Genomic DNA, 115,343 nt, shown 5'->3' on the forward strand with positions numbered 1-115,343 from the left:
TCACCCCCTCCTACTCGATTAAAATCCATTCGCAATTTGTTGTCTTGTTTAAGACCTTTACATTCTCAGATTGTATAACATGGAAGTTTTTGTACTAAGAGCACAATATATACTGATGAATTTTGGTGTGTGGGGACATTGTTGAGTTCAGCAATTAACGATAAAATTTATTTAAATATTTTTTATTTTCCAACTTTTTTGATTATTGATCAGCCTTAAGCTGAATGGTGGTGGAATGTAAATTAAGTTTAACAATTTTGATGAAATGGAGAGGTGAGGGATTAAATGGCAGAAGGCAAGAGCAAAGATCTATTTGAAGATTACAGCGTGAAGTCCGTTCCTCAAGAGGAGACAAAGAATTGGTTATCAATGGGGCTTATTTGGGCAGGGGTTGGTATTAGTCTGGGCCTTTTATTAACAGGAGGAACAATTGGAAATGGTTTGACATTGGGGCAGGCAAGTATAGCTGCACTGATTGGAGGAGGGGTTCTAGCCTTAATTACTATATTAGTGGGAATAATAGGTGCAAAAACAAATCTTTCCACAGCGATGATCAGCCGCTTTACTTTTGGAAATAGGGCAATAATTATAATCGCATTAGTACAAGCTTTAGGTTCTTATGGCTGGTTTGCGGTGCAATTAGGCCTTTTTGGTAAAACCTCCTCAACCTCCTGGGAAATGGCTACAGGATTAGGGGGGAGCACAGTGTTATTTACGATTATTGGCGGTATTTGTATGGTTTTTACCGCCATGATTGGTTACAAAGCACTTGACTTCCTAAGTAAACTGGCTGTTCCACTACTGCTTCTATTAATGGGAGCTTCAGTGTGGAAAATACTTGAAAATCACAGTTTTTCAGACATTATGTCACTTAAAGGAACCGGGGAGCCAATTACAATAGGTATGGGAATATCAATGGTTATTAGTTCATTCATTGTAGGGGCCGTAGTAGCGCCCGATGTCTCCCGCTATGCAAAGTCTCCAAAGGATACAATAGGGGCTGCCATCTTAGCGTTTGTGATTGTAGTGCCGATTGTAATGGTAGTCGGAGCTTTAATGGCACAAATTGCTGAAACATGGGATATTGTTGATATTATGCTGCGCTTGGGCTGGGGAGCAGCTGCTCTTGTTGTTCTTTTGCTTGCACAATGGACATCTAACGATAATAACCTTTACTGCTCAGCACTTGGTTTTTCAGTGGTATTTACAAAATTGAAAAAATGGCAGTTAACTGTTATTTCTGGAATATTAGGTATTATTCTTGCTGTTCTTGGGATATATGACAACTTTGTATCATGGTTAATGGTTTTAGGAGTCCTGATTCCGCCTATGGGTGGTGTTATTGCAACTGACTACTATTTATTTAACAAACAGCATTACTTTACTTCTAATCTTGATAGACTCATAAATATTCGGACAGTTCCTGTTGTTGCCTGGATTATCGGATCTATTGTTTCATTTGTAACAAATTCTGCTATTTTCACTATTACAACGGTCCCTGCATTTGATGGGTTTCTGGTGGCTGCAATTGTGCACTTCGGTGTAACAAAGTTTAGTTCTGGTGACTCAAAAATGTTTGCAAAACCTGCTCATAACATAGTTGAAGCAGAAATGAACAAATCAATGGAGGGGTAATTTTGAGAAGAGTTATTTTATCGCTTGTACAATTCGAAAGCAAATTAATGGATATTTCCGCAAACATTGAAAAAGCCCTCGCTTTTATTAAAGATGCATCACAGCAGCAAGCCGATTTAATTGTTTTTCCTGAGCTGTTTACCACAGGTTATAATCTTGATCTAATTGGCAATAAATATTTTGACCTGGCAGAAGATATAAATGGACCTGTGATTAGAACGTTGTTACAGGCTGCCAAACAGTTCAACATAAACATTGTCGCCCCAATAGCCTTTAAGACCCCTGTACCTGGGATTATCTATAATAGTGCTTTAGTAATAAGCCGCCAAGGAGAGTTTGTCGGGAAATACGACAAAACCCATTTGTGGGCCAAAGAGAACGTCTTTTTCCGAGAAGGAATGGAACTGCCCGTATTTAATTTAGATTTCGGAACATTAGGTCTTATGATTTGTTATGACGGTGGTTTTCCGGAAGTGAGCCGTTCCCTTGCCCTACAAGGAGCGGAAATCATACTTTGTCCTTCTGCGTTCCCCATACAGGACAAAGATTTATGGGAAATTTATTTTCAATCCCGTTCACTAGAAAACGCATGTTTCGTCGGAGGAATTAACAGGGTTGGCCACGAATCTGAGCTCCATATGTTTGGCAACAATCGACTGTATAATCCAAGGGGAAAAGAATTGGTGATCGGAAATGTGGATAAAGAGGAAATGCAGGTCATTGAAATTGATTTGGAAGATGTTGTGGAATACCGAAAACAAATTCCCTACTTAAAAGACTTAAAGCCTGATCTTTATGTAAAACACTATCCTAAATGATATCCGGCAGATTCTATAAGAAAATGTAATTGTGTGCAGATAATAACAATATAAAAGGCAGGTTAATGATTTATTTTTCAATTCGCATCGTACTTTTATTCAATTTAGCAGCACATTATTTCATCTATTGGATTTCAATTAATCCAGTAATTTGAAATAATGTGCTTGTTTTTGTTCATCAATAGTAACGATAAAAAACCTTTGGAAATAAAATAAGTAAAAGGGTATATATTCATGTTAGAATAAACGTAGTTTGGGATAAAATTGGTAACTTTACTAAGGGAAAGGCACTGAATTAGGAGGCATTTTATGAAACGTCTCGTTTTATTATCGCAATATGAGTTTCTAAAAAGAGAGTTCGAATATTTAGAGCAAATTGGCCGGATTGGGCCAGGGAAAAGTTTGGAACTAATTCAATGCTATGAGATTAAACAGGCAGAAATCGAAAAGAAGGCTCCGGTTAGTTTGAACTTTGTTCAAATCCTTTTGATTATCGGGGCCGCGTTAATCGGGTTAGGGATTTTGAGTTTTGTGGCGAGCAATTGGAAAGGGCTGACTGAATTTGAGAAGTTCGCCATTTTGCTGCTCGGCTTAATTGCTGCTTATGTAAGCGCCTGGCTGTTTGAAGAGAAAAAGCCCGGGGTTTCTAAGGTTTTGTATTACATTGGTGTTTTTGCATATGGAGGAGAAATTTTCTATGTCGGACAGATGTTTCACCTTGGCGGGGAAGTCGGAAATGCCTTATTGGCTTGGGCGATTGGAACTCTCCCGTTAGCTTTTTATTTAAAGGATAAAGTTCTTTATATTTTTGGTTTTGGACTACTGTATTTGGGTCTTGAAGCGAAATTCCTGTTAGATGAAAGCCCGTCCTATATGATTTTGCTTTTGCTGCCCATCCTTTTTGCAGCAGGACATTTCCTGATGAACCGGAACAGAATCTTGCTGTATGTTAACTTTGCCTTGCTGTATCAGTTCATTGAAGCTAAATTTATGTTTACTGAAGGAGGGGCATCATATGTTATGGTGGCCGTTATCCCGCTTTTCTTCGCCATGTGGCATTACTTCTTAAAGAAAAATAACTTCATTCTTATCGCTAATTTTTTCCTGTTGTATCAATTCATTGAGATGAAATTCGCGGTCGAAATAGCCGAAGGAACGAAGTATAACTTTCCAATAGTTCTGACTGTACTGATCCCAATCCTGTATTTTATCGGGCATCAGTGGATGAATAAATCAATTCCGTTATTTGCGGCCAATTTTGTGCTAACGCTGCAATGGATTATTATAACGATGATGTATTTTGATGTGGATGTCGTTGGTTATTACTTATTAGTACTCTTTGTGATTGGCATGGTGATATCCCATTTACAACACCCGGATTACCAATCTATTTTGAAGATTTTTGGATTTTCCATTCAGTTCAGTACCGGTATCATCCTGACAATTCCTTATGTTTGGAGCAACTTAGTAACAGATGTCCCGATTTGGCTTATTTTCGGGATTTTATATTCGATATATATTCTGTTTCTTGTGTACCGTCAGTATTTAATGGGTGTCATCATGTTTAGTATTTTAATACTAAGGTTCTACGTCGACATTTCCCTTGTTTTTATGAATAAATCCATTGCCTTTTTCATTGGAGGACTATTACTGATCACACTGGGATTTTGGATTGAAAAAACGAGGAGAGGGGATAAAAAGAATGAAAAGCTTTAGGAAGCCGAAGCCTTTATTCCTGATTTCCCTCTTTATTCCGGTTGCCGTGCTGACAGTGATGCTTGTAAAGCCTCTAGATACAATACGGAATGGGGCGGACATCACTCTTGCAACAATTCCTGTCGATCCTCGAGATCTCTTTTATGGTGATTATGTTATTTTAGATCTGGAAATCGAGCGAGTGGATGCCGATTTACTGGAAAAGGATTTAAGGCAAAAAGTTGAGGAAAATAAATTTACTGAAATTCCATCCGTATATGTATCATTAGAGAAAAAGAAAAATGGCATTTATCAGGCTGCAAATGTTTCTCAACAAAAGCCTGACGGAATTTATATGAAGGGGAAAATGTCTCCCTATATCGAAAAGTGGGATGAAAGCCAGAATCCTTTCGTGATGATAGAGTATGGAATCGACCGTTTTTATGTAGAAGAGGGAACCGGGCTGGAGCTAGAAAAACAAGCCAGCAAGGGGAAAGTTCTTGTTAACGCAAAAAACAAAGAGGGTTATTCAATCTTAACAGGGATTCAAGCAATGGAATAATAGCATTAACTCCTGCGGCAGCGGGGGTTATTTTTTTGGTGCAAACGGGGAATCCTGCAGCAAGATTATTAAGGTTTGTCTAAAAATCACGCAAAAGGGGTTCGGAATGAGACCATTCCAAACCCCTTTTGTCGACAATCTGAGAAGATTCTTCTTTTTGACTAAATAACAACGCATAACATTTTAAACAAGTACAAATGTCCAGCTCCAGCGCCCAGCCCCTCGAGGTCGCCAATCGCTTCGGAAGGCAAAATGCGACTTCTGTCAGCGCTTGTCTTATGCTTGTCGGAGGTCCACAGGACGTGGGTCAGAACGGCGTTGCCACAGGACGTGGCGACTTTAGCCGTTCTTCCTCTGACCAGGGCGCTTTCGCTTTTAAATTTAAAACTCTTGTTCTATTGTTTTCTCACCCAATGTCCAATCCATCGGGCACATGCCGCCTGATTGTAAAGCTTGAAGTACCCGAACAGTTTCTGCAGCACTTCTTCCGACATTTCCATTGGTCATTGCAGCATATTGTATGACTCCATCAGGATTAATTATGTATAAAGCGCGATGAGCAGCTCCTGTATTTTGGTCTAATACATCATAGGCTTGGGTTACTTCCTTTTTATAATCAGATGCCAGTGTAAGATCGATTGCACCTATTGCATTTGGATGGTCTGCCTTTAGCCAGGCTCTGTGTGTGAAAATACTGTCTGTACTAATTGCGAGCACATCTGTATTCAGGTTTTCAAATTCAGGTAAGTAACTATTCATTACTCTAATTTCAGTTGGACAAACAATTGAAAAATCATATGGATAAAAGAAAAGAATTAACCATTTGCCTTTATAATTATCAAGCGTTGAAGGTATAGGCAAGCTGGAGTATGAAGACACAGTATCCACTTTAAAATCCGGTGCGATAGTTCCGATGTTTAACATTTGTGTTTTGCTCCTTATTTAGTAATTATGAACTAGGTTATTTTACCTAATAATTTGGAGAATATCAAAAATTAAGGCTTTTTCTAACGTGGAAATAGAAAAAACAATGCAAGTCATTCAAGGCATTAGTTTGGAATTGCGCAGGAAGATTAGCTGCTGGAATCTTTAATCTTTTATTTTTTCGTCCTGACCTTCGCTGTATTTGAATAATGTTTTCGTGCCATTTGAGCGGGTAATGTAATGGTGTTCAGAAAGATATGAATATATTTACTTAACAGGAGGTTTTACCATGACAAAAAACAATAGCGAGCGCGATCAATATTTTAAAGACCGGGCAGGAACTGACGAAGCCAGATTCCATGTTGTCCCGCATGATGAGGAAGGCTGGGCTGTCAAAACAGAGGGCGAAAATAAGCCTGACTATACTTCGGGTTCAAAGTCTGAAGCTGTAAAAGAAGCCAAGCGAATGGCGGAGGAAGCAGGGACAATGGCGATCATTCACGATGAAGACGGAAAAATTGAAGAGCAGCATAATTATCAGTAATACGGGAAAAACAGCCCTGGGAAAGCGTAACTGCTGCTCTGGGCTGTTTTATTTTGATAGTTGCCATTTCAAATTTTAATGCAATAATTTCTGCTTTTTTATAAAGATGTGAGATTAAAAGTTTTCATGTGTGGGTATTTAGTATTAAAACTGATTAGGAGAAATAGTTACCAAAGAATTCTATACATGAATTCGGGGTTAAGAGTAACATATTTTAAAAACTTCCCAAAAGCCTGCATACTCATATAAATAACCGTAACCATTACTCTTCACCAATCACTTCATATCTATAACAAAACATATATTATTACTCCTCCAGCATTGAAAATATTGGCCTTGTTTGAGGATTGTAATTTATCCCATATAGCTTATAATCTATGTATTATACTCAAGCTGTCTGATTTACAAAACCGGCCGAGTACATTTCAATGGCCGGTTTTTTATGAGTTTTCCGGAGGTATTTATGAATTTTGAAAAATATAAAAATCATTTAATAAAAAAAATTAAGGATCAGCTGGAATCCTGGTTTGATGAGAATAAAAACACAAATATACCCGCATCGGAAATTTATCGTTTTTTACATTCCATTAAAGGAACTTCTGGAACATTAGAACTCGGAGGTCTGTACCAGCTTTCTGAAATCTTACTAGGCCAGCTGGATGAAAACAGTACAAAGATATGGGTAAAAGAAGATCTGCGAAATTTTTTATTCGATTTAATAGCATTTACCTATCAATATGAGCATTTTCAGGATGAAATAAAACTCTCGGAACAATCGGGAAACACTTCTGGACCTTTGATTCTAATTATAGATGATGATGTGTCTATGCTCATATTGCTAAAGGATATATTGGAGGAACAGGGCTGGATGGTAATAGCCAGCAATGATCCGATAAAGGCAACTGCCCAATATTTTGAAATGCAACCAGATTGCTTAATCATTGATATTAATTTACCAAGTAAAGATGGTTTTCAAATTCTGGAGGACGTTAACAAGCATAATGAACGGCATTATATTCCTAAGCTGATGATTAGCAGCCAGTCGGACAGAGACTCACGGATAAGAGCATATAACATGGGGGCGGATGATTTCATGTTAAAGCCCGTTGATATCGAAGAGTTCACAGTTAGGGTGAGAAGACATCTGCTGAGAAAGCAGCTATTTGATCAGTCCTTATTAATCGATGAGCTGACACAGGTCTTTAATAGAAGATTTCTGAATCAAAGCCTACCTAGAATGTTTGAAGGCATTAAACGCAACAATTCTGTCTTTACAATAGCCATGCTGGATATCGACCATTTCAAAAAAGTAAATGATACATACGGCCATTTGACTGGAGACAAAATCCTAATCGAGTTTGCTTCTTTTTTGAAATCAGAACTTAGGTCAACTGATATGGTCTTTAGATATGGCGGAGAGGAATTCACCGTTCTCTTTCCGCATACCTCCTCCGTGGAAGTGAAGAAGACGCTCGAAAATTTAATTGCTTCTTTTTCAGAAAAAGAATTTAAAGCAAACGGCGCTTCTTTTACCCTTACTTTCTCGGCTGGAATTTATACAGTTAATGATATTACCAGTTCACCAGAGGAAGCATTGAAGATTGCTGACCAGTCACTGTATGAGGCAAAGCAAAATGGGAGAGCGAGAGCAGTCGTTTCCAGAGTGCTTACGGAAACGTCCAAGAAGGTTATGTGCATTTCTGTTATCGACGATGATGTGATCATACGTTCCATGCTGCTTCGCATGCTGCAAACTGTCCAAACTGAAGATATTGAATTAGATATAGCGGTCTATGAGAATGGCCAGAAATTTTTCGAATCCAACCGTATTGAAGAGAGTGATGATCACTTTGTTGTTATCGATGGAGTAATGCCGATAATGGATGGCTTGGAAGTTCTGCAAAAATTAAAACAGACAGAAAGCAAAGATAAGCGGATATCCGCGCTTATGTTAACAGGGCGGAAGAATGAACGAGATATTGCCAGGGCTTTAAAGCTGGGCGCTGATGATTATGTAACAAAGCCATTTAGCATATTGGAACTCCAGGCACGAATAGAACGCTTGCTTAAAAGGGCTTAGAATAAATGAAAAACGAACTGTTGTTATTAAGTGCACTTACACTGGCTCTTGTTGGCCTGATATCAATACTCTTTCTCTACCTGGTTACACGGAAGCTGGCGGAAAACCATAAAAGAAAGAAGATTGAACATTGGAAAAGCAGATTTCAGGCCCCAGTCCTTTCCTATTTATTTGACGGAACTCTTTTAAGGGAAATGACTGTTAACACCGATGAGAAAAGAATTGCTATAGAAGAACTCTTAAGCGGTTTAGCTGATGTACTTGAAGATGAGAAGGGGAATGCCCGGCTTAACGCCTATGCAGATAAACATTTAAAGACTTATTATCGGAAACAATTGTCAAGCAGGAAGTGGAGCAGACGTATGAACGCCATGTACCATATTGAAAAAATCAGGCTGACATCCCTATCCGGTGATTTAGAACGGTTATTTTTAAGAAAGCGTTCTTCTAAAGAAGAGCGCGTCCAATGTCTCAGGGTATTGGCGTTGTTTCAGCATAAAAAAGTCTTGGATTATTTGATTGAAATTGCTTATCTGCTCTCTGAAACAGAGATCAGGCAAATTATCCAGAGGTATGATCAGCCTTTATTTGATCAGGCTATCCTTAGCTTCCATAACGCAGATGTGAAGATGCAAAATGTATTGCTGGATGTCATTGCCCTTCAAAAACAATTTAAGTATAAGACCTTTGTTGAATCGGTTTATGAATTGTATTCGGGTGAATTGCGAATAAGGGCTTTAAAAGCGATATCGGAACTTGGGTACATTGAAGATATAAATAAATATATTGGACTAGCCGAATCAGGTAAATGGGAGGAAAGAATGCTTGCTGCCAAGCTCATTGGCATCTTTAAAGACAGCGATTACACTCCTTGTCTAATCAAACTGCTGAGAGATAACAATTGGTGGGTCCGATCCAAAGCAGCAGAAGCGCTTATGAATCTTCGGGGTGGAAGAAGGGTTTTGGAAGAAGTGTATAAAAACGACCATGACAGATTTGCCAGGGAAATGGCATGGGAATGGCTGAACAAAGGGGTTTAGTGTCATGAATTTTTCAATTGCCATTTTGCTTGCAGGTGAACTGTTTGGCTGGTTTATAGCAATTTATATGGTTGTAGTGATCAGTTTTTATTCTATAACAATGTTTATTTCCATGATTCAGCTGAGACGGGAATACCAGCTGAAAACAGAGCTGACATATGCTGATTACGAGGATGATATATTTAGCAAACCTGTTTCCATTCTTGTACCTGCCTACAATGAAGAAGCCGGTATTGTCCAAAGCGTCCGCTCGCTTCTGAGTATTAATTATCCGCAGTTTGAAGTGGTTGTAATTAATGATGGGTCAAAGGACAGAACCCTTAATATGATGATAGAACACTATCAGATGGAGGAGATTAGCAAGGTAGTTAGGGTTGAGGTATTTTCCCAGCCTGTAAAAAAAATCTATCAATCAAAGCTGCTCCCGCATCTATTTTTAATTGATAAAGAAAATGGCGGTAAGGCAGATGCTTTAAATGCCGGCCTTAACTTCGCCAACTATCCATATTTTTGCTCGCTCGATGGAGATTCCATTCTTGAGAGGGATGCGTTTTTGAAGGTAATGAAGCCTATCTTTGAATCCAATGGTGAAGTTATTGTTTCGAGTGGAAGCGTAAGAATAGCGAACGGCTGTGATATTCAAAGCGGTAATGTTCTTTCTGTAGGCCTTGCTGATAAACCGCTTGTTATCATGCAGACGATTGAATATTTGAGGGCCTTCTTAATAGGACGCATCGGTTTAAGCCGTCATAATTTGCTTTTAATAGTTTCGGGAGCCTTCGGGGTATTCTCGAAGCAATGGGTTCTTGATGCAGGAGGCTACAAAGCAGACACTTTAGGCGAAGATATGGAACTGGTAGTCAGGCTTCACCGATTAATAAAGCAAAGGAAAGCAAAAAAGAAAATTGTATATGTTCCTGATCCTGTATGCTGGACTGAAGTTCCTGAAGAAATGAAATATTTAAGGAAGCAAAGAAGAAGATGGCAGCAGGGTTTGTTTGAAAGCCTTTGGACCCATCGCAGTTTAACATTTAATAAAAAGTATGGAACAATTGGTTTTATTTCCTTTCCCTACTATTGGATTATTGAATTTTTTGGTCCAATTATCGAATTCTCCGGATATTTATACCTTTTCTTTTCGCTATTTTTTGGCGGTGTTTATTTGGAATTTGCGATATTAATATTTTTATTGTCCTGCTTGTACGGCTCTGTTTTTTCCATGGCTTCCGTGTTATTGGAGGAGTGGAGTTTGCGGAAATATCCAAAGGTATCTGACATTGCTAAACTGTTCCTTTACTCTCTTACAGAAACACTCTGGTACCGGCCATTAACCATTATCTGGAGAATGGAAGGAGTTTTTAATGTTCTCAGAGGCAACCATAGCTGGGGAGAAATGAAACGGAAAGGTGTATCTAAATGAGAATTAAGCAGCCATTGTATTTCGTGATGTTTATTGCATTTATTATTGCCTTTGTCAGCAGTCCATTTTGGCTATGGCTTCTAAAGCCGGAGAAGGAGTTAAATGTATTAATATTTGATAAAACAGTCCCTGATGATTCATTTCGGGAACATAAGGGCCTTACATGGATACTAAATAACGAAAAGTATAAAAAAGATAATCAGACCTATTCAATCAGGGATTATATTGGTTTCAATCATGATGGAAAGAAGAATTATCAAACTAGCCGGCTGCAGAAAAAGCTCGAGGATTCTGATCTTATCTATTTAGCAGATCAATATGGTGTAAGTAAAGAGGAGCCTTATAGCACCAATAAAAGCCAGGAGGAGACTTTTCATGGAGGACTAGAGGAGAAAGACGTTGAAGCAATCGAGAAAAGTCTTCGCTCTAATGGCGGTACGCTAATCGCCGAATTCAATACTTTTGCCAGTCCAACTGGAGAAAAGCCAAAGGAACAGATGTCCAATCTTTTAAATGTCGATTGGACAGGCTGGACAGGCAGATTCTTTACAGACTTTTCTTCAAGTGAGGTTCCTGGTTGGGTCCGGAATAATTACCTGATGCAGTATGGTAAAAAGTGGGAGTTGGAAGGCCGGGGCTTGGTCCTGTCGAATGAACAGGGAGGCCTAATTGTTTTTCAGGAAAAAGAATTATCCGGAAACGGACCGGAATTCAAACTGACGAAAGAAGGACGGGACACGCTTGACCGAAATATTAAAACCACATATTCTTATTGGTTTGATATTATTGAACCCCGAAATAAAAGCGAGATATTTGCAGAGTATTCACTGCCTCTAACGAAAGCGGGCAAGGATAAACTGGCAGCATACGGGCTGTCAGAAACCTTTCCTGCAATTATTCATCATCAAAATGCTTCATATAACAGCTTTTATTTTGCGGGTGATTTTGCAGATGAGAAGGAAGTACCGGAAATATATCAAACTTCTGGTCTATCTGCATGGAAAAGGACAGTTGGAGCAAAGGACTCTTTTTTTTGGACTGGATACGTTCCTTTGATGAATGGCATTTTGGATAAAGGGTTAAATCGAACTGTCAAACCCGCAAAAATTGAGGTAGCTGAGCAATCAGGCGTTAATTTTAACAGCAAAACAGGTGAAAATTATATTCAAGTGAAGAAAAATGGCAGTTGGGAAGATCTGCTTATTAAAGGGGTAAATATGGGGATTGCCAAACCCGGATTCTTTCCGGGGGAAACATCAATAACCCGGGAGGAATACTTGAGGTGGTTTGGTTATATCGGCGCCATGAATGCCAATGCTATCCGAGTATATACCCTGCACCCGCCTGAATTTTATCAGGCTCTGTATGAATATAATCAGCAAGCCAAAGAGCCCCTCTATTTATTCCATGGTATTTGGGCTGAAGAAGAGATGATGCTGGAAAAACAAAACATGTACACAAAAGAAGTAAGTGCCAGTTTTAAAGAAAATCTGCGTCATATCATAGATTCAGTTCATGGCAATGCAAATATACCGGAAAGAACAGGGAATGCGTCAGGTGAATATCGCTATGACGTATCCAAGTACGTTCTTGGTTATGTTTTGGGAATTGAGTGGGATCCTGGTGTTGTTGATGAAACAAACAAGAGAAACAAGTCAGTTTCTCAGCACAACGGTACTTATTTCTATACGGAAAATGCATCTCCTTTCGAAATATGGCTGTCACAGATGATGGAGTATGCAGCCGTTTATGAGGAAAAAAAGTATAACTGGCAGCATAGCATGTCATTTACAAATTGGGTAACAACTGATATGCTCACCCATCCTGCGGAACCATCTCAAACAGAGGATATGGCAGTGGTGAATCCTAATCATGTAAAAAAGAAAAACAGCTATCATGCAGGACTGTTTGCATCGTATCATATTTATCCATATTATCCGGATTTCCTAAATTATGAGGAGAAATACTTGAATTACAAGGATAAAAGCGGCAAGAAAAATAGTTATGCAGGATACCTTCATGACTTGAGGAAGGAGCATAGCATGCCTGTCATTGTCGCAGAGTTTGGAGTTCCAGCTTCCCGAGGCCTGACCCACGTCAATCCTCAGGGCTTGAATCAGGGAAAGCATTCAGAGAAAGCGCAGGGAAAAATAGATTCCTATCTCTATCAATCAATCCTGGACGAGAAATATGGTGGCGGCCTTCTCTTTTCATGGCAGGATGAATGGTTTAAAAGAACCTGGAACACAATGGATTTTGATAATCCAGACAGGCGCCCTTTTTGGTCCAATATTCAAACGAATGAGCAGCGGTTTGGACTGCTGGCATTTGATTCAAAAGACTCTATTCTGCTTGATGGCGAGACGGCGGACTGGCAGCTTAAAAGATCAAAGCCGCTATACAGCTCCGCTGAAAAAAAATCCTTCCTGAAAAGCATGTACGCAGAGTCTGATTATGAAGGGCTATATATGAGAATTGAATTAAATAGAGCCTTTAATAAGGATGAGGATCAGATCCAGCTCGTATTTGACACCATCCCCGGACAGGGACAGAATATGTTGAGCGTAAAAGATGGGATAAATGTAAATGGCTTAGAGGGAACTGATTTCCTTGCTGAAATTTCAAATGAGGATAACTCTAGAATTATGGTGGACAGCTATTATGACAGTTTTTACTTTCAATATGCAAATCTGTTAAAAATGATACCGCATGAAGAGTATGCATCACGTAAAAATAATGGGATATTTCATCCCATACGTTTAGCTTTGAATAAAGAGCTGACAATTCCTTCAAAAAAGCAGACCGTTCCGTTTCAATCCTTTGAAACTGGAAAGTTAATGTGGGGCAATGGAAATCCTGGCAGCCAACATTATGATTCATTAACCGATATAAGCATTGCCGAAAATAAAAAAACACTTGAAATAAGGATTCCATGGCAGCTCCTTAATGTAAAGGATCCAAGCCTGAAAGAAGTAATAGGTGATTTGTGGAAAAAGGGTCTGACTCATGGTGAAACAATTAATGGTATTAAAATAGGCGCTATCGGCTATGAAGGTAAAAATGGCTCTCTTTCTTCATTTCCTGAGTCTAGTGGCAATTCATTGCCAATGAAAAAAGCTGCTGTGTTTACTTGGAATGAGTGGAATGAACCAAGCTACCAAGAGCGTTTGAAACCGTCTTACTATATCATGAAAGATACTTACAAAAAGCTTCGATTAAAGGGGAATAAGCATGAAGAAAATACTGCTGGCGGAAGATGAAGAGGTATTGCGGATGCTGATAGTAGATACACTTGAAGATGGAGACTTTGAAGTGGATGAAGCAGCCGATGGACAGGAAGCTTTAGATCTGGTTGATCAGAATGACTATGATTTAATCATACTTGATTATATGATGCCTATTTTTACCGGTCTTGAAGTGATAGAAAAGATTCGAAACAATCCTGATAAACGGAATGCCAAAATAATGATGTTAAGTGCTAAAAGCCAGCAGTATGAGCAGGCTGGCATTTTAGAGGCCGGAGCAGATTATTTTATTGCTAAACCTTTTAGCCCGATGAAACTCCTGGAAAAGATTGAGGAAATAGTAGATGAACATTAAAGAATACATTAAGAGGAGCCTTACCCGGCAGGTCATCTTTTTAATGGGAATCTTTTTCTTAATATTTTTAATTGGTTCCAGCGTATTTTTTTACACTCAGCAAAGGATCAATGACATATTTATCAAAGAACGGAATCTGATTGCCAAAAAGGAATCGCTTATATCACAAATATATAACGGCTACGATACTGCCTTTATGGATATGAGAGGCTATATTGCTTTCAACAACGAGGATTTAAGAGACAATGCCATTGAGCAAGCTGAAAGCATCAGGAAGGCGACAACTAAATTTGCACATAAAGCAACAACTGAGAAAGAAAAGCTGCTAATCCTCTCGATTGAGGCATTTACAGATGAATACTTTTCTGAGAATATTCCAAAAGTGATAGGATATGTTGAAAACGGCAACCTTGAGGCAGTTAGGGTTTTTGCTAACAGCGAGGCAACGAAAAAGGTTTCAGATATCAGAAATAAGCTGTGGGATTACTCTAAAAGCCTTCAGGAAAAGCGAGATCAAAAGGCAGAAGATCTTGCCAGGAACCAAAACAATTTACAGCTGTACTTTATATGTTTTTTGGCCCTGTTTCTGATTATTTTATTCAGGGTGATGAGGGTATTCTTGCGGGATATCGGCCGGCCGCTTTCTGATTTGGCATTTGCAGCTAATGAAGTAGCCGCTGGACGAGAGGGTTTTATTGAGGAATTGAAGCGCCGTGACGAACTGGGTGCTTTATCGATCGCTTTTAAGAAGATGTTATATAGCATTCAGGATAAAGAACAAAATTTGCTTGCCCAAAACGAAGAGCTTACTGCACAGCAGGATGAATTGCAGGCGCAGCAGGAAACCCTGGAAGAGACACTGGAGATATTAAGGGAAAACGAACAGATGCTGACCCGCAGGAATGAACTGATAAACGGTATTTCAAACACATTAAATCGTTCAGAACTCCTTGGTAGTATAGTAAAGAATATGTGCCGGATTATCGGCGCAGATAAAGGGATTGTTTTTTTACTGGCTGAACAAGTGAATGCTTCTTATGGAATCTCTGGTAAGGGAATTGAACTTTTTATTGAACATCTTGAAAACGGTATTACCGAAAAACTAGTTTCTGAAAAGAAACCCTTTTATATCAGACGGGAACAAACCAAAATGGAAGCCGGTTTCCATGACAATATTCAGTACATTTATGACGTGTATATACCAATATTGTCTTCATCAGGAGAGGTTGTTGCGATCATGGCGTTCAGCAGATTTTCTTCTCCTTTTACGCAAAAGGAAACGGCTGAATATGGTCTGCTTGCTAAACAGATTGCGATTTCTCTTGAAAAAATTGAACTTTATGAACAAACAGAAAGCAGCAGAAGGCTAAACCAGGATATCATCAATACTATACATGAAGGAATACAGCTGATTGACAATCAGGGTTCAATTGTACAAATCAATAAGCAGCTTATCGAGATGTTTGATGAACTCAAAATAATTGAAAATCCTGATTCGCTTACATGGCAGGAATGGACTACCCTTATGGCAAGGGAAATTGAGGATGAATCATTTTTAGCCTTGTTGACCCGTGCGGCAAATTGCTCAGGAACGTCTACTAAAGAAGAGCAATCATTCATCTACAAAAACAAGTCCAGAAACAGGGTATTCAATATTTATTGTGAAAATTTATTTAAAGGTGAAAAAAAGCTAGGAACGATCCTCGTGCATCGGGACATTACAAAGGAATACGAGGTTGATCAAATGAAATCTGAATTTGTAAGCACCGTCAGCCATGAGCTTCGCACACCGCTTGCAAGTGTCCTCGGTTTTACTGAGCTAATGTTAAACAAGGAGCTTAAGCCCGAACGGCAAAAGAAATACCTGCAAACGATTTATCATGAAGGAAAACGGCTAACATCACTAATCAATGACTTTTTGGATGTCCAAAGGATGGAGGCAGGAAAGCAAACATATGAAAAGAAGGACATTGATCTTGTACGAATACTCGAGAAAGTTATCGAAAATCAGCAAATCAATTCTTCTGAACATAAGATTACTTTAGTAAATTCTGCTTCACACCCTTTTGTCCTCGGAGACAGGATGAAACTGGAGCAGGTGTTTATGAACTTAATCAACAATTCTATTAAATACAGCCCGGACGGCGGTAATATAAAAGTCGTTATTTATGATAAAGATGAATCAATACTTGTCGATGTAAGAGATGAAGGCTTGGGGATACCTCAAGAATCCATACCGAAACTGTTCCGAAAATTCTACCGGGTAGACAACTCAGATCGGAGGAAAATTGGCGGAACAGGACTAGGGTTGGCGATCGTTCAAGAGATTGTACGGGGCCATGGCGGTGAGATAACGGTTACTTCGGAATTTGGAAAAGGAAGTATCTTTACAGTCACATTTCCTAAGATTGAACAATTAGAGCCTGAAATTGATGAGCAAGATAGCTCTGCCCAAGAGGGTAGAGAATCAAGCTATACGGTTGTTGTCATTGAAGATGACCAAAGTCTGGCTGAATTGATTAATCATGAGCTATTGGACAGCGGCTTTCAGGTAAGTTATTTTAAAAGAGGGACTGATGCTTTACAGGCTATGAAACTAAACACTCCTGATGCAGTCGTACTTGATATCATGCTTGAGGAGGATGCAGTCGACGGCTGGGCAATCATGGAAATGATAAAAGAAAGCCAGTCACTGATGAATGTCCCAATTTTTGTCTCAACGGCTTTGGATGAAAGAGAAAAAGGATTCTCCCTTGGAGCAAAGGACTATCTTATCAAGCCTTATAATCCTGCAAAGCTGTCAAAAGTGATCATGCAGACACTGATCAGCAACGGGAAAAAAGGCCAAATCCTTATTCCGCAAACAGACGGAAAGCAGGATCAGCTATAGCTATTGAATTATCACCCCTAGTGTACAGCAGCGCGTGCTCTGGCAGCTGGGGGTTTTTATTTCGAAAGCCTTATACATACAGTGTTAAGATTTTTAGCTCTTAGACGCCACAGCATATTAAAATTGGACCGAAATGTTTTCCATGATTGAAGGCTTTATATAAGGGTATTTAATTAGTACAACATAATAAAGGAGATTATTCATCATGGAAAAACAAGTAATCGGTATTTATGAAAACAAAGAACAGGCAAAGACAGCTGTAGAGAATTTACAGAGTAAAGGCTACAATCTTGATAACATCTCAATTGTTGCAAAAAATATAGATGGATTGGGACCGGCGGCTGACAAAGCAGAGACTAAAGAGAAGGATGGGGTAATTGCCGGGGCAGCTGTAGGCGGAGCAGTCGGAATCGCAGGTTTTCTTGTAGGGATGAGTGCATTGGCAGTCCCGGGAATCGGCCCTATTATAGCAGCAGGCCCAATCTTTTCTACAATAAGCGGTGCTGTAGCCGGCCTGACAGCTAATAATGGGGGAGGATTACGCAGGGCCTTGCAGGAGCAAGGATTAGATGAAAAAGAAGCTCGCCGATATGAAGAGGATGTTAAAAAAGGAAGAATACTAATATTCGCAACGGAATAGTGCATAAATAAATGAAATCAATATCAGTCTTGATAGTTTTTACAAGATAAAGAGTACTAAGCTAACGAAGAGCCAACAGGATGTTGGCTCTTTAATATAATTACAGAAAGTTGTTACATTAATTAAAAAAAGCCCAGTAAGTAAGAAAAAATCATATATATCACTTGGATTTTCCCAAATGGACCGGAAAAAATCTTAGAAGCTATTGAAATATTAAACTAATCAAAGGTTTTAAATATATACCATCTAAAGAATCTTCAACTTGGGTGTTGAGAACCCTCAAAAATTGCTGTAAAAAGAAAAGCAATTTATAAAGAGAGTATTCCTTAATCGTTATGTAAAATGAATACCAATACAATTTCCTGGAGGTATTCATGAGTAAACGATTGAATTTTATCAATAAGTGCCATCCCGTTGCATGGGGATTAATTGCAGGGACATTTTTGTCGAGGGCAGGATTTTTTATGTGTCTGCCTTTTTTAGGAATTTATCTAGTGGAGGTAAAAGGTTTTGCACATGCTACTGTAGGAGCCATTTTAGGGATCAGTTATTTCGTAAGTACCTTTACTGGTTTTTTGGGAGGAGTTTGGTCCGACCGTTTTGGCAGATTCCCGATATTAATTTGTTCTATGTTTTTATGGAGTTCAGTATTTGTTGGATTCGTTTATGCTAATGAAGTGTGGGAATTTTTCATTGTAAATGCATTGAGCGGTTTCTGCCGCAGTTTGTTTGAACCAGCTGCCCGAGCATTGCTGGCAGATGTGACGCCAGAAGAAAATCGTATGGATGCTTTCAATCTAAGATACTTCGCCATCAACATGGGGGGAGCAATTGGACCTTTAACTGGACTATTAGTGGGTGCATCGAAGAATGCCACTCCATTTACGATTGCCGCATTTATATATCTGTCATACGGACTATTAATTCTATGGTGGAAGAGCAGGTTCCCAGAATCACGTACGGCCAGTCAGGCTAATGATCCCATTTCCCTGGCGGCCAGCATCAAAATTGTAAGTAAAGATAATGTTTTTGCTCTTTTCCTGGCCGGCAATATTTTTGTAGTGGCGGGTTATGCCCACCTTGACACTACACTGTCGCAATATCTGGGAAGTGAAAGCATTCATACCTATTCTATTTTATTTATTACGAATGCTATTGCTATTTTAAGTCTTCAATTCCCATTGGTCACATTGATGAAAAAAACCTCACCTTTAACAGCCCTAAAGGTCGGGAATGTGCTTTTTGGTTTAGGAATACTAGGGTTCGGAGTCTCCAAATCGGTAATATTCTTGATAGCTGCCGTCATCCTTTTTAGCGCAGGGGAAATTATGTGCTTTATTATCGGAGATGTTTTTATCAGTGAAATTGCCCCCGTACACTTACGTGGCGCTTATTATGGTGCTTCAGGTCTTCAGTTTATTGGTCAGAGCGGCGGTGCCTGGATCGGCGGGATACTAATCGGCATGTTTGGCAATAGCAGCGCTTTACTGGTCTTTGGAATCTTAGCCCTTCTGACCATACTTGCATACCCTTGCTTTGAATATGGGGAATATCTTTTTAACAAAAGACATTCTGGTAAAATGGGTAAACTCGAAAAATACTCATAAATAAGCGGATTTCTCCTATAAGATAAGTAATCTGCTATTTCGCGTGGGCACAGTAGTGATTGTTTGGTTAGGCCATAAGCCAGCCCCGAAATCTTACTTAAAAAGTATTTGAATTATGTATTATAATGGAAGAAAAATGAGGGAGCGAGACAAATGAGATACCTTAACTTGAAATTAATAAATACCAAATTAATGATGTCTCATTTTAAACCATACTCGGCTGATCCTGTTGCACATGAACACGGAAACGATTTTCAAATCACAATTCCCTTGTCTGGAAATTCATTTTTAGAACAAAATCAAACCGTTGAATTAGTGGATAAAAACATACGGATAGTTACGCCTCCCGGAGAAAAGCATCTGCATTTCACCGAGATGAGTGAAAGCCGCATTTTATTAATCAATATAAATAAATCCTTTGTCGACAAGGTTGCTTCTTCAAGATTGCAAGAAGAGATAACAGAAGTTACATTTTTCCATGAAGGTTCAGGCTCATCCGAAAACCTGATAAGAATTGCGGATGAAGTAATTAACCTAAACTTATTTTGTTATGATCAAATTGCCCGAACCGAAGAACTTGAATGGGAATTAGCTGAAACACTTTTATCATTGCAGGAAGGCTCTCACACTGAAAAATGGCGAAGCAAGATAATATATAAAGCTAATCCAGCAATCAATAAGGTTATTCAGTACATTAGAGAGAATTTCCAAAACGAGCTTTCATTAGATCATCTCGCTAAGGAATGCAATCTTAGTAAATTTTATATGATAAAGCTTTTTAAGGATGCCATCGGCTGTACTCCAAGCCAATACATATTGCAAATAAGATTAGATTTTGCAGTGAAGCTAATGCTTCACACAAATTTACCTATCACCTCCATCTGCTTTGACGCAGGATTCGCAAGCTTAAATACATTTGAACGGGTTTTCAAGAAAAGATATGGTAATACCATCTCTGATTTCCGGAAAAAGCATAAAACATGACAGAAATGAAGTCTAGGATAAGTAAGATATGTATGTTATAATTGATTGATATAGAATTATTGATGACTTTTTCTATCAGAATTCCGAGGTCACCTTAATTGAAAGGGGACAAATGGATATGACATTATGCAAAAATGACGAAACAAAAAAGATGCTGGAAAACTTAATCTTTTACAAGGACGTTCAAATCACCCATACAATAAATGGTTATATACTTACCTATTCCAAAGATTTAAAATGTTTTCAAATTCTATGTAATAAAACAGGAGAATTAACTCAATACGCTGATATTGAATCTTGTGAATCAGCCTTAAGTAAAATTCAAGAAACTCTTAAATAATTTTCAGATCATGCCTAATCATATAGAATAAACATATGAAAAATGACACCATATATTTGATGGTGTCATTTTCTTTATTGGCCTGAAACAAGTCTTTTTTGAAAAGAACGCTTTTGATACGCTAATACTGGATGGAAGCTAATTTCAAATCGCAAGTTGAACTTGAATCGGAGAGGATATAAGTATGAAGCCTCTTACTTTACCGGACCTATCAACAAGACCGTTTAATCTGTCGGGTGAACGGAAGATGGATGCTCCGGCAGATGTACTTTTTCAGGCAAGGACAAAAAAGCCCGATCAATGGTTAGCGGCACTGGAAGTGTAATTATGCAAGAGGAAGTCAACACGGTATTCTTCTTTGAGACAGTTTATTCGGGAAACATAAAGAGGCTGCACGCCATCCTTATTATGGAAGGTTTTAAAGGCTTGAGCGTAACAACCGTCCGTCGAAATTACATGGAATACTGGAGATGGAGGAACAAAGGGAGCTGAAACTGTTGTAACGGTTGAACTTGAATCTAAGGGTAAGAGACCATGGCTCGGTAAAGGGACTTCGGTATCGAAAAACCAGTATTTAAAATGGTATTTTTATAGGGAGTACGTAAATCTTCAAACATGCTGATTTTTTCTTTTTTTGATACGATTACACTGATGTTTCCTAATAAAGAGCAGCAGGAAAGCTTTCCAGTACCAACATTGGTTTCGCATTAAAATCGAGAAAAATCAGGAGGTTAGCATGAATACAGAACATGTCTTTTTAAGAGGAATAAAAAGTGTTAGAGATGTTACTTATCAACAGAACAGCGATACTCATAAAGTGGGATTAGTTATAGAACCAGGATATTGGGAACAGCATGACCCGTTCCTGTTACTGGCTGAAGATTGGTTTCAAAAGGGTACATTCCCCGTGCACCCTCATCGCGGGATTGAAACAGTCACCTACGTAATAGAGGGAAAATTGGAGCACTTTGATAATAAAGCCGGTCGCGGTGAGCTTCTGCCTGGCGATGTACAATGGATGACCGCTGGAAGAGGAGTATTGCACTCAGAGGACCCCGCAGAAGGTGAGACCGTACATTCCCTGCAGCTTTGGGTAAATCTTCCGAGTGAACAGAAAATGACTGAACCCCGTTATCAAAACCTGCGCAGCCAGGATATGCCTGTACGGAAAGAAGATGGTGCAGTGTTTCGAGTATTCTCGGGTTCTTCAAAAGAGATTATCTCAGATACAAAGAATCACATTCCTGTAACTATGGTTGAAATGACTCTTGAACCAGGTGCCACTGTCACACAGGACCTTCCAGGAGATTACAATGGATTCCTCTATATTATAGAAGGAAATGGGAAGTTTGGGATTGATGAGGTAGAAGGTAAAAAAGGCCAGGTTCTTTGGCTGGAACAAGCAAGCAATTCAGAAATGAGCGAAGTTAAAATATCTGCACAAGAACATTTGAAAGCGGTTTTATATGCGGGGCGGCCTGTTCGAGAGAGAGTGGTGGCGCGTGGACCATTTGTAATGAATACCGAAGAAGAAGTCAGGCAAGCGTATCGCGATTACATGGAGGGGAAATTTAAATAGTTTTGAAGGTGTTGCTGCAAGAAATTCCAACAAGATTCTGTTATTTGATTTTCCCATAAAAAAAGGGATATCATGTAAAAGCGAATAAAAAATAGAGCTGAGATAAAGATGTGATAAATGACAATGTCACAATTAGCAGCATTTTTACAAGGAGCGGTTTGATGATTACAATAAAAAGCGAGCGGGAAATTCAAGCAATGCATGAAGCAGGGAAGCTCCTGGCCTCCTGTCATAAAGAGATTGCGAAAATGATTAAGCCTGGCATTACGCCGATGGATATTGAACGTTTTACAGAAGAATATTTGGCAAAGCACGGAGCTACCCCTGAGCAAAAAGGCTTTGAAGGATATCAGTATGCAACATGTGCTTCCATAAATGATGAAATCTGCCACGGCTTTCCAACTAACAAGCCACTAAAAGAAGGCGATATCGCAACGATTGATATGGTCGTAAATCTAAATGGCTATCTGGCTGATTCGGCATGGACCCATCCAGTAGGAGAGATTTCAGAAGAAACGAAAAGACTGGTCGATGTTACGAAGCGTGCCATGTACCTTGGCATCGAACAAGCTGTGATTGGTAACAGGCTAGGTGATATCGGCCATGCTATCCAATCATATGTCGAAGGAGAAAAATTCTCGGTAGTCCGTGACTTTACCGGCCATGGAATTGGAAAAACCATGCATGAAGATCCTCAGGTACTGCATTACGGCAAACCTGGAAAGGGCATGCGCCTGAAGGAAGGTATGGTCATCACGATTGAGCCTATGGTAAACGCAGGAACATGGCATATGAAAATGGACAAAAATGGCTGGACAGCGAGGACAACTGACGGCAAACTGTCTGCACAGTTTGAGCATACTATCGCGATTACAAAGGATGGCCCGCTGATTTTGACGGAGCACTAATAAAGCCATCTATGAAATGGTGGAGTTCTCGATTTAATTTCGAAGGAGATCTTCATAAAATATGGTAGCAGCATAATGAATTCTAGCCAATCAAATTGGCTAACTAAAAAAGATTTTAAGGGAGGACTTAACTATGTCATTAAAAGGGAAACGCGTGGTCATTTTAGGCGGTACTTCTGGCATCGGATTATCTACAGCCAAAGCATTTCTTGATCAATCTGCTCAAGTGATCATTGCCAGCCGTTCTGAATCAAAGTTAGCTGAAGCAAAACAAATCCTTGGTGGTTCTGTAGAAGCATACGAAATCGATTTCCGCAGTGAAGAAAAAGCAGCAGACTTTTTCAGCAAGGTTGGAAAATTTGATCACCTTGTGGTAACAGCAGGAGAAGGTGCTATGGGGCACTTTAGCGAATTACCTGTCACAAGTGCTAAAGAGGCCTTTGACAGCAAGTTCTGGGGGCAGTATATTACCGTCCGTGCAGCACTTCCGTTCTTACATAATGAGAGCTCGATCACCTTAACCTCTGGTGTATACGGTGTCCGTCCCCCTCAAGGTGCTACAACTTTGGCGGCCATCAACTCTGCCATCGAAGGATTGGTTAGAGGACTTTCCATAGACCTAGCCCCTATCAGAGTAAACGTTGTTTCACCGGGTATTGTTGATACTCCTATCTACTCTGGAATGCCAGAGGATCAGCGGCAAGATTTGTTCAATGGAATTGCACAGCAGCTGCCTGTTGGAAGGATTGCGCAACCTCGAGATATAGCTGAATCATATGTATACTTAGCGAAAAATGGATTTACTACTGGTACAGCTGTTCTTATCGATGGCGGAGCTCATTTGATATAATAGCTAAAATCTAAGTTGATACATTAGGCCAAAAGCCATTCTAACCGATTGATAGTCAGATTAAACTCCTTATTTTTAGCGCGGCAATACTGGAAGGGAGTATTGCCGCCTTTTTGTTTAACAGAATATAGCAAAAACTTATGATACCCCGTGCAAAGGCTATATATTAAAGATGGAACTAAACAGATGTGCTAGTTGTCACAAAACTAAGAGAGTTAAAAAAATGTACTGCTTGATAAAAGTATGATAAAGTCAATGAATAATTCATAGTAATATTCTAAGAAAACTTGGTCATGAATCTATCATTTAATTTGACCAGTTATTTCATCAGGAGGCTATTCACATGGGTATACCAAAACCTTTGGTACAACTAAATCAATCATTTATCGTGTTGAGTGTTCTTATTGCATTGGTATCTTATAAATTAATACTAATACTTCCATTTGTTATAGGCGTTTACACGTTAATAACAAAGAAGAATCCCATTATATTAATAGGTAAGAGCTTCCTGAAAAAACCGTCTTCCCAGTATGAAATGGAAGACAAAGACCAGCAGATTTTTAATCAATGGATAGCAACAGTATGCCTTGGATTGTCACTAGCTTCCTTCCAGCTCGGATGGAACACATTAGCCTATACTTTTAGTATTATGGTCCTTTTAGCTGCTGGGATTGCATTGATGGGTTTTTGCATTGGTTGTTTTATTAGATATCGTTATATCATGTGGAAACATAGAAGAAGATTAGCAAAATGAGTCTTCTATCCAGCAAGACCTTTTCGAAAGTCAGTAGACGTAAATCTCCTGCAAGGTGGAGATATTGTAATTGTTTATGAGTTTATGAGTATTGGGACAAAAAGGATTAATCAAAATCGATTGATTTTCAGGCAATAGAATTATGAATTGTTTAACTAACGGATTGACTTTCTTCAATACGACACATAATTATTTCTATTTAAGAGAAGATAAAAATGAATCTAGTGCATTTTCTGTCTTTTTAATAGAGTATGGGAATAAAGATGAAATCATTTATCCGAAATGTTGTTTCAAGAAGGAGACTGCTCAAGCAGTCTCTTTAATTGTCAGAAATTGATGAAAAAATTTGATATTTTATGTTATGTTATGAGTAAAACTAATATAAAGAGGGATGAATTTGTCGATAGGCAAATATGAAATATTTCATACAGTAGTAGAACTTGGCAGCTTAACAAAAGCAAGTGAATCGTTAAATATTTCCCAATCAGGGGTAAGTCATGCCATTTCCAGCTTGGAAAAAGAGCTGGGGTTTTCTTTATTAACCCGTAATAAAGCAGGCATCAGGCTAACCGTAAACGGTGAGCGGATGTTGTCATATATTAGGGAGATTCTATATTTGAATGAAAAAATGCTTCAGGAGGCTGGGGAAATTAGAGGATTAGAAATAGGGACTGTTAGGATCGGCACCTTTTCATCCATTTCCGCTTTATGGCTTCCTGGGATTTTGAAAAAATTCATGGATCAATATCCGCATATAAAAGTAGAAATTATGGAGGGGAAACAGGAGGAAATCTCTCTGTGGATTTCTCAGGGGATTGTGGATTTCGGTTTTTTAATTCTGCCTGCTGCCGATATGGAGGTTCTCCATTTAAAGCGAGAAGCGTTTTGCTGCGTTGTGCCGGACACCCATCATCTTTGTGCTGAAAATTCTATTAAGCCAAATGCATTGAAGGAAGAGAAGCTGATTCTCCAAAATTCTACCCTTAAAATCATCCATAACATTTTGAAATCAAATAAACTTTCTCCTGAAATTGCTTTTCATTTAGATGATGAACAGGCTGTTATCTCGATGGTGAAAAACTCCCTTGGTGTAGCCATCCTGCCAGACATCGCTTTACATAACCTGCCTGAAGGTGTAAAAAAAATACCCCTTTCAGATGACCGAGCTATTTCCTCCATCAGCATTGGTTCGATATCCTTCAAAAATCTTCCGCCAGCTGCCGAAAAATTTATCGCGGCTTCGACCTTATGGTTAAATGAACATTTCACATGATTCTCGTAAATTTGCCTTTTTCATAGAATCTAACGTAAATTTGATATTTATTGGAACCCGGGGGAGGGGGGTACGCTTATTGTTCATAAAAAAATAAGCGTAGCATGTAAATGTAAACAGAAAGAGATTAAGCAACAAAAAACAGCAGGAACCAGGGGGATAAAGATAAACTGTTTTTTTATTGATATTCCTGAAGCTTATGAAAGGGGGCATATTTTGTAATATAAATGCTAGTTTGTTGCCGCGGCATTGCTGTGGTTTTTATTTGCTTTCTGCCTGTAACATGAATGAAATAATGTTATTCACACCAGGCATAAGTTGTCCACAATTTTTCTGAATGTTTCAAAAATACTTATTTATGATATGAAAAGAAGAATTTCCAGTTTGTAATATGAATGACATAAAATTATCCCCGGATCCATCAGTTGTCCACAATTCTTCTCAATGTTTCAAAAATACTTATTTATGATACGAAAAGTAGAATTTCCAGTTTGTAATATAAATGAAATAAAGTTATCCCCGGATCCATCAGTTGTCCACAATTCTGGTTTTTCTGAAAATCATATATTTTAGATACAAAATTAGGAGTATTTTACTAACATTATCATATTGTCTCAAAAATATATCTTTTTATTCTAAATGTAAAGGCAAGAGACGTATTTATGATACATTTTAAGTAATTGATTATATATGGAAGGTGGAGAGGTAATGGCTAAACTGGGTTATGCGAGAGCCTCTTTAGGTAAACAAACTCTTGAAAAACAGATAAGTTTTCTTTCAGAATTTGGATGCCGCAAGATTTTTACTGACAAAATAAACAACATAGAAAGAGAAGGGCTAAAAGCAATGCTGGAATACGCAAGAGAAGGAGACATTGTAATCGTGTACAAACTTGATAGACTAGCAAAAAGCATCCAAGATCTTCATCGAATAACAAATGAGCTGAGGGAGAGAGAAATTGATCTTATCTCCTTAACACAAAACATTGATACCTCGTCAGAAAGCGGCAAAATGGTCTTTCATATGATTGAAGTTTGCGCAGAATTTGAAAGGGAGCTAATCGTTGAAAGGATAAATGCGGGAATCGAAAACGCGAGAGAAAAGGGAGTGAAGCTTGGAAGGAAAGAAGCTGACAGACACCTTAAGGAAAAGGCTTATGAATTGTATTGTTCCGGGGAATATACCATGAGGGAGATAACTCAAGCAACGGGTTTAGCACGAGCGACCATTTATAGATATATAGAACAGAAGAAGTCCACTGAATGAATCGGTTACATGTTTAAGGAATCGATGTAAATGTGCAGCTGAATTAGACATGTACAATTTTTATGTTTTACATACATTTTACAAATAACTTCCTATTACAGAGTTATATTGGCGCATATGGTAATGTCCTCTTTGGTATGGGACTAAATTGGTTTAGCAGATTTTTACGGTCATCACTGTTATGAACAAAAACACCGAAACATGAACAACAGCACCATTTGGTTTTTAAATTCATCTGTAAATGTTCTTCGTTCTCGTTTGGTCATTGTAGATTCTCCTCAACTAGTGTATTAGTAGTCTACTTGACCTTAAAAATCCTGTCCAACTAAGTGTAGCCTATCCATTTCTGGGTTTCGGGTATTATTACGACGTTAAAAACAAGAGGTACCAAGTAAAACCCATCCAAGTTCCATACAGAAATTTCAAAGAAAGCTTCGAAAACTGACAAAGCGAAACTGGAGTGTCCCGCTAAACTATCGAACAGTGAAACTAAAACAAGTCATATTCGGGTGGTAAACTACTTCAGGATAGCAAATATAAAAAAGCGACGGAACGAATAGATATGAAGCTTCGCTCCAGAATTAGTGTAATCATCTGGAAACAATGGAAAGTACCGAAGAAACAAATTAAATCGCTCATTCAGTTAGGGATTCCGGAGGAAGAAGCGAAAGGACTAACCTACTGTCGATACCGGTATATAGGATTATCGAAAGTTGTCCAAAGAGCCATCTCAAACAAAAGATTAAAAGGATTAAGACTGAGCCATTATTACTTATATTTAGATGGAAGGTGAAAGGTTTGTTAAAATTAAGAACTAACTCATTAGATTGGGCATTAAAACATATAGAAAACTATGGAGATACCGATATTTTCCCAGTTCCTTTTGAATATAAAGCAATTAGTTATTTATGGGATAGAAGTATAAGAGAATTACCTAATGGTACAACTCTTAAAGAATACTTGAGAAATCAAGATATGTTACAGTGGAATGTAAGGGATTTCAGAAGAAGTCTTACACCAAAACATAAGTATGGATTTCGGTTATCAACCCAGTTAGACCCATTGGATACATTAGCTTATCTAGCTTTAGTTTATGAGATTGGTGAAGATATTGAAACAAAGAGGATTCCCATTGAAAGAAATGTAAGCTTTTCATATAGATTTAATCCAAACGATGAGGGAAGAATGTTTGATTCCGAAGTTAATTATGGAAGTTTTTTGAATTATTGTGAATGGATGTAAAAGTTTATTTTTCCGATTTTTTTGAAGTGGAACCAAGTGTTCTGGAGGAATACGGTGCATTTGATGTATCGCTCATTAATGACTTGCCGCTGTTTATTGACCCGTTTCTTCTGTTTAATAGTAGTAAGAGAGAGTATCAAGAGTTACATGAGAACATGTTAAAATATCTTGGTTTTTTGCGAGATAAAGCTTAGGAAAAGGAAATTTCCCGTGGATTATTAAATGCTTGGTTTATGTTTCCTGAAATCAAGCAGAATTGGTTAGGTTTTTCTAAAAACGGGAATGGAGGCAGCGGGCTAGGACCAGACTTTGCAGCTGCTTTGCATAGTAATTTAAATAGCGTGCTCTCGGTATTTGGAAATGAAACAGTAACAAAAAGTAGCCACCTGGAAAAAATTTGTATTATTAAGGAAAAGGTGGGTAAAGACAATATTAGTGATTTCACAACAAGACTTATACACGAATATTTGCTGAAATATACACAAACATTTGCTTTAAACAATTTGGACAAAAAGTATGTTAAAAAGGTGGCTGTTAACAACGTAAGGTTTAACTATAAAACTGAATCCTGGGATAGGGATAATTATCATTTACCGTATCTTAATGGAGATTACGTCCTTTTAACTCCTACTGATATTCTAACCAAAGACGACACTTGGATAAATAAAACGGATATGGTAAAGGATTTCTCTCTCATACCAGAGTGCATTGATAATGAACAGTTAAGGTTTCAAATCAACAATTACTTCTTCTCTATTCTTCCCAAGAAACCTTCTGCAAAAGACCGTAGTCTTGCTGTATCCAGAGTCATACAACAATACCCTGAGTTTGTTGATTATTATATTAAATATAAGGAGCAGCGGGGGATCAAGCCCAAGCGAATAGTAGCCAAAAAGTTAAAGAATCCGCTCAATTTTATGTGGAGCAGTTTAAAGAACTAATCGAACTGCTTGAAAGTCATACGGAATTCTATAAAAAAAAATATGATACTTATGAGGATTCCTTTAAGAGAGTTTTGTATTTAAAGCATGTTATTGAAAATAATGATGGCTACCGTATATTTTATTCAAAAGGAGCTCCTATTAAAAAGGAAGATGACTTGCAGATTCTATACAGGCTGACTTGGTTTGCAACTGATTCTGATGTAAATAGAGAAGTAAATAATGGGAGAGGACCTGTTGACTTTAAAGTATCAAAATGAAATAAAGATAAGACGCTCATTCAATTTAAACTGGCAAGTAATTCACAGTTGAAAAAAATTTGCAGAACCAAGTACCAATATATGAAGCTGCGAATGAAACAAAAAAATCAATAAAAGTGATTTTATACTTTTCCGAGCAGGAGTTAAAAAAGTACAGAAAGTATTACAAGAACTTGGCTTGCAGGAAGCAAAAAATATTATTGTAATTGATGCAAGGAATGATAATAAGCCATCTGCTTCTACTGCTTCTGCTTAACGGACAGTTCCATGATAAAAACTATCCTGTATAGTTAGCCATTTGGACCACAAATCTGTTGTCTTTTTTTATGTGTGCCAGGCATGGCAACTATCTAGGTGGTGAAAGTCCACTGTGGGCGTACACATCGACCAACCACTAAGGAAGCGCAAGGTACTTATCGTGAGGTATGGGCTGGAGGAAGCGTGAAATAAAATCTTGGCTCGACGTACAGAAATCTGATACTAAGGCTTTATAAAGGGATGAGACTCCATAACAAGTTAAAGTCCAAAAGATGTGAGTAACTTTGTAGAGTAAATCAGGCGAGTAAAAGAGCTTTGGCAATCCATTCTGAATCCTTCACATCGGTCTTTCGACCGGGAACAGCTTTCATATGTTGTGCATTGACCACTAAGAATTCTATTTCTTCAGCCTCTATTAAATTTACAATAGGTTTCCAATAAACACTCGTGATTTCCATGGCAACATGAGTGCAGCCGTGCAATTTAATCCAATCCACCAACTGTAGTAGAAATACAGTTTTAGTGGAAAACGTTTGAATCTCCTTTCCTTCTGGTGTGATAACGCAGGCTGTAATGTTGTCTTTATGAACATCCATACCGCATGCTCTTTCAATGACTATATCCATTGAAAACATCCTTTCTACGGCTCTAAGATAATTAGAGGCTGGTGCAGCAACCAGAATGGGATTAATCTACCATGTGTGCTTCCCGTAAGGGAGCGACAGTCAGAGGTGCACCGTGGTCGTTGGAGTCAGACTAACGGATGGGCTCTAACGCACCATAGTTCATCGACCTTCCTCATCCAGCCGTAGAATCAGTATTGACGGAGTGTGACCATTTTCATTCTCTGTGGTGAAGCGCCGATTTTTGCGCTTCATGGAAGGCTAACGGGGCAGTTTAGCATTCCTGTAGATCGTTAATTTTCAACTTTGATAAAAAAAGGGCTCCTCAGTAAGATATGAGTAAGACACGACTCTAACTCAAACCTTAGGAGGAACCCTACTATGAAGTTTAAAACGCAAGACAAACAAATTCAACTAATAGAAAGAATTACAGATAAGTATATCGTTATTGGGGTAGATATTGCACAACAATTTCACGTTGCCAGAGCAGTCAATTTCCGTGGGATTGTCGTGAGCGGAAATCCAAGGCAAAGGAATGTCCTTCGCTTAAACATGAGAGGTTACCACACAATGAGCCGTACACTTTCCCGTCCTGTGGTAAAGTGTACGGCTCATCTTTCTATTCTGGGGATAAACCGGTCCTTCTTGGATTAAGTGTCATCAATAATCAAAGAAGTGAGGGGACCGAGGTCGCCTTGCTTGACCCAAAGCTTTTTAATTTTATCATCATAAACTGAATGTGCCGGCGGGTCCCGGTTAGGCACCAGGGAGGTTCTTTCAGGAATTTAAATGTCAATAAATAATGCCTTTGTGTTTTTGTGAGTTTAAGGCACCGAGCAAAAAAGAATTGACTATATGAAAGAGAAGGTTTCCGATTAATTGATGCTTCTTATTTGAAATAGATTTGTGGTATCAACATTAAAAAGAGAAGTCCTTTTTATTTTCTTTGTTCGACATAAGCATCTAAAGAGTGTTATTTAATGACAGTATTCTTCATGACAAACTTTTGCAGAACTCAAGGTAAATATTTAGTATTGTATATTATATCCAAAACTGAATATTTGGAGTATTCTATATAAAATAGAGGTTTAAATAAAACGAAGGAAACTAATATTCAATTTTGAATAATGGGAAAGGAACTGGAGCTTATGACCCTTCAAAAGCAAACATGGAACGAATATGAAGCGATTCTTCGCTCACTTAAGGATGACATTTTGGTGACCAATACGAATGGAGTTATTCTCAGTGTTAGTGAGGTAACTGGTTCCATATACGGTGTAAAGACAGAACAGCTTATTGGGAAATCGGTATATGACCTTGAAAAGGAAGGGTTATTTACTCCTCTTGCTGTTCCGGTGGTCCTAAAAAACAATGAAAAAACAACCTTTGTTCAAACAACACGCAATGGAAAAAAGCTACTGGTTACAGGAATTCCTGTCTTTGATGCAAATAATGAGATATTTCGTATTGTCAGTTACTCCCATGATGTAACGGAGTTATTAGAGATGGAAAAATACCTGATTCAAATGAAAGGTGAGATGGAGAGAGTAAAAAAAGAAATTGAAGTGATGAAAAAACGCAATTACCTCGCTGATGAGATTATTGCAAACAGTGAGGAGATGAAGAAAGTGATTAATACTTCCCTCCAAGTGGCCGAAGTAGATGCAAACGTACTTTTATTAGGGGAGTCTGGGGTTGGGAAGTCGATCATTGCCAATTTTATTCACAAAAAAAGTTTAAGGAAAAAGGGCCCATTCATTGAAGTAAATTGCGGTGCCATTCCAGAGTCGCTATTTGAAGCGGAGTTATTTGGCTATGAATCAGGTTCTTTTACGGGGGCACATAAGAAAGGGAAAATTGGGCTTGTTGAGTTGGCTGAAGGAGGCATATTATTTTTAGATGAAGTAGGCGAACTGTCCATTGCAAATCAGGTGAAATTACTGAAGCTTATACAAGAGAAACACTTCTATCGCGTTGGGGGAACGAAGTTAAAAAGTGTGGATTTTCGGCTTATTGCTGCTACCAATAGGAATTTAGAAGAAATGATTCAGCAGAAAACATTTAGGGAGGATTTGTTTTTCAGATTAAACGTTGTGCCTATCTTGATACCTCCCTTACGTGAACGTGTTGAGGACATCATTCCCTTGATTGATAAGTTATTGGTGCATTTTTCAGAAAAGTATAATCGGCAGCGTATTGTTCATGAAAATGTTATGAAGCAACTGCTTTCATTGGAATGGAAAGGTAATGTAAGAGAGTTAAACAACTTAATGGAGAGGTTGGTTGTGACCTCGTCAACGCCAATCATCACCGAAGAAGATCTTCCGGCAGCATACCGCACTCCTTCTGACCTATTTTCTATAGAAGTTAACGCAAATGTAAAACCATTAAATGAAATGCTCGGAAATCTTGAAAGAAGCATTCTCTTAAGAGCAAAAAAACGATGCAAAACACAAATAGAAATGGCAAATTTTCTCGGAATAAGCCAACCGACAGTCGTCAGAAAACTAAAAAAATATTCTTTAGAGTAACTGCAGAAGTCTTTTTTAGGCAATGATGTATTTGTAAATACATAAGCGTGTAATTTTTGGCATGATTCTTGCATTATAACTATTATTGATAAGGAGGAAATGAAATATTCATTTGATGTGCTCATTGAGACAAGTATAAAAAATTGGAGGATACTAATATGGAGAGAGATTGGAGCCATCTTGTTAAAAACATGCCAAATCGTCTTGCGCCAAGTATGGCAAAGGATCATCCTAATCTGCCTGTTGTAAAGGAAGAAGGCTGTTATTATTATGGTTTGGATGGGAAAAGGTATCTAGACTTCACTGCTGGTATCGCTGTAGCCAACACAGGACATCGGCATCCAAAGATCGTTCAAAGCATTAAAGATGCGGCAGATCAACTCACTCATGGACCTTCCGGTGTCATCATTTATGAATCCATCTTACGATTGGCGGATGAACTGGCTACTATTTTACCGGGTGATCTGGATTGCTTTTTCTTCGCAAACAGTGGAACGGAAGCAATAGAAGGTGCCTTAAAACTAGCGAAATATGTTACAAAGCGTCCCTATGTCATTTCCTTTATTGGAGGGTTTCATGGGCGTTCACTTGGTGCATTAAGTGTTACCACATCAAAAAGTAAATATAGAAAATACTTACAGCCATCATCCTTAACTTATCAGCTTCCTTATGCCAACGTAAAGGAATGTCCACCTGGTGTTGATCCAGAAGCCTATTGCATTGAGAAATTAGAAAAGGACTTCCAAATGTTATTCAACCATCAAGTCACACCTGAGGAAGTGGCCTGCGTCATTGTAGAACCAGTCCTTGGAGAAGGCGGCTACATTGTTCCTCCAAGGGGGTGGTTGCAAAAAATTAGGGAGATTTGCGATCAGCATAAGATCTTGCTTATTTTTGATGAAGTACAGACCGGATTTGGACGAACCGGAGATTGGTTTGCCGCTCAAACGTTTGGTGTTACTCCTGACATTATGGCTATCGCTAAAGGGATCGCTTCCGGGTTACCATTGAGTGCCACGGTTGCTTCACATGAACTAATGCAGCAATGGCCTTTAGGAAGTCATGGAACGACATTTGGCGGGAATCCCATTGCTTGTTCCGTCGCCTTGACAACACTTGAGGTAATAAAGGAAGAACGGTTACTAGAGAATGCACGGAATATGGGAAGGTATGCTACTGAAAAGCTGGAGTTATTAAAACAAAAACATCCTGTCATTGGCGCCATATGTTCTGTTGGACTCATGATCGGTATTGAAATCGTACATTCAGATTCAAAAGAACCGAATGGTGAGGGATTAGCAAGAATTCTCGATCTTGCCCTTGAGAAGGGGGTATTGTTTTATTTATGCGGTAACTTTGGAGAAGTGATCCGTATGATTCCGCCATTAACGGTTAACCAAGAGCAGATCGATGAAGGTCTGCAAATGCTGGATGAGGCTTTATATGCATACGAAAGAGAGATTCATATTTTTATCAATTAAAGAGGAGTGGGATAAATTGACAGATGTTATGTTGATTTCACAAAATCAAGTAAAGAATGCTTTAAGCATGGAACGCATCATTGATATCGTAGAGCAAATTTTTAGTGTACATGGAAATGATCAAGTGCTTATGCCTTCCAAGATTACTCTAGATTTGGGAGAAGGAAATGAATGGCCGCCATATGGTGGGTCCTTCAACGCAATGCCGGCTTACATTGGAAAAGAGATGGATATTTCGGGGATAAAGTGGGTTTGTGGATTTGAAGGGAACAGGGCCAAAGGACTTCCGTATATCAGTGGTACAATTTTACTGAATGATCCGAGAACAGGTGAGTTATTAGCGCTTATGGATGGAAGCTATATTACGGATTACCGCACTGGTGCTGCAACGGGCGTAGCGGTTAAATACTTAGCTAAAAAAGACGCCAGCGTTGTCGGAATTATCGGTGCAGGCATCCAGGCCAGGACAAATTTGATGGCTATCGCGGCAGTAGCCCCAATCCAAAAGGCCAAAATCATTGATATAAATAAAGAGGTTGCGAGTGCATTTGCGGAAGAAATGAGTAAAGAGCTGAATATTGAAGTTGTCGTGGCCGACACGAATCAGGAAGTTGTAGAAGAATCAGATATCATTGTAACAGTCACGACAGCTAATACGCCACTAGTTATGAAAGAATGGCTACAAGAAGGTTCACTTGTTATCTCGGTGGGCTCGTTCCAAGAATTGGACGAGACAATCCCTTTAACAGCAGACAAACTTGTGGTCGATCATTGGGAGCAAAACACTCACCGCGGGGAGCTAACTAAACTCATAGAAGCTGGGCATCTAACCGAGAAAAATCTCTATGCTGAACTTCCCGAAATTGTTACAAATAGAAAAAAAGGCAGAGAAAACGAGAAAGAGATTATTTGTGCATGCTTAATTGGAATAGGCTCTACAGATATCGGGATAGCTCATGAAATATATAAAGACATAAAGAATTCTGGTGAATTTCAAGTGTTTCCCATTAGATAAATTGAAGATGGGAACCTAATATTCTCTGAGGGTACATACGCCCGTTAACAATTGTAATCTATCTTTTAATTTCAAACTTAATGAAAAAAATTGAGTGCAAAAAATAATCATTATGGGGGAATAAATGTGATATCTATCAAATCATTTACTTCAATAGGTTTGTTTTTGTTGTTAAGTATTGTGCTGCTTACAGGATGTGGATCGAAACAGACAGAAGGTGATGCACAGGGATCATCAGAAAACTCAAAAGAAAACTCTTCAGAAAAAAAGACGCTTGTCATGGCAACATCTGCAGACTATCCCCCATATGAATTCCATGATCAATCAAACGGAAAAGACGAGATTGTCGGAATGGATATTGACATCGCAAAGATAATTGCAGAAGAATTAGGATTTAACCTTGAGATTAAAGATATGGATTTTACTGGTCTTTTGCCAGCATTGCAAACCGGGCGCGTCGATTTCGTTATGGCTGGAATGACTCCGGCTGAAGAACGAAAAAAGAATGCAGATTTTTCTATTAAATATTTTGAAACAAAAAATGCAGTGGTGGCAAAAAAAGGAAGCAACATTACGAGCGCAGAGGACTTAAAGGATAAGAAAGTTGCCGTGCAGTTAGGCTCTGTTCAAGAGAAAGATGTTGAAGAAATTGCAAAAGAAGTTAGCGGAATCGAGATGAAGCGATTAAATAAAAACCCTGAAATCATTCAAGAATTAAAAGTGGGAAGAATTGATGCTGCAGTAATAGAAGGGTCCACCGCTAAATCATTTATTCAGAACAATCCTGACCTGGAATTTAATATCATTCCCAAAAAAGAAGACAAGGGTATAGCGATTGCATTTCCAAAGGGTTCCTCTCACATAGAAGACTTTAACAAAGTAATCAAGGAGCTGCAGGACAATGGGAAAATTGAAGAGCTTGCGGCTAAATGGCTGTCCGAAAAGCAGTAAACCTTATTTCAAGCTTGTCAGACCCTCGAAAGGTGGCTAAAAAGGTATGGATTTGAACTTTGATCAAATCGCACCATCTATCCCTTACATTCTACAAGGGTTATTTGTAACTCTACAATATACATTGTTATCCGCCATTTTGGGATTCTTTTGGGGCATTGTGTTAGCTCTTTTTAAAATATCAAATGTAAAATTGCTTAAGGTGTTTGCAGTGATTTATACCTCCATTTTTCGGGGTTTACCCTTGATTCTAAGTTTAGCCTTAGTTTATTTCGCTTTACCCCAACTCACTGGATATGATATTACCATGTTGGAAGCAGGCGTCCTGACATTCGGGCTTAATTCTGCCGCATATGTATCAGAAACCATCCGTGGTGGAATTCTTGGGGTTGATAAAGGACAACGTGAGGCTGCATTGTCGCTTGGGGTTTCTTATCGACAATTGATGATCGACATCATTTTGCCCCAAGCATTAAAGAACATCTTACCCGCAATGGTTAACGAGGGAATTGCACTGCTAAAGGATAGTGCATTGGTATCCACAATAGGTGCACTGGATCTCCTGCGCCGTGCAAACATAATAGGAGCAAGCAAATTTCTTTACTTTGAGCCTTTAATCATCGTGGCGATCGTGTATTACCTCATGGTAATGGGAATGACATTTGCAGCACGTGGACTGGAAAGGAGACTTCGGCGCAGTGATTAAGATCAAGAATTTGTATAAATCATTTGGTAAGCTGGAAGTTTTACATGATATTTCAACAGAAATTTTAAAAGGTGAAGTCATAGGACTTATCGGACCATCTGGATCAGGAAAATCCACATTGCTACGATGCATAAACCTATTAGAAGTTCCAACTAAAGGGCAAATCGAGATTACAGGAATGGATATTACCTCCTCCAAGGCGAACATTACAGAAATTCGCCAAAACATTGGTATGGTATTTCAGCACTTTCATCTTTTTCCTCATATGAGTGTAATCGAAAATATTACTTATGCTCCTATAAAAGTTAAAAAGGTTCCAAAGGAAACAGCATATGGAAAAGCAGAAGAACTTCTAGAACGTGTAGGTTTATTTGATAAAAAGGATGTATTTCCTGCTAAATTGTCAGGTGGACAAAAACAGCGTGTAGCAATAGCTCGGTCATTAGCGATGGAACCGGAAATCATGCTTTTTGACGAACCAACTTCAGCACTGGATCCAGAAATGGTAAAAGAGGTTCTGGATGTAATAAAATCCCTGGCACACACAAAAATCACGATGGCGATTGTCACCCACGAAATGGGCTTTGCCCGTGAAGTTGCGGATCGAATTTGCTTTATGGAATCTGGGAGACTAATAGAAGAAGCTCCACCAAATCAATTCTTCACTCAGCCACAAAGTGAACGGGCACAGCAGTTCCTGGGGAAAATGCTGTAGGATAACGCGGGTACAGGTAGATATCTGGTGGATGCTTTTAGATGGAAAAACTTAAATAGTGGTTACTTTTAGGAGGAGGAGCAAAATTTTGCCACTCTAATCATAAGTTCAGCCATTTAGAAAAGAGGATCGAGAAATGAATAACCAACAGCAAAGCGTACGAGTGGCTGTCGTCCAAGCTGCTTCTGTCATCATGGATAGGGAAGCTAGTACGGAAAAGGCCGTTTCGTTAATAAGACAAGCAGGAGAAAGTGGAGCTAAGATTGTCGTATTCCCTGAAGCTTTTATTCCTGCTTATCCACTTGAGCTCTCCTTTGGAACGAAGGTAGGGGCACGGTCCCCGGAAGGACGAAAAGATTGGCTTCGTTACTGGGAAAACTCGGTATCCGTCCCAAGTGGCACGACAGAAATTTTAGGAGAAGCAGCCCGCAAGGCAGGTGTCTATCTTGTGATCGGAGTAATTGAAAGAGACAATGAATATAGTGGAGGAACCCTCTATTGCACGGCATTGTTTTTTGGGCCGGATGGGGCATTGCTTGGCAAACACCGTAAATTAAAGCCTACCGGTGCAGAGCGATTTATCTTTGGAGAAGGAGATGGCAGTACTTTGCCGGTATTTGATACGCCCTACGGTAAAATAGGGGCGCTGCTTTGCTGGGAAAATTACATGCCGTTAGCTAGAGCGGCGATGTACGCGAAAGGAGTTCAAATCTATATAGCTCCTACAGCAGATGACCGGGAAGTCTGGCAATCTACCATTCGCCATATCGCCCTTGAAGGAAGGTGCTTTGTTCTATCCTGCAATCAGTATGTTACAAAGGATATGTTCCCCACTGATTTGGCCTGTTATGATGAGCTGGCATCTTCTCCCGATGAGATCTGTACAGGAGGCAGTGCGATTGTCGGTCCGATGGGTGAATATGTTAAAAAACCGGAATATGGCCATGAAGACATTCTCATAGCTGATCTTGATTTGCGTGAAATTGCTTACAGCCGATTTGATTTTGATGTGGTAGGTCACTTTGCAAGACCTGATGTATTTCAACTACTGGTAAATGAAGAGAAAAAAGAAAATGTGAAGTGGATTAATCGAACGTATTGAAATGAGCGGGTCTTTGTGGATTTGTAGATATAAAAGGGGTGTAGCGGCAGTCCTTTTTCTTGTTGAACTAAAGGGGCAGCATTCCTGTAATGAGTGAAAATGGAGTTTGAACAAAAAAATAACCTCTTGGTAGAATGAGAAGGTCCTGAAGCTGCGCAGCGAAAAGGACATTACTCAAATACCAGGAGGCTGGCCGAGTACGTAGAGCAGAAGAAATAATAAGGCTTAATGAACAACGCCGGTTTCCGTAGTTTACAACAAATTCTTTAAATATATAGCACTGAAAATGTCTTAAATTTTAAGATTGTTTTATGTTCTCCTTGTTGAACGGGTGTGTTTCTACAATACGTGGAGACTCATTTTTCTTATTAGAGTAATGATCAGGTTCGTTGAAAAACGGATAAAAACCAAAAGGACAGATTAAACTAACCAATCTGTCCTTTTTTCCGTACAATTAGTAAAATACGAAAGAAGTTCCTACAATGATCGACAACAGAATGTAATGATAAATGGGAATACAGTATACCCAAATAACGATAATGATAACGGAGTAGTAAACGTTAGGGGAATTGAGTTTGAAATTATTTACCACAGAACAACAAAGCCTAAAAACGAATATCCTACAAAGTCCCAAGTGTATGAAGTATTATCAAACGGTAAGGATTCAACACATAATTCTTTAGTTGTTACTTTTGAAGGATATCCCAAACTTGTACCACTCTATAACATTGTTCCAGCTACAATAACAGGATATCCCATTAGACTAGAAACATTAGGAGCAGGTAATGGATATTTTGGTCAACAAGTTAGTGATTCCTCCGTGGAAAATTTTCATTATATAATCCTTGAAGCTTGGTTGGACCATCTAGAAACAGGGAAAGAGTTTTATAGGGATTATGCTGTAGGTGGGCAGTCAAAAGAAGAAATTATAAGAAAGATTGAGCAAGAGCTTGAAAAAATTTCCTAGTTTTTATAAAGGGGAATTAATGTATCGTTCGAGTGGGCGATACATTTTTTCTTTGAATAAACTTAGGATTAGTTTACAAGCATCTGGCTTCCTGTCCTTTTCCTGTATTTTGCTCACCAAATGTAAAGGAAGGACTTTATATTTTGTTCTCCTGTTTGTAACTTTTTGGTTGTGAACCATTAGGTATTATTTGATGTAGAGAAAAACTAAAACAATAAACTTGGTGCAATTTGGTGCCGTGCTTGGTGCCCAAATTTTTAAAATTAGAAATCACAAGCGAACATCAGGAAGCAAGAAACCTTGATTTATCGGTATTTCTGGGTACATGAAGTTACTAGAAAAACAGATGCTAGCAAACTTCAAAACCGCTTGTGACCTGCGCCCAGGTCAGGGGGGTTCGATTCTCACGTACTTCCGCCAAATTAGTGAATAATTCAACCTTGCTTTAGTAAGTGGAGTAAAAAAAAAGCCTGACCTCAACCCCTTTACAGAGCACCGAGATCAGGCCCATTTATTATTTGGACGTGCTGGTTTTATTAAAAAACTTCAATAATTCTGTAAGGACTTGGCTGTAGGTTGATAGGCGTTCCTGAATTCTGCCGGGGTATTCGGTTTCAATAAAGGCAAGTGTATCATTTTCAGTGTGCCAAACACCGCCGTGCTCTTCAGTTTGTTCATAACCATCCAACTCGCCAATTTCCCAGTTTGTCGATTCAAAGTATGCGAATGGAATTCCCAGTCCATTGAACGGGGCATGGTCGCTCCAGTCACCTGTCGTTCCTGCTGGGTAGTCCGGGTTTAGCCCTGGATTGATTCCAATATCCAGCTTTTTCTTTTCTGCAATATTTAAAGCCTGGTCGCGAATGAACCCAGCATCGCCTGCACTTCCATGCACATACATTTTGTCTCCAACTGCAAGGCTGTCAAGATTAATCATTCTAACTGTGTTATTGACAACATTGTCAGTCATTTGATCCGCATAGTAGGCAGAACCTTTCAAACCGACTTCCTCAGCTCCAAAGGCAACAAATACGATGGAATATGGAGTTGATACTTTCTTAAGGACTCCAGCTACTTCCAGCATAACGCCAACGCCTGAAGCATTATCGTCGGTTCCCTTGCCTACTGAAACGGAATCATAATGGGCTCCTACAATAATTAGTTAAGTGGATTTTCCTTGTTTATATGCAATGAAGTTTGCGGAATCAATCTGTTGTCCTCTCCTTTTAAAAGAAAAAGGCTGTTCCGTTGATTCATAACCCATTCGCGCAAACTGCTGCTTGACATATTCTTTTGCTTTTTTTTCTCCTTCTGTACCATAAACACGGGCGCCGATCACTTCAGATAAATACCTGGTATGTTCATAAGCCACGGCTCCCGTCTTATCCACCAGTGATGGCGAATAATATACAGTAGATGCTGTTACACCGCCTGCAGCCGAAATTAATAGAAAAAGAATTGTTACCATAGAAAATAATAATCTTTTTTTCATAACATTATTTTCTCCTTATATTAAATATAGAGATTTTTTTACAGTTTGGAATAGAAAATGAAAGAGCCGCTAAACTCCTAAGGGCCTCGCAGCATTTTAGATAGCTAGATTATTGTACCGGGTGGTTCTCGAAATCATAATCAACCGGACCAGGAGCGACTCTGGCATGTTGTAAAGCCGGAGTATCCGGTCTGGCAATCTGGTAAACAGAGGCACCAACAATTTCTGCAGCTTCCTGCAGTTTGTTTTTATCAATTTTATCAATGGTATCATTCGGAGAGTGATACCATTTCTCAAGAGGTGAGTGGATGAATAATGCAGCCGGTATTCCAAGCTCATGGAAAGGCTGATGGTCACTTCGTCCCAGCTGGCCATAAGGAATAACCGTGTCAGCAGCTGTCCTCGCACCTAAAGCTGCAACTAAATCTGTTACCAGGTTTTTCTTGCCGTCGATGATGAATTATATATATGTAAAAAAGCACGCGATTGCGTGCTTTTTCAATTTAATATAGACGTTTCGTATAGGATTCCTCAAGGCAAGCGGCTACCTCAGATACAGTCAGGTTCTCAAGTTTCGTATGTGCTGTAATAATCGTGGCTGGATGAGGCAGCTCATCTTTTTTAGCCCAGGAATCGATATTCCAAAGCCTTGAGCGTTTAAGTGCTTTGGCGCAATGAATAAAACATTCTTCAACCGTGACGGCAATTCCCATTGAAGGCACCGAATGGCCCACTGCCATCTGCGCCATTATGTCTGGATCCTTAATGAGAGAAGCTTTGCCATTTATCCTCAGTGTTTCGTCAAGTCCCGGGATCATACAAAGGAGGCCAATGCCAGGATTCTTTAATATATTTAAAATCGAATCCAGACGGCGGTTACCGGGACGTTCCGGTATGACAAATTGCTTGCTGTTGACAATATGGATAAAACCTGGTGAATCACCCCTCGGAGAAGCATCGCACTGTCCATCATCATTGCAGGTGGAAATCACAATGTAAGGTGTTTTCTTGAGAAACTCAGCACAATGGACATCAAGGTGGTCGATTACTTTATTGGCCGCAAGCTTTCCAGGAAAACCAAGCATTTCACGCAGCTCATCCTCGCTGGAAACTATATTTAAAAAAACCATATGAACACATCCTGCTCTTTGAAATTAATTCCATCATAGCATACCGCTGTATTATTTCACTATAAACCTCGTTAGAATATACAATTTACCCGTCATCCATTAATAACTCAAAAAATAATATTCCGTTACTAAAGTTCGCTCATTAAAACCTTTATTTTCTGCGGTTTCTGCAGGATTTTAAAGGGTAAAAAAAGAATAATAAAGTATAAGTCCGGCTGGTATTATTTCTTTGAAAGGGGTAAATATGACTGAAAAAAATAAGAACCAGGGTGTAACCGCAGAAACTGTAGGACTAAGCCAAAGGGAATTTTTAACGTTGTTTTTATTGCATACATTATCTAACCGTCCGAATTATCCTCGAGCAATTCATCAGGACTTGAAAAATCAATTTACCGGGAAGGTCCATAGCTATGATTACCTTTGCAAGATAGCTAATCAGCTGACAGATTCAGGGCATGTTATCTTAAAAACAGAAAAAGGGAGAAATTATTATTATATTACGGATAAAGGCAGTGAGTTATTGGCATGGTACCGTTCTAATTTTCAGCCAAAGATGTTTGAAGTAAAGAAGGTTATTGACCGCTTTGCGCACGACCTGACAGGTTCAGGGGATTACCTTCCTGTCTCGGACAATTTACCTGAAGAGTACCGCACATATTTTTCAAAAATTGTTTCTGTAAAAGATTTGGTCAGATATATTACCCTGAAAACAGCTGATGTGAGGAAAAGCATCTATATGGGGGAAGTAGGGGAGCTCCTGAAAATGAAATTTGGCTGGATTGCCAGCAATGGCTATTTGTATGATCTGGCCCACGAAATGGAGGAAAACGGTCTCCTGACTGGCCGATGGGAGAGTGAGAAAAGGACGAAACGATATCTTCGGCTGACTGATGAAGGACAGCATCATTATAAGCAAATTGCGGATTCAGCCGCTGAGCGTGTTCAGGAAGTACAAAAATACTTAAGCAGCGTTCTTCACTTTCTTGGTGAATCACAGGCAGTTTCATAGGAGCAGAAGCCAAATTTCAGGCTTCTGTTTTTTTTTTATGAAATATCAATGATATATTTATGGTTTTATGTAACATATAGTTGACTTGATGTATAGTTTATAATACATTAGGTATACAGTACTTTACTTTATGTAAAAAATAACATACAGGGAGGTGTGAACTTTGACTTATCAAGAAAAGAAGAGCATTGTATCATTGATCAGCGCCATACTCATTTTCGGATCTTATTGCTTGTACATGTACCCGCGGTTTCCCGGAGGGGGTCTGGAGTCGATGGAAACCTTTCGCTATTGGGGAACCTTCGTTCTAATGCTTACTTTGTTTTCGATAGTCGGGCATATCATTATCAGCATTATTTTTAACATCTTCTATAGAATCACAACCAGAGAAAAGGAACCATCATTCGCGGATGAAATGGATAAATTAATTGATTTGAAAGCGAACCGGAATTCTTTTTTTGTGTTTATTGTCGGATTTGTTCTTTCAATGGCATCGCTGATCATTTATCAGCCATCACAGCTTATGTTCATTATCCTGATCGCTTCAGGCTTTATTTCTGATGTGACGGGCTCGATTACGAAACTTTATCACTATAGGAGAGGAGTCTAATATGGGTAAAAATCTTGTCGGCAATCATATCCGTAAATTACGTTTCAGCCATGATGAAATGACCCAGCAGCAGTTGGCTGACAAGGTAGGCGTAACCAGACAAACCATCGTGGCCCTGGAAAAGGGAAATTACTCCCCCTCTCTGGAATTGGCATTTCGTATTGCTCTCGCCTTTAACTTGCCGCTGGAAGAGGTATTCTTTTATGGGGACGACACAGTTCTGAAAGAACAATGATTGTTTTTGCTTGGTTTATGAATTTATTAAAAAAGGGGATAAAAAAATGAATTCAAACAAAAAAGCGGCAAAAATTGTGGGAGTACTGTTTATACTTGCAGCCGTAACGGCGGTAATAGGGCTTAATTTATACAACCCTATCTTAAAGGAGCCCGATTACCTGATTAAAGGTTCTGAACACGCCAACCAGGTGATACTGGGAGCGGTAATGGAATTAATACTTGTCGTTTCAGCGATCGGTACTGCAACTACAATGTTTCCGATTTTAAGAAAGTATAATGAAACGATAGCACTTTGGCATGTCTGCTTCAGGTTTCTTGAGGCTATTGTCATTACTGTTGGCGTTATCAGCGTACTGTCCCTACTGACCTTAAGCCGGGAATTTGCAGCAGCAGGGGCTCCGGATACCGCCTCCTTTCAAGCTTCAGGTATTTTACTAAAAGCAGTACATGACTGGACATTTATGCTTGGTCCCCTTTTCATGCTTGGTATAAATACGATGATGTACAGTTATATTTTTTATAAAACAAAGCTCGTACCCAGGTTTATATCAAACTTGGGTATGACAGGGGCAGCTCTTGTTTTTATCTGTGCCTTGCTGGTAATGTTCGGTGTCATTCAGCAAATTTCTTTCTGGGGTGCTATTTTGGCGGTCCCAGTAGCAGCTAATGAAATGATTTTAGCCGTATGGCTCATCGTGAAAGGATTTAATGAATCTGCTCTTGCTTCAATGCCGGTTAAAAGAAAACGGCAAGAATTATTAGTACACGCCTAAATAAAGTAGATTCTTAAATAGTGCGTGGAGATCCATAGCAACATGGGATTCTTTAAGAGAGAATCATGCTGTAATTATCACACAATTTGAAAAACATGGTAATAAAAAGGTCCCGATAATAAACTCTTCATGGTGTATGAGGTCCTCTCAGCAATGGATTAAATAAAAGCAATGCTCTTTGAGGCATTGCTTTTGTTTATGCCGAATTAAGAATACTTTCTGTAAGGCCTTTGATAATATTATGGGACGGATTAATGGCTGTTAGGCAGTATATCAGTTACTATTTAATTTCCTCGGAATTAATAGGATCCTCAAGCTTTTATAAATCCTGTTTTGGGTAATATATAAGAAATATCAAGTTGAACGCAGAATAATCTTAGCTAAACTCTTATAGGAGCGAACATTTGACGGCTAATTTAAAAAGTAATATAATTATCTCGAATTCAAGATAATTAATTGACCTGAAATAATTTTATCGTTTGATGAAGGAGGAGACATATGATGAGACATATATTCCTAAAAGGAGCAGAAGGCACAACAAAGACCCTCTTGCTGCTTCATGGAACCGGAGGCACGGAAAATGATTTATTACCGCTTGCCGGTATGATTGATAAGGACGCAAATGTGTTGAGTGTGCGCGGAAATGTTTCTGAAAACGGAATGCCGCGTTTCTTTAAGAGGCTGGCAGAAGGAGTTTTTGATATCGAGGATCTCATTTTCCGGACAAAGGAATTAAATGATTTTTTGGATGAAGCGGCAGAACAGCATAACTTTGACCGGGAAAATATCATAGCTGTCGGCTACTCAAATGGTGCAAATATTGCGGCAAGCCTTTTTTTTCATTATAAAGATGCGTTAAAGGGAGCAATCCTTCATCACCCAATGGTGCCGAGACGTGGAATCGAGCTTCCGGATTTATCAGGAAAAAAGGTATTTATGGCAGCTGGGAAAAATGATCCGATATGTCCTGCCCAGGAAACCATAGATCTGCAGCAGCTATTGGAAGGTGCAGGTGCATCCGTAACTGTACATTGGGAGAACTTTGGGCATCAATTAACCCGCTCAGAGGCAGAGGCTGCAGCAAGCTGGTACTCAAACATAAAGTAATTTTTCAGATGGGTTACGCTTTCCTAACGGAATCAGCGTTAACCCTTTTTGCTTTAAGGGGTATAATATTATGCCTAGCGGGCTTGGACTTTTCTGTAATTGTGGCAATGTTCATTCTCTAGGAAAGTTACCAGATGCGTTTATTTAGTGTCCTTTTTAATCAGGTGTTATGATAATACTTATAATAAAATTAAGTTATGGATTAACGAAAGGAAGACAAAGATGCCATTTTTCAGAACGAAAGAACAAAAAGAAATGATTCAAGAGCTGGAATCTGTTATTAGGAATTTTTCTGGCAGAGCCCAGGAGCTTGATGAAACTGGTGCTTTTCCTTTTAAAAACATTGAAGAATTGAAGAAATCGGGTTATACAAAGTTAACGCTTCCTAAACAATATGGCGGACAGGGAGGAAGTCTTTATGATTATTTGCTGGCCCAGGAGCGAATTGCCCGGGAATGCGGACCAACTGCGTTATCGATTGGCTGGCATGTTGGGATTGTCCTCAATCTAACTGAAAAAAAGACTTGGAAGCCTGAAGCGTTAAGGGAATTGTTTCAGGAGGTCTCAAAAGGAGCTCTCTTAAACAGTGCAGCCTCTGAGCCTCAAACGGGAAGCCCGACTAGGGGAGGAAGACCAGCCACAACCGCTGTTAAACAGGGGAAAAGTTGGATTATCAACGGCAGGAAGAATTATACAAGCATGGCACCGGTCTTGGATTACTTTTTAGTAAGTGCCTGGGTGCCTGAGGAAGAAACGATCGGATGGTTTCTAATTCATCGGGAAGTACCTGGGGTATCAATCGATGACACGTGGGATATGATTTCTATGCAGGGTACAGGAAGCCATGATTTGGTTCTTGAAAATGTTGCTGTTGAAGATAAGTATTTTGTTGAAAGACAAAGCGGCATTAAAAAAGGTGAAGGGTGGCTGCTGCATATTCCTGCCTGCTATATCGGAATAGCCGCTGCTGCAAGGGACTATGCGATAGAGTTTGCTAAGACGCACTCGCCAAATAGTCTTCCTGGACCAATCAGAGATCTGCCAAATGTGCAGAGAACAATTGGAGAAATAGAGATTCAATTAAAACAGGCGAGGCATTTTCTGTACTCTGTGGCTGAGAAATGGGAAAACACTGAAAACCGTGAACTGCTGACAACTGATTTAGCAGCCGTGAAATTTTCAGTTACCAATTCTGCAATTTCAATCGTTGATAAAGCGATGCGTGTTGTCGGCGCTAAAAGCCTGCAAAGGAACAATCCGCTGCAGCGTTATTATCGTGATGTACGTGCAGGTCTTCACAATCCTCCAATGGATGATGCTGTGATCACAATGGCAGCAAAATCAGTATTATTTGATTAAGAAATAACACCCTGGCAGGGTGTTATTCTAGATTGATGTGAAAGTGTAATGAATTATATAAGATCACCCTGGCGTAATTGCCAGGGTGTACTTTATAGGTTATCTACTCTAAAATGCATCAGCGGGAATGGCACTGACGAGGGAGGGCATGCTCTCAGACAGCATTTCTATATTCTTTGTTACTTTTGAAGTATATGAGAAATCGCCATAGCAGTATGGATATCTAAAATTAGTTTTGTCCCCGCCGCAATTATAAACCGCAGGATTCTTTTGGACCTGCATTTTAGAAAACTGTTTTGCTAGTTCCTCGGTATGCTGATTGCCTGATTTTGCAACATAATTAATATAACCGATGCCCATGTTATAAGATTGGATAATTGTCTCGAAATCTACATTCTTCTGCGTACCATAGGAGACAACTTTGTGGAAATGTTTGACACCTTGTTTAATGCTTTCTGTTGGTTCGCTGATTGTATTGGGGGGAAGTCCGGCAGATTCAGATGACTGCATTGGATCGCCGCCTTTGCCATGGCTTTCCTGCTGCATAATCGCAATAAGGACGGCCGTGTATTGTTCCAGTTTATACTTTGCCAGTTCAGCCTGAATAGCAGAGCTGTATTGCTTGGACGCCGCTAAAGGATCCGGCGGCTTTACAATGGTTTGTGGTGTTGTTGTTACTATTGCGTCTTTTTGCAGCTGGATGAAATGGTCAACCAATAAGAATGCAAAAAGCATGGTAAACAATAGTATAATTCCATTCATTTTGTTCTTTTTTCGCTTCATTTTTACTGATCTCCGTGTTTCTTGTGTGAATATATTAATAGTTTATCAAAATATGTAGCTATAATCTTTTAATAAATACTTTTATGTGATGGATTTTTACGTAAAAATGGAAAAAATCATAATGTATAGAGGTTTCAGTTAATATAACGATGAATATATAAGTAATTAATGTATTTAATAGACAGGCTGTTAACCACGCTTGAGAATATCGAGAGGTCTTAGTTAGAGGAGAGTCTATAAGATGAAAAGGAAGTGAAGTTCATGGTGCTGCATGTAGATAATGTCTCCCTTAATAGAAACGGGGAATGGATATTGAAAAATGTTAGCTGGAACGTCAATAAAGGGGAGCATTGGGTTATTTATGGTTTAAATGGTGCCGGAAAAACAGCACTTTTGAATATGATTTGTGCTTATTACTTTCCGACTTCCGGAAGTGTGGAGGTTTTAGGAAGCAAATTCGGCAAAGCGGAGCTGGGAGGAAAACTGCGGAAAAGAATCGGCCTTGTCTCTTCAGGCCTCCAGCAAAAATTTAGCCCTTCTGACAGCGCGTTTGAAATTGTGCTTAGCGGTGCTTATGCGTCAATCGGGCTTTACGAAAAGCCAACAACTGAGATCAGGGAAAAAGCTATTTCACTTTTGGAACAATTAGGCAGTATTGAGTACGCTGACCGCAATTATGAGACATTATCACAGGGTGAAAAGCAGCGTGTGCTCATTGCGCGGGCTTTGATGGCAAAACCGGAATTGTTAATATTGGATGAACCAGCCACAGGCCTCGACTTTATTGCAAGAGAGGAGCTTCTGGAATCCATACAGCTTATTGCATTGGGTGACGAGGCACCAACACTGCTTTACGTTACTCACCATGTGGAGGAAATACTCCCGATTTTTGAACATACATTGCTTTTAAAAGCAGGAACCGTATTCGCTGCCGGCAAAACAAGGAATATTCTAAATGACAATTTGTTATCAAAATTTTTTGGTATGGAAGTAAAAATAAACTGGAATAATGAAAGGCCGGCCCTGTCGAGGAAGGCTGCATTCACTGTACTTAAATAAACGAAGCGATCATTGAAAAGCTAAATGTTTATATACTTGCTTTAAACGTTTTTCGATTTCAATGTCATCCATCTTTGCGTAGGAATCTAAGCAATCTGACTTTACCTTTTTGAACGAAACTGAGTCAAGGGAAAATTCTTTGAGCAGATGCTTGATTCTATCCCAAGCATCTATTTCTGTTGTTAAAAGAAAATGCTTATACCTTTTGATAGCCTCTGGTGTTGCAACTGGTTGAATATTTTTTGAAAAGAATTCTCTTTTTCGCTGCAATAAAGGAATTTCTAGGTCTTGAAACGCATGGCCAAGTTCATGCAAAAGAAGAATCGTGATAAAATCTTTTAGCTTAACTGACTTGTTGAAGTGTTTATTCCAGCGATTGAAAATGTAGGCAGGGTTTACATAGATTTTTTTATCTCCATAATGATAACATGCGCCTTTACAAAATGAGTAATAACCGATTACAAATTCTTTGATACATGAAAAATGGGAAAGCCTTTTGGTGCAAGTCTCTGCCAGCAAGTATGTTAAATCATAAAGATCAACTGCTTTAATTAGAGAAGTAAAGTTATCTGACTGACCATCGCAAAGATCATTTGCAAAGCTGAGAGCGATAGTGCCGGTGTTATGCTTAAGAAGCAATTCATCGAGTGTGCTTTGCTCGGTTAATTGATATTGTTCAAACCCGTAGGCTTGTAATGTCTTATTAATTGAGTTAATTGTATTGTTATTCATTCTATAGCCTCGCTTTCCAGATTAATGACTCATGGAAGTTGACTTTACAGGTGTTTCAGGTATTACGTGTATTAATCAGCAGATATTAGTACCAGCTACTATATATAATGACATATGAACGTTGTTATGGATACTTTTTTATTGAATAGGGAGATGGGAGAAATGAAGAAATCTTTTGCCCTCATCTATGATCATGTTATGGCTCCGCTTGAAAAAAGGTTTCTAATGAAATGTAGATCACGATTATTACAGCATACCTCAGGAAATATTTTGGAAATCGGTGCAGGTACAGGAGTAAATTTCCCGTGCAAAGTTTTCGCAGTTGAACCCAATTCACATATGCTTCAAAAAGCACAGAAAAATGCCGAAGAAGCTGCTATTCCTGTTAATATAACTGTTGGGATATGCTGAAAAACTGCCATATCCTGATAACTTTTTTGATACCGCAGTTGTTACATTGCTACTTTGTCGGTCGATAATCCTCATCCCGTTATAAAGAAATTAAAAAGAGTTACTAAACCTGATGGAAAATGGCTGATATCGAACATGTCGGAGATGAAACAGCCAATATTTGCGGAAGATACAGCATATCTTAACACCGGTCTGGAAGCATATCTGCGATGGCTGTCATCTAAACAGGAACACTGAACAAATCATCAGGCATCATGGAATAAATTTTTCTGAAAAGGATTATTTGTCTCATTCATGGTGAGATTGGATGAAATGATTTTCAAAAATATATCTTGGATTCGAGATATATCCCGTGAAAGTGAAGAGGGCAAGTAACCAAAGGATTTGTTAAGTTAGATTCAGTTGCAGCAACAATTACACAATAATAAATCATTTAGAAAAAAATCGATGAACTAAAAGAAAATAAATCATTGGATTGTAGATCATTAAATTATAGATTGCAGTAAGGTATAAAAATAAGACACATCAATTAGGAGCAAATTAAGAGATGTAGAATTTAACAACAATTTTTTTCTTTTATCTCATTATTAAAAGTAATCTTAAGATATGAGACATTTTTTAAATGATTTATAGAACTTCCGAGAATATATATTATGTAAACTAGGATAATTTTACGCCGTGATTGGGGTTATCCCCTGACGTTCCTATAATATCTGTACTTTGGAACCTTCCATCCGCACATTCCTTATAATTTTTCACGTTTTTCATATGAACGATAATCCTCCTTTTGAACGATAATGTTGTGTCTTTGTACGGATAATGAATTATCGTCTAAACAACTTTTATTGGAGGTTTTTGGTTTGCAATTAAAAGCTGCAATTGACGAATTCATACTGTACATTCAAGTTGAAAAAAATTATTCCACACATACAGTTGTCAGTTATGAATACGATTTACTTCAATTTTTAACTTTTTTACGTGATCATGACTGTTCAACTGATTTGGCTTCCATCACCAAGACCCATGTCCGTCGCTTTATCCAGCATCAACTGGGAACGCACAAGCAAAAACCGCGTTCCATGAACCGGAAGATTTCCAGTTTTAAGTCATTCACTAAATATTGCATACAGGAAAAATACCTTATCCATGACTTTATGAGTGGCATTGAAACACCGAAAACCGATGACAAATTGCCAGTATATATGACGTTAAGGGATCTTCAACAATTATTCCGCTCGCTTGAACAGGGTGATTCGACTTTATCAAAGCGAAATGAAATCATATTCAAGCTATTGGCGGTAACCGGTATGAGACGATCCGAACTTGTCTCGCTTACATGGTCGCAATTGGATTTTTCCAATCAAACAATCCGGATATATGGAAAAGGTAAAAAGGAACGATTGTTGCCCCTTCATCCCCTCCTTATCCCTCTTCTTATTACTTATAAGGATTCTCTGGATCCGTATCAGAGTTATCCTACGGAGCCTGTGTTTTTGAATAAAGATGGCAAACCATTGAATCCACGTGGATTACACTCTATCTTTAAAAAGACCTTACGAAAAGCAGGTCTGCCTCCCTCCCGCTTTTCGTTACACCATTTGCGCCATACATTTGCTACGCTTATGCTGCAAGAGAACAAAAATAATGTGGATTTGAGAACACTTCAGGAATTATTAGGACATGAAAGCATCACTTCAACGGAAGTGTATACGCATGTAGAATTTGAACAGAAAAAGAAAGCCATTGATTCGTTCGACATATTTTAAAAGGAAGAAACTACCCTTGTTGGGTAGTTATCTTTTTCCTTCTGCAAAGAACTCTGGCGAAATACTTGAATGATATAACCCCATTACATCCTGTTGGTTAGCATAAAAATTCGTGTTTATAGGTGCTGATGCACTTGCTTGGTAGCCCCCTTGATAATGCCTCGGAAAAGGATGGCTAGATGGAATTGAATATTGACTTGAATGATTTGTTTGGTTTGGATAGGGGCTACCTTCCGGAAATATGTTTTGCTGATTCGGCATAACTGTTTGAGCAAGCTTTTGTTCTACTACTGACATCGTAAAACGGATCATATTTTGTTTAAATGAATGCACATGATTCATGTTGTTCATTTGGGCTTGGAATGTTGCTGGCAAATTCTCATAGATCACATTCAGATTCATTTGAACGCCTAATTGATCTTCCATATCCAAAGCTGTTTGAAGCACCGTTTCCAATAAAATTTGGGCCATACGTAATTCTTTTACTTCTTTCGTATCTCTACGAAGATAACGCTCTAAGGCACCTTGTTGCGCTTTCTTAGAATGCAGTAATAGCAACCGTTTCGCATTATCTAATACACCCATTTCATGGAACGTTGTAGCCACACTATAACGTAACCCATGTGGAGTAAAATATTTACTCGTTTTCTGTTTACATGTTTTTTTACCAACTACTGCTTTCTTGCTCAATCCGTCACTTGGTTCGGAATCAGGAGTCTCTGTGATCCATCCTAGATGTTTACAAATTTTAAGCACTATATAATTCATTTGCTTGTTAGCAAATGCCTTGCCGCGTAATCCATATAGAAGTGGATCTTCTGGGTGCATTCCTTTTGTATATTCCAAAAAATATGCTAATACTCTTGGAGGTAAAGGAATAAAAGTTTCTCTATTTTTCGTGTTAGGGGTCTTTACTTCCCTTTTTCTTTCATCCTCCTCACTTTTATCTGACCTAGAAAATATAATTCTTATTCCACCCGCCTCCTTATCTATAGACTGAGCTTGTAAACTAATCAGATTTGTTGAACGAAAGCCGGTAAAGATATCTAAAAGAATAGGAGCTAAGACATTAATTCCTTGAACTTGTAATTCATGTGCTGCCTTATATACTTGATAAAGTTCGTTGATGTCCAAATCCTTAGATAAATACTGTTGCTCGGTATAGTCTGTAATTTTAACCGTTAAAAATGGATTACCATCTATGATTTTTGCATGATTTAAATGTCTAAACAAAGAGGATAGTGTGCTTTTTTGTTGTTTTAATGTAGCGGGTTTCACCTTTTCAGCTTGATCGTTTTTCCATACTTGACAATATTCATACGTAACATTTTCAAGAATTGGATGTAATCCATTACTAATCATATGGTTAGTAATATCTTTGATATTTTTTCTATACGCCCTTTTTGAGTTTGGGGACCAATTGCTTATTTGCTCTTGGTCTAAATAGGCTTCCTCTAATGTACTTTGTGGTGTAATCGTAATTTTTAGCATGCTAATTTACTCCCTCTTTTTCCTATTTACTAGCAAAAAACCCCAAGCTTAATACAAATCATAATCGTATCCAAATACGATTATCATTGTATAGCTTGGGGTTCTCCCTTGTTAAATATTAATTTAGTAATATATTAGCATGAATAAATTATATGTCAATAAGAAAATTTCATATTTATACTATTATATCGAAAACTTTACTCAGTAATCAACGACCTATAGATAGATAATGTATGATAACTTGTTTTCACTCTTTTCTATATAATCTCTGATCTATTTTGATTGGTGGTTACTGTTTTGTGTGTAACTAAATTGGGTCTTTCCTAATCTACTCATTTAAAAACTTACTTCCACTAAAAGGGGTCGTTCGAATGAGCTAGAAATAATCGTGCATGCCGCCCGTAGTCTGCTAGAGTGTAATATCGTTAACATTGAGTGCAGAAAGTGCGGTAAATCAACGTTTTGGATATTGTTAGCTGTAACATCTTTAACGGGGATTTACCGTTTTTTATGGGATTGTGTTAGCAAAATGTTAGCATTTTATTAACTGACTTCATTTACATAAAGTATTTATTATTGATTTTCTTCAATTATTTGAATTATCTCTTCCACTTCTTTAATATTCATGGATAACCTTTTGGCTATCTCATCTGCCTCAAATCCTTTAATATAGAGAGAGCCGCAGCACGAGCTGTATTATTCTGAATAGTAATCAGATTTTCCTCAAGGCCAGTTTTAGTTTTATTGCTTTTATGCATAACACACTCCCATATAATTGAATTTTTATGTTAAATTTCTGTTGAATTAATTTCTTTAATAATTGACTTTGTTTCCTCTTTTGAGATATTTAATCTTTATGAAATTTCTTCAACAGATTTCCTTTGGTTTAGCAGCTTATATACTTTAATCAGTAAAATTTTTTTATCTTTTATTAATTTACAATACTATTCATTGTCATACTCCCCATTAACTATGCATCAGATTTTTATGTGCTGATCATTTTATAAATTTATCTTTTGCATCGTTACCTTACAACAATTCATCCCAATCCATATTTATAATAGTAGTGATTCCTGAGCTAAATTTAAAAGAGTGCGATAATGGCTATTTTCGCACTCTATTTTAGACAAAGGTATATAGATTCTCTAACAAGTTGAGATTACATTTTTTTATTATTTTTTCGTTCTTGTTATTGGTTTCAATAAGTCATTAAAATTTGAGTATATTTTATTTTGTACCTCTTCAAAACTCAATCCCCAACTTGCTGACAAATATGCTATGACATTTCTTACATGTTTAGGTAAAATTGTATCACCATTGACTTTTGCAAATGGACCATCTGTTTCGGTTAGTATCCTATCTTTAGGAATTCTATTAATGATTTTAATACCATGCATATTAGCTGTCATGGATGGATTTATTGAAAAATAATGTCCCGACTTAACTATTTCATCAACGAGATTTAATGGCCCGGTATACCAATGAAAAACACATGGTTGCATGTTATATTTCATTAGCATTTCTAAAACAGCTTGTTCAGCTTTTCTTGAGTGAATCGTTATAAACTTAGGTTTTGTACTTATTTTCCTAAGTATAGATTCAAATACTTCAATTTGTAAGTTCTGATTATGTTGCCCTTTTTTTGTAAAATCTAAGCCGATTTCACCAATATAAGAAGTTTTATCCACATTTCTCTCGAATATTTTAAGTTCAGATTCTTGATTTTGTATGTGTAATGGATGAAATCCTAAAGCAAGCCGTATGTTTCTATACCTTAAAATATGAGGGAAACCAATTTCAAAATGACTTGGTAAATTCGTAACTGCTATAGTTTTTATTCCACTCTTTACTGTTTCCTCACATGTTTCATGGGGATTTTTATATAAGTCGACGTGGCAATGGGTATCAACCATTAAACTCTTTCTGGAATAATCCTGATTTTTCATTGATTTTTTGATTTCCTTTATCTTTTAATAAAGTTTTTAATTCTTCCATAGCTCTATAAATCATTTCTGAATAAATAAACAGTTCATCGAGTGCTATTCTCCCATTTGATATTAATATCTTAGAGATGTCTTCCGATGTATATTTTTTTCTAAGAAAAGATAAAAATGCTCGCAGATCCTGTTCTGATTCACCATTAGAGTCAATGTCAACGCTTTCTGAACAGATATCAACACCATATACTTCATCATCTGCATTTATAGTATGTAGAGCCGCTCTTCTATAAATGCAAGGTACACACCTTCCACATCCTTTGGCATGACGATTTTGCCATGTTGCAGTATGTCCACGTTTACCACAAGATACACTTAAAGGGATACACTCCTTTAGTAAACTTTGATTTAAACAATTCGCCACAGCTTCACCTTTAGTACTGTAAATCAATGGATTCGTAAGTATATTTTCTATATTCAGTTTAATCAAAATTTCTTGAATGCTGGATAAAAAGAAAGGATGCGCTGTCCTAGTACTACAAGAGCCTCTTCTAGAAGGCGTTAGAGGTACATTAAGTGCAATTACTCCGTTTTCAGGTATCATTAATGAACCGGTTGCATCAATACTATTACTTACGAAGAGTCCTAGAGCAATAAATAATAGGGATCTACTTCTTAGGGAAGTTTCCTCGCCTCCGTGAAATTGTCCCACTCTAACTTGTACTAATTCTATCCTACCTTCGTATTCAGACTTCAATAAATCAAATAATAAGTCTTGATCTGTTTTGGGTTGAGTTATATGCCTGTCATAATGACCTACTAGAGCAAGACCTTTTCCTTGGTTTTCTTCTAACCAATTTATTCCACCAATTAGTGAATCCAACCCACCAGAAAATAAGCTTGTCTGTTTTGGAAAGGAATCGTCTAGTTCAATACTATCGTCATCAATAAAAACATTTTCGTTTAGTTCAATAAAATCAAATCTCCAATTATCACCTGTCAAAAAAGATACTGCATTTCCGATTTCTTCTTTAACTGAATTATATAATTCAAAATTCAGTAAAGGTATTTCAACACTTAGGTCTCTAGTCCAATTATCTCTGAATCTTTTTCTACTCACAGATTTATCAATTGAATAAACGATGGTGGAGAAAAAAAGAAAGTCTTTAATAGTAGAAGATACAGTTCTGTTAAATTTCACTAATTTAGTGAAATCAATGTCTAATTCTACGTGATTTCTTAACTCATCACTAATAATTTTGACATCCTTTATGCCATTCCTTTGAATCTCTCTTGAGGTTATTTGAATTTTATATTTCATTATTATCCCCCATAAATTGCTAATGTCCTATGTAAAATGTCACTACAAATTTCATTAAGGTTTGCTGATCCCCAATCAGTTAAAGTTAGAGATTCTTCAGAATTCTTTAATTGTACTTCTGACGTAATATACTCAAAGATACCTGAAAGGAAAGACTCTGCTTTTATATCTCCAACCCTTGTTACCAGCCTTTCATAAAAAACACGGCAAAATTGTTCATATAAATAGTAACTGAAAAACTTCATGAGAATACCCTCAATTTCAAACTCATCTATTTTTTGTTCCAGCATACTGTTCAATTCTTCCACATTTGCTGCATCATCAAATAATTCCTCCATCAACCTAGAAAGAGCATTCCTTGAATCAGCATCATCTAAAGATGTTGCTGATTCGCTAAGAAAATCAGTTAGAGTAAGTGTGAATTCTAATACGTCCATTCCTTTATATGAATTTATGTGTAATCGATGTACAGCTTCTTCAAAACCGTATTGCTTTACATCGGAAAGGAATCTAGACAATTTACTGGCAGTTCTTTGAGCGGAATTACTGCTTACAATACCTTTTCCTTGACTAATATTTCTACTTCCACCATTAGAATTAATATATTTTCTAATTATTTCTCTTGATTGTTCTGAAGTGGGTTTACCATCACGAGCTAATCTTGTAATATCACTTTTTAAATCACCCCACTGGGGAGTTGTTGGGGCATCATATCCAGTCGAAGTACCCATTTTATTTTTTCCTCTTTTCAGACGCTATTATAGCTTTACCTATACGAGTATCCGGCTTGTCTTTTAGAATGGTAATCAGCGATTCCAGTTCGGATTTTAATGCTGGTTTTGTATTCATCAATGTTAAGATTGCAATACCTTCACTTGCTGGAGCTAATTCGTGATTGCATTCTTTAATTACTCTACAATAAGTTGAGACACTACCCTCGATGTCATTTTCAACTAGTAATCTTATACCCTTGTATAATGCTGATTGATCAGGATTACGGACTGCATTTGTTGCTATTATATCCAATAACGAGGCTCGTTCTTGCTCAGAAAATTCCTTTACTGCCTCTATAGCTTGATTTTGCTTAGCAGATATATCTGATATAAGATCCTTGAGTGCTATCCTTACAATTGGAGAAACCATGGATAGACCACTGAATGTCGAAGCTAATTTATCACGTGCCACCCAGAAATAATCCCGTAAATCAATATCGGAAAGATAGGGTTCCATTGATATCCATTTTCTCATAAATGAAGTCGACCAATTTGGATCTACTTTTTCTACTTCTTCTGATTTACTGTTAGTTTGACTTAAAGCTGCTTCTAATACTTTTATTTGTTCAGGCAACCCTTCCTGTGTTGCTTGCCACTCAAATAATTGCCTAAACTCTCTTGGATGTGAGTACTCTAATACCATTAACTTTACCAATATATCGTCTTTTATTTCTTCTAAAGATGCGACCTCTGCTAGTTGTTTTCTAAGTGTATAAGCATTTAAGAATCTCTTAATTTGTCTCGGATTACCATTTAAACCTTCAGTTATTAATTGAGAAATCGAAGAACAGAAACCAAGACTATTAGATAGAGTTTCTGGTACTGTTGAACCATGCTTTGTGAAAACTTCATTTACGGAAGAATAACCAAATGTAGCATATCTATTCTTCTGTCTCTGTTCATTGCAATGAGTATATACAGAATTAAACATTTCTGCTTCCGTGATGTCTCTGTTACAGAATAATAACGTCATGTAGGATTCCACTTCAGCTGGTGACAAACGAGGAACATAGTATGGAACCTGTATTAATTTCTCTAAATAATCATTAATTAATGTGTCAGAAGATAGACTATTATTTTCTTTTTTGTCAAATTCAACAGAATTATATCGAACTTGTATAGCGTGTCGTACTATCCGCGGATCTGCCCCAATGACAAATGATGTATTGGGAACATTTAAAAATAGTTTAATAGCTTCTAGATTATCAATAATTCTTTCAGGAGAACATCTATCTAAGTCGTCAATTAATACCACTAAAGAATCAATATTACACTCTTCTAATAGCTCAGAAAATCGTTCTCTAAAAGTCCGAACATCCATATGAATAGAGTCAGGTTGCCTCTCATTTATAAATTCATTTAGAGGTAATTCAGACTCTTTTTTTTCTTCTGATCCACCTCTTGCATCTTCATTTTGACCGGGAAATAATGATTTAGCTTTTGTAACTGCTGTCGGTATTAAGCTAGCACCACCAGTTAAGTAAGCAGCCAATGCAGGTAGTCCAACTTCTTTGACACTAAATTTTGCAATTCTCATCCAATTAACTGATTGTATTAGATCACTTACTTTTTCACGCATTTTTGCGGTCAGCTTTTTTTTCTCAGCAATTTGATTTAATACAGAAGTCAAAATTGCTGCCTTAGCATCGTCATAACCCTCAAATAACCATCCATTGAAATAGATACATAATATTTTTTCATATTTTTCTTTTTCTGATTTTTCAGTGTAACTATTAGGGTCTAAATCATGTTCAAGCATTTTCATAATGCTAGTCTTTCCACTACCCCAATCTCCAAACAAACCTATCGTAGTAGGTAGAAGATTTGGATTCGTCACAACAGATTTAATTAAATCAGAGTGAACCTTAAAGCCTAGGAAGTCCACTGCAGTTTCATTATCTGCCCACATTTTCCGACACCTCGTTTGTTATATTTATCCATTTAATCTTATCAAAAATTGACCAATAAAGGTTGAAATTCTAAATTTTTGTCACTTTTTCTCAAAATTAATACTTATTTGCCTTAAACCAATGTACTTTAATACTTCGTAATCTTAGCCCTTTTGTTTAACACCAGAAGAAAAGTCATATAACTTTATGTACAATACAGTATTTATTAAAAAAGAGTGCGATAATGGTAATTTACGCACTCTAAGAAGCTCTCCTAAAAAAAATCTTATGTAGTTTTATTCAAGTTTCTTTGGGAAGTGAATACTGTTTGTATTTTTCTACTCCCCAAATTCTTAACCGCCTTGTACCCTTCAAGTAAAAAGAAACTTATCATTATAGACGGGGAATCTCTTTCAATTAAGTAGAGTAAATATCTTTGTTATTTTCCAATTCTGTAAGCATCATATTGTAAACATCTTGTATTTCTAATTGCTGATAGTTTGTTAAATTCCCTCTATAAATCCAATCCTTTGCCAATTCTACGGCCAGTGGATAATCTTCTGAATAGATAAATCAGCTAATTCCTCAATAGGACCTGTTATTTTGATTGGTTTTCGACTAAGGTAAGGAGTTATGTTAATTAAATTTGTACTCCCTCCATATTTGTCTTTAGCAGCATATTTTAAATTTCTAATCCCACTCATATAAAAAACACTAAAGCATAAAGGACATGGCTCTAGAGTCGAATATAAAATATACTGACTTACATGATTATATATACGTTATCCAACTTTAATAATGCATTTACCTCCGCATGTGCAAGTTCATTATGTGAAAGTATGCAATCAGATAGTTCTTTGAAAGTAGCACTTACCCGTAGTTAATATTTTTACCTTCCTCATTAGTAATAATTGCTCCAACCGGACGAGAACCTTCCTTAAAGGACTCCCACGCCACCTTAAAACATTCTTGCCATATATAAGGTATATTTGACCAAATCACTAATCCTCTCCTTTAACTTTATTACACACTCACTTGGAAACCCAATATTATCAATATATTAATATAATTCATTGTCATGTTATTAATATAGAAAGTTTTCAATCTTTAGTGATGCAATTAATAATACATTAATCTCGTTTATTAAATTACTTAACAAAGAGCAATAACAAGCATCCTAGAAATTTAGATATCACAACAATTCTAAGGTTCTTTGTTTTTTTGCTACTTTATCTATATATCTCTAACTAGTGGTTTTTATCAATTAACATTTTCTCTAAAGTCACATATTGTTCTTCATTTATAGGAAAGAAACTTAAATCTTTATGGGGGTGAAATATCGGAACTACTCTTTGAACTTCTTTTAATGTTATACCCAGACCATCTTTTTGAACTTCATAATCCATATATATCGGAAGCTTTAATGGATATCCTGAGCTTGAAGGATAAATCTGACCGTCCTTCCAAGAACCTTTAACAGTATTAACTCCCATAATTAATTGCTGCTCTGTTAAGTACACTAGCATTTTTGCCCCAACTGGAAAGTTAACATTTTTATATTTTGCAGCAAACCCCATTCTTTGCCCCCTATGCTCATCAATGACCCAATCTGGATAAACAAGCTTTATTACATAGTCGAGTTTCGCCATAATATCACTCCTAATTTTTTCTTGAGAAAATTAAGTATAATTTTACCTTATAAAATTTGTATAGTAAGATTATCCTATCAATAAAAAACAAAATTCCTACAATGGTACGGCTACTGTGGAACATAACTGATACACGATACCAAAGGGAACACTAATTCTGATCCTTTTTTAATCCATTATATACGTTCTATATATTTTAATAATTATTTTAACGATACCGGAACGACTTTTTTGTTTTATTCAATCTAAGTGCACCCTAGTTGAACAATCATAACCGCGATAAAAATAGGGTATTAATTTGTTCAAACAGACTTGTTCAAATTTATAGTCTAGCAATCCTAAAGAAATAAAAAAAGACGGTCCTTTTCCCCGTCCAAAATTAACATACTAAATCAAATTATAAATAAAAATCATATTTTTTTAGTTTGTTTTTCACTTCTAAATCATCTGGTTTTAGCCGATGAGCATATCTAAAATAACCTCTGGCTTTTTCATATTCCCTTTTTTGCTCGTAAGCTTGACCTAATTTCTTTACAACCACCCAAACTCCCGGTGTCTCTTGATTTATATCCTCTAATATTTGAATTGCCTTATCTTCTTGATTACAAAGACCATAGCATATTGCTAAACGGTAGCGATAATCTATAGATTTAGGTTGCCAGTGTACTAATTGTTGATAGATTTTCTGAGCTTCTTCGAATTTCTTAATTGAGAATAAGATTCTTGCCTTTAATTCTTTCAACGAAGTTATGAAGATTTCTCTTCTGGTTTCTTCAACGGCATTTACATTAATACTATCTATTGTTTTTAACGCTTCAAAACGACGATCTGTTTTAAAGTAAACAAATGCTAACTGTAGAAGTAAGTCAGGATACACACGATTATTTGCAATTTCAGTTTGAAGAATCTTTTCTGCAAGCTTGAACTTACCTAACTTACAATTAGTGATTGCTAGTTCTAGAGCATCTCTTTTTTCAACAAGAGTAGATCTTGGAACATGCTTTTCTGTTGTTTCTTGCTGTAGGTGTTTTTCTACAGCTCTTTTAAAATCATATCTTAGCTCAGTGATTGTCTGATATCGTTCATCTGGATTACGAGCTAAGGATTTTAAGATTACTTGCTCCATGCATTCAGGAATTGATTTATTTAATTCTCTTGGACGTGGAAAAGGCTTATTATGAATAACATCCAGAAAAGTATCATGCGGTGTTTGCCCTGTAAGGAATTGATAGAGAATAGCTCCTAGTGAATAGATATCTGAATTTAAATATCTCTCTTTTGAATTAGCTACCTCTGGTGCTATATACGCATATGTACCTGCGCCATCAATTGTCTTTACAAAGATATCTTCAATTAAACGACTTGTCCCAAAATCTGTAATCTTCACTTGCTCATCTTTAATTAATATATTATCTGGTTTAATATCTCCATGAGCTATCTTCAAAACGTGCATGAATTCTAAGCCATCTAAAATCCTCTCGAATATTTCATACACTGTTTGAAAAGTACGAAGAGTGGATATGCCAGTACTTGTTAACTCTTGGGATAAGGGATGACCTTCGAAATATTCCATTTCAATAATGAAATACCCGTCAACACGGCCCATATCATATATTTGAATAAGGTTAGGATGAGAGATACCCTTTAGCTTCAACCCCTCTGCTAATACCTTATCTCCCTTTTCTTGACTTTTCGGTATCTTTAGAGCTACTGTTTGACTGTCATCACGTCGAACAGCCTTCCACACTTGCCCAAAAGTCCCTTCACTTACATACTCTTGTAAAACATACTTGTCCCCTAGTTCCATATCCCTTTTTAAATCTAATATATATCGTTTACGTACCATACTACTTCACCTGAATCCATTGATTGATCGTTAATTTTTCTTTGTTACCTTTAGCAACCGCTTGAAAAACCAAATAATCACTTTCAAATGAATTAATCCCATTAATATAAATGCCATTTGGTAATCGGAATCCTTCATCAAAAATAGAAATATATTTTTCAATATCTTTTGGCACTATTCCACTGTGAGACCAATAAACAAATAATATAATGGGAAGATTACCGCCAAGTTGGTGATAGGCAATCAATAGGTTTTCAATCTTTTCCCTTAATTTATCATTTTTAGCTTTAGAATTTTCAAACCTTTCAAATTCAGAAACTAATACTGGCTTCAGGTCTTCTTTGTCATACCAAATTGAATCAGGTCGAACTTCACGAGTTATGATATGACCAAAACTTTCATTGATAGGATAAACAGGATACTCAGACACTGCTGTATATCCATCTAACTGTCTCCCTATCTCAGTGATATAGTTTAATCCGGTGGAATGAACGGTTTCTGAATAATCTCGCACTCCTGAAACAGATAGCATTGGAAACCAAGTATCACGAATCTTGCCATTTTTAAACTCTTGGATAATCCATTCTTTTATTTCTTCCTTATCCATTAAAGACTCCCCATTCTTTAACAACTTCTGGTGATTGACCACCATGAACGAGGGCTTTCGTACCGACTTTTACCAATAATGGTGCTGGAATAGAACGACCAGTAAGTAATGCTTCTCCTGTAGATAGTGCAGGTAATTCATCAATATCAGCTTTTGTAAGCATATCTGAAGTTTTTGTAATAAAACGTTGATCATCTGGGTTTTTCAAACGCATAGTAATAATTGTGTTACACTGTGAAGTTACATCAGCATCTAATTTTGATGGACGTTGGGAAACAATCGCAAAACCAACACCAAATTTTCTTCCCTCTGCTGCAATTTTCTTTATGATTTTCTTTGAAATAGTTGGAGTACCTGCTGGAGCATAATTATGTCCTTCTTCATAAACTAAGAAGCATGGACGAATTGGTCGTTGTTTATCTGCAGCAGCACGCATAATTTCACTAGACACTAAAGCTGTTACAATTTGTTTCGCATCATCCGATATCCCTTGTAAATCAACTATAATTAATCGGCCATTTTTTTCATTCATTTCACCAATTAAATTATATATATCGGTTGGTTCACCAATTGCTCTAGTGTAGAAGCTTTTAGCTTCGTTAATAACCCGTTTTAACTTCATAGATGCAACAGCAGCACTCCTACCGTTTAAAGCACGTGATTCGGCATCAGAAAGATCATCCCAACTTTTAAGTTCTTCTAAATCACCAGACAGTAGTTCACGTAAATCTTTAATATCCCTTGGTGGATGTGGATACTTGAATTTCCAGTAACGAAGTGCAACATCCAGTACTCGTTGTTGAGGTTCCGTTAGGCCCGGTAAAATTTCTTCAAAATCATCCATTTCAAAACGGTCAAACTGTAAAGCGAGATGATTGTTTTTACCAGCATATTTGTAATCAAATTCCTCCATTTGTGGGGTATATACCCTAATACCACCACCAGCTTCTTGCAGCTTCTTTAGCCTTTCTTGAATAAATAGGATATTATCCTTTTCTTTCGGATCCTCAACATGTTCTAAATCACTGTTGAAATGAACAGTTCCTTTTTCAAAAGCTTTACCGTATTCACCATGCGTGTCAAAAACCACTACTGTTCCGTTCATTTGAGCAACTAATCTTTCAATAATACGGCCAACTGTATATGACTTACCTGAGCCAGTCATCGCTAATACTGCTAAATGTTCCGTTACTAATTTATTAACATCCATATAAACTGGTACTATATTTTCTCCACGTTCATAACCAATTAGATTTCCAATTGCAATGCTTTTGTTCTCATCAAATTGATAGAATTTAGCAAGAAACTCATAATCGACTCCCAAAACCTTACTACCGGGATCAAGAGGTCTTCTTGGAATGCGAATTTGACCAGTTCTAGCCTCTTTGTACCCTACAAGATCAATCGCTCCAAAAAGTGTTTCTCCTGTCATTTGTGTGCCGGGCAGTAATTCAATGGAATTTAATCCATCTCCCATTTCACTGTTATAAAGAATGTTACTCCTAGATATAGATGTAATGCGTCCAAGAACATATGTCACTTCTTCATCCTCTCGTTCTTGGTGGGCTATCTTAACAAATTCCCCCCGTCTTGCAACAAAACTATCATGGAGAATCATTTTTAAATCGTTTGGATTTCCTGTGTTTCCAATTAGCTTACCAATATATTTATCTTGGCTCATAAGTCATCCTCCCCAAACAAATCAACTTCCTCGGTCCATACACTTTCTACCTTTTCATTTTTAATCATTTCTTGAGCCTGTGACTTATAATACTGAATAATTGTCCCAGTCTTAATAGCCTTTAATCCATGACTTGCATACCAAAGTGGCAGAGGTAATGCTTTTAATTGATCAATTGTATATAATGAAATCAAATCAGAGGTTAACTGATCGATTGATTCAGTGTGCCAGTCTCCTTTATTCCCAATTGCTTCAACTAACAGAGGCATCGTTCTCATGCCTGCACGAAAGTGAAAATTTATTACTCCAAGCTCTCTAACAAATTGAGGCTCTAACCGATTATCTGAGGTTAAGAGGTCAAATTCATAGGCAGCTGTTCTTGTTCGTCTTGTTAAAACTCCATTTAATAGTTTTTTTACACCGACTTTTTTTATCTTATCAAAAGACACGCTAAGCGCTGAAATCTCTTGTGTGACTAATGCATCAATCATATATTTATCAGTTTGTTCAGAGGTTAGTCCATAGAATACCGAACCAAAACGTTTAGAACTAACTGATACAATTTTGATCCCACTAGAGTTAAAAGGGTAAATCTCATGTTTATGTTCCTTCCAAAACTGTTCAATTCTCTCTTTACAAGAGATATAGTCAGAGTGAAGTTCTTCATAGGATTCCAACGGTGCATCGCTTCGTTCTAGTATTAAAGGTGTATCTACAATTACAAGTTCAGGTCTATTTGATTCATTTAATAACTCTTCTAACAAATCATACATCTGATTAATATGAACAAATTTCAACTTTTGGGTTACATCAACGTCATCCGCTTCATCAATATCCACCAGACTATCTTGAAAGGTTTGATATACTACTCCATCTTTAATGGAAAGATCTTGGCGTAGCGCTCCTGCACTATAAAGAATTCCACCAAAAGCAGGGATTGTTTTACTTGCAGTAGCAATACCTGTGACATTCAGAGTTAATGGGACCTTCTTAGTTACCGTTCGAATTACACCACTATTACGAAGTTTTGGAGCTATTTGATCAATAAAACGCATTTTAGAACCCAGTTTGGCGACTGTACTTGGTAAACCCAATTGTACCTTTGCAACTAAACTATTTGCGATGGATATATCTCTTTTCTTATCTCCATGCTCCATCGTCACGCCTCCATCTCTTTATCTCTCGAACAAACGCTTTATATCCTTTAAGATTGATATATCTTTCTCCCTCATCTGTTGTTGCACCTGAATCCTCTAGAAGTTTCTGATCAATCAACTGTTGAAGCAATTCCAAAGCTTTATTATGTGATAGGTTTTCCTTAAAGAAGTTGCTCAACTGCCCTGATATCTTAGTTGGTTCTAATACGTTTGCAGAAGCTAGTATCAGTATGTATTCATGAACAGGGCTAGGTATAAATGGCTCTTGAACTGTGGTGGATTCATCATTTTTATTTTCTATTATTAATTCTAAAAACAACTTTTTACATATATCTTGCTTGGACAATAAACGATAATCGAGTAATGGAACTGTTGTTAAAGTGACACATCCACTTCCCGAATGTTCAAAATGATCAATAGCGACTATCTCACCGTTAGCAAGTTCCCATTTTGATTTAGTATTCGTTTTAATTGATTCAATAACAGGAAGGCTATTAAATGATTGGGCTTCAATTCCTTGTACTGACAGATCAACATTTAATTGAAGCTTAGAAACAACGTCCATTTGATGAAAAGGAGGGGAAACAATAAGTTGGTTCCCCCATTGTCTCCACCATTTATTTAATGATTGCAACTCCACTTCCGACAATTTCAATATGATAATAGCTGGAATAACACAAATACCAGAAGTTAATTCATCAATATTTCGTTCGTCAGCACTTATCCAGTTCTTTAACATTTTATATTCCGTTCTTTTTGTAAACTTCTTAACGATTTGGATGTTCATTAGGACAACACCACTTTTGTTTTTATAAGGCCGAAGTTTTCTAGTTCCTCTTTTTCTCTAGGATAACTTTTCCAATCAATATCCGCCTTACTCTTAACAACCTCTTTAAAAAATTCGAATCGAACAAACTGAGCATTCTTATCCTTAAAGAATTGTCTACCGTCTTCATCTAATTGTTCCATTTTCTTTTTTACAGTTTCTATTGTTTTTTCATAGCTGATCTCTTGGATTGCTGTACCAATTTCCGGCTGATAAGGTAATTTATGCTGAAGGCGATAAATAAAGTTCACTGAATCAATCAATTCTTGATCATAGTATTCGTCACGAATTTTCCTCATTGAACTTTCAATTTGGTTAAGCATTGAGATTAAAGATGTAATGTTATTTTTGTGTTCTTGTAATAACCTCTCACTGTATTCAATTAGTTGAATAGGATTACCTTTTTGCGCCAGATGGTAATCATCGATTTGCTCATCAAACCCAGCTTCAAGAAACATATGAATTTCATGATAATTTGCCTCAAGTTGGTCTGACTGAACTTTTTGTTTTACATCAATAGGTGCTGACTCAAAGTAAGATAACCATTTCTGAACAATTGGCTGATTCTCAACAAAATAATCTACTACTTGTTTAAATTTTTCAAACATTTCATCATAACGACCAGAAATACCACTATGCTCTTTCCATTCAACTTGATTTTGTCCCTCTTTTTTCAAACCTATTTCACTAATCATCGTGTTTAATCTATCTATTGCCTCTTTGTAATTAGCCAACCATAAATAATGTGCTAGGCTATCTGATTGAGCAACCATCGTTTCACGTTTTGAAGATTTTATATAATCCTTTGCATATTCGATTTCTGTTTGATAGCGTTCTAATGCATTAGTAAATTGGATAATTGGTAAAACATAATCCTTATAGGTACTCTTAGATTTTATGGATTCAAGTTTTTCCTTTAATTTGGACAATATATTTCTTTGTAAGGTCGAAATATAATCATGGAACAATTGAACGAGTCGAAGCTTTTTCCAAATAGGCATTTCATTGTCTTGGATATTTAAAGTGCTTATTATTCGCTCATTAAACGGTATTGAATTCCATTGTTCTTCATCATAAATAAAATTACATTCTGTATGGAAAGTTTGTAGTAGCTTTAATTGTTCCTTCCAAGTATCAAGTGGATTAACTGTATCAACCTGTAATGAAGAAAGATTAATCTCTTTTAATACTTCATTAATTAAATCTAAACGACCACGATATTTATCGTCTTTTAGTATGCCGAGTCTATTTTTATCAATAGTTTGTTTAAATTCGTCAACTAACTTGTCGTACTCTTCATCACGCCACTTTTGGACTTTATCACGTTGAAATTCTAATGTAGCTTTTATTACATTTTGAGCGTGAGTGCCACCTTGAACTTCAATGACTTTTAAATCTTGTAGAAAGTAAATCCATTGCTCAACAATTTTAGCTGGTTTGATTGTATCAACAGAACTAAAAAAGAATGTATTTTGAATATCTTTAAAAACACGTCGAGTGTACCCTATATAGGTTAACAATGCAGCAAATGTTACAGGCACTTGAACCTCATAATCATCTTCATTTGTCTTTACAAATAACTTAGCACCCTCATATCCATCCTTTTCTAGCTTTGCTCGGACTTCCGTTGCTTTTAAGACTTGGAAAAATCTATTATATTTTTCACTCTCAGGGAATTTAACCCCTTGTTTAATACCAAGTTCTGTAGAGGTTGCACTATGAATTAACATCCTAGTGTACCCTTCTGCTAATAATGCTAGGTTATCTTCTTCGGCCTTTGTAAAGATTAAAGGTCTTAATACATAGCCTTGCTGATCAATATATTCAAACCAAACTCTTGAAACTTTAGCAATTTCATCACGTAATGCTCTAATCTTTGCCTTAAAAGGAGTCGCTAATTGATGAGCAACTGGTCGAATATCCATGACTTCACGGTCAACAGATAAAACTTCTAATACATTCTTCTGTAAATTCGTTACTTGGAAAAAGATTACACATCTGCCTGCAAGTGGGTAGTCACGTTTAAACTTGTTAATATCAATTTCTGTATCAGCTGTAGACGATAAAATAAATATTGGATGCACGCCAATATCAAGAAGATTACTTTCTGCAAGGTCATTTAAATTTTCTAATCTACTTGCCCAAACGACATCTACAACCTTTTTAGGATGAACTCCTAAGTAAATATCCCGTTCAACATGACTCCTAAGTCCACACACTTGTCCTTTAATTTTAAGTGTTTCAGTAGATGGATATTCTTGTTCTAATGAACGAATAAACCCTAAAACCGTTCTTTCGATATCTTTTCCATAATCCTTTGTACGTTCTTTTAGCAACTGCTGTAATTCTTGATCCTTTTCATCTAATAACAAGTAATTTGCAATACCTGTTTGTGCAGCATACCGACGATTCAAACGCTCAAGAAAAGCAAAATTTGGACCAATAAACGTTTCTTTTAAAACTTGGTCTTTTTTTTGTTCAAAATAACTAAATAAAATCTCAGCTGCATCGACGACCTCATCTTTTGGATAAAGTGTTCTTACTTGTGAAAGAAAAGTTTCCCTTTCTTTTCCGATGATAAAATAATTATCTGGTGCATTAATAGAAAATGTTTCCAAACTACGAATTAAAACATCTAGGCTAAACTTCTCACCTGTTGACTCATTTACAAAGAAATGGTCAACATCTGGGCGATATTTATTATTTACAAGATAAAAGCCAAGATCACTTTTTGTAAGTGGAATAGCAATAAATTCTTTAAATAAAGGAATTCCTTGAAGATTTTTTGCTGATAATAATACTTGTTGCTCTTGTTCGGTATACTCCTGTTTAGGGACCGGTAATTGACGTAATAATGCCTTTTTTAGCAACGGTTGATGTACAGGACTCGAATCAATATAATCAAGTTGTGAAATATCAATTAAACTATCTTTAAAACGCGGTACAGATTGAGAAAGATCAAGTAATATTTGCCCTGCCTCAGCATCAGGTTGATTATCTAAATATTGATCACAATGAGCCATAATGACATTAAGCCAACCAAAGTTCCCTGCAGCAATAGTATAAGACGCTTCAACGAGCCCTTCAGGATATTGACGAATCTTCCCCGTTTTTTGTAAAGATTCAATATAATCGGAGATATCCGCGTACGAATTCTGTGTCATCTCTAACTTATCTCCACGACGATCTAATGCTTCTAGTGACTTAATTTGATCACCAATTGCTGGAGAGCATAGTAGTAAGAATGAAACATTAGGATGCCGAGAACGACTATCCTCATGCTTAATGGCAGACGTTATAACTTTTATCGCTTCACCATCTAGTTTCTTTTTTCGTTCTTCATTGTTTTCATGTATTTCATCTCTAAACAATTCATATTCTGATTCCACTTCATCAACGATAATATGTAGGTGATCAATTGAAAATTGATTTAAATACTTCATTCCTTCTTGTACAAGCTTATCTAGGAGTGGAATATCTTCTCCTAATAATTGTTCTGGAGAATGTTGTCCTTTTTCAATAATCTCACCAAGTTTTTGAGGTGAAAAACCAAGTGGAATTAGGTTACTTTGCAAATGCTTAATAATACTGCCCTGAATTGTTGTTTCAACATTTTGATTGGCAAGTTTTGATAGAGCAATATATGCTCCGTAGCCCACCCAATTGTCTCCATACAGATAATCTTCATTCATTTGTTCATAGCGAATATAAATTGGTAATATACGATCTTCAAAATCTTCTTTCAAAAGCCTGACTTCTTCTAAATCCCCATCACTATTTCGAATTGTCCAACCTTTATCAATTCCAAGGACTTCACTTATGAGTTCATAAGCAAGCCTTGATTTACCAATACCCCATTTCGCAATCAGTGTAAAAATACGAGACATCGGTGCTTCTTTGATATCACTTAAAAAATTCTGATATGCTTGAAAAAACTCATGTTGCCCAACCATTGGCTGTAACACAGGAAAGGTAGAAACCCCATCTTTTAACCAAACTGATTTTTTCATGAATTGAACACTCCTTATCGGTGAATATCAAGCTTTATTAACTGATACTCGCGTTTTCCTAAATAACCTCTACCATGACGTGGTTGGCCTGATTCATGTGCAATTATAGTAAAAATCCCCTTACTTATACCATTTGTAATATAATAATCAACAAACCGAGAAAGCCCTTTATCCCAAGAAGGGTAATGCTTTTTAAAAATTTGTTCTAAGGCTGGTTCAAGTGGGAAAAAGCCACGATCATCAGAGAGAGAATGAATAGTTTCTTTTAATGTATGTACTTCATCTACTGAATCTGTTGGAGTAATAGTAAATAGCGAATCTAAGTCATCTATGTCATTAGAGACTTTTTCTTTATTTAAAATTACTTTTCCTCCTTCATCTCTAATGAACCAATCTAGATAATCAAACAACTGCATAGGAGCGCGCATAAATGCTGTTAGATTTGTTATAGCAGGTTCTTTTCCTCCAGAGCCAATAAAAGACCAGCCTTCTTCCAACCCAACTTCTTTCTCCAGAAGAAGTTTCATCCACTCACTACCTAGTGCCTCTACTTTTAATTGTTCTAATAAACGATTCATATCATTTTTTTGCGGATTACTTGCAAAAGGATGATATGATGCACCGTCCATCTCTAGCTGCCATTTCCCGATAAAATCCAACGATGCACCATTAGTATTAAAATATCCACCATTTAATAGTATTTGAATAACTACCCTAACTCTTGGTGAGAACCGTAATAACTGCCTTGCTAACAACAATTCCCATCGATCATCATTTTTATAGGAACTTATAATTTTCTTTGCGTCCTCAGTTAGTTGTAAATAACCATCAATTCGTTCAAGGAAGAATACACCTTTAATTTCAAATTGAGAGGTCCGTTTAAAGTATTCATATCCTAATAATCCAAACAATTCTTTTGAACGATCAAGCTTTTTATCTTTTTCAATTACATCTTTATTTAAGTAAAATGAGGCAATTTCTTTCATTGATTTAGCTTCTGTTTGCTGTGGTATGCGCGATAATTGCTCACACCATAATTCAAAGTTGCCCGGTTCAATCCAAAAGCGTTCAATTGAAATGCGAATATGTTTCATCGTTTTTCCCTCAATTCATCGACCCATTGCTCCAACCTTCCACGTAGCTGTTTACTCTCAGCAATAAGAGGAATAAATAAACGAGTATGATATATTACATCTTCTATTGTTGTTGGTATACGATATTCATCTTCTACAACAGTAAGTAATTTACGTTCAACAAGATTTTGAAAAATAGTGTGTAAGTTACGCAATTCATTCGGAAATAGTTGATACTGATTTACTTTACAGAATTCAATAGCAAATTCATCAAAGCTCCCATATCGAAATTCCTGATGATTACTTGCTGTTAATAACACATCAACACCATCCCCAACCACTTGAAAGCGAATAGCCTGTACTCCTTGTGCTTCAAAATTCTCTCGTACAATACAACAAAGGAATACAAATAACTTCCAAGGGTATGTAAAAATATGTTGGAATGGCGGATGGTCAATTTTACGTTCCGGTGTAGAAGGAACTAGTGTATATAATGGCCGTACTTTCAATGGGCTAAGCGTCAAATTAGTTGAGATCTTTCTACCTTTTTTCCACTGATCGTCTATCTTTTTACCAAGGAATGTATCTTCAATAACATTTTCTCGTTTAAATGATTGGAGGTGTATTAAATAAAACATGACTCGCTGATAGTGTGGTTGCCCATCAAAAATTAATCTATTAAGGCTTTGGTATTGTTCTTCTTTTTGTTTGATACGTTCTTCTAAACGTCCAATTGAATAACCACTTTCTTCTTTAATTTCTGCTAATACAGTAACAGCATAAGTAGAAAGTTTTGATAAATTATTTACAAACGTTTCAATTGCTTCTAAATCCTCAGTTTTGCTCATTTGTAAAGCAGTAAAAAGTGCTAATTCAGCTAGATATTCTTGATAATCCCCATTAAAACAAAATAATAAATTTATACATTCTTCTTTTGACTTGAATATATCACTAATATTAGTCCAATTATTGGTAATTATATAACAATCATTTAGTTGTATTAATAATTTATGTTTTTCCAAAAAGGAAAGGGAGTGATAATATTTACATTCTCCGAAATTATATAAACTTTCTAACCTTTGGTACATCTTCTTAAAGTCCAATCAGCCCTCCCCCTTTCTTGGTACTATTCTCCTTCGGCAATTTTAGAAATCTTTGAATTATCAAATTTACCCTCAATAATATCTACTATATCTTGTTTGGCTTCTGAAATTAGTGACTCTGACAGCCTTAAATTTGCATACATATTTTTGATTTTTGCGTTTATATCACTCATTTTCCCTTCTTCAATTATAGGTATGAGTAATTCGTCAACTAAATCTTCATCAACCCTTGGCCGATCGCCTATAGCAGTATCTACTATTTGGTATAAAGTAGTAGGCTGTCTTAAAACAAAGAAAAGATAATAAACATATTTAAATTTATCGTTCGCCCTATATTGGAGAAATTCTGCTGAAGCTTGTACTTCTTCATTGTCACAAATTGTAACATTATTTAAATTTGGTCTTAAACGACAAAATAGAATATCCTCTATCTGTGCTTTTACTGTGTTACTTGAAACATCAACCTCCACTGGCGATAAATGCCCAAAAGTATTATCAATACAATCTGGACCAACATACCGCAAACTATTTACTTTACTCTTACCTGAAATTCGTTTAGCTAAATCAGTTAACTTCAATAGTTCAAGAGGTAATTTCCTTAATTGCTCTAAAAGATACACTCTTCGAGGATGATAATATTGCGGTGAAATTTTCATCCCAAAATTCTTAGTAGTATATATTATAGAAGGTTTTGAACTCAATGTTTTATAATCATCGAAGGAAATTGAAAAATCGGAATCTATAAAGTCCATATTAAATTTAATCGTTTCATTAAATATCTCAATGCATTGTTGGTTTAATAACTTAGCTTCACTACGTAATTTTTCAGCCATACGAATTTTATCACCGATATAGGTTTGAATTTTCATTTCTGGAAGAGGTACTGGTACAACCTTTAAGTACTCTATTCCCAGTACAAGTTGACCGGATGACCCAGAAATTCCTCTTTCTAATATCTTTTTTCCGTAGTAACTTCTTAGATATGTACTTACGTAAAATGGATCCGTTTTTGATCCCTTTATTCTAACTAAACCAATCGGGCGGTTAAAAATCGCTTCATCATTCAAGGTAAAGATATTACTTTTTCCAATTGAACCTTCTCCTAAAATAGCAACTAAAATATCTCCATATTGAATTTTAAATCTTTTTAGTTTTTCATATTCTGTTTTAGATACAAAATTTGCTCCTTCAAGCGTAATATACTCATCGTACACATTGCGTGTCCTTAAACAAGGTACACCTGTTTTATCTTTTAGAAAGTTCGGATTAGGACCTTGGGTAATTTTTGACGACAGTTCACCTAATGGCTTTATTTCTAAATTGCTATCAATTAGCTTATTCATTAATGCTAAATTAAAATTCGAATAATACTTTGCGTCAAGTCTTTCTTCAAAGAGTAATGTGTTGATAAAGCTTATACTAGGCTTAATACTGATTGCTTTATAATTTTGCATTTAATCCTCCTTAAATTTAAAATAATTCATAATAAGCAAATCACTATGCTTTTATATCCCTTTTTTATATTCAGAAATAATTTTCAACAAATCATTATGATCATTTCCCAATTGCACTTCGACTTTATTTTTCACGTCAAAACCAATTTCTTCAGCTACTGCCATAAAAACTGGTCCTTGTTTTTCATTTTCATGTTCTTTTTTCTTCACATATAAAAATGATGTCTTAGCTCCAGTTCCAGATAGTTGAAAAGTTACAGTAGGAAGTGATACTACAGCTTTTACAATTGCTCTTCCACCCTCAAATTCACCTGTTATTTCATTTTTCTTACCCATAAGATATTCTCGTACATGCTTATAACTAGAATTACTTAAAATACCATCAGGTAAAACGATGATTAATTGTCCACCGCTCTTTAGCAATTGCAAATTACGATCAATGAATAATATTGCTTGATCCGTAGAATTAACTTCTTTCCACAAACCTTTTGCATTTGGTTTTGCACCTAAACTTAGTCCAACCTTCTTCGGTTTTCCGGTTTCGTCAATACCAGTACAATAATGTTTTAAAATTACCTTTCCCTCATCTGTCTTATTCGAGACTGATCCGGATGCAAATGGTGGGTTTGTTACAATTAAATCGAAGCTTTCAGGCTTTAATGACTCAGTCATTAATGAATCTGTCACCCAGAAAATTGGGGCTTTAGGTAATCCATGCATCGCCATATTTAAGCGAGCTTTCAATACCATATTTCGTGTTTTATCCGCTCCAACAAAACTATGTTCTTTCATAAGATCAAAATGTTTTTCCATTTTTTCTTTCATTGTTCCTGTGAACTGGGTGAGCATATACTTTTTTACTGCTTCATAACCTTTTATTAAGAATCCACCTGATCCGCAAGTGATGTCCCCCATTCTGAAGGTTGGTAGACCCCTATCATCTGTGGTAATTAATTTTGATGCTTCTCTTGGATCAGATGTTAAATCATGCATGACCATTTCAATCATTGCTTCAGTTACTTGTCTTGGCGTTAGGTATGTAGCTTGACCAATTTTATTGTCATATTTACCACGCATTAGTACATCGAATAAACGACCTAATATATCCGCACTGACATTCTTCAATGTCGCTTTTACTCGGTTTCCATTTTCATCTTCAAAATCATCTAATTCTTGAAATGTTTTAAATGCCGCAATAAAGTTAGCTGGATTTTCCAACCTAATGTATTCATCTTCACTAAAGATAAAACATTCTTCACCGAGGTCATTAACTGCAACGTAATCCTCATGATTTTTTATTTCTTTAAAAGCATCTCGGATTTGTCTAACAGCTTCTTTTCCATTCTCCTTTATGTGTTGATACTTTAAAATATCAAAAATTCGGAGACCAGCATTACTTCCTTCTCTTAATACGTAGTCAGGATGATACAACCGGAATGTCTCCATAAAAAGCAATTTACTTAATTCATCTATGGCTTCGTTGGTACTGCTAATATTATCAGCCCCACCCGGTCCATATAAGCGCTCATGCAAATCATCAAATCGCTTTTGAAGAGTAGAGTACATCTTTCTGGACCATTCTTCTTGTTTAGAAATTTGCCGTTTTTCTTTTTTAGTTACATCAATAACAGCCGGTATTTCTGCAAGTGGATCTGACTCAATACAGTCGGCGTAATAATTTACTTCACCATTTGTTGCCCAAATGAAATCCGGAGCCTCTTCATGATACTGCGCCTCTATTAAAGCAGCATCTTGTACTTCAAAAGATAAATCTGCTCCTTTGTCAAATACCTTTACATAAACAATTTTTTCATCACCGGTAGCTAAGAAAATCGTTGTGCCATCTTCTTCATGTGTTTCTGGTTCAGAAATTGTACTATACCCCTTCATCATGAGTTGTTCATTTAACTCTTCAATTAATGCTTGCATATTAGTTCCTCCCTATTTTCGTTTCACTCGGATAATATTTTCTCTCGGTGATTCATAACGCCCCGTACTAACAGCTACTTCAATCACCTCATTATGAGGCACAATCATATCCCTTGGTAACTGTTCAATAATATTTGGGTCAATCTTAGTCATCGGCCGCTTTTCTAAGGCATTTTCAATTGCCTCTAATATGGTATGACGACGGCCATCGACCTTCACAGCCCATTGACCTGATTCTGTTTCATATATAGAAGGATCAAGCAAGCTATATAATTTCACTTGGTCCTCATTCCAATTCAATCCGTGTTCTTTTGCAATGTTCACTAATTGTTCTGTTGTTTTTGGTGTGGTTAGGTATTCATGAAATATCAAGATGGTCACCTCCTTGATAACTCTCTAAGATACTGTCAATTTCATTTATTTTGTTAATTGGTAACCTTGGAACGAGAACTTGTTTTAAATCATGAATTGATAGAAATGGCTGTATCCCACCTCTACTCTTGATTTGCAATTGTAAACGTACAAATGGATGAGTTAGGCACCAAAGTATATATCGTTCTGGTAAATAAAAAGTCCTTAAAACTAAAAATACATTGGACGCAATTGAGTTTGCGAAATGGTTTGGAACGATTGCAAGTGGTTGCTCTTTTTCACCAACCTTTGTACCGATAACCCCTAACAATATATCTCCTGCTTTTAATTCATAGCGCGCACGGCTCCTAACTATTTTATAAGGAACTTTTTCAGTTGTATGAATTAGCCATTTTTCACGGTCTAAATTTTTTATACCAATATACGAGATAGTTTGATCTTTGAATTCAGAAGGACTAATTGTTTTATCAACAATTTCAACAACTTCACTTAGTTGTACCCATTCCTCATTTCTTAATCGCTCTTTGAAATCCATATACAACCTTGTATTACATTGTTGGTAGTATAGGACATCGAGCCTATCTGGAGATAACTCTTTCGATACCCATATTAAATTAGGTGAAAGATTTTCTAAGTATCGTTTCTCGTCAACGTTATAAAAGTTTTCTAGCAGCTGCTTATAATTCACTTGTTCCATATCTAGATTCGTAGAGGCGCTAGTAGGTTGCTCATCTAACGGAATTAACATTTTACCTATTTCCTTAATAGAAATTTTCGGTATAACCGAGGGAGTAACTGCTAGTTTCATCGAAAGTTGACCAAGCTCAGTATTAAAAAAATTGAAGATTATATCTTTTGCTTTCATGTTTTTCGGTCTTAATCTCAATAAATCCGGACTGATGATAGCACCATCGGCATTCTCATCAACTATAGCCACCTTCGGAATCGCAGCTACCTTAGATATGAGTATATCGCCTTTTTTGACAATGGCCTTCGATTCAATACCTGAGTAATTTACTAAATAAGATACATTAGTCAATTCGATTTGTTGCTTATTTATGTTGGAAATCTTAATGTATGGAATCCCCTCACTAAAAAAAACTTTAGCATTACGAGTCCCATCAGTTATTCCTTTACATAGTTCCGAAAGTTCAACTGAGTTAATATTCTCTATTTCCATATTTAATTTCTCTTTTATTTGATAGTAATGCGGGTCTAACCTTTCAGTATTAAGATTCATAGGCATTATGTATTGGAATATAGGAATCACCACACTTTTCCTTTTCAAACTTTTCTATTCACCTTAACTTACGACATTTTTACACATACTGTCAATAAATGATTGTTTTATTGTTCATTTTATTCTCTTTTTTAAAATAAATACTTGTTGTTGATTTGCTAATCACCAACAAAAATAACCACCTTTGGGGTGGTTATCATTAAATTCAATTTTTATATAAAAAATTTAGTAATCCTTTTTGTAAAACATAATTTAACGTTAAGTTTGGTTGCTCACTTTAATCAATGATTGTTGTAGACATACGTCCCGTATTCGATTGTTGAATAAAGTGTACATAACAAATAATTATTCCTATTGGAACTTCAACTATTAATATAAGTATTGATTAAGGTTAATACCCTTAGCTTATAGTACATGAGTTTCATATTCAATACTTTGAAGTTATGACTATATTAAATACATCGGGATCGAATAGAATAATGCTAAAAATCCCTCTTAGCAATGTAAAGAGGGATTTTATGTATTAAACAAACCTAGTTTATTAACTATATTCATATTTCTGTGGAGATACAAGTATTTTTAAGTCCTAAATCTACTTGATACCACATTTTAACCCAAGCATACGTATTCTCAGGCATATGAAAGATCCTTCCTTCTAAAGGTTTAATGACTGACATATCACATGTTGTTCCATATGCTTTAGTTGCAGGGTGAATTTTAACTTCTCTACCAGTATCGTTATAGTAAAAAAATTTTATTAGTCAGGTCGTCAGTAAAGCTGTCTTCTATAAAGTCCCTCCTATTATTTTTTTGGTCATGTAAGGCGAATATTGGATTAACTTCATTTTAGGTTGACTAGCCTACATATTTTTTACCCTATTAATTGAATTGTGCAAAATTCTACTTCGTTTTGTTTTGAGTATAAAATGTACATCTTCATTTAAAGGAAATACATTCAGATTGAAAGGAGTGAAATATTTCTTAAATAAAAAGAGTGAACACTTTGATAAAAAAACAGTTGCTGAGTAAGTTCATAATTACCTTCGCAAATAAAGATTTCTGCTCTTGCCACCTCTACAATATTAGAACCTATAATACGGTATAATGGGGAATGTACAAAGGTAGAGTTTATCTCGCATTATTCTGATCCTTTGATTTGAAATGGATTTAGGACATGGAAATGCAGATTCCAACAATCCTTGTCATAGCTAGCTTAAAATTTTTCGAGTCTGAAGAACTTTACCTAAACGAGACATCCGTTAACAAGCCTTTAGGGTTGGTTGGGATTTCCTTATATCAAAGAGGCGATACTCACCGTTTCAAATTCCAAAATTAATTTTAAAGCTCTTTGTTACTACAACTGAAACGACTCTCATGCCTCCAAAATCTTTTCCTGCATATTGTACCCACGTTTTTAACCTGCGTGTAGAGCAATTAGACTTGAAGATATTGTTTCACTCGTGATAACTTCATAAGAGTTCTTCCACTTTATTTGACACATGACAGAGAATCTCTTTGAAAAGCAAATAATCCATCCCCTACGCTGTGAACCGTCAGGATGGATTATTTTCGTGTCCCACAATGGCCATAGTGTTTATAAAACTGAAGTGCTACCTCACTTCATACCTAATTTTAACATTTTGACCACTACCATGCATCTTTAAAAGAGCTTCTGGAAAGTAGGCTAATCATTGGTCCTGACGAGAATTGTTTGATTCTCCCTTAAAGCAAACAACCTTCACATAGCAACTAATATAAACCACAGTCTTCTAATGCCATACAGCAATTAAGATTAAGCAGTTTAATCTAATAGCATTTAAGGCGTTGCGGGCGAGAAGACTATATCCATCTTAGGGATAATAAGAAGAATTAATAATATAAATACATAATAAAATCATCAGCTGCTAACTCATTATTTGCATAGAAGACTAGCTGTCGTTGTTATTATAATGTTTTTAGGATTCTAGGATTTCATCCGAGATTTATATTTTCTTTTAAAACTAAAATAAATTTACTAAACAGATATATTTTTTAATATAATGTATTGATTTTTATTCATAGCGTAAAGAATTAAAAGATAAATGGAAAAATTCTCTTCCAAACAAGGGTGTATATCCCTTCAATTTAAATAGAATCAAGATCTTGAACATTTTTTTAGCGATGCGAATAAGTTAAACTAATACCTAGTTAAAAAAGTGCATAACAAATAAGCGTTCTATACTAGGTTAAAATGCCGGAATTTTACATATTCGGTTTTTGAGAAAAATTGGCATTCAATAATTGCGCGTTAAGAAAATGAAGGTATGACAAATAACAGATTGATGCTCGTTTTAAAAATCACAATCGACATCTTCGGTTGTGTTTGTTAGCAACCCTCTTGCTTTTAGCTTATCTCGGTATGCCTTTATTTTTTAGGCATTTCCGGCTTATTATCCGCCGCCTTTTGATTATAGAATTTTAATGAGTTTTGTTCCTTTTGCTTAATATCTTCTTCAATACGTTTTTTGTTTGTTAAGCCATTTCGTTGCTAAAGCCAGCACTTTAACACGTTCGTTCCCAGAAGCAGCTTCTTTTTGATAAATAGCTTCAACCTTATCAGTGAATTGTTTCCATACAATAGAATTTTGCTGTGCGAGTGTATAATAATCTTCATTTCTTTCTTTCATGTTGTTATCAAATAGTACAAGATCATCCAAATAGGCTTCTTCAATAAAATAACGTAAGAAGGATTCCGTTTTGGCTACGCTTTCTTTCAGTCTGAATTTTTCAATGATGCTTGTAAGTTCCCTTTTGATCCGTGGAACAACATAGTGGTTTTTAATAACCTTACCAAACTCTTTGTTATTCATTAAACGTGAGAAGGAATGGTTGTTGTATTCATAAAATGATTGGAGCGCTTCACGGTAAATCGCAATACCCACATTACCGAATTCCTTATGGATTTTGTGTTTAACCATATGCACTTCTTCTCACGCTTCTTGTGGAAATAAATCTATACTATAGTTGTATTTGGAAGCAACTTTCTCAAGATCTTTCAAGGTAGATCGCCGCTCTTCGTCGTAAATAGTAGACTTTTCCTTTAAAACCTCATCAGCGATGCGAATGTGTAAAACATGGCCGTCTTTTTCTCCGCGTTTGCGTTTTTTACGTGATATTGAATCGACTTTCCCACAAAAAGCGTAAATTCTTTCTTTCAGGTCTGTGTCTTTTTAGTAAGCATGATTTTCTCTTTACCAAGCCTTAAACTCAATAATCTCACCTTTAATAAGAGGAATTAAATTGTTCATCAAATCATCGAAATCTTCAAAAATATCAAGAGCAAGCTTACTTTTAACTGTTTTGTTTCTATATAGCTTCTCAGCGTGAACAGAGTGCCAAGTACCCGGAATCTTAGCAGACAAGATATAAAATAATAGTTTGATTTTGCTCTTGTACATGGACTTGAAAGATTCTTCATCAAAGAATTTGAACAAATTAATTTAGTAAAATCCTTTTTTGTTTGCATCAATGTTACACGAAATAAGGTTATAAAGTTTTCCATCCTTATCCTTGCGCAGAAATCCAGCTTTGAGTAAACCTTCAATTGCAGCGGGTACAAGTTTTTTAGTCATATATCCTTTTTCCTTAATTTGATCTACGGAAATTTGAACCAAACCGTCTAAATCTGAAGCTCCTGCAAGCACGGGCATAATACGTAATGAAATGGGGTAAAAAGATTTAAACGGCTTTGCTGTAAAAGTATCTCTCTATTTAACATAAAATTCGTTCTCCTTTACTTCAAATAAAAAAAACCCCAAAATTAAATACGCCTTATTAAAAGACGTTTCAATTTTGGGGTTTTCCCTTGTTAATATTTATATTTGTTATGTATAAGTACGTTACCATAAATTTATTTATAGTACAATTTAGAGTTTGATTAAAATATCTACATCCACCGAGTTATGCAGCAAACCAGTCTAATAATTTTGAACGAACTGAGCTTCAATAATAATCGCAAACGTAGAGACTGTGGTTATGTCTATTTGAGAAATTTTTCATTATAATGTATAACTAGTTACTTTGAAGATAATTCTATTAACTTAATTAGACTCCGAGAAAACTTTGAGACACTTTCGTTTCCAAAATATGTGAATATACTTACTATTTCGGTATTATCACGAATTACCTTTTGTTGATTTAAATTGTCAAAAAGGTATATTGACGTTAATTTTTTACATTGTGAGGATAATTTTATTCCCTCAGATAGTGCTTTGTTAAATTTTAGATTAGTTATAACCCAATGCTCCCTTCCTATAGAAAAATCAATGACATTTTTCGCCTTAATTTTATGAAACACCTCATTTTCATTAAACTTGAATGTGCTATTTTTTATAATTTTTCTCTCGAATACTTCGTATCTATTAAAAGGATTGTCAAAATTTTCTTTTAATAGTACTTCAACTATATCTGTGAATATATCCTTGGCATTTTTTTTATCAATCATTTGGTTTACATCACTAATTTCTCCAGCAATAAATTTTTCTTTTAAATTCTTAATTGGATCATTGGTTTGATATATTGTTATAGGTAGTCCATCTTTATTAAAAACAACAAGGAATTCACTTATTTCTTGTTTCTTAAATTCAAAAACTTTTAAATTGAAAATATGTCTTTCTAATTGAATATTAAATGTATGATCTATTATTTCAGCAGTCCCTAAATAAACTTGGTTTGTATCATGAGTATAAATTTCTTGAACTTTATTATAATCTATGGGGTTGAAATTAATTTTGCTTAAAATCCCCCAATTATATCTTTTTCGTCTTTGATATTCTTTATGATCTCTTGAATGTGTATTTAACCATCTTGAATACGTTAATTTAAAACCTATTTTTTTCATCTAAAAGCCACCCCCCTTAATAAATAAAAAACGTAAAACTCAAGAGACAGATATAAAAAGCTGTTGAAACATAAAAAAGCTATACGTTGGAAAATTTGAAATCTTCCCCATTTTATGTTTAATAAACTAGTGAAAATCTAGAACTTTTAACGTTCAGAAGTTATTAGGTTACGATATTATATTTTATTAAATACCCATTAATTTCTTATAACTTCCACCCAAATCTTTCAGTTCTTTTTGATATAGAAACGGATGTACTTGACTTCTAAAAATGGTATCTAAGATGTGCTGTGTTTCAGCTTCAATGTTATATTTATTGGATTGTAAACGAAGAAGCCATTCTTCAAGTTCTACTTTTTTATTAGCTGTATATTTCTGCTTCTCGTTATATTTTGATGTTAGTAGTTTGGTAATATGATTCAATACTTTATGCCTAGTGATATGTTCTTTTACCTTATTGAATGACGATTCCCGCATTGCCATTTTTTCAGGAAGTGACTGTAATACCTTTTGAATTAATTCAATTAAATTATTCTGTACTTGTTCTCGTTCTTTTTGTGTGTACAATTTTTTAACAAAACTAGATAGTTTTTTTCCATTGTATGCTCCAGCTAATCCAAAAATCATTGGTAGGACTACTACGCCAGCCGGTCCAAACAAAGGACCTATGATTACTCCCGCTCCTTTTCCTGCTAATCCAGCTACACTTCTAGAGACTGTATCATTAACTATATTAAATCCAGCGAGTCGAACCTCTAATCCATCTGATAATATTTTATAACCGTTGGTTAAACTTGAAACAGCAATCGTAATTAGTGGGATATCCAATTGGCTAAACTCGGCTGCATGTTTTAATGAAGTTTGTGTCATCTCTTCTACAGTGTGGAATGATACTTCTGTTCCGTATACTAAAGGATTATCTTCAAAGGTTGACATTAACTCCTTGTTTACAAAGACGGGAGTGTCAGGGTAAGATCGAAAATGAGTATAAACCCCACTAGGATCATTTAAACATTTTACTTGGAACGGTTGACCGTCTACTATTAAATCAAAACCTGCCTGATTAGATGTCTCAGGAAAAGATACATCATGCCCTTTCCCCTGCAGTTCCAATGCAACTAATTGTTCTGCTGTATAACCTTTCAAACGTGTAATTTCTCCTGTATTACTAAATTCAAAAGTTTCAGCCAACTGTTGGAAAGCAAAAAAACTGCTTAAATCTTCACTCCTTGCAAAATCAATTGCATCTATAACAGACGGATTTATCATTAAGTAATCATAAAGGATATCTGTAAAGGAAATCCCTACAATAGATGTCGATATAACCGTAGGGTTCCTGAAAAGTTGATTAACTACTGAAGTTCCACCGTTATTTGCTTCATTTAATCGAAGTTTAACAGCTTCTTCATAAGCCCCTTTCTCCCATAACTTTATAAATTTATCCCAATTCTCCTTATTCATATAGTAACTCCTTCCACTCAGCATTTTGGTTTTGATCAGAAGCTAACATAATTTGCATTAATACTACAGGTGCTATTGCTTTTTTCATCTTACCATTTTGCCATTTTAACAATCCCCCACCGCCTAGGAGCAGGACAGGGATGAAAAATAAAGGGTTCGCTATAACTGCTACCGCTGATGTTAACGTAACATATACTGCAAATGGGAGTGTGATTCCAACTAAGCCAAAAATTCCAGCTACAACCGAGGTTAAAGTAGTGTAAAAAGCAAATCCAGCTACTTGAACTATTGTAGCAAAAACAACTGCAGTTCCATTAGCAGTAATAAGTTTTTGTAATGTAGAACTTGTGATATTATTAATTCCAAGTTTTTGAGCGATGTGTTTTTGTTGCGCTTCAGGTAACCCTTTTAAGAAATCTTCTAAAGAATCACCTATTTCCCTCATCTGTTGCTCACTTATTTTTTTATCACTTATTGAATCTATTAGACTGTACATTTGAAACTTCACTATTTTTTCTAATTTATTCGCCTGATTCTCATTACCTAAAAATGAATTAAACTTTTTATTAGTTTGTTTCATTTGATTGTACATAGCCTCTATAATTCGATCACATTGATCTGACACATCCCGCTTTGTTACATATTTCCTTTCAGGTATATTATATAAATTAGCAAGTTCTTTTAATAACTCCCTACGGATTTTACCAGCAGGAGTATATTTATATTTGTCAGCCTCACGGTTAACCATTTCCATTATTTCTGACTTACCACTATTACTGATTTTTTCTTTTGCGAATGGGACTAACATTTTTATAATATTTGAATCATGCAGTAGGGCATAATTAAATTTCAAAGCTTCTTTTTCCATTACCAATAATGATTCAGCCATAGTCATACTATTCATATCAATTCCACCTCTTGTAATATCCTCAATTTTTTTTGCATTACTAACTAACAATTAATATTCAGCCATTCAATCACATTAGCTTGGGTGAGCTTTCCTTTTTTGTTCGCCTAATACGATAAAAGTGAATAACATGATTGTTCTTATTGATATAAATTCTTGTCAAATCCTTTAATATGTCTTTTTTTGCATCTTCAATTAATTTCCTCAAAAAAGTCTCTTCCTATATAATTTCATGAAGACCCTAATCACAGTAAAATTATACTATATTTGTGAATAATATTTAGTTTAAATTATAATCAACTGAGAATTAAGGAATGGACCATTTTTCTTTCCTGTATAATAAATATTTTCTCCGATGGTGAAACCAGCCATATAACCCTCCTTCCGCCAAGAACTTGTCCAATTAGTAGTATCCATGCAAATGATGCTGACCCAATAACGGTTTCAGTTATTCCCAATGCCAAGTCTACCAATTCTTCTTCTGGTGTATTCCTTTATTTCTAGATCTCCGTCCATTAAAACCTTCGCAAATTGGTACTTATTACTTTATATTTAGATCAATCTAGAATACTATCCTCATCTTATCCCGTAAACGGAATAACTTCTTCGTCAGAAATATATATCCTATGGTAGTAACATAGTCCATGGCTTATTCTTATATGGTCACAAAGGTTTGGATCGCTTCATCCCAAATTTCTCTTTCCCAACATCAAGTTTACTAATTTAAACTCCCAAATGAAGCGGCTGTTATATCTTATTATTTAATTAAGTGGAAATGTGTTTTTGAATCTCTAATTAGAATTTGAACAATAAGCAAAAGCCTTTTATAGAATCTTTACCAAAATCATTTTCAATAAAAATAAAATTAAGACTTGCAAAATGATAAGATATTAATATAATAAAAAATATTTGAGTAACAATTTATATAATCAATTAAATTAATAATAAAATATAGTTAACCAAACAAGCGAAAACCGCAGGTTAATACAGTTTCCTCATTTGAGTGAGGTCTGTATTTATCTGCGGTTTTTTGTATTGTGGCCAAGGAGGCACGCTACATGACAATCTAGTTCAAATAAGAATGCGCTTCTTATATAAAGGCTTTTTCCTAATAAAATATAAAATAACCAATTTTATGTAGGATACAGAAGAAGTACCACTTTGCATTTCCTCTTTATCTGCAGATCAAACTAATAATTTTTAAAAAAGGGTCTTAACATACTAAAATTTGCTAGATAGTATGTTAAGACCTATTATTTAACCTGATCGGTTGCATTCATTTCCAAAATCTTTGCTAAATCTGACCCCGGTGGCAAGTAGTGAAGCGTCGGAGCAAGCTTTGCATGACGTAGCTGTTCCTTAATAGTCATGACATTAATTCCCTCAGAATACATTAGAAAAGCACACGTATGTCGGTAATCATGAAGTCTTATTCTTCGTTTGATTCCAGCAATTTTATATATCTTTTTCATTATTCTAGCTATTTTGTCATTATTTATTGCTTTTCCATTTTCAAAAAACACTTCTTTATCTTTCCCTTGACTCCACTTAACCCACGCAGGATGATTTAGATAGGCTTCTAATTCATTTTTTAATAGTTGGGTCATCATTACAACACCAGCATTTGTTTTTTGTCCGCGAATAATTTCAATTTGGCTGAACTCAAAAGATATTTGAGACTTTCTCAATTTCAGTAATTCTTGTCTCCGAAGTCCACAAGTAAGGAGTAAAAGAACTAAAACATAATACTTCTTGGTAAAAGGGTCAAATTTATATGCTGCATTTAAAATAGCTACACACTCATGTTTTGTAATTACCCGATCTCTATGAACTAACCGATAATATGGGTTTTTATAATATTTTAGCGGATTGGACTTAATCATACCAACTGATTTTAAAAAACCCAGAAAACTTTTTAATACTGAAATATTACTATAGAGCATCTTATCTGAAAGTCCTCTTTCGATTAGGCTTTCAACATATTCATCCATAAAATCTTCATCTATCGGTTCATATGAACCATCTTCTTCAATATAATAAAAGTTATCAAAATCAACTTTTTCTTTAACACCTTTATTCATTAAGTAGTTGCCGAAACGTTTTAATACACTTTTATAATTTTTTTTTGTACTGTTTGCTAAACTAGCGTTTTCATTCCAAAACTCAAAATATGCCGATTTCAGTAACACGTTCATATCTTAAAATCACCTTTTTGCTTAAATTCAATTACAACCTTACTTAAAGGATGTCTTTCAATATCTTCCTTCAATTGATCATTTGTTTGTTTTGTGTACTGCTGTAGAGCATTAATAGTTTTATGTCCCATTAAATCCATCATCGCAAATATGTTTATACCAGATCTAATCCCATGTACTGCGAATGAGTGACGGAAGTTATGAACGCTTAACCTTTCAGCTTCTTCTTCTGAAATAGATGCCGCCTGCTTGACTAATTGTTTTATCATATCTCTTACTGCTCTCTCCGTAATATGACTATCCTCTTTCAAGCCACTAAAAACAAACAAGTCACCATGTTTATCTTTTAATTTTTTCCAATCCTCTTCTAAGTGACCATGCATAAAATTAATGTATCTTAATAAAATTTCAAACGAGTCTCGTTGAATGTAGGCAGGCTTCTTGACACCCTTATTCCGCTTCCTTCTTACCATGATCATTTCATTATTGATATCTACATCCTTGATTTGTAATCCAACAAGTTCACTAATTCTTAGAGCTGTCCCAATAAATACACATAAAATAGTATAATTTCTAAGACCATTACTCGTACTTTTACTCAGTACTAATAGCTCCCTTATTTGTTCCTTCGTATAAAATTTAGGTAAATCATTGCTTTCCCAATCAATCTTCAAAGAGCTTTGGAAATCCTCTTTATTTTTTTCATAAACCTCCCTTGTAGTGGTTTTAATAAAAGCACGTAAAAACGCAGCCTTTTTATTTCTAGTACTCTTTTTTTCATATGAATTAATGTATTCGACTAATGTTTGTGTTGGATATATAACATCTTCAAAAAGTGTGTTTGTATTCCACCCTTTAATACTAAGAAAGGAAAGTAGTTGTTTAATTTCGTACTTATAGGATTCTTTGGTAGATGCTGAGTAATTCATATACTTTGAACTTGAGTAGAACTTATGAACCGCATCTTCCAAAGTGATTTTACTAACTTTTACTTCCTTTTCATCCTCAAGATTTGTCGTTAGATTAAATACTGATTTTGCCGCTTTCAAAATAGTCTCTAAGTCATTTACATTTAAGAGTTCTTGTAATTGACTCTCAACTTCAGATTGTTTTGACTTTTTTCTAATAATACTCACTTTAAATCACCTTCTATTAAATCTAATTTTGCAAGCTCATCCTTCACATATTGACGTTCAAGGTGGATATACCTTGAAGGCATATGCCCAGATTTATGACGAGCCAAATCTTTAATTAGAGGAAGTGAGCTATATTTTGTTACATTTGTGATAAAGGTATGTCTTAATAAATGCAATCCGCCCTCATAGTCCCAACCTGCAATTAAAGCATATATTTTATAATTACGATACAATTTTCTTTTAAAATTTGCGGGGTTTTCCGAAAATACATAACCCGATTCCACATCCTTAATTTTTAATAATTGATTATAAATAAGATTTGGAATAGGCAAGATTGACGAGTTTCTTTTCGACTCATTTATTATTACAGTTTTAGTACCTAAATTAATATCATCCCACTTTAATTTAGCAACCTCTATTCCTCTAAACCCCATATATAGCATTAATGAAAATGCCAATATTTCTTTTTCAGGCTCATCAGAGTATATATAAATTACATCTAATAGCACCTTTATTTCAGAATCTTTAGGAATTGTTCTATATTTATAATCCTCTACTGTTATTTTTGTAATATCGTTTGCAATATCATTTGAAATTCTTTTCTTTTGATAAAGTATTGAAAAGAATGTTCTTATACTTTCAATCCATTTTTTTGCACTATGTTCAGAAATTTCGCCTTCAGTGACCTGTCTCAATAAAAATGATCTATAATCATTAACGTGTTCTGATTCTATCTCATTAACTATAATGTTATTAATGTTTCTATGCTTGAATTTCTCAACATTTTGAGTTAACCATCTAAATAGCCCACGGGCTTGCTGGATTAAATTTGCATAAATACTCTCTTGTTTTGTACCTTTCAACCTTAACTCCTTTACACAAAATTGAACTAATGGATGGTTGAATTCTTCTTTAGTTGGCTCCACATAAATTACCTTAATATCTAAGAAAGGTGCAATCATTTTTAAATACTGATTAAAATATAATTCTTCACTCTCATTTGTGAGTTCCCTTGAGATCATATCTATAACTGATTGGTTAATTAGATCTTGTTCCGTTATTTTAGCAACACCCTTATTTGTCCACTTTTTTACAAGTCTTATTATTTTTTTAAAAGTATTGAATATTAATAAATAAGTCGTTGGAACATGATGTATCTTATTTTCAAAAAATACGATCATTGACCTCAAATGAAATTCTTCATATACAAGATTTTCAAGAAGCCACGGATTAATTGCTTTACTTCCTAAATTGGTTTGATTTTCCCCATTAATATTTGGCATTTTATTAGTTAACATGTTCATCATCTTCCTACTATCAGAATAATTAATATCATTCATTTCCAAATAATTATTATTTATTCCTAAATGGGAAGAGTCTTTCTGATAAAAGAACTCTTCCGTTCTTTTCCGAAACGTTCCTTATCTGATTCACTCCATAAGTCACTAATGTTACTGAATACTTCATCATCTTTCATTGTTCCTAACCTCCAAAAAAAACCCCAAGGCAAATTGTTATTGAGAACAATTTGCCTTGGGGTTTTCCCTTTGTATTTATAATATTATATATTCTAATTTCATATATTTTAAGAGATATTTAAAGGTTTAATTATAATTTTTGTATATTAATTTTGTTTATGCTTTTTCAGATTCCTGAATTTCTGTATATAAGTATGTATTACCAAAATATCTGACCTGTTCGATCACTTCACGTCAACTAAATTGCCTTTTGGTGATTAAAGCAATAGACCTTACCTTGAAACTTCTTATTAGAAAGACAAAAAGCAGCAACCTTCTCAGACACAGGTTCATTACAGGTAGTACACTTGGGGCTGCTTTGGTTACTGTTTTGCTTCTGTTCTTTATTGTTTTGAATGGCTACATTATGTGTTTCTCTTAGTTCAGCATCTGTTATGTTAGCCTTTTGGATTATCGCAAAGATGCTTTCAATTTCTTGTTCAGTAATGAGTGGAGTATTATTTTGTAATTTAAGAACAGAAACCTTTCTGTGAAGGAAATCGGATAACTCCACATCGTAAACAATCAACTCTTTGGAAGAAATCTTTCTCATATCTAAATCCACTTTAAAGGTACATCTTTTCGTAAAGGATACGATTGATACGAAATGGTCGCTAAATTTACCATCGACCAAGCTCAACAACGCTTTGATATGGCCATGATTTTGAATAAACGGATTCATCATTTTAAACTTACCGTTCACTGACCACTCTTTCCGATTCTTTGCTCCGTAGATAGTACCCTGATAATTTTTAGTTTCAATAACAAATATGCCATATGGAGTGATAACGATATGATCAATCTGAGAATATCCTGATATGGATTTCCGGTTAGGCACCATTATATCCGATAAGTGCCTGAACTCTTTTGGCAATTGATCCAATTGAATATCTATCTTATATTCTCCTAATTCTCCTTTTCTTACTGCAACCCGGTCATTTTGACGTTTATTTGAAACTGATGTTTTCACATCTTTAGCGCCTTCATTAGTTGATGTCTTTTTCTTTTTGAATAATTGAAAGAACATGACCTTTCTCTCCTTCTCCTCATAAGAAACAGCAGCTGCTTAACCTAGCAAAAGAATTATTTATAGTTTAGTCTGGTTAAACCTAAATCACTCTTTCTAAGTGATAAATATGTTCCAAATAACAACTGTTTTTCCACTCATTTCATCTTTACAATAAATATATTTCTTCACAATCTCTTTAATACTTAAAGTTTGATCTTCCACAAACTGGCCCTTAAATGTAAAAAGGGTGCGATCCTTCTTACGGGAAAGCGCCCGATTGCCGAATAACCTTTTCTATTGAACAGTTAACTTGTACTACCCAGCAACCTACTTCATATTTTGGTCACTAACTTAATCCACTTATATCATCCAGCATTTATAACAGAATTTTTAGTAAGTGTAAATAAGATATAAGAGTCTACTTTTTGGGCTGATCAAGTGCTTGGTAAGCTACCTGATACTTTCCTCCATCCGCAACTTCTGAATGGTATAAGGCCTTGAGGGCATTGTTTTTTTCAAGACCATGCTCAACCTTTAGTTCTTTAAAGCGTGTATGCAGTTCTTTATTTTCCTTAATTAGTTGTTGCATTTGCGATTTTAAATACTTCAAAATATTTATCTCCTTTCTAAATCTCTGAGTTTAGCCTAATTCTTAACAGAAATAACCTGTTTAAAAAGATCCCTAAATTGCTCCCGGTCTTCTGCTGTAAAAGGCTTTGGTCCCTTTGTTCGTTGTCCGCCTTTTCTAGCCATAGCACTTAAATAACGTGTTTGTAATAATTCGTCAATATTTTCATTTGTATATCTAAATCCTTTATGGTGGAGGACGATAATTCCTTTTGCTAAACCTAGTGACGCAAGACCATAATCTTGCGTAACGATAATATCTCCTTTTTCCACTAACTTCAAAATCCGATAATCTGCAGCATCTGCTCCAGAATCAACATAAATGGTTTTCACTCCTGATGGCTGTTCTGCATTAGAAAAATGAGAAAAGCTTGTAACAAGGATAACCTGAATTTCAAAATCGCTTGCTTCAGAAATAATAATATCTTTCACCGGACAAGCATCTGCATCCACATAAATTTTCATCTTTCCCCTCCTGTTAAGAAGTTCGACTTACTCTTTAACTTGATCTTTTTCAACTATAAAAGAGACTGGTGACTTTTGTTTAAAAATAATAAAGAGTTCTTCCTTTTGCTGTATTTTTTTATCCTCATATTATACTTTATAGAATTGTGTTGGCAAATGGTCGTTCAATGGCCAACAAAAGATACCTTAGAACTAAATACTTGATTAGAATGTCACACATTTTATAGGTGTAAAAGAAAAAGGATAAATGTACAGGATGATCACCTGTATACATCTATCCTTTTTATACAACAAAAGACCTCATTTACCACAATAACAATATTGTTTGTTGTTCAACTCTCGCTCCCGTTTGTATAAGTACAATAGTTCACAAATTTACTTTGCTAAAGCGGTAACACTTTTAATCATTTCATAGTATTCTTGTACTGCGCAGTAAATGATTTATTTTGGTAATTGTTCTTCTTAAACAAAAGCAACCATTGGATACAATAACTTCAACATAAAAATTTAAAAACCTTTTTCGAATAGCATTACCTTAAAGTTCAATAAGAAAAAAGCTTTTCTTATAAAATTTATGAATCGCTGAAGTACTCCTTAATTGTTAATCTAACGTTTTATGTTTTTTAATGTAGAAATAACTTGGGTTCGCCAAGAACTACTATTTACAAGCTATTACTCTATTTTTACATATTTTTGCTTTTCTGAAGAAGTTTAGATTCTCCTGTTCGTTCCCATTCTTCTACTGTTTCATATGCTCTTTCAGGAGAATAACCTTTTCCAACAAGAACTCCCATTAGAATAAATTCTTGTAGAATATGTGTAGCATTGATACCTCTTTTAACGTCCTCTAGCCCTTCATTAACTAAATATTCGGTGTGCTGTATCCACTCATCTGGTGTCTTACCGAAAACATCTGTATTACCATTTCCATGTCCTTTTTCCGCAGCCATTGCATCTGCTTTAGAAAAATGGACAGTCCCAAATGGATGGTTAGGGGGAGCATATATCGAATAAAGTTTAAGTGGACTATTCCCTGTATTAATTAGATTATGCCATGTGCCAGCTGGTATAAATATTGCAGAATCATCATACACATTTCTCTTAAAGTTTAAATTATTTTTACTCTTTCCCATTTGAACAATCCCTTGTCCTTGTTCAATACGTAAGAATTGATCAACGTCAGGATGCATTTCCAAACCGATATCATCGCCAACATCAATACTGATTAAAGTAGTTTGTAAATGTGTTCCTGTCCATATAGCAGTGCGGTAAGTATTGTTTTGCTTTGTTGCTTCATTGATATTGATGACAAATGGTTTTGTTCCATAATCTTTTAATAAAATACTTCTATCACCATTAAAAGAGTGATAAGAGTAGAATCTGCTTTCGTTAGGAAACGTCCAGTAACGTGGTTGAATGTCATAGTTATACCTTGGTGTATTAACATAATAAGGATATTGATTTGGATACATATAAGGATTATTGTACATTTTTACCTCAATCCCTTCACAGTTTATAAAATTATCCTATGCACTTGTTAAGAAAGTGTACTTTGAGATAAGAATTCTTATTTAATGATTTATCTTTCCCAATTGGTGAAAAGAGGTAAAAACAACAATACAAGAAATGAACTTGCACAGCTACCCAGACATAAAATATATGATAAGTTGATGGTTAACAAAAGGAGGACAAACATGTATTCAAATCATTCTGGTCCACAATATTATGATTATTATCGTATGCCAAATGACATTCAACTTGTTAATGATATTAAGAAAGCCATAAATGCAGAGTATAGTGCTGTTGCTTGTTATAAGAAGTTAGCCAATATGACAACTTCAGTGGATGAAAGGAACAGAATTCTTGAAATCCAAAAGGATGAAGTACGTCATCTTGAAGAATTCAGCAGAATTTATACAAACTTAACAGGAAATAAACCATCATATCAAGTCATTGAGAAATGTCCAGACAAGTATAAAGCAGGAATAGAATTTGCATTTAAAGATGAACAAGAAGCTGTAGATTTTTATTTAGATATAGCAGATAAAGCGAATGATCCAATTATTAAAGAAAGGTTTCGACGTGCAGCTGCAGACGAACAAAATCACGCTGTATGGTTCTTGTCTTTTTCAAAAAATCTAAGGCAAACAAACATCAATAGGCAAATCAATAATTACGGTGCTAAAGGGGCATTAAGTGTTTCAACATTAACTTTACCTCAAATGTTGACGTTTGCCCTTCAAGACGAATACCTAGCTCAAGCAAGATATGATAATATTTTAGGGAACTTTGGATATATACGTACATTTGCACAAATAAAAGAAGCTGAATTGAGGCATATAAATGCTTTATTACCACTTTTTGAACGTTATCAGGTACCGTTACCTGAAGATAAATCGCAATCATTTGTTACAACTCCAGAAAGTATTAAGGCTGCATATGCTGACGGCGTTCAAGGGGAAATAGACAATATTTCTATGTATGAAAGGTTTTTATCACTTAATATTCCTAACGTAATGCCTCTTTAAATCATCTTTCAGCATTTGAAAGAGGTCTTGCAAGAATTTAAATAATTGAAATTCTGACAATACATTAGGATTTAAAAGGTATAGAAGGGGATTGTCCCCTTCTGCTTCTTCAACCTTATGCTTCATTAACTAAAGTACATTCTTTAACAAAATGCCCTTGAAAATGAACATATTGTTGCGGATTATTTAGTCAACTACGCAATATACGAGTTACTCCACAATATGGCCCTATTACTGAAAAAGGCACAATTCCTCTTCAAGAATTGCGCCCTTTAATCGATAATCATAATTTATTTAAAATATAGTACGAAGTAAGATTTGCACATTTTCTATCTCCATCAACAAATTAACAGTCCTAATATCCGCATCCCTAACTAAAGAGAAGAAATATCAAAAATATTATTGGCTAACCCTTACAGATTCATGGAGCTTTTGGAATAAAAAAAATATCTAGAGAACCGTCTCTCTAGATATTTATATTAAAACTCACACCCGCGATAGTAGTATTCGCTGACATACTCTCTATCAGAAATTGATGGCATGTAATTAACACGACCTCCTGTAACAAATTCATTTACATTGACAAGATAGAAAATATGCGAATATATTTTGCTAAATGGTTAAAAATATAAATTAAACGATAATTATCATTATTTACACAAATATTCAACTTTTCTACGATAATTTATGTGATCGTTCTATAATTGGAGAAATGTGTCCAAGGTATATATATTATGTAAACTCGAAACAAACGCAAATGTACCAATAAGTTATACCTCCAAGTTGCCAAAAAAATTGTTATGAGGAACTTCTCCCCTCCAAGTTGACGATAATTATTAAGGTCTTACTCATAAGATTCGAGGTGGTCCTGATAATTCATAGGTACGTCCGATAAAGTAAGAATGGTAATTGCCTCTTTTATCATTTACAATTGTATACACCGAATACGGGCTCGTTAAAATTAACTTTCGGGATTTGGCTTCAAATATTTTATACCCAATTTCAAACATATGGTCCTTTGTAACTGTTACCTCACAATAATAAGGGATTGATTTTCCATAAGCATCAAGTGCTGGAATATCATTGAAAGTAAACAGTTCATCTGTCTCGAGCATTTTAAAATCCGCCGTAGAAGAACGACCTGATGAATCTATTTCGATAACACATTTCCCACTGACGACATCATATTCCTTTAGCACAACATATTTTAGGCTTGGAAGAGTAACCGCTAAAAATAAAACACCAATTAAAAAGCTTCCCAAGCTTTTTCCTACATTTAATAATGTATATTCTTTATCAACATACATAGCAATAAAGCCGAATATTGCAATTATTACTAACAAAGCTCCTACTAGAAGCATTCCATAATAAAAGAACATCTTTTCACTTCCTATAATTAACCTACCCAGTTAGCCCAGCAAGCCAGTAGTCCATTATGAAAAAAATGCCCATAAAGCAAAGCCCCTATTACAATTGGAATAAGTGACAACAGTACAGGTATTATTTTCGCAGCAAAATAGGATTTACTAGATTGCTCCTGCAGACGTTTTAGCTTTTCCGGAATCAAAAGAACAACTTAGGGACTAATCTCTTAATATATGTGCCACTCTGTTAATGGCTTCTTGTAATTTTTGGCCATTTTTAGTATATAACTGCTTGGCACTCTTATTTTCTGTAGCGAGTGCAAACAATTCTAAGTCTGCCTGACATTTTTTTAAGGTCGCAAATAATAAAGGTCTTTCTTGAGGGGATGGTACCTGAAGTTTATCATCAAAAAGGTCTACCGTTAATTCTCCATAAGAATTTATCTGCGCGAGAAAAACATTTTCAAGGGTGATACCTATTTTTTGCAGTTCAGTATGAAGCCAACCCCTGTTTCGACCAATTGTTGACAGTGGCTCGTCCAATATTTTTCCATCCATAATAACAGTCTGAGGTTCCTTAACTGACGAAACAGTTATGTCCAAGTCCTTTGCGGTTAATGGTTGCTTTTCTTTTTTCAACATGACACTTAAATCTCCGGTTGGCTCTAATACCGCAAATTCCACGTCAGCAACTTGAAACACATTCTTTTTTCGCAACAATTCCAACAACTCGTCAGTTGTGTACCGTTCCTTTTTTAGATTATCTTCCATGATTTTACCGTCTTTAATGAAGATAGATCCTTTTCCTTCAAAAAAGTTGCGAAAGGCATTGCTCTTCATTGAGATTATACCTACAAAAAAAGGGGCGGCCGCAAAGGTTGCGATTCCCAATATCCCGTTAACAATGTTTTTCTCAAGCCCCATTGCCACCTCTGCTCCAATGCTGCCAATGGTAATTCCCGTCACATATTCAAAGAAGGAAAGCTGGGATATTTGTTTTTTACCTATCCATTTTGTAATAACAAAAAGCGCAATTAAAAAAATAATTGACCTCATAATGATATGTAACCATTCAGGCATTACTAACCCCTCCTAGATTAAAAACCTTTGTACTGGAATTCTTCCCGTTCCAATTCTCCTACCCGTTTTTTCAAGTCTGTAACGATCTCACCCACTACCATCATTGTTTCATGTAATATACGTTTCGATTCATCATCTTCAGTCCGCAATGCTAAACTGGAAAGACTAGCCTCAATCCCTTTAAGATTCGAAACACATTGTTTCACTTCCGAAGCAACAGTCATCATTCAAACCTCCTTATCCTTTTGGTTTAAAAATCAAAGCGCCAATCACTCCGAAAATAATGGCAGCTGAAATTCCGGCACTCGTCACTTCAAACATCCCAGTAATGACTCCAATTAATCCATGTTTTTCCGCCTCTTGCATTGCTCCATGCACAAGAGAATTTCCAAAACTGGTAATAGGTACAGTTGCCCCCGCTCCGGCAAAATCAATAAATGGTTCATATAAACCGAACCCATCCAGCACGGCTCCAACCACTACAAGGGTACTCAATGTATGTGCCGGTGTAAGTTTAAGCACATCGAACATGATTTGGCCAATTACACATATGAGTCCTCCGGTGACAAAAGCCCAGAATAAGATCATGGCTACTGGTCACCCCCGTATTCTATTGATACCGCATGTGCGATACAAGGTATCGTTTCATTTTGCTGAAACGATAGAGGTGATAATAAAGCTCCTGTCGCCACCACCAACATCCGTTTGAATTCTCCCTTTTTCATCCGGTTTAATAGATGGCCATAGACTACGGTTGCGGAACATCCGGCTCCACTTGCTCCGGCTAGCACTGGCTGTCCTTCCCGATAAATCATTAGCCCGCAATCCTGAAACTTCTCTTCGGGAATTGGGGTTCCGTGTTTTTTAAATAAATCAAGAGAAATTTGACGTCCAATCTTTCCAAGATCTCCTGTTACAATCAAATCATAGTATGTAGGATCTACATTCCTTTCTTTTAAATGAGCCTCAATCGTGTCCACTGCAGCAGGAGCCATTGCCCCTCCCATATTAAAAGGATCGTTCATTCCCATATCAATTACCCGGCCTATCGTCGCAGATGTAACACGAGGTCCTTCTCCCTCATTACTTAACAGAGCTGCGCCAGCACCTGTCACAGTCCATTGTGCAGTAGGCGGTTTTTGTGCGCCGTATTCAGTCGGATAACGGAACTGTTTTTCAACCGCAGTATCATGGCTTGATGACCCGGTTAACAGATATTTGGCCCCGTTAGTATTGATAATGTAGGCCCCTAAAGCCAATCCTTCCATGGAAGTAGAACAAGCACCAAACAAACCGAGATAAGGCGCTCCAATCGTACGGCTTGCAAAACTTGTCGGAGTAATCTGGTTGATGAGGTCTCCCGCTAGTAGAAACTGAACCTGCTCCTTCTGGATTCCCCCTTTTTCCATGGCTTTCTGGCAGGCCTCCTCAAACAGAAGTTTATGCGCTTTCTCATAGGAATCCTGCCCCAGCCATAAATCGGAATGGAGAAGATCAAAATCATCCGCAATAGCCCCGTCTGCTTCAAATGGCCCTCCTACCGTTCCGGTGGAAAAGATCACAGGTTTTTGCTCGAATATCCATGTACGATGACCTGCCAGCATTACAAACCACCCCACTTGATCAAAATAGTTTTGATTAAAGCAACTACAAAAGCAGAAAAAACACCGAACACGATCACAGAACCAGCCAATTTGAATATATTGCCGCCTACCCCTAAAACCAGGCCTTCGGATCGATGCTCGATGGCGGCTGATATTATGGCGTTTCCAAATCCAGTAACCGGTACGGCTGATCCCGCCCCTCCGAATTGGGCAATTCGATCATAAATCCCAAAGCCAGTAAGCAGTAAAGAAATAAAGATTAACGTTCCCACCGTCGGGTTTCCAGCTGTTTGATCCGTAAAATCGAAATATCGAATATAAAACATCTGGATAAGCTGCCCTATCAGGCAAATGAGTCCACCTACCAAAAAAGCTCTAATGCAATTTTTCAATACGGGTCTTTTGATTTCATGTTGTTTCTGTAGGGTTTGATATTCCTGTTGTACAGGAGTCAGTTTTTTCTTTTGGTTACTTGACATTCGTACACCGCCTCTGGATTGTTACGTTTGTTCCTTCATTAAGCTTTTGATTTCACTTATTTCTTTTTTTAGCGTTTTCATTTGTTCCTTATTCTTATCAAGTTTTTGTTCTAGCTTCTGAATTTCCAAATAAATTTTGGAATCACCTGAAATGAACACTTTATAATCCGGATTGACTTTTTCTAATTCTGTTTTTACATTCTTTTCGATTTTTTTTAATCGAAACCGGTCAAAGTTGTCTACTTTTATCGCTAATAACAGTTCCTTATCAGTGTTTACAGCTTTTACCCCGGAAATCTCATCTTTCCTGATTACTTTTTCTTTCGCTTCATTGGCCACAGATTGGTTAATTGGTTTTGTTACATGTACCTTTGTAATATGGTTATTATTTAGATTTCCTGCACACCCGGTGCCAAACCCAATGATTAGTATTAAAATAAGAGAAGATCTCACTATCCTAATGTGTTTCATAAATCACCTCTCCAGTTTAAAAATCGAAGATGAAAAAAGGCTGGCATACCATATGTACCAGCCTTATTATTTCATTGTGATTATTGCTCGTATTGCGGTTCTTCTTGTTCCATTTGCTGAACACGGGGAACAAGGCTATCAACAATAGCTTGGGTTTGTTTTGCTGCATCCTGATAAAGCTGCTTTGCTTGTTCATTATCAGTGCTTAGAGCAAAGGTTTCGAAACTAGCCTGCGCACTTTTCAATCCTGCAAGCGTTGTCTTAACATTTTGAATTACAGTCATAGGCACGTCCTCCTGTGATTTGTTTAAATCGCACTTTTAGGATGAGGAAAAAGAAGCTTCATTATACTTTCTAATTTCCCAAAGAAATGCTATTTGCCACATAAAGCAAAATCAATTAGCGAATGAATCATAGGTTGTTTTAACCAATTCTTAGGATTTATCCATTTACGACTTTGGATGATAGATTGGTTATGCGGTCTAACTCACTCGTTGAGTAATTTCGACAATTCAATATACTGGGTGGACATCGATGACAGTTTACATGTTAGAAAAATTTTCTCAGTACAAAACGGAAGTAATTCAAAAATAGTGTCATGAGTTCGTTTAAGTAATCTGAAGAAAACTATTTACCATAAGATTTCCTTTGCCACTGAATTCCTTTTATATTGTTTAGAACGCTTGGTCCTAATTATTTTGGAAATGGTTCACTTACATTTTATCAATCACAATAACAAAAATTAAAAAGGCATCAAACGTTTTATAAAAAAGGGGTGGTAATATTGCAACAACAACAACAACAGCAAATATGGTTTCCATTACTGGCGTCAGTTGGTATCGGTGCCGCTGCGTTCTATAGTATGACTAAAGGTCAAGGTATGGCACAAACCCTTCAAAAATTTATACCCCTAGCGACAGGAATGGGTGGCCAAGGCCAACAGATGCAACAACATCAAAATCAGCAAAATCCGCAAAACAGGCAACAAAATAAACAAAATTCTAATAACCAATTACAATAAAAATCCTCTTAATTCTATTCTTTTAAGTGAGGAACATTTTTCCATATAAAAGTAATAAAGCAAGCGACCAGTTTTTTAAAAAAACTGGTCGCTTTTTCAAAAGAAGCAAAAAACAAAATCATTTCTAATTGGTAAGATTTTTACTCTAACAAGCCCAAAGCCCTATACTCTCGAAAGGTTATGCCTCCAGTTGCAGGTAAACCATTGATTTTTTGAAACTGTTTAACTGCATGTTCTGTTTTCTTATCAAAAATTCCATTTACTGTTCCAGTAAACAAACCCATGGCTTTTAACCTCTCTTGAACAAGTTGGACTAAATTTCCTTTCGATCCAGTGGATAAACTTTTATATTCTCCTTGACCCGTTCCTGTTATATTTCCCTGTATATATACATTAGTACCTATTGGGATGTCTTCAAACAACATTTCTACATCTTTATTATTCATACGGATACAACCGCTACTAACATTTTTTCCAATTAACGCGGGCTTATTTGTTCCATGTATCCCGTAATTTCCCCAAGGAACATTTAGACCTAACCATCTTGTGCCGAACCCTCCCCCCCATGATTTTGACTTCGCCGTTACTTTAAAGGTTCCAATAGGAGTTGGGGATTCTTCAGTTCCTGAAGCAATAGGAAACCGCTTTATTACTTCCTTTTTTTGCATCACAAGTAGTTCGTTTGACCATAGATTTATCTTTATGTAAAGATTTTCACTAGTCCCTCCATTTACCTGCAAAGATGAAAATAACATGATATTTATTAACACTAATGAAAATGAAAATAATCTAACTATCTTCATTTATGTTATACAACTCCTTGCCGACCCATATTTTCAATTCTCACCATTTGATTTAAGGACTACTTTTTATTCAAAATTAAACATAACGAATGTCTTCACGCTACAAGTCTTAATAAGAGAAGGTTTCAATGGCTATTTTATTTATCTAATATTTTTAAAATCCAATCTTTTAAGTCAACCATCCTTAAGTGTTTTGGTTCCAGTTTTGTTCCTGTTACAATCATGGGAAAGTGTGTGTCTTGTTTATGTAATGATCCATGGCTCGCTCCCCCCACGTGTTTTGGCGATCCTTTTCCGATGAATTCATACCCAGGCTTTGCATTAACTACCAAGAAGTTACCTGTGTGTGAATAGAAGGCACTGTAAAGGCGTGCAAGCGCATCTGGATAATTTCCATATACGATAGAATGGTCACTTTTTATAGTCTTATCTAAAACTTGATCATCCCCATCTATTTTCCATTTTTGACCGTATTCATCCAGAAAGTTCCCGTTCCGTTGAAAAGAAAATTTTCCTTTCTTATCTCCTGAAACAACATGTACTATCTTTCCTTCCTTCCAGGCTATCGTGTCAATGCGATTGTCCTTTTGAAGTTGTTTTGCAATATTTCTTGTTTTATTGATTCATCCAAAAGATAAATAAAAGACATTCGCTCATTTAATCCAAGGACGATTTGATCCTGTTTCTGAATGTTACCGCTAATTTTATGAATTCTATAGTCTTTTAATACTTTTCGTAAATCGACTAACGCTGTTTTCTTATCGTCTTTCACATTTGTTTGCCCGTTGTCCCCCATTACGATCCATAAATTATCTTTCAATGCTTTTTCCCAGGAACCATATTTATTAAGTATTGCCTGTAGCCGCTTATCGGCGTCTTCAATCCCTTCTGTTTGATTTACGCCTTTTTTATGAACTTTTTTATCATTATCGGACAAATAAATGAGAGAAAATGAGGGGACTCTGTCTTGTTCAATTAAATATTTTAGTTCTTCCGTTGCAAATTTATCATTAAATCCAAACCCCTGCCAAAGGTGGGTATACTTATTCTTTGGATTCAATTGAGATAGTATCCCATAGGAAAAATAGGAAGGTCCTTTAACAGATGTATCTTTGTTTAGGAATTGAAATACTTCCAATAACTTCGGAACATGCAGCATTTGTGTTTTATCTCCCCGGAAAACTAGTGTATTTATTGAAGCCGATTGTAACCCCCTGGCATCCAATTCTTCATGAATTGTTGTTGCTTCATCGCTTAGGTGATTCTTTTTTAAATTAATCACGCTCTCCGTTAGAACTTGTTTAGGTCCTAATTTTATGATTTCTTTCTTGTCGCTGCCATAACTGATAAAACGTTTTTCGTGTTCATTGAACCAGACAAGCGCAGGTACTTTATGTTTATTAGCATATGTTCCTGTTAAAAGAGTGCTATCAACTGTAACGGACATCGTTGGGTAACTGCTCTTTTTGGCTGTTGCCGCCGTTTTTATATGGTCAGTGATCAAACCGGCAGGATACTTGACATGGGCATTGGAAATTACTCCCGCCGTTGTCGGGCTGATCATCATAATTGCAACATACAATAGGTTTCGCCTCACTACTCTCTCTTATATAATTATTGCAATTCTGGCAATTATAATGTTCGTCGGCGGTCATTACACATATTCAAAGGTTCCCCTTTTTGATTGGGTAAAAGATTATTTTAACCTAGATCGGAATCACTATGATCGTTTTGGACATTTTCTAAAGGGATTGTTTGTTATTTTTATAAGAGAAGTATTATTACGGAGAACTCCACTAACCAAAGGAGCATGGCTAGTGGCGATCACTACAAGTATTTCGCTTGCTAAAAAGCACAAGTGGGCCACCTGTCCATTTTTAGCCCAGTGTACGGAGAGTAAAGATCATTCGACGGTATTCAGGCCTAGATAATAATCCCATTCTGTATGCCAATGTTATCAGTTTACCTGTATCGTACCGTTCCAAGTTGTCTTCACCACTAGAGATGGTCGGTAATTTATTATTTTTTGCAGTTTCCTGTGCAATATTTATTCCAGCCATAATGATTTTTTCCCGCAGATCAAGAATACTTGCATTAAAAATTCTGCGACTCAAATCTAAATATAATCAGGCTACTCCTTATTTAATGGCTCATCATCTCCTGGGCAATATCGTGTCCATCCATTCTTGATGGATAGTAGGTTGGCCAGTTGATGACTTCATCCAATAAAGCAACGCGGTTGTCACCCCAATACAGGTGATAGTGACTAGCTACATTCGGATAAATGCTATGATCACTAAATTGAATATATCCAGGAAGTCCTTCAGATTCTTCTTCGAGTTTAAATATGTATCTTACTCCTCTATTTCCCGCATCATATGTTAGAATTTCGTACCCGTCATAAATATAATTACCAGAATACTCTTTTCCATTTTTGAAGAACGTTACAGTATCATCTTGAATCAAGATACGGTCAACATCTGTTTGATACCCTTCATTATAATACTCTTTATATTCTTCAGCTGTCATGTCACCTTCATGTTCTGCTTTATAAGCAAATACCTCGTTAAGCGTGCCATCTTGTAGGTATGGATATACAGACTGCCAGTCTCCTTCCCAGTCGGAAAGTGAGCGATCCTTCACTTGGCTGTCCTCAAAATAGCCTTTATAAATTTGTTCTGTTTCTTCATCATGTGAATGACTATGATCGTGTTCATGTTCACTTTCATGTGTGTGACTTCCAGATGTTTGCTCTTTCTTTTCAGATGAGTCTTCTGCAACTGATGAGGAAGTTGTTTTTTCATCAGCAGACTCGCCTTCTGATGATTCTGTAGTCTGACAGGCTACAAGTAGGGAACTGATAGCTAAAATACTTAGCCCTTTGAGAAATAAAACCTTCATTGAAAACACTCCTTTTGTATAAATAGTAATGATTACGATTTATAATGAATAAAAATTTACTTTGTCTCCCAATGAAGCGTATGCCTCTTTAATCTCGGCGAGTATTTTTTTAGTTCCAGCCTTTCGGGATTAGTTCTTTTATTTTTTGTTGTGCTATAATTCTTGTCTCCAGTTTCTGTACATGCTAATGTAATTTTCACTCTCATAACTATTTCAGCCTCCATTTTAATTTGTATACGCTGGCAACGGGTCAGGGAAAGACGTCCTATCCTCTTCCAATTCGTCTTCTGTCACAAACATCGATCCAATGTTTCTTCTATCGTACTTTGATCGATTTCAATACCAATCATGACAAGCTCCGTCATCCTATCGCCGTACCTTTCATCCCATCTTTCCAGGAGATCAGGTTCGTCTTCCAATATTCTTTTCCTTTCGATTTCTGGATGCTGCAAGCCACTCCCCTGCTCCCTCAATCGTAAGAGATGGGCCAGCCTGTGATAGCAAGCCTGCCACATTATTTCTTGGTGCCAGCCAAATGAAGCCCTTGGCACGGACTACCTCAACCGGCCATTCCTTCAGCCATTGCAGGAACCTTTCGGGATGAAATGGCTTTCTCCTGCGATATACAAAGGATGTGATACCGTATTCCTCTGTTTCTGGAACATGTACCCCAGTAAGCTCTTTAACCCACCCTGCACTCTGGTTTGCATGTTCAAAATCAAAAAGTTGTGTGTCAAGCACCGGATCCAACTCTATTCGTGCATGGTCCGCTTCTGCCAGTTGTGCGTCGGGATTTAATTTGTGAAGCCCTGCCCGCAGCTCCCATACCTTCTCCTTTGTAACTAAACCTGTTTTATTGATAACGATGACGTTCGCAAATTCGATTTGGTCGAGAAGCAGATCGACAACCTCCCGTGCATCGGTATCATCATTGCCCTATTTTCTTTCAAGAAGCGTCTCCCCTGATGAAAAATCGCTCCAAAACCGATTCGCGTCCACAACCGTCACCATTGTATCCAGTCTGCAATATTTTGACAGGTCGATGGCAAGCTGTTCATCTACATAAGTAAATGTCTGTGCGACAGGTAAAGGCTCACTGATGCCCGTGGATTCGATAACTATATAATCCAATTGTCCTTGGTTACAGAGCTTCTCGACTTCCAATATCAAATCTTCTCGTAGCGTACAGCAGATACATCCATTCTGAAGTTCCACCAATTTTTCATCAGTGCGTGGTAACCCACCTTGTTTAACCACAGAAGCATCAATGTTTACCTCGCTCATGTTATTTACAATGACACCGATCCTCTTCCCCTCTCGGTTATGTAAAATATGGTTCAATAAAGTTGTTTTTGCCGAACCAAGATACCGCTTAATACGGTGACTGGAACTAATGTATCTTTCATACTCGTCAACTCCCTTTGCGCAAATAATAATGATTACGATTTAACCCCCAAAAAAAAAGACGAATTAACCTTTTTAAAGATCAAGATAGTCATTTTTCCTTTCTCGACACATCATAAACCATAACCATTCCGATTTGCAAGTAGTTTTGGTGAAATTAATGTATTTAGTAAAAAAGGGCTAATTAATTATTTTTGAAATTGTTTGCTTCTTCAACAAAAGCCCTTTAGTTCAATAACAAAAAAAGCCGCCGAATGGCAGCCCTGTTCTTAAAGTAATTGCTTCCGGATTGTTTGTAAAACGTTGAAAGAGGTTATTAATCAAAAGAGGACAAAAACTTCTTTCAAATTTTGTTTAATGATGGCCCCCATGGCTTTTTTGTTCTAATTGGGTTTGGTTTTTTAAAAATTCCTTATCGCTTTCAGTAAGTTTTCCTACAATAAACTGTTTTTGGGGCATTATTATGGACCCATTACTACTTGCATGAACCTTGATGAAATAAAGCCCTTCACTCTTAAAGCTTTTATTCATACTATACGTTCCTTTCCCTTCTTCATTTGCTTCTTCCATTCCATAGTTTACAGAGCCATCTTGTTTCCAGATTTCAAAATGAACAAAGTCTGGGTTTTCTATCGGTTTACCATCCTGGGTTAATATAGCTTTAACCGTCCCTATATGATCGCTAGAGAAATTTTCTGGAGTAATGATTTCAATTTGAAGGGGCTTCTCTTCTTTATACAATTGTGCAACATCCTGTTTTAAAGTACAGGCATTTAGTATTAGAGTAAATATTATTACTAACGAAAATATCATCGTTTTTTTCACAGTATTAGCATCCTTTTTATTGAATTAAGCATTCAGAAACTTCTTAACAGCTGGGATTCTTTGAATGACAAACCAGTCAACTAGCCAAACAGCCAATAGAGATAGTCCAATTAATGGAAAAAAGACCCCTAAAATAACCATTAAGATGAGGAATCCCTTCATCCTCTTTATGCTTGGTGCTGTTGGAGCGCCCATTCCTTTTTGGGGTTTCCGTTTCAGCCATAGATAACACCCACTGACTGCTACAAGGATAATTCCCAGACAGATAAATAGGCTGATTAATTGGTTTGGTAATCCAAATTGCGTTCCTTTATGCAAGGTAATACCCATTGCCACAATCTTACCGATTAGTCCATAATGATCAAAACGGTAATCTGCAAGGACAGCACCTGTGTATTGATCGATGTGCATAGTAATCTCATCCTGGGCTTTTGGTGGATAGGCTGATAGCGTATAAACCCCGGTTTTGTCAGTTGGGATATAAATCGAATAACTAGGATCAATTCCTACTCGATCAGCAACGGATATTATATCATCGATTGACAATGGAATGAATCCTTGCAGTTTCGAGGTCGGAACATCTAAATTTTCAGCTGCCCATGGAACCTCAGCGATATCCTTCGTTTGAAGCATAGACGTGGGAGCGCTACCTGACCAAATCGAAGGTGGATATCCTGCACCTGAATTGGTAGCAATTGTTTGAAAGTGACTCCCCCAATATCCTGACCAAGGCAGACCTGTCATGATTAAAAAGAACATTCCAGCTGTAATCCAAAAAGCAGGAACTGCATGTAAATCCCTTGCAAAAACATTTTTCCCCTTATTGAATCTAGGAAAGAAAACACCGGACATACTTTGCATTTTTCTTGGGAACCAAAGGTATAGACCCGTCACAATGAGAATGACTGACCAGCAAGCAGCCAATTCTACAATTCTATCTCCTAGTTTTCCTGCCATTAACTCCCCATGTACTTCTTCGATCTTATTCATAATTCGATTATCATCGTCCAGATCTCCCATTACTTCACCCGTATAGGGATTAGAGAAAACCGTAAGGGATTTATCATCGAGAACAATGTGAACTTCGCTTGAGCGTTTGTTACTTTCACCTGGTCGATAGCCAGTAACTAGTGCGCCAGGATGCAACTTCTTCACATTTTCGATTTGCAGCGATGGAGAAACCCTTTCTTCCTGGGGAGTTACCTCATAAAAGTCTTTATAAATTACATTTTCTATCTGCGGTTTAAAAAGATAGATAGAACCTGTAACTGCGAGCATGATTAATATTGGGGCAAAAAGTACCCCTGCATAAAAGTGCCATCTCCAAACAGTGTGATATATGCTTGTCTTTAATTTTCTGTTAGGCTTTGATTTAGATTTGTCAAGTAATTGCTGCTGTGTGATCGCCATCTCGAATACTCCTTAATTGTTAATACAGTTTATTGATATCTTTGATTATTTCGTTATAATGAGAGCTTTGAAAACCATAGTCATTCACAATCTTCCCGTTTTGATCAACTAAATATAAATTTGTCGCATGGATTACTTGATCAGAAGATTGAGGCTTTTGAACAAGAGTTTGAAATTGTTCCCTTGCAAATTTCTCAATTTCTTCTTGGGTATATCCAGTCAACATATTCCAGTTTAAATCATCTTGAGTGAACTTCTCCAAATACGTCTTTAACTTTTCAGGCGTATCGACAGTTGGATCTACACTAAAAGATACAAGCTCTACTTCCAGGTTTTCTTTTTGCAGTTTTTGTTGTAATTTAGCCATACTTGCAGTCATTGGCGGGCAGACAGTTTCGCAATTGGTGAAAATGAAATCGGCAATCCATACTTTGCCTTTGAGATTTTCGACTCCAAACGGTTTCCCATTTTGATTTGTATAAGTGAAGGATTCCATTTCATACGGTTTGTTCTTATCTATCCCACACCCTGAAAGAACAACAAAAATAAGGAAAAGTAAGAATAATGCAATTTTTTTCATACGTACCTCTTTTCTGTTCCCTCCTTTAATACCAGAGGGATATATTAAAGACTCAATAAAACAAGGATAAACAATGATTGTGAAGTTTTTGTGATATATTTGCTTCATTTTTCACAAAAAAAAAAGCCGGGTATAACCCAGCCGGTTAAGTTAATTGTGGTAATTTTACAGTGACAGTGGTTCCTCGAATTGAATGGCTTGCTATAGAAAAAGTGCCACTATGTAACTGCACAATTTCCTTCACTATTGATAAACCTAAACCCGAGCCACCAGTAGATCGGCCTCTTGCTTTGTCTGTCCGAAAAAAGCGTTCGCCAATTCGGTTAATATCTTCATCTTGGATAAGAATACCCTTATTTGTCACTTCAAACTGCATCGTTTCGTTCACTTCTTTCAATTGAACCTCAATTTCTGTGTTTTCCATACTGTATTTAATGGCATTATCTAATATATTATAAAGAACTTGTTGAATCCTTTTGGGATCTCCAAAAATGATGAGGTCATCTTGAACGCTTAGTTTTATATTCAAATTTTTATCAGCCAAATGAATTTGAAAAAGTTCCAGCGTATCAAATAGAAGCTGAGCAATTGCAATTGGTTCTTTTTCTAATACATAAAGATCTTCTTGTAGATGATTCAAATCAACTAAATCATGGATAAGTTTGTTTAAACGATCTGTTTCTTTTTCAATTGTTAATAAATACTTTTCAGCTTCCTCGGGAGAATTAAAGATTTGCTGCTTCAATGCTTGAGTATAACCACCTATGTAGGTTAGAGGCGTCCGAAGCTCATGAACAACATTCGATATGAATTCCTTTTTTCGTTCCTCCTGTTGTTCCAGTGAATGACTCATTGAATTAAATGCCTCTGCCAGTTCACCGACTTCATCCTTATTTTGTGGGTACAAACGGTTTGAGTAATTGCCTTTAGAAACCTCTTTTGAAAAGTTCTGTATTTCTGTGAGAGGTTGAAACAAGGATCGGCGAATCCTATTAACTACCAGAAACAAGACAAGAAAATATGCAGCACCTGCTAATATTAAAATTGGAATGCTTTCCTGAAACACTTCTTGTATGGCAGCAAGTGGAACATAGATATAAATGTACCCAATGAGGGCCGTATCACTTTTAATAGGAAAAATCGCCCCAACTACTGTTCGATCAAATTCCTCAACATAGCCTTCCTTTAAAACATAATTCCCGTCCAATAATTGTTGTCGATCATCTCTGTTAACAAGAGCCTCATCATTAATTTCGTATGGAAAGTAAGAGGATAACTCTTTCAAGTTATCAACAACGAGGATTTCATATTCTGAGACGACATTGTACCAATGGATTTTTTCAATAATTTCTTCGCTTAAAGAACCATAATGATAATGAGAAGCTGTCCTTTCTCCTTGATATATAACAGACTCGCGAATGCTGCTTAAATATAAATCCTTATATAGAAAGTGAAGAAAGAAGAAAGAAAAGAGAATTGTGAATCCAATGGTTGCTAGGATAAGCAGTAATACTTTTTGACTTAGTGTAAGATTAATTTCCTTCAAAGGTTACACCTCAAATTTGTAGCCTATACCCCATACTGTCTGAATGAGGTTTCCGTTTTCCTTTAACTTCAGTCTCAATGTCTTTATATGTGTATCAACAGTTCGTTCAGTGCCATTGTATGAATCCCCCCATATGGATTGCAAGAGATGTTCTCTTGAGAAAACTCTTCCTTTATTATTGGCAAGTAAACTAAGCAGTTCAAACTCTTTTAAAGTTAAGGATAGGAGTTGACCATTTACATTTACTGAATGAGATTGAGTGTCTATCTTCAAAGGACCGATACTTAACTGTTCCATTTTTTGTGGAACACTCTTAGCACGCCTTAATACAGACTCAATTCTCGCCATTAGTTCACCAGGTTGAAAAGGCTTAACGATGTAATCATCTCCCCCTAATTTAAGACCTCGAATTTTATCCCACTCTTCCCCTTTAGCTGATAAAAAAATCATTGGTATATCGTATTCTTTTTTTAATTCTTTAGCAAACGAAAACCCGTCCATAAATGGCATCATGACATCGACGATTAAAAGGTCGGGTAAGCTATTTTGGACCTTGGCCAAAGCGTCCGTTCCGTTAACCGCTTCTACAACACTATAGCCTTCTTTTTGCAAGAAGGTTTTCACTAAATCCCTCATTGTTTCCTCATCATCTATGATCATTACGGTTATACCATTCAAACTTCAAAACCCTCGCTCTTTAACAGAATTTAATATATAAATAATACCTATCTTAAAGGTATATGTGAAGTTTTTGTGAGATTTTCCGTGTTTCGTAAAAATATACGAAAGAGAAATTATTTTGGTTGACTTCATAATTATTGATGCCTAAAATGAACAAAGTGCCAAGGTATAAAGCTTCATATCAAAGTGAAGATTGTTTAAAGACGTTAATCCAAATTGTACGCTTACAAGGCTATGTTTGTAGGAAAACACCCAGGAAACAGGTAAACCTAAAAGGTTTTCTAAACACAATAATTATGAGGTGATTTATTTGAAATTTATGTTACATGTTTTATTAGTTATTTCTCTTTTAGCCCTTCCGACTGCTGCTTTAGCCCATACAGGAATCGAAAGCTCAAAGCCAGAAGCCAACACTGTTGTACAAGAAGATACAAAAGAAATTACACTGTTCTTTGAAGGTAATATAGAAGATTTAAGCACCATGGCTGTTAAGGATGGAAATGGGCAGAAATTAGAATTAAAGACTGTAAATGTGAATGAGAATACATTAACCGGGGAACTTGTGAATCCTCTTCCTAAGGGGAACATTACTGTAACGTATAATATCGTTTCTGAGGATGGGCATCCAATGGAAGGTAGCTTAGCTTTTCAAGTGGCCAACGAACCATCAATTGAACCAACCACTAATAATGATCATGAACCACAAAATGAAACTCAGCCTGTAGAAAAGGAAAAAGAAGAATCAAATACTAATCCTTCACCTGCGGTTGAAGAGGATATGAAAACAAACACTGTTTCACCATTAATAGTGGTTATCGCTGCTGTTATTGTTATCGGAGGAATCATCTTGATTGTGGTAAGAAAAAGAAAGAAATGACCTGGATCCTTACCCTTTCAGATGCAGCTCTTTACCTTTGCTATTCCTTGGTGCTAGGCAGTTGTCTATTAGCTTCTATACCAGAAAATAAGAGAGTACCGATCCGTTTTTTCTAATCGGTACCGTGTCATGCTGACAATACTTATTCCATTGCTGGCATTTGTTCCAGTGTTAGAAATCCTTATTAAATTTTCGGCTAATCGAGATATTTCACTTGTAATAACAAGTGTTTTATTAAATTCAAGAACAGGAACAGCATGGCTGGTGGTATTAACTGTATCTATCTTTCTTGTGTTATTTCTATTAAATATGGACATTCAAACATCGAGATTACATGCACGGAAATAAATTTGCTGAAATCATAATGACAAAAAATGCTGTTGTCATGTAACAACTTTGTCGTCATATAAACCACCTATCGCGACAATAATGAAGTCCGGCTTAATATTAGCCGGACTTCATTGTGATTTAAAACTGATGATATTCAACTAAACCACCCTATAGCCACCCACGCAGCGAAAATCAGCACTGCACCACAGAGAATGAAAATAGATTGAATCCGTCCATACTGTTTCATGGGGCTGGGAGAGGAAGGTCGATGAACTATGGTGCCTTAGAGCCCATCCTATAGTCTGACTCCAACGACCACGGTGCACCACAGCCACCAACCTAAGCCATTTATTTATAATTCTAACACTACTCTATAAATATTGATTTAAGGTCGGTGAACAGCCAAGTATGCTTGTTACGTTTCGCAAGATGGTGCTTCTGCCTTTTAGGACTTATTTTTCGCGAGTGACTTATTGCCTGGTGCAAACCATCCTATTAGAGCGATACCGACTAATACTACATAGAAAATCAGAGTCCAAGCGGTACTATGGGGAAAGTGGTGATCTAAAACACCAATATCCTCGTGAGCAAGAGTAATTACAGCAAGTTTGATACCGACCCAGGCAACAATTGCATATGCAGTTGTTTCCAATGCTGGACGTTTTTCGAGAAGTGCAACAAACCAGGTTGCTGCAAACTTTATTAAGATAAGACCCGCAATACCTCCAAGAACTACAACAATAAACTGTCCACCATCCATGCCGCCAAAATTATCGAGCGGTGAATCGGGAAGACCAAGCGCAAGAGCAACCGCTGCCAGAATCGAATCAATTGCAAAAGCGAGGTCAGCTAAAGCAATCTTCCCTACTGTGGGCCAGAAAGCTTTCCCAGCGGACTCCTCTTCATCATCTTTATGAATATTCATATTTTCTTTCCCGAAACGGGCCTGTATGACATGCTTTAAGCCTAGGTAAAGCAGATAGGCAGCTCCTATAGCCTGTATCTGCCAGACATTTGCAATAAAGGAAATTGCAAAAAGTGCAGCAAAGCGGAAAGCGAAAGCCATAATGATTCCGTAATTAATAGCTCTTTTTTTCTGGTCTTCGGGTAAATGCTTGGCTATAACTGCTAGTACTAGGGCATTATCGGCCGATAACAATCCTTCTAAACCGATTAGAATCAACAACGCCCATGCATACTCCAGCCAGAGTGACTCCATACACCTCTCTCCTTTCTAAAAACATAAATGTTATGTATAAGTTTTACTAAAATTCGCTAACAAAAATAATTATTCCCCATATAAAACATAGGCAATCTTAAATAATGATTATAGCTTTTATGGCCTGCTTTATGCGCACGCGCTAAAGTATGTACCAGCAAACAAAGACAGGACTATAACTACCATATATATTAAAGATAAGTTTGTTATATTCCTTTTTGTCGAGTCACTATAGTTACTATAACTTTTCCCTGCTATTGAAAATGTTAAGACAACTACTATTAACAAGATTCTTATTAAAAGATCATAGCGAACTTCATGCTTACACCCCCCATTGTTTTCGTGTTAATAAACATATATAAATAATATCATCGATTAGCATAATGTTTCTTAAGCTATCCATTTATAATGTTTATATTTTATTATTTAATATTTTATGGATATTTTCTAATTCGACAAAAATAGACATTTTCCTGCTTTGTTAAAAAAGATCTTCGCTGCAAATTATTCCAAGAGAAATATTAATTAACTTTATTGTTTTCATTTCATACTTTCATCCATTAAGGATAAATTTGAATCATCAAAAGTAGTACAACTAATCTGGAATATATAGTACTTAGTTATCCCTTTTCCAACGAGTGACAAAGGGATATTCCCTAGAAAAATTCTCGGACATATTATTAACAGGTGATTAAAAAAACCTTAGCCTTTTAGAATTATGGCTAAGGTTTAGAGTTGATTCCGAGAAAATTGTGTAGAGTAATCTAATTTTTATACTAGCTCTCTTGTCAGCAATTCCACAAACTTCTGGCACCGGAGAAAATCCTGTTTTTGCGGAAGCAGTTCAACTTTCAGTGTTGCAGCTAAATTCGTGTGGACGTATAGCATGTCCCGAAAAAGATCAACTGCACCACAAAAGTTAGGATAGAAGCTATCTCCGGTCCCAAACACAGCTGTAGTGATGTCCTTTCTATTTTGTGCTTGAAATCCTCTATAA

At 36.4% G+C, this 115,343-nt stretch carries 102 protein-coding genes and 5 pseudogenes (1 of these 107 running past the window's edge); 48 read left to right on the forward strand and 59 right to left on the reverse strand.

All coding sequences use genetic code 11. From position 1 onward, the window contains the following. Nucleotides 1-285 precede the first annotated feature (285 nt). The 4 genes from CVD28_RS07460 to CVD28_RS07475 all read left to right on the forward strand — a co-directional run bounded on the left by CVD28_RS07460 (nucleotide 286) and on the right by CVD28_RS07475 (nucleotide 4,710). Nucleotides 286-1,635, forward strand: coding sequence for a cytosine permease (locus CVD28_RS07460; RefSeq protein WP_101591752.1), 1,350 nt, complete (start codon nucleotides 286-288; stop codon nucleotides 1,633-1,635). A 2-nt stretch (nucleotides 1,636-1,637) separates the two neighbouring features. Further along, on the forward strand, nucleotides 1,638-2,453 hold the full coding sequence (locus CVD28_RS07465) for a nitrilase-related carbon-nitrogen hydrolase (protein ID WP_101591753.1): 816 nt from the start codon (nucleotides 1,638-1,640) through the stop codon (nucleotides 2,451-2,453). A gap of 309 nt (nucleotides 2,454-2,762) precedes the next feature. Then, entirely contained in the window at nucleotides 2,763-4,169 is a 1,407-nt protein-coding gene (locus CVD28_RS07470) for a DUF2157 domain-containing protein (RefSeq protein WP_101591754.1), read from the forward strand. Beyond that, nucleotides 4,156-4,710, forward strand: a complete 555-nt coding sequence (locus CVD28_RS07475; RefSeq protein ID WP_101591755.1) for a GDYXXLXY domain-containing protein — start codon at nucleotides 4,156-4,158, stop codon at nucleotides 4,708-4,710. The genes CVD28_RS07470 and CVD28_RS07475 overlap by 14 nt, the downstream gene beginning before the upstream one ends. Before the next feature lie 381 nt (nucleotides 4,711-5,091). Here CVD28_RS07475 and CVD28_RS07480 read toward each other — a convergent pair whose 3' ends face one another. After that, nucleotides 5,092-5,634, reverse strand: a complete 543-nt coding sequence (locus CVD28_RS07480) for a peroxiredoxin (RefSeq protein ID WP_101591756.1) — start codon at nucleotides 5,632-5,634, stop codon at nucleotides 5,092-5,094. Between the two features lie 289 nt (nucleotides 5,635-5,923). On the opposite strand from CVD28_RS07480, the gene CVD28_RS07485 reads away from it, so the two are divergent. From CVD28_RS07485 to CVD28_RS28475, 22 genes are all read left to right on the forward strand, one after another. Continuing rightward, a complete protein-coding gene (locus CVD28_RS07485; protein ID WP_101591757.1) occupies nucleotides 5,924-6,178 on the forward strand; it encodes a DUF2188 domain-containing protein in 255 nt (84 codons plus the stop codon). A gap of 463 nt (nucleotides 6,179-6,641) precedes the next feature. Next, on the forward strand, nucleotides 6,642-8,258 hold the full coding sequence (locus CVD28_RS07490; protein ID WP_101591758.1) for a GGDEF domain-containing response regulator: 1,617 nt from the start codon (nucleotides 6,642-6,644) through the stop codon (nucleotides 8,256-8,258). Between the two features lie 5 nt (nucleotides 8,259-8,263). Beyond that, nucleotides 8,264-9,298 (forward strand): HEAT repeat domain-containing protein, encoded by a 1,035-nt coding sequence (locus CVD28_RS07495; RefSeq protein WP_101591759.1) that lies wholly within the window; start codon nucleotides 8,264-8,266, stop codon nucleotides 9,296-9,298. A gap of 4 nt (nucleotides 9,299-9,302) precedes the next feature. Beyond that, on the forward strand, nucleotides 9,303-10,718 hold the full coding sequence (locus CVD28_RS07500) for a glycosyltransferase family 2 protein (protein ID WP_101591760.1): 1,416 nt from the start codon (nucleotides 9,303-9,305) through the stop codon (nucleotides 10,716-10,718). Beyond that, nucleotides 10,715-13,978, forward strand: coding sequence for a hypothetical protein (locus CVD28_RS07505; protein ID WP_101591761.1), 3,264 nt, complete (start codon nucleotides 10,715-10,717; stop codon nucleotides 13,976-13,978). Before CVD28_RS07500 ends, CVD28_RS07505 begins: the two co-directional genes overlap by 4 nt. Then, nucleotides 13,950-14,318 (forward strand): response regulator transcription factor, encoded by a 369-nt coding sequence (locus CVD28_RS07510; protein ID WP_101591762.1) that lies wholly within the window; start codon nucleotides 13,950-13,952, stop codon nucleotides 14,316-14,318. The genes CVD28_RS07505 and CVD28_RS07510 overlap by 29 nt, the downstream gene beginning before the upstream one ends. Beyond that, nucleotides 14,308-17,208: an ATP-binding protein gene (locus CVD28_RS07515; RefSeq protein ID WP_101591763.1), complete on the forward strand. Its 2,901-nt coding sequence runs from the start codon at nucleotides 14,308-14,310 to the stop codon at nucleotides 17,206-17,208. Before CVD28_RS07510 ends, CVD28_RS07515 begins: the two co-directional genes overlap by 11 nt. A gap of 205 nt (nucleotides 17,209-17,413) precedes the next feature. Beyond that, entirely contained in the window at nucleotides 17,414-17,848 is a 435-nt protein-coding gene (locus CVD28_RS07520) for a general stress protein (RefSeq protein ID WP_101591764.1), read from the forward strand. 374 nt (nucleotides 17,849-18,222) lie between these two features. Further along, nucleotides 18,223-19,455 (forward strand): MDR family MFS transporter, encoded by a 1,233-nt coding sequence (locus CVD28_RS07525; protein WP_101591765.1) that lies wholly within the window; start codon nucleotides 18,223-18,225, stop codon nucleotides 19,453-19,455. Nucleotides 19,456-19,623: 168 nt separating this feature from the next. Beyond that, nucleotides 19,624-20,439: an AraC family transcriptional regulator gene (locus CVD28_RS07530; RefSeq protein ID WP_180954037.1), complete on the forward strand. Its 816-nt coding sequence runs from the start codon at nucleotides 19,624-19,626 to the stop codon at nucleotides 20,437-20,439. Between the two features lie 112 nt (nucleotides 20,440-20,551). Further along, nucleotides 20,552-20,779, forward strand: a complete 228-nt coding sequence (locus tag CVD28_RS07535) for a hypothetical protein (protein WP_142384741.1) — start codon at nucleotides 20,552-20,554, stop codon at nucleotides 20,777-20,779. Nucleotides 20,780-20,963: 184 nt separating this feature from the next. Next, complete coding sequence (locus tag CVD28_RS27960) at nucleotides 20,964-21,104, forward strand: hypothetical protein (RefSeq protein ID WP_180954039.1); 141 nt, start codon at nucleotides 20,964-20,966, stop codon at nucleotides 21,102-21,104. A gap of 411 nt (nucleotides 21,105-21,515) precedes the next feature. Next, nucleotides 21,516-22,358: a pirin family protein gene (locus tag CVD28_RS07540; protein WP_101591768.1), complete on the forward strand. Its 843-nt coding sequence runs from the start codon at nucleotides 21,516-21,518 to the stop codon at nucleotides 22,356-22,358. 161 nt (nucleotides 22,359-22,519) lie between these two features. After that, nucleotides 22,520-23,266, forward strand: a complete 747-nt coding sequence (gene map / locus CVD28_RS07545; protein ID WP_101591769.1) for a type I methionyl aminopeptidase — start codon at nucleotides 22,520-22,522, stop codon at nucleotides 23,264-23,266. Nucleotides 23,267-23,399: 133 nt separating this feature from the next. Beyond that, the gene (locus CVD28_RS07550) at nucleotides 23,400-24,116 is read left to right on the forward strand and encodes an SDR family oxidoreductase (protein ID WP_101591770.1); all 717 of its coding nucleotides are present in this window, start codon (nucleotides 23,400-23,402) and stop codon (nucleotides 24,114-24,116) included. Nucleotides 24,117-24,459: 343 nt separating this feature from the next. Further along, nucleotides 24,460-24,870 carry a DUF4395 domain-containing protein gene (locus CVD28_RS07555; protein ID WP_101591771.1) on the forward strand — a complete coding sequence of 137 codons (411 nt, stop codon included), beginning with the start codon at nucleotides 24,460-24,462 and terminating at the stop codon, nucleotides 24,868-24,870. A 397-nt stretch (nucleotides 24,871-25,267) separates the two neighbouring features. After that, nucleotides 25,268-26,143: a LysR family transcriptional regulator gene (locus tag CVD28_RS07560; protein WP_180954041.1), complete on the forward strand. Its 876-nt coding sequence runs from the start codon at nucleotides 25,268-25,270 to the stop codon at nucleotides 26,141-26,143. Nucleotides 26,144-26,851: 708 nt separating this feature from the next. Further along, complete coding sequence (locus tag CVD28_RS07565; RefSeq protein ID WP_180954042.1) at nucleotides 26,852-27,409, forward strand: recombinase family protein; 558 nt, start codon at nucleotides 26,852-26,854, stop codon at nucleotides 27,407-27,409. Between the two features lie 441 nt (nucleotides 27,410-27,850). After that, nucleotides 27,851-27,925 (forward strand): hypothetical protein, encoded by a 75-nt coding sequence (locus CVD28_RS29230; protein WP_257985802.1) that lies wholly within the window; start codon nucleotides 27,851-27,853, stop codon nucleotides 27,923-27,925. 282 nt (nucleotides 27,926-28,207) lie between these two features. Further along, the gene (locus tag CVD28_RS07575) at nucleotides 28,208-28,651 is read left to right on the forward strand and encodes a hypothetical protein (protein ID WP_101591774.1); all 444 of its coding nucleotides are present in this window, start codon (nucleotides 28,208-28,210) and stop codon (nucleotides 28,649-28,651) included. Between the two features lie 233 nt (nucleotides 28,652-28,884). Next, nucleotides 28,885-29,592, forward strand: coding sequence for a hypothetical protein (locus tag CVD28_RS28470; protein ID WP_219621187.1), 708 nt, complete (start codon nucleotides 28,885-28,887; stop codon nucleotides 29,590-29,592). Beyond that, nucleotides 29,571-29,852 (forward strand): hypothetical protein, encoded by a 282-nt coding sequence (locus tag CVD28_RS28475; RefSeq protein WP_219621188.1) that lies wholly within the window; start codon nucleotides 29,571-29,573, stop codon nucleotides 29,850-29,852. The genes CVD28_RS28470 and CVD28_RS28475 overlap by 22 nt, the downstream gene beginning before the upstream one ends. Before the next feature lie 566 nt (nucleotides 29,853-30,418). Here the strand turns inward: CVD28_RS28475 and CVD28_RS07585 are convergent. Beyond that, nucleotides 30,419-30,736, reverse strand: a pseudogene (locus tag CVD28_RS07585) (IS110 family transposase); the annotation flags it as partial. A 378-nt stretch (nucleotides 30,737-31,114) separates the two neighbouring features. On the opposite strand from CVD28_RS07585, the pseudogene CVD28_RS07590 reads away from it, so the two are divergent. The 9 genes and pseudogenes from CVD28_RS07590 to CVD28_RS07630 all read left to right on the forward strand — a co-directional run. Continuing rightward, nucleotides 31,115-31,258: pseudogene (locus CVD28_RS07590) on the forward strand (IS110 family transposase); the annotation flags it as partial. Nucleotides 31,259-31,881: 623 nt separating this feature from the next. Then, nucleotides 31,882-33,264, forward strand: coding sequence for a sigma-54 interaction domain-containing protein (locus CVD28_RS07595; protein ID WP_101591942.1), 1,383 nt, complete (start codon nucleotides 31,882-31,884; stop codon nucleotides 33,262-33,264). A 158-nt stretch (nucleotides 33,265-33,422) separates the two neighbouring features. After that, a complete protein-coding gene (locus CVD28_RS07600; RefSeq protein ID WP_101591775.1) occupies nucleotides 33,423-34,745 on the forward strand; it encodes an aspartate aminotransferase family protein in 1,323 nt (440 codons plus the stop codon). A 16-nt stretch (nucleotides 34,746-34,761) separates the two neighbouring features. Beyond that, entirely contained in the window at nucleotides 34,762-35,760 is a 999-nt protein-coding gene (locus tag CVD28_RS07605) for an ornithine cyclodeaminase family protein (RefSeq protein ID WP_180954044.1), read from the forward strand. A gap of 126 nt (nucleotides 35,761-35,886) precedes the next feature. Continuing rightward, nucleotides 35,887-36,711: a transporter substrate-binding domain-containing protein gene (locus CVD28_RS07610; RefSeq protein ID WP_101591777.1), complete on the forward strand. Its 825-nt coding sequence runs from the start codon at nucleotides 35,887-35,889 to the stop codon at nucleotides 36,709-36,711. 46 nt (nucleotides 36,712-36,757) lie between these two features. After that, a complete protein-coding gene (locus tag CVD28_RS07615) occupies nucleotides 36,758-37,417 on the forward strand; it encodes an amino acid ABC transporter permease (RefSeq protein WP_101591778.1) in 660 nt (219 codons plus the stop codon). Next, nucleotides 37,410-38,132 (forward strand): amino acid ABC transporter ATP-binding protein, encoded by a 723-nt coding sequence (locus CVD28_RS07620; protein ID WP_101591779.1) that lies wholly within the window; start codon nucleotides 37,410-37,412, stop codon nucleotides 38,130-38,132. The genes CVD28_RS07615 and CVD28_RS07620 overlap by 8 nt, the downstream gene beginning before the upstream one ends. Nucleotides 38,133-38,268: 136 nt before the next feature. Further along, nucleotides 38,269-39,234 carry a carbon-nitrogen hydrolase family protein gene (locus CVD28_RS07625; RefSeq protein ID WP_101591780.1) on the forward strand — a complete coding sequence of 322 codons (966 nt, stop codon included), beginning with the start codon at nucleotides 38,269-38,271 and terminating at the stop codon, nucleotides 39,232-39,234. Nucleotides 39,235-39,736: 502 nt separating this feature from the next. Then, nucleotides 39,737-40,201, forward strand: a complete 465-nt coding sequence (locus CVD28_RS07630) for a hypothetical protein (RefSeq protein WP_101591781.1) — start codon at nucleotides 39,737-39,739, stop codon at nucleotides 40,199-40,201. Nucleotides 40,202-40,715: 514 nt separating this feature from the next. Here CVD28_RS07630 and CVD28_RS07635 read toward each other — a convergent pair. The 4 genes from CVD28_RS07635 to CVD28_RS07645 form a co-directional block, all read right to left on the reverse strand. After that, nucleotides 40,716-41,360, reverse strand: coding sequence for a M28 family peptidase (locus CVD28_RS07635; RefSeq protein ID WP_308315068.1), 645 nt, complete (start codon nucleotides 41,358-41,360; stop codon nucleotides 40,716-40,718). Between the two features lie 3 nt (nucleotides 41,361-41,363). Beyond that, nucleotides 41,364-41,693 (reverse strand): hypothetical protein, encoded by a 330-nt coding sequence (locus CVD28_RS28630; RefSeq protein WP_257985792.1) that lies wholly within the window; start codon nucleotides 41,691-41,693, stop codon nucleotides 41,364-41,366. Nucleotides 41,694-41,802: 109 nt separating this feature from the next. Next, nucleotides 41,803-42,150 carry a M28 family peptidase gene (locus tag CVD28_RS07640; protein ID WP_374702509.1) on the reverse strand — a complete coding sequence of 116 codons (348 nt, stop codon included), beginning with the start codon at nucleotides 42,148-42,150 and terminating at the stop codon, nucleotides 41,803-41,805. 46 nt (nucleotides 42,151-42,196) lie between these two features. Continuing rightward, nucleotides 42,197-42,823 carry an MSMEG_1061 family FMN-dependent PPOX-type flavoprotein gene (locus CVD28_RS07645; RefSeq protein WP_101591782.1) on the reverse strand — a complete coding sequence of 209 codons (627 nt, stop codon included), beginning with the start codon at nucleotides 42,821-42,823 and terminating at the stop codon, nucleotides 42,197-42,199. A 244-nt stretch (nucleotides 42,824-43,067) separates the two neighbouring features. Here CVD28_RS07645 and CVD28_RS07650 point away from each other — a divergent pair, with 244 nt between their 5' ends. From CVD28_RS07650 to CVD28_RS07675, 6 genes are all read left to right on the forward strand, one after another. Continuing rightward, nucleotides 43,068-43,832 (forward strand): helix-turn-helix transcriptional regulator, encoded by a 765-nt coding sequence (locus CVD28_RS07650; protein WP_101591783.1) that lies wholly within the window; start codon nucleotides 43,068-43,070, stop codon nucleotides 43,830-43,832. A 163-nt stretch (nucleotides 43,833-43,995) separates the two neighbouring features. Next, nucleotides 43,996-44,442, forward strand: coding sequence for a hypothetical protein (locus tag CVD28_RS07655; RefSeq protein WP_101591784.1), 447 nt, complete (start codon nucleotides 43,996-43,998; stop codon nucleotides 44,440-44,442). A 1-nt stretch (nucleotide 44,443) separates the two neighbouring features. Continuing rightward, the gene (locus tag CVD28_RS07660) at nucleotides 44,444-44,677 is read left to right on the forward strand and encodes a helix-turn-helix transcriptional regulator (protein WP_101591785.1); all 234 of its coding nucleotides are present in this window, start codon (nucleotides 44,444-44,446) and stop codon (nucleotides 44,675-44,677) included. A 46-nt stretch (nucleotides 44,678-44,723) separates the two neighbouring features. Continuing rightward, on the forward strand, nucleotides 44,724-45,452 hold the full coding sequence (locus CVD28_RS07665) for a DUF4386 domain-containing protein (protein ID WP_101591786.1): 729 nt from the start codon (nucleotides 44,724-44,726) through the stop codon (nucleotides 45,450-45,452). A gap of 501 nt (nucleotides 45,453-45,953) precedes the next feature. Further along, nucleotides 45,954-46,559: an alpha/beta hydrolase gene (locus tag CVD28_RS07670; RefSeq protein ID WP_101591787.1), complete on the forward strand. Its 606-nt coding sequence runs from the start codon at nucleotides 45,954-45,956 to the stop codon at nucleotides 46,557-46,559. A gap of 222 nt (nucleotides 46,560-46,781) precedes the next feature. Beyond that, nucleotides 46,782-47,918: an acyl-CoA dehydrogenase family protein gene (locus tag CVD28_RS07675; RefSeq protein WP_101591788.1), complete on the forward strand. Its 1,137-nt coding sequence runs from the start codon at nucleotides 46,782-46,784 to the stop codon at nucleotides 47,916-47,918. A gap of 108 nt (nucleotides 47,919-48,026) precedes the next feature. Here CVD28_RS07675 and CVD28_RS07680 read toward each other — a convergent pair whose 3' ends face one another. Beyond that, nucleotides 48,027-48,701: a lysozyme family protein gene (locus CVD28_RS07680; RefSeq protein ID WP_257985793.1), complete on the reverse strand. Its 675-nt coding sequence runs from the start codon at nucleotides 48,699-48,701 to the stop codon at nucleotides 48,027-48,029. 261 nt (nucleotides 48,702-48,962) lie between these two features. Here CVD28_RS07680 and CVD28_RS07685 point away from each other — a divergent pair, with 261 nt between their 5' ends. Next, nucleotides 48,963-49,760 (forward strand): ABC transporter ATP-binding protein, encoded by a 798-nt coding sequence (locus CVD28_RS07685; RefSeq protein WP_101591789.1) that lies wholly within the window; start codon nucleotides 48,963-48,965, stop codon nucleotides 49,758-49,760. A gap of 9 nt (nucleotides 49,761-49,769) precedes the next feature. Here the strand turns inward: CVD28_RS07685 and CVD28_RS07690 are convergent, their stop codons facing one another. Beyond that, complete coding sequence (locus tag CVD28_RS07690) at nucleotides 49,770-50,492, reverse strand: hypothetical protein (protein ID WP_101591790.1); 723 nt, start codon at nucleotides 50,490-50,492, stop codon at nucleotides 49,770-49,772. 162 nt (nucleotides 50,493-50,654) lie between these two features. On the opposite strand from CVD28_RS07690, the gene CVD28_RS07695 reads away from it, so the two are divergent. Then, nucleotides 50,655-50,903 carry a class I SAM-dependent methyltransferase gene (locus CVD28_RS07695; protein WP_101591791.1) on the forward strand — a complete coding sequence of 83 codons (249 nt, stop codon included), beginning with the start codon at nucleotides 50,655-50,657 and terminating at the stop codon, nucleotides 50,901-50,903. Between the two features lie 860 nt (nucleotides 50,904-51,763). Then, a complete protein-coding gene (locus tag CVD28_RS07700; RefSeq protein ID WP_101591792.1) occupies nucleotides 51,764-52,669 on the forward strand; it encodes a tyrosine-type recombinase/integrase in 906 nt (301 codons plus the stop codon). A 27-nt stretch (nucleotides 52,670-52,696) separates the two neighbouring features. On the opposite strand, the gene CVD28_RS07705 is transcribed toward CVD28_RS07700, so the two are convergent. The 30 genes from CVD28_RS07705 to CVD28_RS07850 all read right to left on the reverse strand — a co-directional run bounded on the left by CVD28_RS07705 (nucleotide 52,697) and on the right by CVD28_RS07850 (nucleotide 94,713). Further along, nucleotides 52,697-54,160, reverse strand: a complete 1,464-nt coding sequence (locus CVD28_RS07705; protein WP_101591793.1) for a tyrosine-type recombinase/integrase — start codon at nucleotides 54,158-54,160, stop codon at nucleotides 52,697-52,699. 1,172 nt (nucleotides 54,161-55,332) lie between these two features. After that, nucleotides 55,333-56,106, reverse strand: coding sequence for a Qat anti-phage system TatD family nuclease QatD (gene qatD / locus CVD28_RS07710; RefSeq protein ID WP_101591794.1), 774 nt, complete (start codon nucleotides 56,104-56,106; stop codon nucleotides 55,333-55,335). Then, a complete protein-coding gene (gene qatC / locus CVD28_RS07715) occupies nucleotides 56,066-57,418 on the reverse strand; it encodes a Qat anti-phage system QueC-like protein QatC (protein WP_101591795.1) in 1,353 nt (450 codons plus the stop codon). The genes qatD and qatC overlap by 41 nt, the downstream gene beginning before the upstream one ends. Before the next feature lie 2 nt (nucleotides 57,419-57,420). Then, the gene (locus CVD28_RS07720) at nucleotides 57,421-58,149 is read right to left on the reverse strand and encodes a hypothetical protein (RefSeq protein ID WP_101591796.1); all 729 of its coding nucleotides are present in this window, start codon (nucleotides 58,147-58,149) and stop codon (nucleotides 57,421-57,423) included. A 1-nt stretch (nucleotide 58,150) separates the two neighbouring features. After that, nucleotides 58,151-60,100 (reverse strand): KAP family P-loop NTPase fold protein, encoded by a 1,950-nt coding sequence (locus tag CVD28_RS07725; protein ID WP_101591797.1) that lies wholly within the window; start codon nucleotides 60,098-60,100, stop codon nucleotides 58,151-58,153. Between the two features lie 1,227 nt (nucleotides 60,101-61,327). Then, complete coding sequence (locus CVD28_RS07730; RefSeq protein ID WP_180954046.1) at nucleotides 61,328-61,657, reverse strand: hypothetical protein; 330 nt, start codon at nucleotides 61,655-61,657, stop codon at nucleotides 61,328-61,330. Between the two features lie 469 nt (nucleotides 61,658-62,126). Next, entirely contained in the window at nucleotides 62,127-63,575 is a 1,449-nt protein-coding gene (locus CVD28_RS07735; RefSeq protein ID WP_219621189.1) for a serine/threonine-protein kinase, read from the reverse strand. 1 nt (nucleotide 63,576) lies between these two features. Beyond that, complete coding sequence (locus tag CVD28_RS07740; protein ID WP_101591799.1) at nucleotides 63,577-64,182, reverse strand: hypothetical protein; 606 nt, start codon at nucleotides 64,180-64,182, stop codon at nucleotides 63,577-63,579. Continuing rightward, nucleotides 64,175-65,863 carry a helicase HerA domain-containing protein gene (locus CVD28_RS07745; RefSeq protein WP_101591800.1) on the reverse strand — a complete coding sequence of 563 codons (1,689 nt, stop codon included), beginning with the start codon at nucleotides 65,861-65,863 and terminating at the stop codon, nucleotides 64,175-64,177. Before CVD28_RS07745 ends, CVD28_RS07740 begins: the two co-directional genes overlap by 8 nt. After that, entirely contained in the window at nucleotides 65,860-67,020 is a 1,161-nt protein-coding gene (locus tag CVD28_RS07750; protein WP_101591801.1) for a hypothetical protein, read from the reverse strand. The genes CVD28_RS07745 and CVD28_RS07750 overlap by 4 nt, the downstream gene beginning before the upstream one ends. Beyond that, nucleotides 67,004-67,807 carry a hypothetical protein gene (locus tag CVD28_RS07755; protein ID WP_101591802.1) on the reverse strand — a complete coding sequence of 268 codons (804 nt, stop codon included), beginning with the start codon at nucleotides 67,805-67,807 and terminating at the stop codon, nucleotides 67,004-67,006. The genes CVD28_RS07750 and CVD28_RS07755 overlap by 17 nt, the downstream gene beginning before the upstream one ends. After that, a complete protein-coding gene (locus CVD28_RS07760) occupies nucleotides 67,807-71,856 on the reverse strand; it encodes a hypothetical protein (protein WP_101591803.1) in 4,050 nt (1,349 codons plus the stop codon). The genes CVD28_RS07755 and CVD28_RS07760 overlap by 1 nt, the downstream gene beginning before the upstream one ends. Nucleotides 71,857-71,870: 14 nt before the next feature. Further along, entirely contained in the window at nucleotides 71,871-72,950 is a 1,080-nt protein-coding gene (locus CVD28_RS07765) for a hypothetical protein (protein ID WP_101591804.1), read from the reverse strand. Further along, nucleotides 72,947-74,032, reverse strand: coding sequence for a hypothetical protein (locus CVD28_RS07770; protein WP_101591805.1), 1,086 nt, complete (start codon nucleotides 74,030-74,032; stop codon nucleotides 72,947-72,949). The genes CVD28_RS07765 and CVD28_RS07770 overlap by 4 nt, the downstream gene beginning before the upstream one ends. A gap of 23 nt (nucleotides 74,033-74,055) precedes the next feature. Next, complete coding sequence (locus CVD28_RS07775; RefSeq protein ID WP_101591806.1) at nucleotides 74,056-75,486, reverse strand: restriction endonuclease subunit S; 1,431 nt, start codon at nucleotides 75,484-75,486, stop codon at nucleotides 74,056-74,058. A 51-nt stretch (nucleotides 75,487-75,537) separates the two neighbouring features. Beyond that, nucleotides 75,538-77,415 carry an HsdM family class I SAM-dependent methyltransferase gene (locus CVD28_RS07780; protein WP_101591807.1) on the reverse strand — a complete coding sequence of 626 codons (1,878 nt, stop codon included), beginning with the start codon at nucleotides 77,413-77,415 and terminating at the stop codon, nucleotides 75,538-75,540. A gap of 12 nt (nucleotides 77,416-77,427) precedes the next feature. Next, entirely contained in the window at nucleotides 77,428-77,787 is a 360-nt protein-coding gene (locus tag CVD28_RS07785) for a hypothetical protein (RefSeq protein ID WP_101591808.1), read from the reverse strand. Next, a complete protein-coding gene (locus tag CVD28_RS07790) occupies nucleotides 77,774-79,075 on the reverse strand; it encodes a restriction endonuclease subunit S (RefSeq protein WP_101591809.1) in 1,302 nt (433 codons plus the stop codon). The genes CVD28_RS07785 and CVD28_RS07790 overlap by 14 nt, the downstream gene beginning before the upstream one ends. 2,444 nt (nucleotides 79,076-81,519) lie before the next feature. Further along, nucleotides 81,520-81,984 (reverse strand): hypothetical protein, encoded by a 465-nt coding sequence (locus CVD28_RS07795; RefSeq protein WP_101591810.1) that lies wholly within the window; start codon nucleotides 81,982-81,984, stop codon nucleotides 81,520-81,522. Nucleotides 81,985-82,506: 522 nt separating this feature from the next. Then, a complete protein-coding gene (locus tag CVD28_RS27965; protein ID WP_180954048.1) occupies nucleotides 82,507-82,710 on the reverse strand; it encodes a hypothetical protein in 204 nt (67 codons plus the stop codon). Nucleotides 82,711-83,081: 371 nt separating this feature from the next. Continuing rightward, entirely contained in the window at nucleotides 83,082-83,906 is an 825-nt protein-coding gene (locus CVD28_RS07805; RefSeq protein WP_101591812.1) for a hypothetical protein, read from the reverse strand. A gap of 186 nt (nucleotides 83,907-84,092) precedes the next feature. Beyond that, complete coding sequence (locus tag CVD28_RS07810) at nucleotides 84,093-85,367, reverse strand: hypothetical protein (RefSeq protein ID WP_101591813.1); 1,275 nt, start codon at nucleotides 85,365-85,367, stop codon at nucleotides 84,093-84,095. Beyond that, complete coding sequence (locus tag CVD28_RS07815; RefSeq protein WP_101591814.1) at nucleotides 85,360-86,271, reverse strand: hypothetical protein; 912 nt, start codon at nucleotides 86,269-86,271, stop codon at nucleotides 85,360-85,362. Before CVD28_RS07815 ends, CVD28_RS07810 begins: the two co-directional genes overlap by 8 nt. Nucleotides 86,272-87,527: 1,256 nt before the next feature. Beyond that, entirely contained in the window at nucleotides 87,528-88,469 is a 942-nt protein-coding gene (locus CVD28_RS07820) for a tyrosine-type recombinase/integrase (RefSeq protein WP_101591815.1), read from the reverse strand. After that, nucleotides 88,466-89,605 (reverse strand): tyrosine-type recombinase/integrase, encoded by a 1,140-nt coding sequence (locus CVD28_RS07825; protein WP_101591816.1) that lies wholly within the window; start codon nucleotides 89,603-89,605, stop codon nucleotides 88,466-88,468. The genes CVD28_RS07820 and CVD28_RS07825 overlap by 4 nt, the downstream gene beginning before the upstream one ends. After that, nucleotides 89,602-90,903 carry a tyrosine-type recombinase/integrase gene (locus CVD28_RS07830; protein ID WP_180954050.1) on the reverse strand — a complete coding sequence of 434 codons (1,302 nt, stop codon included), beginning with the start codon at nucleotides 90,901-90,903 and terminating at the stop codon, nucleotides 89,602-89,604. The genes CVD28_RS07825 and CVD28_RS07830 overlap by 4 nt, the downstream gene beginning before the upstream one ends. A gap of 418 nt (nucleotides 90,904-91,321) precedes the next feature. Beyond that, nucleotides 91,322-92,149, reverse strand: a complete 828-nt coding sequence (locus CVD28_RS07835; protein WP_101591818.1) for a nuclease-related domain-containing protein — start codon at nucleotides 92,147-92,149, stop codon at nucleotides 91,322-91,324. A 400-nt stretch (nucleotides 92,150-92,549) separates the two neighbouring features. After that, nucleotides 92,550-92,741 (reverse strand): hypothetical protein, encoded by a 192-nt coding sequence (locus tag CVD28_RS07840; protein WP_101591819.1) that lies wholly within the window; start codon nucleotides 92,739-92,741, stop codon nucleotides 92,550-92,552. Between the two features lie 35 nt (nucleotides 92,742-92,776). Next, entirely contained in the window at nucleotides 92,777-93,223 is a 447-nt protein-coding gene (locus CVD28_RS07845; protein ID WP_101591820.1) for a YaiI/YqxD family protein, read from the reverse strand. Nucleotides 93,224-93,906: 683 nt separating this feature from the next. After that, a complete protein-coding gene (locus CVD28_RS07850; protein WP_101591821.1) occupies nucleotides 93,907-94,713 on the reverse strand; it encodes a cupin domain-containing protein in 807 nt (268 codons plus the stop codon). A 204-nt stretch (nucleotides 94,714-94,917) separates the two neighbouring features. Here CVD28_RS07850 and CVD28_RS07855 point away from each other — a divergent pair. Next, nucleotides 94,918-95,792: pseudogene (locus CVD28_RS07855) on the forward strand (ferritin family protein). An 807-nt stretch (nucleotides 95,793-96,599) separates the two neighbouring features. Here CVD28_RS07855 and CVD28_RS07860 read toward each other — a convergent pair. The 8 genes from CVD28_RS07860 to CVD28_RS07895 all read right to left on the reverse strand — a co-directional run bounded on the left by CVD28_RS07860 (nucleotide 96,600) and on the right by CVD28_RS07895 (nucleotide 101,033). After that, a complete protein-coding gene (locus CVD28_RS07860; protein ID WP_101591822.1) occupies nucleotides 96,600-97,130 on the reverse strand; it encodes a hypothetical protein in 531 nt (176 codons plus the stop codon). Nucleotides 97,131-97,334: 204 nt separating this feature from the next. Further along, on the reverse strand, nucleotides 97,335-98,195 hold the full coding sequence (locus tag CVD28_RS07865) for a DUF421 domain-containing protein (protein ID WP_101591823.1): 861 nt from the start codon (nucleotides 98,193-98,195) through the stop codon (nucleotides 97,335-97,337). Nucleotides 98,196-98,212: 17 nt separating this feature from the next. Continuing rightward, nucleotides 98,213-98,419: a DUF1657 domain-containing protein gene (locus CVD28_RS07870; RefSeq protein ID WP_101591824.1), complete on the reverse strand. Its 207-nt coding sequence runs from the start codon at nucleotides 98,417-98,419 to the stop codon at nucleotides 98,213-98,215. A gap of 13 nt (nucleotides 98,420-98,432) precedes the next feature. After that, on the reverse strand, nucleotides 98,433-98,783 hold the full coding sequence (gene spoVAE, locus CVD28_RS07875) for a stage V sporulation protein AE (RefSeq protein ID WP_101591825.1): 351 nt from the start codon (nucleotides 98,781-98,783) through the stop codon (nucleotides 98,433-98,435). Between the two features lie 2 nt (nucleotides 98,784-98,785). Beyond that, nucleotides 98,786-99,799, reverse strand: a complete 1,014-nt coding sequence (gene spoVAD / locus CVD28_RS07880) for a stage V sporulation protein AD (RefSeq protein WP_101591826.1) — start codon at nucleotides 99,797-99,799, stop codon at nucleotides 98,786-98,788. Next, on the reverse strand, nucleotides 99,799-100,278 hold the full coding sequence (gene spoVAC, locus CVD28_RS07885) for a stage V sporulation protein AC (RefSeq protein ID WP_101591827.1): 480 nt from the start codon (nucleotides 100,276-100,278) through the stop codon (nucleotides 99,799-99,801). The genes spoVAD and spoVAC overlap by 1 nt, the downstream gene beginning before the upstream one ends. Before the next feature lie 21 nt (nucleotides 100,279-100,299). Continuing rightward, nucleotides 100,300-100,749: a YhcN/YlaJ family sporulation lipoprotein gene (locus tag CVD28_RS07890; protein ID WP_101591828.1), complete on the reverse strand. Its 450-nt coding sequence runs from the start codon at nucleotides 100,747-100,749 to the stop codon at nucleotides 100,300-100,302. An 80-nt stretch (nucleotides 100,750-100,829) separates the two neighbouring features. After that, nucleotides 100,830-101,033, reverse strand: a complete 204-nt coding sequence (locus tag CVD28_RS07895) for a DUF1657 domain-containing protein (protein WP_101591829.1) — start codon at nucleotides 101,031-101,033, stop codon at nucleotides 100,830-100,832. Between the two features lie 500 nt (nucleotides 101,034-101,533). Here CVD28_RS07895 and CVD28_RS07900 point away from each other — a divergent pair, with 500 nt between their 5' ends. Next, nucleotides 101,534-101,770 (forward strand): hypothetical protein, encoded by a 237-nt coding sequence (locus CVD28_RS07900; protein WP_101591830.1) that lies wholly within the window; start codon nucleotides 101,534-101,536, stop codon nucleotides 101,768-101,770. 140 nt (nucleotides 101,771-101,910) lie between these two features. Here the strand turns inward: CVD28_RS07900 and CVD28_RS07905 are convergent, their stop codons facing one another. Further along, the gene (locus CVD28_RS07905; RefSeq protein ID WP_101591831.1) at nucleotides 101,911-102,573 is read right to left on the reverse strand and encodes a L,D-transpeptidase family protein; all 663 of its coding nucleotides are present in this window, start codon (nucleotides 102,571-102,573) and stop codon (nucleotides 101,911-101,913) included. A 562-nt stretch (nucleotides 102,574-103,135) separates the two neighbouring features. Further along, complete coding sequence (locus tag CVD28_RS28635; RefSeq protein WP_142384742.1) at nucleotides 103,136-104,155, reverse strand: alkaline phosphatase family protein; 1,020 nt, start codon at nucleotides 104,153-104,155, stop codon at nucleotides 103,136-103,138. On the opposite strand from CVD28_RS28635, the pseudogene CVD28_RS07920 reads away from it, so the two are divergent. Then, a pseudogene (locus CVD28_RS07920) lies at nucleotides 104,040-104,420 on the forward strand (DUF2238 domain-containing protein); the annotation flags it as partial. The gene CVD28_RS28635 and the pseudogene CVD28_RS07920 sit on opposite strands and share 116 nt — an antisense overlap. Before the next feature lie 30 nt (nucleotides 104,421-104,450). On the opposite strand, the gene CVD28_RS27480 reads toward CVD28_RS07920, so the two are convergent. The 9 genes and pseudogenes from CVD28_RS27480 to CVD28_RS07960 all read right to left on the reverse strand — a co-directional run bounded on the left by CVD28_RS27480 (nucleotide 104,451) and on the right by CVD28_RS07960 (nucleotide 111,917). Then, on the reverse strand, nucleotides 104,451-104,633 hold the full coding sequence (locus CVD28_RS27480; protein WP_142384743.1) for a hypothetical protein: 183 nt from the start codon (nucleotides 104,631-104,633) through the stop codon (nucleotides 104,451-104,453). Nucleotides 104,634-104,715: 82 nt separating this feature from the next. Beyond that, the gene (locus CVD28_RS07925) at nucleotides 104,716-105,474 is read right to left on the reverse strand and encodes a metal-binding protein ZinT (protein WP_101591835.1); all 759 of its coding nucleotides are present in this window, start codon (nucleotides 105,472-105,474) and stop codon (nucleotides 104,716-104,718) included. Nucleotides 105,475-105,530: 56 nt separating this feature from the next. After that, the gene (rpmG, locus tag CVD28_RS07930) at nucleotides 105,531-105,680 is read right to left on the reverse strand and encodes a 50S ribosomal protein L33 (protein ID WP_101591836.1); all 150 of its coding nucleotides are present in this window, start codon (nucleotides 105,678-105,680) and stop codon (nucleotides 105,531-105,533) included. Between the two features lie 19 nt (nucleotides 105,681-105,699). Further along, nucleotides 105,700-106,880 (reverse strand): annotated as a pseudogene (locus CVD28_RS07935) (GTP-binding protein). Nucleotides 106,881-107,232: 352 nt separating this feature from the next. Beyond that, on the reverse strand, nucleotides 107,233-107,703 hold the full coding sequence (locus CVD28_RS07940; RefSeq protein WP_101591837.1) for a FixH family protein: 471 nt from the start codon (nucleotides 107,701-107,703) through the stop codon (nucleotides 107,233-107,235). A 24-nt stretch (nucleotides 107,704-107,727) separates the two neighbouring features. Continuing rightward, on the reverse strand, nucleotides 107,728-109,113 hold the full coding sequence (locus CVD28_RS07945) for a PepSY-associated TM helix domain-containing protein (RefSeq protein WP_101591838.1): 1,386 nt from the start codon (nucleotides 109,111-109,113) through the stop codon (nucleotides 107,728-107,730). A gap of 19 nt (nucleotides 109,114-109,132) precedes the next feature. After that, nucleotides 109,133-109,693, reverse strand: coding sequence for an SCO family protein (locus tag CVD28_RS07950; protein ID WP_101591839.1), 561 nt, complete (start codon nucleotides 109,691-109,693; stop codon nucleotides 109,133-109,135). Nucleotides 109,694-109,838: 145 nt separating this feature from the next. Next, on the reverse strand, nucleotides 109,839-111,239 hold the full coding sequence (locus tag CVD28_RS07955; RefSeq protein WP_101591840.1) for a sensor histidine kinase: 1,401 nt from the start codon (nucleotides 111,237-111,239) through the stop codon (nucleotides 109,839-109,841). Nucleotides 111,240-111,242: 3 nt separating this feature from the next. Next, nucleotides 111,243-111,917: a response regulator transcription factor gene (locus CVD28_RS07960; RefSeq protein ID WP_180954052.1), complete on the reverse strand. Its 675-nt coding sequence runs from the start codon at nucleotides 111,915-111,917 to the stop codon at nucleotides 111,243-111,245. A 322-nt stretch (nucleotides 111,918-112,239) separates the two neighbouring features. Between CVD28_RS07960 and CVD28_RS07965 the strand changes: the two genes are divergently transcribed. Next, complete coding sequence (locus CVD28_RS07965; RefSeq protein WP_257985804.1) at nucleotides 112,240-112,797, forward strand: copper resistance CopC family protein; 558 nt, start codon at nucleotides 112,240-112,242, stop codon at nucleotides 112,795-112,797. A 775-nt stretch (nucleotides 112,798-113,572) separates the two neighbouring features. On the opposite strand, the gene CVD28_RS07975 is transcribed toward CVD28_RS07965, so the two are convergent. Both CVD28_RS07975 and CVD28_RS07980 read right to left on the reverse strand, forming a co-directional pair. Continuing rightward, entirely contained in the window at nucleotides 113,573-114,346 is a 774-nt protein-coding gene (locus tag CVD28_RS07975) for a TerC family protein (RefSeq protein WP_101591843.1), read from the reverse strand. 771 nt (nucleotides 114,347-115,117) lie between these two features. Continuing rightward, nucleotides 115,118-115,343, reverse strand: partial view of a flavodoxin domain-containing protein gene (locus CVD28_RS07980; protein WP_101591844.1) — the 3' portion only. 209 nt of this gene lie beyond the right edge of the window; the window shows 226 of its 435 coding nt (coding positions 210-435); the start codon falls outside the window, past its right edge — the gene reads right to left on this strand; it ends in the stop codon at nucleotides 115,118-115,120.

Origin of the sequence: Bacillus sp. M6-12 (genome assembly GCF_002860285.1) — a bacterium.
GTDB lineage: Bacteria > Bacillota > Bacilli > Bacillales > DSM-1321 > Peribacillus.

Bases quoted from the DNA above. Each gene is read 5' to 3' on its own strand.
- CVD28_RS07460 (WP_101591752.1), top strand. From the start codon at position 286: ATGGCAGAAGGCAAGAGCAAAGATCTATTTGAAGATTACAGCGTGAAG.
- CVD28_RS07470 (WP_101591754.1), top strand. From the start codon at position 2,763: ATGAAACGTCTCGTTTTATTATCGCAATATGAGTTTCTAAAAAGAGAG.
- CVD28_RS07475 (WP_101591755.1), top strand. From the start codon at position 4,156: ATGAAAAGCTTTAGGAAGCCGAAGCCTTTATTCCTGATTTCCCTCTTT.
- CVD28_RS07480 (WP_101591756.1), bottom strand. From the start codon at position 5,634: ATGTTAAACATCGGAACTATCGCACCGGATTTTAAAGTGGATACTGTG.
- CVD28_RS07485 (WP_101591757.1), top strand. From the start codon at position 5,924: ATGACAAAAAACAATAGCGAGCGCGATCAATATTTTAAAGACCGGGCA.
- CVD28_RS07490 (WP_101591758.1), top strand. From the start codon at position 6,642: ATGAATTTTGAAAAATATAAAAATCATTTAATAAAAAAAATTAAGGAT.
- CVD28_RS07495 (WP_101591759.1), top strand. From the start codon at position 8,264: ATGAAAAACGAACTGTTGTTATTAAGTGCACTTACACTGGCTCTTGTT.
- CVD28_RS07500 (WP_101591760.1), top strand. From the start codon at position 9,303: ATGAATTTTTCAATTGCCATTTTGCTTGCAGGTGAACTGTTTGGCTGG.
- CVD28_RS07505 (WP_101591761.1), top strand. From the start codon at position 10,715: ATGAGAATTAAGCAGCCATTGTATTTCGTGATGTTTATTGCATTTATT.
- CVD28_RS07510 (WP_101591762.1), top strand. From the start codon at position 13,950: ATGAAGAAAATACTGCTGGCGGAAGATGAAGAGGTATTGCGGATGCTG.
- CVD28_RS07515 (WP_101591763.1), top strand. From the start codon at position 14,308: ATGAACATTAAAGAATACATTAAGAGGAGCCTTACCCGGCAGGTCATC.
- CVD28_RS07520 (WP_101591764.1), top strand. From the start codon at position 17,414: ATGGAAAAACAAGTAATCGGTATTTATGAAAACAAAGAACAGGCAAAG.
- CVD28_RS07525 (WP_101591765.1), top strand. From the start codon at position 18,223: ATGAGTAAACGATTGAATTTTATCAATAAGTGCCATCCCGTTGCATGG.
- CVD28_RS07535 (WP_142384741.1), top strand. From the start codon at position 20,552: ATGGATATGACATTATGCAAAAATGACGAAACAAAAAAGATGCTGGAA.
- CVD28_RS27960 (WP_180954039.1), top strand. From the start codon at position 20,964: ATGAAGCCTCTTACTTTACCGGACCTATCAACAAGACCGTTTAATCTG.
- CVD28_RS07540 (WP_101591768.1), top strand. From the start codon at position 21,516: ATGAATACAGAACATGTCTTTTTAAGAGGAATAAAAAGTGTTAGAGAT.
- map (WP_101591769.1), top strand. From the start codon at position 22,520: ATGATTACAATAAAAAGCGAGCGGGAAATTCAAGCAATGCATGAAGCA.
- CVD28_RS07550 (WP_101591770.1), top strand. From the start codon at position 23,400: ATGTCATTAAAAGGGAAACGCGTGGTCATTTTAGGCGGTACTTCTGGC.
- CVD28_RS07555 (WP_101591771.1), top strand. From the start codon at position 24,460: ATGGGTATACCAAAACCTTTGGTACAACTAAATCAATCATTTATCGTG.
- CVD28_RS07565 (WP_180954042.1), top strand. From the start codon at position 26,852: ATGGCTAAACTGGGTTATGCGAGAGCCTCTTTAGGTAAACAAACTCTT.
- CVD28_RS28470 (WP_219621187.1), top strand. From the start codon at position 28,885: ATGTTTCCTGAAATCAAGCAGAATTGGTTAGGTTTTTCTAAAAACGGG.
- CVD28_RS07595 (WP_101591942.1), top strand. From the start codon at position 31,882: ATGACCCTTCAAAAGCAAACATGGAACGAATATGAAGCGATTCTTCGC.
- CVD28_RS07600 (WP_101591775.1), top strand. From the start codon at position 33,423: ATGGAGAGAGATTGGAGCCATCTTGTTAAAAACATGCCAAATCGTCTT.
- CVD28_RS07615 (WP_101591778.1), top strand. From the start codon at position 36,758: ATGGATTTGAACTTTGATCAAATCGCACCATCTATCCCTTACATTCTA.
- CVD28_RS07625 (WP_101591780.1), top strand. From the start codon at position 38,269: ATGAATAACCAACAGCAAAGCGTACGAGTGGCTGTCGTCCAAGCTGCT.
- CVD28_RS07630 (WP_101591781.1), top strand. From the start codon at position 39,737: ATGATAAATGGGAATACAGTATACCCAAATAACGATAATGATAACGGA.
- CVD28_RS28630 (WP_257985792.1), bottom strand. From the start codon at position 41,693: ATGAAAAAAAGATTATTATTTTCTATGGTAACAATTCTTTTTCTATTA.
- CVD28_RS07645 (WP_101591782.1), bottom strand. From the start codon at position 42,823: ATGGTTTTTTTAAATATAGTTTCCAGCGAGGATGAGCTGCGTGAAATG.
- CVD28_RS07650 (WP_101591783.1), top strand. From the start codon at position 43,068: ATGACTGAAAAAAATAAGAACCAGGGTGTAACCGCAGAAACTGTAGGA.
- CVD28_RS07660 (WP_101591785.1), top strand. From the start codon at position 44,444: ATGGGTAAAAATCTTGTCGGCAATCATATCCGTAAATTACGTTTCAGC.
- CVD28_RS07665 (WP_101591786.1), top strand. From the start codon at position 44,724: ATGAATTCAAACAAAAAAGCGGCAAAAATTGTGGGAGTACTGTTTATA.
- CVD28_RS07670 (WP_101591787.1), top strand. From the start codon at position 45,954: ATGAGACATATATTCCTAAAAGGAGCAGAAGGCACAACAAAGACCCTC.
- CVD28_RS07675 (WP_101591788.1), top strand. From the start codon at position 46,782: ATGCCATTTTTCAGAACGAAAGAACAAAAAGAAATGATTCAAGAGCTG.
- CVD28_RS07680 (WP_257985793.1), bottom strand. From the start codon at position 48,701: ATGAAGCGAAAAAAGAACAAAATGAATGGAATTATACTATTGTTTACC.
- CVD28_RS07685 (WP_101591789.1), top strand. From the start codon at position 48,963: ATGGTGCTGCATGTAGATAATGTCTCCCTTAATAGAAACGGGGAATGG.
- CVD28_RS07690 (WP_101591790.1), bottom strand. From the start codon at position 50,492: ATGAATAACAATACAATTAACTCAATTAATAAGACATTACAAGCCTAC.
- CVD28_RS07695 (WP_101591791.1), top strand. From the start codon at position 50,655: ATGAAGAAATCTTTTGCCCTCATCTATGATCATGTTATGGCTCCGCTT.
- CVD28_RS07705 (WP_101591793.1), bottom strand. From the start codon at position 54,160: ATGCTAAAAATTACGATTACACCACAAAGTACATTAGAGGAAGCCTAT.
- qatD (WP_101591794.1), bottom strand. From the start codon at position 56,106: ATGAAAAATCAGGATTATTCCAGAAAGAGTTTAATGGTTGATACCCAT.
- qatC (WP_101591795.1), bottom strand. From the start codon at position 57,418: ATGAAATATAAAATTCAAATAACCTCAAGAGAGATTCAAAGGAATGGC.
- CVD28_RS07720 (WP_101591796.1), bottom strand. From the start codon at position 58,149: ATGGGTACTTCGACTGGATATGATGCCCCAACAACTCCCCAGTGGGGT.
- CVD28_RS07725 (WP_101591797.1), bottom strand. From the start codon at position 60,100: ATGTGGGCAGATAATGAAACTGCAGTGGACTTCCTAGGCTTTAAGGTT.
- CVD28_RS07730 (WP_180954046.1), bottom strand. From the start codon at position 61,657: ATGGGGTTTGCTGCAAAATATAAAAATGTTAACTTTCCAGTTGGGGCA.
- CVD28_RS07735 (WP_219621189.1), bottom strand. From the start codon at position 63,575: ATGGTACGTAAACGATATATATTAGATTTAAAAAGGGATATGGAACTA.
- CVD28_RS07740 (WP_101591799.1), bottom strand. From the start codon at position 64,182: ATGGATAAGGAAGAAATAAAAGAATGGATTATCCAAGAGTTTAAAAAT.
- CVD28_RS07745 (WP_101591800.1), bottom strand. From the start codon at position 65,863: ATGAGCCAAGATAAATATATTGGTAAGCTAATTGGAAACACAGGAAAT.
- CVD28_RS07750 (WP_101591801.1), bottom strand. From the start codon at position 67,020: ATGGAGCATGGAGATAAGAAAAGAGATATATCCATCGCAAATAGTTTA.
- CVD28_RS07755 (WP_101591802.1), bottom strand. From the start codon at position 67,807: ATGAACATCCAAATCGTTAAGAAGTTTACAAAAAGAACGGAATATAAA.
- CVD28_RS07760 (WP_101591803.1), bottom strand. From the start codon at position 71,856: ATGAAAAAATCAGTTTGGTTAAAAGATGGGGTTTCTACCTTTCCTGTG.
- CVD28_RS07765 (WP_101591804.1), bottom strand. From the start codon at position 72,950: ATGAAACATATTCGCATTTCAATTGAACGCTTTTGGATTGAACCGGGC.
- CVD28_RS07775 (WP_101591806.1), bottom strand. From the start codon at position 75,486: ATGCAAAATTATAAAGCAATCAGTATTAAGCCTAGTATAAGCTTTATC.
- CVD28_RS07780 (WP_101591807.1), bottom strand. From the start codon at position 77,415: ATGCAAGCATTAATTGAAGAGTTAAATGAACAACTCATGATGAAGGGG.
- CVD28_RS07795 (WP_101591810.1), bottom strand. From the start codon at position 81,984: ATGGTTAAACACAAAATCCATAAGGAATTCGGTAATGTGGGTATTGCG.
- CVD28_RS07805 (WP_101591812.1), bottom strand. From the start codon at position 83,906: ATGAAAAAAATAGGTTTTAAATTAACGTATTCAAGATGGTTAAATACA.
- CVD28_RS07810 (WP_101591813.1), bottom strand. From the start codon at position 85,367: ATGAATAAGGAGAATTGGGATAAATTTATAAAGTTATGGGAGAAAGGG.
- CVD28_RS07815 (WP_101591814.1), bottom strand. From the start codon at position 86,271: ATGAATAGTATGACTATGGCTGAATCATTATTGGTAATGGAAAAAGAA.
- CVD28_RS07820 (WP_101591815.1), bottom strand. From the start codon at position 88,469: ATGAACGTGTTACTGAAATCGGCATATTTTGAGTTTTGGAATGAAAAC.
- CVD28_RS07830 (WP_180954050.1), bottom strand. From the start codon at position 90,903: ATGTTAACTAATAAAATGCCAAATATTAATGGGGAAAATCAAACCAAT.
- CVD28_RS07835 (WP_101591818.1), bottom strand. From the start codon at position 92,149: ATGTTCTTTCAATTATTCAAAAAGAAAAAGACATCAACTAATGAAGGC.
- CVD28_RS07845 (WP_101591820.1), bottom strand. From the start codon at position 93,223: ATGAAAATTTATGTGGATGCAGATGCTTGTCCGGTGAAAGATATTATT.
- CVD28_RS07850 (WP_101591821.1), bottom strand. From the start codon at position 94,713: ATGTACAATAATCCTTATATGTATCCAAATCAATATCCTTATTATGTT.
- CVD28_RS07860 (WP_101591822.1), bottom strand. From the start codon at position 97,130: ATGTTCTTTTATTATGGAATGCTTCTAGTAGGAGCTTTGTTAGTAATA.
- CVD28_RS07865 (WP_101591823.1), bottom strand. From the start codon at position 98,195: ATGCCTGAATGGTTACATATCATTATGAGGTCAATTATTTTTTTAATT.
- CVD28_RS07870 (WP_101591824.1), bottom strand. From the start codon at position 98,419: ATGACTGTTGCTTCGGAAGTGAAACAATGTGTTTCGAATCTTAAAGGG.
- spoVAE (WP_101591825.1), bottom strand. From the start codon at position 98,783: ATGATCTTATTCTGGGCTTTTGTCACCGGAGGACTCATATGTGTAATT.
- spoVAD (WP_101591826.1), bottom strand. From the start codon at position 99,799: ATGCTGGCAGGTCATCGTACATGGATATTCGAGCAAAAACCTGTGATC.
- spoVAC (WP_101591827.1), bottom strand. From the start codon at position 100,278: ATGTCAAGTAACCAAAAGAAAAAACTGACTCCTGTACAACAGGAATAT.
- CVD28_RS07890 (WP_101591828.1), bottom strand. From the start codon at position 100,749: ATGAAACACATTAGGATAGTGAGATCTTCTCTTATTTTAATACTAATC.
- CVD28_RS07895 (WP_101591829.1), bottom strand. From the start codon at position 101,033: ATGACTGTAATTCAAAATGTTAAGACAACGCTTGCAGGATTGAAAAGT.
- CVD28_RS07905 (WP_101591831.1), bottom strand. From the start codon at position 102,573: ATGAAGATAGTTAGATTATTTTCATTTTCATTAGTGTTAATAAATATC.
- CVD28_RS27480 (WP_142384743.1), bottom strand. From the start codon at position 104,633: ATGGCTGGAATAAATATTGCACAGGAAACTGCAAAAAATAATAAATTA.
- CVD28_RS07925 (WP_101591835.1), bottom strand. From the start codon at position 105,474: ATGAAGGTTTTATTTCTCAAAGGGCTAAGTATTTTAGCTATCAGTTCC.
- rpmG (WP_101591836.1), bottom strand. From the start codon at position 105,680: ATGAGAGTGAAAATTACATTAGCATGTACAGAAACTGGAGACAAGAAT.
- CVD28_RS07945 (WP_101591838.1), bottom strand. From the start codon at position 109,113: ATGGCGATCACACAGCAGCAATTACTTGACAAATCTAAATCAAAGCCT.
- CVD28_RS07950 (WP_101591839.1), bottom strand. From the start codon at position 109,693: ATGAAAAAAATTGCATTATTCTTACTTTTCCTTATTTTTGTTGTTCTT.
- CVD28_RS07965 (WP_257985804.1), top strand. From the start codon at position 112,240: ATGTTACATGTTTTATTAGTTATTTCTCTTTTAGCCCTTCCGACTGCT.
- CVD28_RS07975 (WP_101591843.1), bottom strand. From the start codon at position 114,346: ATGGAGTCACTCTGGCTGGAGTATGCATGGGCGTTGTTGATTCTAATC.